The organism is Streptomyces sp. TAA204 (assembly GCF_000424965.1).
Genome location: NZ_AUKW01000005.1, coordinates 113,848 through 228,271, shown reverse-complemented (window position 1 = coordinate 228,271; position 114,424 = coordinate 113,848). Strand labels below are relative to the sequence as shown.

At 71.5% G+C, this 114,424-nt stretch carries 102 protein-coding genes, 4 pseudogenes and 1 riboswitch (2 of these 107 running past the window's edge); of the genes and pseudogenes, 33 read left to right on the top strand and 73 right to left on the bottom strand.

Annotated features, from left to right (window positions below):
* The 4 genes from H343_RS0111835 to H343_RS0111820 all read right to left on the bottom strand — a co-directional run.
* On the bottom strand, window positions 1–363 hold the 5' portion of the coding sequence (locus H343_RS0111835) for a response regulator transcription factor (protein WP_037903460.1). The gene continues 291 nt to the left of window position 1, outside the view; the window shows 363 of its 654 coding nt (coding positions 1–363); it begins with the start codon at window positions 361–363; the stop codon falls past the left edge of the window.
* Window positions 364–370: 7 nt separating this feature from the next.
* Entirely contained in the window at window positions 371–1,690 is a 1,320-nt protein-coding gene (locus tag H343_RS30220) for a sensor histidine kinase (RefSeq protein WP_486586874.1), read from the bottom strand.
* A gap of 199 nt (window positions 1,691–1,889) precedes the next feature.
* Complete coding sequence (locus H343_RS0111825; protein WP_028431316.1) at window positions 1,890–2,696, bottom strand: ABC transporter permease; 807 nt, start codon at window positions 2,694–2,696, stop codon at window positions 1,890–1,892.
* Window positions 2,693–3,595 (bottom strand): ABC transporter ATP-binding protein, encoded by a 903-nt coding sequence (locus H343_RS0111820; RefSeq protein WP_028431315.1) that lies wholly within the window; start codon window positions 3,593–3,595, stop codon window positions 2,693–2,695. Before H343_RS0111820 ends, H343_RS0111825 begins: the two co-directional genes overlap by 4 nt.
* 156 nt (window positions 3,596–3,751) lie before the next feature.
* On the opposite strand from H343_RS0111820, the gene H343_RS0111815 reads away from it, so the two are divergent.
* Complete coding sequence (locus H343_RS0111815) at window positions 3,752–4,216, top strand: PPOX class F420-dependent oxidoreductase (RefSeq protein ID WP_028431314.1); 465 nt, start codon at window positions 3,752–3,754, stop codon at window positions 4,214–4,216.
* Between the two features lie 224 nt (window positions 4,217–4,440).
* Window positions 4,441–4,617: a hypothetical protein gene (locus H343_RS35270; RefSeq protein ID WP_158679552.1), complete on the top strand. Its 177-nt coding sequence runs from the start codon at window positions 4,441–4,443 to the stop codon at window positions 4,615–4,617.
* A gap of 131 nt (window positions 4,618–4,748) precedes the next feature.
* Here the strand turns inward: H343_RS35270 and H343_RS0111805 are convergent, their stop codons facing one another.
* The 6 genes from H343_RS0111805 to H343_RS30215 all read right to left on the bottom strand — a co-directional run bounded on the left by H343_RS0111805 (window position 4,749) and on the right by H343_RS30215 (window position 14,797).
* A complete protein-coding gene (locus tag H343_RS0111805) occupies window positions 4,749–5,549 on the bottom strand; it encodes an SAM-dependent methyltransferase (RefSeq protein ID WP_028431313.1) in 801 nt (266 codons plus the stop codon).
* An 81-nt stretch (window positions 5,550–5,630) separates the two neighbouring features.
* Window positions 5,631–6,512: a Scr1 family TA system antitoxin-like transcriptional regulator gene (locus H343_RS0111800; protein WP_028431312.1), complete on the bottom strand. Its 882-nt coding sequence runs from the start codon at window positions 6,510–6,512 to the stop codon at window positions 5,631–5,633.
* A 279-nt stretch (window positions 6,513–6,791) separates the two neighbouring features.
* A complete protein-coding gene (locus H343_RS0111795; protein ID WP_028431311.1) occupies window positions 6,792–7,286 on the bottom strand; it encodes a hypothetical protein in 495 nt (164 codons plus the stop codon).
* 286 nt (window positions 7,287–7,572) lie between these two features.
* Window positions 7,573–9,033, bottom strand: a complete 1,461-nt coding sequence (locus H343_RS0111790) for a glutamate synthase subunit beta (protein ID WP_028431310.1) — start codon at window positions 9,031–9,033, stop codon at window positions 7,573–7,575.
* Window positions 9,026–13,600 carry a glutamate synthase large subunit gene (gene gltB, locus H343_RS0111785; protein ID WP_078505517.1) on the bottom strand — a complete coding sequence of 1,525 codons (4,575 nt, stop codon included), beginning with the start codon at window positions 13,598–13,600 and terminating at the stop codon, window positions 9,026–9,028. The genes H343_RS0111790 and gltB overlap by 8 nt, the downstream gene beginning before the upstream one ends.
* A gap of 414 nt (window positions 13,601–14,014) precedes the next feature.
* A complete protein-coding gene (locus tag H343_RS30215) occupies window positions 14,015–14,797 on the bottom strand; it encodes a VIT1/CCC1 transporter family protein (protein WP_078505447.1) in 783 nt (260 codons plus the stop codon).
* Window positions 14,798–15,222: 425 nt separating this feature from the next.
* Here H343_RS30215 and H343_RS0111775 point away from each other — a divergent pair, with 425 nt between their 5' ends.
* The 4 genes from H343_RS0111775 to H343_RS0111760 all read left to right on the top strand — a co-directional run bounded on the left by H343_RS0111775 (window position 15,223) and on the right by H343_RS0111760 (window position 19,440).
* Complete coding sequence (locus tag H343_RS0111775) at window positions 15,223–16,179, top strand: carbohydrate ABC transporter permease (RefSeq protein ID WP_028431308.1); 957 nt, start codon at window positions 15,223–15,225, stop codon at window positions 16,177–16,179.
* Window positions 16,176–17,015 (top strand): carbohydrate ABC transporter permease, encoded by an 840-nt coding sequence (locus H343_RS0111770; protein WP_028431307.1) that lies wholly within the window; start codon window positions 16,176–16,178, stop codon window positions 17,013–17,015. Before H343_RS0111775 ends, H343_RS0111770 begins: the two co-directional genes overlap by 4 nt.
* Window positions 17,015–18,298, top strand: a complete 1,284-nt coding sequence (locus tag H343_RS0111765) for an extracellular solute-binding protein (RefSeq protein WP_028431306.1) — start codon at window positions 17,015–17,017, stop codon at window positions 18,296–18,298. Before H343_RS0111770 ends, H343_RS0111765 begins: the two co-directional genes overlap by 1 nt.
* 260 nt (window positions 18,299–18,558) lie before the next feature.
* Window positions 18,559–19,440 (top strand): ribokinase, encoded by an 882-nt coding sequence (locus H343_RS0111760; RefSeq protein WP_051265098.1) that lies wholly within the window; start codon window positions 18,559–18,561, stop codon window positions 19,438–19,440.
* A 64-nt stretch (window positions 19,441–19,504) separates the two neighbouring features.
* On the opposite strand, the gene lgt is transcribed toward H343_RS0111760, so the two are convergent.
* The 14 genes from lgt to H343_RS0111695 form a co-directional block, all read right to left on the bottom strand.
* Entirely contained in the window at window positions 19,505–20,506 is a 1,002-nt protein-coding gene (gene lgt / locus H343_RS30210) for a prolipoprotein diacylglyceryl transferase (protein ID WP_051265029.1), read from the bottom strand.
* Between the two features lie 142 nt (window positions 20,507–20,648).
* Window positions 20,649–21,395 (bottom strand): thioredoxin domain-containing protein, encoded by a 747-nt coding sequence (locus H343_RS0111750; protein WP_028431304.1) that lies wholly within the window; start codon window positions 21,393–21,395, stop codon window positions 20,649–20,651.
* Between the two features lie 218 nt (window positions 21,396–21,613).
* The gene (gene trpA / locus H343_RS0111745; protein ID WP_028431303.1) at window positions 21,614–22,423 is read right to left on the bottom strand and encodes a tryptophan synthase subunit alpha; all 810 of its coding nucleotides are present in this window, start codon (window positions 22,421–22,423) and stop codon (window positions 21,614–21,616) included.
* 77 nt (window positions 22,424–22,500) lie between these two features.
* A complete protein-coding gene (gene trpB, locus H343_RS0111740) occupies window positions 22,501–23,736 on the bottom strand; it encodes a tryptophan synthase subunit beta (protein WP_037903456.1) in 1,236 nt (411 codons plus the stop codon).
* A gap of 307 nt (window positions 23,737–24,043) precedes the next feature.
* Complete coding sequence (trpM, locus tag H343_RS35890) at window positions 24,044–24,295, bottom strand: tryptophan biosynthesis modulator TrpM (protein WP_486586873.1); 252 nt, start codon at window positions 24,293–24,295, stop codon at window positions 24,044–24,046.
* Between the two features lie 5 nt (window positions 24,296–24,300).
* The gene (gene trpC / locus H343_RS0111735; protein WP_028431301.1) at window positions 24,301–25,110 is read right to left on the bottom strand and encodes an indole-3-glycerol phosphate synthase TrpC; all 810 of its coding nucleotides are present in this window, start codon (window positions 25,108–25,110) and stop codon (window positions 24,301–24,303) included.
* A gap of 168 nt (window positions 25,111–25,278) precedes the next feature.
* Window positions 25,279–25,674, bottom strand: coding sequence for a DUF2752 domain-containing protein (locus tag H343_RS0111730; protein WP_028431300.1), 396 nt, complete (start codon window positions 25,672–25,674; stop codon window positions 25,279–25,281).
* A 38-nt stretch (window positions 25,675–25,712) separates the two neighbouring features.
* Window positions 25,713–25,955: an HGxxPAAW family protein gene (locus H343_RS0111725; protein WP_028431299.1), complete on the bottom strand. Its 243-nt coding sequence runs from the start codon at window positions 25,953–25,955 to the stop codon at window positions 25,713–25,715.
* A 247-nt stretch (window positions 25,956–26,202) separates the two neighbouring features.
* Window positions 26,203–26,913: a TIGR02234 family membrane protein gene (locus H343_RS0111720; protein ID WP_028431298.1), complete on the bottom strand. Its 711-nt coding sequence runs from the start codon at window positions 26,911–26,913 to the stop codon at window positions 26,203–26,205.
* A gap of 101 nt (window positions 26,914–27,014) precedes the next feature.
* Entirely contained in the window at window positions 27,015–28,556 is a 1,542-nt protein-coding gene (locus H343_RS0111715; RefSeq protein ID WP_028431297.1) for an anthranilate synthase component I, read from the bottom strand.
* 31 nt (window positions 28,557–28,587) lie between these two features.
* Complete coding sequence (hisI, locus tag H343_RS0111710) at window positions 28,588–28,971, bottom strand: phosphoribosyl-AMP cyclohydrolase (protein WP_028431296.1); 384 nt, start codon at window positions 28,969–28,971, stop codon at window positions 28,588–28,590.
* A 112-nt stretch (window positions 28,972–29,083) separates the two neighbouring features.
* Window positions 29,084–29,464, bottom strand: coding sequence for a hypothetical protein (locus tag H343_RS0111705; RefSeq protein ID WP_051265027.1), 381 nt, complete (start codon window positions 29,462–29,464; stop codon window positions 29,084–29,086).
* Window positions 29,461–30,792: a hypothetical protein gene (locus H343_RS0111700; protein ID WP_028431294.1), complete on the bottom strand. Its 1,332-nt coding sequence runs from the start codon at window positions 30,790–30,792 to the stop codon at window positions 29,461–29,463. Before H343_RS0111700 ends, H343_RS0111705 begins: the two co-directional genes overlap by 4 nt.
* Window positions 30,793–30,795: 3 nt before the next feature.
* Window positions 30,796–31,137, bottom strand: coding sequence for a hypothetical protein (locus H343_RS0111695; RefSeq protein WP_037903454.1), 342 nt, complete (start codon window positions 31,135–31,137; stop codon window positions 30,796–30,798).
* 204 nt (window positions 31,138–31,341) lie between these two features.
* Here H343_RS0111695 and H343_RS0111690 point away from each other — a divergent pair, with 204 nt between their 5' ends.
* On the top strand, window positions 31,342–31,974 hold the full coding sequence (locus H343_RS0111690; RefSeq protein WP_028431292.1) for a TIGR03085 family metal-binding protein: 633 nt from the start codon (window positions 31,342–31,344) through the stop codon (window positions 31,972–31,974).
* A 90-nt stretch (window positions 31,975–32,064) separates the two neighbouring features.
* Here the strand turns inward: H343_RS0111690 and H343_RS30205 are convergent, their stop codons facing one another.
* The 3 genes from H343_RS30205 to H343_RS0111675 form a co-directional block, all read right to left on the bottom strand.
* Window positions 32,065–33,396, bottom strand: a complete 1,332-nt coding sequence (locus tag H343_RS30205) for an MFS transporter (protein ID WP_051265023.1) — start codon at window positions 33,394–33,396, stop codon at window positions 32,065–32,067.
* A complete protein-coding gene (locus H343_RS0111680; RefSeq protein ID WP_028431291.1) occupies window positions 33,393–33,983 on the bottom strand; it encodes a winged helix-turn-helix domain-containing protein in 591 nt (196 codons plus the stop codon). The genes H343_RS30205 and H343_RS0111680 overlap by 4 nt, the downstream gene beginning before the upstream one ends.
* A gap of 120 nt (window positions 33,984–34,103) precedes the next feature.
* Window positions 34,104–34,988, bottom strand: coding sequence for a LysR substrate-binding domain-containing protein (locus H343_RS0111675; protein WP_028431290.1), 885 nt, complete (start codon window positions 34,986–34,988; stop codon window positions 34,104–34,106).
* Between the two features lie 93 nt (window positions 34,989–35,081).
* Here H343_RS0111675 and H343_RS0111670 point away from each other — a divergent pair, with 93 nt between their 5' ends.
* From H343_RS0111670 to H343_RS0111660, 3 genes are read left to right on the top strand one after another with little or no spacing between them, the layout of a single operon-like run.
* Window positions 35,082–35,831, top strand: coding sequence for a succinate dehydrogenase (locus H343_RS0111670; protein ID WP_078505445.1), 750 nt, complete (start codon window positions 35,082–35,084; stop codon window positions 35,829–35,831).
* A gap of 5 nt (window positions 35,832–35,836) precedes the next feature.
* The gene (locus tag H343_RS0111665) at window positions 35,837–37,783 is read left to right on the top strand and encodes a fumarate reductase/succinate dehydrogenase flavoprotein subunit (RefSeq protein ID WP_028431288.1); all 1,947 of its coding nucleotides are present in this window, start codon (window positions 35,837–35,839) and stop codon (window positions 37,781–37,783) included.
* A complete protein-coding gene (locus tag H343_RS0111660) occupies window positions 37,780–38,532 on the top strand; it encodes a succinate dehydrogenase/fumarate reductase iron-sulfur subunit (protein ID WP_028431287.1) in 753 nt (250 codons plus the stop codon). The genes H343_RS0111665 and H343_RS0111660 overlap by 4 nt, the downstream gene beginning before the upstream one ends.
* A 64-nt stretch (window positions 38,533–38,596) precedes the next feature.
* On the opposite strand, the gene H343_RS0111655 is transcribed toward H343_RS0111660, so the two are convergent.
* The 11 genes from H343_RS0111655 to hisD form a co-directional block, all read right to left on the bottom strand.
* On the bottom strand, window positions 38,597–39,187 hold the full coding sequence (locus H343_RS0111655; protein ID WP_028431286.1) for a nitrile hydratase subunit alpha: 591 nt from the start codon (window positions 39,185–39,187) through the stop codon (window positions 38,597–38,599).
* Window positions 39,184–39,525, bottom strand: a complete 342-nt coding sequence (locus H343_RS0111650) for an SH3-like domain-containing protein (RefSeq protein WP_028431285.1) — start codon at window positions 39,523–39,525, stop codon at window positions 39,184–39,186. Before H343_RS0111650 ends, H343_RS0111655 begins: the two co-directional genes overlap by 4 nt.
* Window positions 39,518–39,805, bottom strand: coding sequence for an SH3-like domain-containing protein (locus H343_RS0111645; protein WP_028431284.1), 288 nt, complete (start codon window positions 39,803–39,805; stop codon window positions 39,518–39,520). The genes H343_RS0111650 and H343_RS0111645 overlap by 8 nt, the downstream gene beginning before the upstream one ends.
* A gap of 117 nt (window positions 39,806–39,922) precedes the next feature.
* Complete coding sequence (gene hisF / locus H343_RS0111640; RefSeq protein ID WP_028431283.1) at window positions 39,923–40,693, bottom strand: imidazole glycerol phosphate synthase subunit HisF; 771 nt, start codon at window positions 40,691–40,693, stop codon at window positions 39,923–39,925.
* A gap of 103 nt (window positions 40,694–40,796) precedes the next feature.
* Window positions 40,797–41,207, bottom strand: a complete 411-nt coding sequence (locus H343_RS0111635; RefSeq protein WP_028431282.1) for a RidA family protein — start codon at window positions 41,205–41,207, stop codon at window positions 40,797–40,799.
* Window positions 41,204–41,935 carry a bifunctional 1-(5-phosphoribosyl)-5-((5-phosphoribosylamino)methylideneamino)imidazole-4-carboxamide isomerase/phosphoribosylanthranilate isomerase PriA gene (priA, locus tag H343_RS0111630; RefSeq protein WP_028431281.1) on the bottom strand — a complete coding sequence of 244 codons (732 nt, stop codon included), beginning with the start codon at window positions 41,933–41,935 and terminating at the stop codon, window positions 41,204–41,206. The genes H343_RS0111635 and priA overlap by 4 nt, the downstream gene beginning before the upstream one ends.
* Window positions 41,936–41,973: 38 nt before the next feature.
* Complete coding sequence (hisH, locus tag H343_RS0111625) at window positions 41,974–42,633, bottom strand: imidazole glycerol phosphate synthase subunit HisH (RefSeq protein WP_037903531.1); 660 nt, start codon at window positions 42,631–42,633, stop codon at window positions 41,974–41,976.
* Window positions 42,634–42,665: 32 nt separating this feature from the next.
* Window positions 42,666–42,830 (bottom strand): hypothetical protein, encoded by a 165-nt coding sequence (locus tag H343_RS35565; RefSeq protein ID WP_028431279.1) that lies wholly within the window; start codon window positions 42,828–42,830, stop codon window positions 42,666–42,668.
* Window positions 42,827–43,423: an imidazoleglycerol-phosphate dehydratase HisB gene (gene hisB / locus H343_RS0111615; protein WP_028431278.1), complete on the bottom strand. Its 597-nt coding sequence runs from the start codon at window positions 43,421–43,423 to the stop codon at window positions 42,827–42,829. The genes H343_RS35565 and hisB overlap by 4 nt, the downstream gene beginning before the upstream one ends.
* Window positions 43,420–44,526 (bottom strand): histidinol-phosphate transaminase, encoded by a 1,107-nt coding sequence (locus H343_RS0111610; RefSeq protein ID WP_028431277.1) that lies wholly within the window; start codon window positions 44,524–44,526, stop codon window positions 43,420–43,422. Before H343_RS0111610 ends, hisB begins: the two co-directional genes overlap by 4 nt.
* Entirely contained in the window at window positions 44,523–45,917 is a 1,395-nt protein-coding gene (gene hisD, locus H343_RS30200) for a histidinol dehydrogenase (protein WP_078505443.1), read from the bottom strand. The genes H343_RS0111610 and hisD overlap by 4 nt, the downstream gene beginning before the upstream one ends.
* A gap of 197 nt (window positions 45,918–46,114) precedes the next feature.
* Here hisD and H343_RS0111600 point away from each other — a divergent pair, with 197 nt between their 5' ends.
* The 3 genes from H343_RS0111600 to ybaK all read left to right on the top strand — a co-directional run bounded on the left by H343_RS0111600 (window position 46,115) and on the right by ybaK (window position 49,297).
* The gene (locus tag H343_RS0111600) at window positions 46,115–47,740 is read left to right on the top strand and encodes a hypothetical protein (protein WP_028431276.1); all 1,626 of its coding nucleotides are present in this window, start codon (window positions 46,115–46,117) and stop codon (window positions 47,738–47,740) included.
* A 166-nt stretch (window positions 47,741–47,906) separates the two neighbouring features.
* On the top strand, window positions 47,907–48,740 hold the full coding sequence (locus H343_RS0111595) for an LON peptidase substrate-binding domain-containing protein (RefSeq protein ID WP_028431275.1): 834 nt from the start codon (window positions 47,907–47,909) through the stop codon (window positions 48,738–48,740).
* A 50-nt stretch (window positions 48,741–48,790) separates the two neighbouring features.
* Window positions 48,791–49,297 (top strand): Cys-tRNA(Pro) deacylase, encoded by a 507-nt coding sequence (gene ybaK / locus H343_RS0111590; RefSeq protein ID WP_028431274.1) that lies wholly within the window; start codon window positions 48,791–48,793, stop codon window positions 49,295–49,297.
* A 101-nt stretch (window positions 49,298–49,398) separates the two neighbouring features.
* On the opposite strand, the gene H343_RS35560 is transcribed toward ybaK, so the two are convergent.
* From H343_RS35560 to H343_RS0111570, 4 genes are all read right to left on the bottom strand, one after another.
* Window positions 49,399–50,208 carry a hypothetical protein gene (locus tag H343_RS35560; RefSeq protein ID WP_199778913.1) on the bottom strand — a complete coding sequence of 270 codons (810 nt, stop codon included), beginning with the start codon at window positions 50,206–50,208 and terminating at the stop codon, window positions 49,399–49,401.
* 79 nt (window positions 50,209–50,287) lie between these two features.
* Window positions 50,288–51,112 (bottom strand): ABC transporter permease, encoded by an 825-nt coding sequence (locus H343_RS0111580; protein ID WP_199778920.1) that lies wholly within the window; start codon window positions 51,110–51,112, stop codon window positions 50,288–50,290.
* Window positions 51,113–51,207: 95 nt separating this feature from the next.
* A complete protein-coding gene (locus H343_RS0111575) occupies window positions 51,208–52,236 on the bottom strand; it encodes an ABC transporter ATP-binding protein (RefSeq protein ID WP_486586872.1) in 1,029 nt (342 codons plus the stop codon).
* Window positions 52,237–52,296: 60 nt separating this feature from the next.
* Complete coding sequence (locus H343_RS0111570) at window positions 52,297–53,550, bottom strand: NYN domain-containing protein (protein ID WP_028431271.1); 1,254 nt, start codon at window positions 53,548–53,550, stop codon at window positions 52,297–52,299.
* Window positions 53,551–53,784: 234 nt separating this feature from the next.
* Between H343_RS0111570 and H343_RS35555 the strand changes: the two genes are divergently transcribed.
* On the top strand, window positions 53,785–53,961 hold the full coding sequence (locus H343_RS35555; protein WP_199778912.1) for a hypothetical protein: 177 nt from the start codon (window positions 53,785–53,787) through the stop codon (window positions 53,959–53,961).
* A gap of 237 nt (window positions 53,962–54,198) precedes the next feature.
* Here H343_RS35555 and dnaE read toward each other — a convergent pair whose 3' ends face one another.
* Window positions 54,199–57,741, bottom strand: a complete 3,543-nt coding sequence (gene dnaE, locus H343_RS0111560; protein WP_028431270.1) for a DNA polymerase III subunit alpha — start codon at window positions 57,739–57,741, stop codon at window positions 54,199–54,201.
* Between the two features lie 277 nt (window positions 57,742–58,018).
* Here dnaE and H343_RS0111555 point away from each other — a divergent pair, with 277 nt between their 5' ends.
* From H343_RS0111555 to H343_RS0111540, 4 genes are all read left to right on the top strand, one after another.
* Window positions 58,019–59,359, top strand: a complete 1,341-nt coding sequence (locus H343_RS0111555) for a DUF2252 domain-containing protein (protein WP_028431269.1) — start codon at window positions 58,019–58,021, stop codon at window positions 59,357–59,359.
* Between the two features lie 133 nt (window positions 59,360–59,492).
* The gene (locus tag H343_RS0111550) at window positions 59,493–60,197 is read left to right on the top strand and encodes a hypothetical protein (RefSeq protein WP_028431268.1); all 705 of its coding nucleotides are present in this window, start codon (window positions 59,493–59,495) and stop codon (window positions 60,195–60,197) included.
* A gap of 93 nt (window positions 60,198–60,290) precedes the next feature.
* Window positions 60,291–61,103, top strand: a complete 813-nt coding sequence (locus tag H343_RS0111545) for a thioredoxin domain-containing protein (protein ID WP_028431267.1) — start codon at window positions 60,291–60,293, stop codon at window positions 61,101–61,103.
* Between the two features lie 125 nt (window positions 61,104–61,228).
* On the top strand, window positions 61,229–62,926 hold the full coding sequence (locus H343_RS0111540; protein ID WP_028431266.1) for an alkaline phosphatase D family protein: 1,698 nt from the start codon (window positions 61,229–61,231) through the stop codon (window positions 62,924–62,926).
* A gap of 103 nt (window positions 62,927–63,029) precedes the next feature.
* Here the strand turns inward: H343_RS0111540 and H343_RS0111535 are convergent, their stop codons facing one another.
* On the bottom strand, window positions 63,030–63,626 hold the full coding sequence (locus tag H343_RS0111535; protein WP_028431265.1) for a dienelactone hydrolase family protein: 597 nt from the start codon (window positions 63,624–63,626) through the stop codon (window positions 63,030–63,032).
* Between the two features lie 109 nt (window positions 63,627–63,735).
* Here H343_RS0111535 and H343_RS0111530 point away from each other — a divergent pair, with 109 nt between their 5' ends.
* Entirely contained in the window at window positions 63,736–64,821 is a 1,086-nt protein-coding gene (locus H343_RS0111530) for a mechanosensitive ion channel domain-containing protein (RefSeq protein WP_028431264.1), read from the top strand.
* A 75-nt stretch (window positions 64,822–64,896) separates the two neighbouring features.
* Here H343_RS0111530 and H343_RS0111525 read toward each other — a convergent pair whose 3' ends face one another.
* The 3 genes from H343_RS0111525 to H343_RS0111515 form a co-directional block, all read right to left on the bottom strand.
* Window positions 64,897–65,838 (bottom strand): RluA family pseudouridine synthase, encoded by a 942-nt coding sequence (locus H343_RS0111525; protein WP_028431263.1) that lies wholly within the window; start codon window positions 65,836–65,838, stop codon window positions 64,897–64,899.
* Between the two features lie 116 nt (window positions 65,839–65,954).
* Complete coding sequence (locus H343_RS0111520; protein ID WP_028431262.1) at window positions 65,955–66,536, bottom strand: signal peptidase II; 582 nt, start codon at window positions 66,534–66,536, stop codon at window positions 65,955–65,957.
* A 65-nt stretch (window positions 66,537–66,601) separates the two neighbouring features.
* Window positions 66,602–67,360 carry a TraR/DksA family transcriptional regulator gene (locus H343_RS0111515; protein ID WP_028431261.1) on the bottom strand — a complete coding sequence of 253 codons (759 nt, stop codon included), beginning with the start codon at window positions 67,358–67,360 and terminating at the stop codon, window positions 66,602–66,604.
* A 451-nt stretch (window positions 67,361–67,811) separates the two neighbouring features.
* Here H343_RS0111515 and ileS point away from each other — a divergent pair, with 451 nt between their 5' ends.
* Window positions 67,812–70,991 (top strand): isoleucine--tRNA ligase, encoded by a 3,180-nt coding sequence (gene ileS, locus H343_RS0111510; RefSeq protein ID WP_028431260.1) that lies wholly within the window; start codon window positions 67,812–67,814, stop codon window positions 70,989–70,991.
* Between the two features lie 361 nt (window positions 70,992–71,352).
* Here the strand turns inward: ileS and H343_RS30190 are convergent, their stop codons facing one another.
* The 16 genes from H343_RS30190 to rsmH all read right to left on the bottom strand — a co-directional run bounded on the left by H343_RS30190 (window position 71,353) and on the right by rsmH (window position 89,436).
* A complete protein-coding gene (locus H343_RS30190; protein ID WP_037903451.1) occupies window positions 71,353–72,600 on the bottom strand; it encodes a DivIVA domain-containing protein in 1,248 nt (415 codons plus the stop codon).
* Window positions 72,601–72,652: 52 nt separating this feature from the next.
* The gene (locus tag H343_RS0111495; protein WP_019355489.1) at window positions 72,653–72,937 is read right to left on the bottom strand and encodes a YggT family protein; all 285 of its coding nucleotides are present in this window, start codon (window positions 72,935–72,937) and stop codon (window positions 72,653–72,655) included.
* A 75-nt stretch (window positions 72,938–73,012) separates the two neighbouring features.
* The gene (locus H343_RS0111490) at window positions 73,013–73,648 is read right to left on the bottom strand and encodes a cell division protein SepF (protein WP_028431258.1); all 636 of its coding nucleotides are present in this window, start codon (window positions 73,646–73,648) and stop codon (window positions 73,013–73,015) included.
* Window positions 73,649–73,803: 155 nt separating this feature from the next.
* Window positions 73,804–74,520, bottom strand: a complete 717-nt coding sequence (locus tag H343_RS0111485; protein ID WP_037903448.1) for a YggS family pyridoxal phosphate-dependent enzyme — start codon at window positions 74,518–74,520, stop codon at window positions 73,804–73,806.
* Between the two features lie 15 nt (window positions 74,521–74,535).
* Window positions 74,536–75,267 (bottom strand): peptidoglycan editing factor PgeF, encoded by a 732-nt coding sequence (gene pgeF, locus H343_RS0111480; protein WP_028431256.1) that lies wholly within the window; start codon window positions 75,265–75,267, stop codon window positions 74,536–74,538.
* Entirely contained in the window at window positions 75,264–76,481 is a 1,218-nt protein-coding gene (gene ftsZ, locus H343_RS0111475; protein ID WP_028431255.1) for a cell division protein FtsZ, read from the bottom strand. Before ftsZ ends, pgeF begins: the two co-directional genes overlap by 4 nt.
* A 238-nt stretch (window positions 76,482–76,719) precedes the next feature.
* Complete coding sequence (locus tag H343_RS0111470; RefSeq protein WP_028431254.1) at window positions 76,720–77,553, bottom strand: cell division protein FtsQ/DivIB; 834 nt, start codon at window positions 77,551–77,553, stop codon at window positions 76,720–76,722.
* Window positions 77,554–77,569: 16 nt separating this feature from the next.
* Window positions 77,570–78,664 (bottom strand): undecaprenyldiphospho-muramoylpentapeptide beta-N-acetylglucosaminyltransferase, encoded by a 1,095-nt coding sequence (gene murG / locus H343_RS0111465; RefSeq protein WP_028431253.1) that lies wholly within the window; start codon window positions 78,662–78,664, stop codon window positions 77,570–77,572.
* 6 nt (window positions 78,665–78,670) lie between these two features.
* The gene (ftsW, locus tag H343_RS0111460) at window positions 78,671–80,263 is read right to left on the bottom strand and encodes a putative lipid II flippase FtsW (protein ID WP_486586871.1); all 1,593 of its coding nucleotides are present in this window, start codon (window positions 80,261–80,263) and stop codon (window positions 78,671–78,673) included.
* Between the two features lie 52 nt (window positions 80,264–80,315).
* Window positions 80,316–81,794, bottom strand: a complete 1,479-nt coding sequence (gene murD / locus H343_RS0111455) for a UDP-N-acetylmuramoyl-L-alanine--D-glutamate ligase (RefSeq protein WP_486586870.1) — start codon at window positions 81,792–81,794, stop codon at window positions 80,316–80,318.
* Window positions 81,791–82,855: a phospho-N-acetylmuramoyl-pentapeptide-transferase gene (gene mraY / locus H343_RS0111450; protein ID WP_028431250.1), complete on the bottom strand. Its 1,065-nt coding sequence runs from the start codon at window positions 82,853–82,855 to the stop codon at window positions 81,791–81,793. The genes murD and mraY overlap by 4 nt, the downstream gene beginning before the upstream one ends.
* Window positions 82,852–84,279 (bottom strand): UDP-N-acetylmuramoyl-tripeptide--D-alanyl-D-alanine ligase, encoded by a 1,428-nt coding sequence (locus H343_RS0111445; RefSeq protein ID WP_028431249.1) that lies wholly within the window; start codon window positions 84,277–84,279, stop codon window positions 82,852–82,854. Before H343_RS0111445 ends, mraY begins: the two co-directional genes overlap by 4 nt.
* Complete coding sequence (locus H343_RS30185) at window positions 84,276–85,841, bottom strand: UDP-N-acetylmuramoyl-L-alanyl-D-glutamate--2,6-diaminopimelate ligase (protein ID WP_486586886.1); 1,566 nt, start codon at window positions 85,839–85,841, stop codon at window positions 84,276–84,278. The genes H343_RS0111445 and H343_RS30185 overlap by 4 nt, the downstream gene beginning before the upstream one ends.
* 264 nt (window positions 85,842–86,105) lie before the next feature.
* Window positions 86,106–88,133, bottom strand: a complete 2,028-nt coding sequence (locus H343_RS0111435; protein ID WP_028431248.1) for a peptidoglycan D,D-transpeptidase FtsI family protein — start codon at window positions 88,131–88,133, stop codon at window positions 86,106–86,108.
* Complete coding sequence (gene ftsL / locus H343_RS0111430) at window positions 88,130–88,507, bottom strand: cell division protein FtsL (RefSeq protein ID WP_028431247.1); 378 nt, start codon at window positions 88,505–88,507, stop codon at window positions 88,130–88,132. Before ftsL ends, H343_RS0111435 begins: the two co-directional genes overlap by 4 nt.
* Window positions 88,504–89,436, bottom strand: a complete 933-nt coding sequence (gene rsmH / locus H343_RS0111425) for a 16S rRNA (cytosine(1402)-N(4))-methyltransferase RsmH (protein WP_037903518.1) — start codon at window positions 89,434–89,436, stop codon at window positions 88,504–88,506. Before rsmH ends, ftsL begins: the two co-directional genes overlap by 4 nt.
* Window positions 89,437–89,961: 525 nt before the next feature.
* On the opposite strand from rsmH, the gene H343_RS30180 reads away from it, so the two are divergent.
* The 4 genes from H343_RS30180 to H343_RS0111405 all read left to right on the top strand — a co-directional run bounded on the left by H343_RS30180 (window position 89,962) and on the right by H343_RS0111405 (window position 95,615).
* A complete protein-coding gene (locus H343_RS30180) occupies window positions 89,962–90,540 on the top strand; it encodes a beta-class carbonic anhydrase (RefSeq protein ID WP_037903446.1) in 579 nt (192 codons plus the stop codon).
* Window positions 90,541–90,613: 73 nt separating this feature from the next.
* Window positions 90,614–91,648, top strand: a complete 1,035-nt coding sequence (locus tag H343_RS0111415) for an AAA family ATPase (RefSeq protein ID WP_028431245.1) — start codon at window positions 90,614–90,616, stop codon at window positions 91,646–91,648.
* A complete protein-coding gene (locus tag H343_RS0111410; RefSeq protein WP_106958826.1) occupies window positions 91,648–93,225 on the top strand; it encodes a DUF58 domain-containing protein in 1,578 nt (525 codons plus the stop codon). Before H343_RS0111415 ends, H343_RS0111410 begins: the two co-directional genes overlap by 1 nt.
* Window positions 93,222–95,615, top strand: coding sequence for a transglutaminase TgpA family protein (locus tag H343_RS0111405; RefSeq protein WP_028431243.1), 2,394 nt, complete (start codon window positions 93,222–93,224; stop codon window positions 95,613–95,615). The genes H343_RS0111410 and H343_RS0111405 overlap by 4 nt, the downstream gene beginning before the upstream one ends.
* 343 nt (window positions 95,616–95,958) lie before the next feature.
* Here H343_RS0111405 and H343_RS0111400 read toward each other — a convergent pair whose 3' ends face one another.
* The 3 genes and pseudogenes from H343_RS0111400 to H343_RS30175 all read right to left on the bottom strand — a co-directional run.
* Window positions 95,959–96,384, bottom strand: coding sequence for a DUF3040 domain-containing protein (locus H343_RS0111400; protein WP_028431242.1), 426 nt, complete (start codon window positions 96,382–96,384; stop codon window positions 95,959–95,961).
* Window positions 96,385–96,677: 293 nt separating this feature from the next.
* Entirely contained in the window at window positions 96,678–97,439 is a 762-nt protein-coding gene (locus H343_RS0111395) for a methyltransferase (protein WP_028431241.1), read from the bottom strand.
* 272 nt (window positions 97,440–97,711) lie between these two features.
* Window positions 97,712–98,194 (bottom strand): annotated as a pseudogene (locus tag H343_RS30175) (SAV_6107 family HEPN domain-containing protein); the annotation flags it as partial.
* A 335-nt stretch (window positions 98,195–98,529) separates the two neighbouring features.
* Here H343_RS30175 and H343_RS0111380 point away from each other — a divergent pair.
* From H343_RS0111380 to H343_RS0111365, 4 genes are all read left to right on the top strand, one after another.
* Window positions 98,530–99,351: an ATP-binding cassette domain-containing protein gene (locus H343_RS0111380; protein WP_028431480.1), complete on the top strand. Its 822-nt coding sequence runs from the start codon at window positions 98,530–98,532 to the stop codon at window positions 99,349–99,351.
* Window positions 99,323–101,404, top strand: a complete 2,082-nt coding sequence (locus H343_RS0111375) for a YhgE/Pip domain-containing protein (protein ID WP_028431240.1) — start codon at window positions 99,323–99,325, stop codon at window positions 101,402–101,404. Before H343_RS0111380 ends, H343_RS0111375 begins: the two co-directional genes overlap by 29 nt.
* Before the next feature lie 64 nt (window positions 101,405–101,468).
* Complete coding sequence (locus H343_RS0111370; protein WP_028431239.1) at window positions 101,469–102,128, top strand: TetR/AcrR family transcriptional regulator; 660 nt, start codon at window positions 101,469–101,471, stop codon at window positions 102,126–102,128.
* 341 nt (window positions 102,129–102,469) lie between these two features.
* Window positions 102,470–103,981, top strand: coding sequence for a phytoene desaturase family protein (locus H343_RS0111365; protein WP_028431238.1), 1,512 nt, complete (start codon window positions 102,470–102,472; stop codon window positions 103,979–103,981).
* 117 nt (window positions 103,982–104,098) lie between these two features.
* On the opposite strand, the pseudogene H343_RS34195 reads toward H343_RS0111365, so the two are convergent.
* Window positions 104,099–104,579 (bottom strand): annotated as a pseudogene (locus H343_RS34195) (transposase); the annotation flags it as partial.
* Window positions 104,580–104,637: 58 nt separating this feature from the next.
* Here H343_RS34195 and H343_RS0111355 point away from each other — a divergent pair.
* Window positions 104,638–105,753 (top strand): FAD-dependent monooxygenase, encoded by a 1,116-nt coding sequence (locus H343_RS0111355; RefSeq protein WP_028431236.1) that lies wholly within the window; start codon window positions 104,638–104,640, stop codon window positions 105,751–105,753.
* 10 nt (window positions 105,754–105,763) lie between these two features.
* A pseudogene (locus H343_RS34190) lies at window positions 105,764–106,321 on the top strand (TetR/AcrR family transcriptional regulator); the annotation flags it as partial.
* Window positions 106,322–106,366: 45 nt separating this feature from the next.
* On the opposite strand, the gene H343_RS0111350 reads toward H343_RS34190, so the two are convergent.
* Window positions 106,367–107,122: an SDR family NAD(P)-dependent oxidoreductase gene (locus H343_RS0111350; RefSeq protein ID WP_037903442.1), complete on the bottom strand. Its 756-nt coding sequence runs from the start codon at window positions 107,120–107,122 to the stop codon at window positions 106,367–106,369.
* A gap of 167 nt (window positions 107,123–107,289) precedes the next feature.
* Here H343_RS0111350 and H343_RS0111345 point away from each other — a divergent pair, with 167 nt between their 5' ends.
* Both H343_RS0111345 and H343_RS35550 read left to right on the top strand, forming a co-directional pair.
* On the top strand, window positions 107,290–108,117 hold the full coding sequence (locus tag H343_RS0111345; RefSeq protein ID WP_028431234.1) for an MmyB family transcriptional regulator: 828 nt from the start codon (window positions 107,290–107,292) through the stop codon (window positions 108,115–108,117).
* A gap of 69 nt (window positions 108,118–108,186) precedes the next feature.
* Window positions 108,187–108,342, top strand: a pseudogene (locus H343_RS35550) (IS5/IS1182 family transposase); the annotation flags it as partial.
* Here H343_RS35550 and H343_RS34180 read toward each other — a convergent pair.
* The 5 genes from H343_RS34180 to H343_RS0111320 all read right to left on the bottom strand — a co-directional run bounded on the left by H343_RS34180 (window position 108,339) and on the right by H343_RS0111320 (window position 113,289).
* Complete coding sequence (locus tag H343_RS34180; RefSeq protein WP_078505436.1) at window positions 108,339–109,652, bottom strand: hypothetical protein; 1,314 nt, start codon at window positions 109,650–109,652, stop codon at window positions 108,339–108,341. The pseudogene H343_RS35550 and the gene H343_RS34180 overlap by 4 nt on opposite strands.
* Before the next feature lie 41 nt (window positions 109,653–109,693).
* Window positions 109,694–110,611, bottom strand: a complete 918-nt coding sequence (metF, locus tag H343_RS0111335; RefSeq protein WP_028431233.1) for a methylenetetrahydrofolate reductase [NAD(P)H] — start codon at window positions 110,609–110,611, stop codon at window positions 109,694–109,696.
* 9 nt (window positions 110,612–110,620) lie between these two features.
* Window positions 110,621–111,325 carry a thiamine phosphate synthase gene (thiE, locus tag H343_RS30165; protein WP_051265017.1) on the bottom strand — a complete coding sequence of 235 codons (705 nt, stop codon included), beginning with the start codon at window positions 111,323–111,325 and terminating at the stop codon, window positions 110,621–110,623.
* Between the two features lie 323 nt (window positions 111,326–111,648).
* Window positions 111,649–112,014, bottom strand: a complete 366-nt coding sequence (locus H343_RS0111325) for an Rv2175c family DNA-binding protein (protein ID WP_028431232.1) — start codon at window positions 112,012–112,014, stop codon at window positions 111,649–111,651.
* Window positions 112,015–112,101: 87 nt separating this feature from the next.
* The gene (locus H343_RS0111320; protein WP_051265015.1) at window positions 112,102–113,289 is read right to left on the bottom strand and encodes an FAD-dependent oxidoreductase; all 1,188 of its coding nucleotides are present in this window, start codon (window positions 113,287–113,289) and stop codon (window positions 112,102–112,104) included.
* Between the two features lie 250 nt (window positions 113,290–113,539).
* Window positions 113,540–113,650, top strand: a riboswitch (TPP riboswitch).
* Here H343_RS0111320 and thiO point away from each other — a divergent pair.
* On the top strand, window positions 113,644–114,424 hold the 5' portion of the coding sequence (gene thiO / locus H343_RS30160; RefSeq protein ID WP_078505434.1) for a glycine oxidase ThiO. The gene runs 479 nt beyond the window's last position; only the first 781 of its 1,260 coding nucleotides appear in the window; the start codon lies at window positions 113,644–113,646; its stop codon lies off the right edge, out of view. It overlaps the preceding riboswitch by 7 nt.

Genomic DNA, 114,424 nt, shown 5'->3' with positions numbered 1-114,424 from the left:
CGCGGCGCGGGCGGCCGCGAACAGCTCCTCGCGGGGCGCGTCCTTGAGGAGGTAGCCCGTCGCACCCGCCTCGATGGCGGGCAGGGTGTCGGAGTCCGAGTCGTAGGTGGTCAGGACCAGGACGCGGGCGCGGCAGCCCCGGCGGGCGAGTTCGGTGATCGCCTCGACCCCGCCTCCGCCTGGCATGCGCAGGTCCATCAGCACGACGTCGGGGTCCAGGCGGACGGCGAGGTCCACGGCCGCACCGCCGTCGGCGGCCTCACCGAGCACGCGGAAGCCGTCGGCGGAGTCGAACATGCCGCGCAGCCCGTCGCGTACGACAGGGTGGTCGTCGACGATGAGGAGGCTGATGTCACCGGGCATGGGACCATCATCGGTCACCGGGGCCCGGTCGCCGGGCGCCGGTCACCAGGGGCAGCCGCGCCGAGACCGCCGTGCCGCCCCCCGGCTCCGACTCGACGGTGAGGAAGCCGGCCAGCCGCTCCGCCCGTGCCCGCATCCCCGCCAGTCCGAAGCCGCCCGTGCCGGTGCGGCAGGGCCGCGCGAGCGGGTCGAAGCCCCGGCCGTCGTCGCGTACGTCCAGGACGACCTCGCCGTCCATGTAGGAGAGCGTGACGCCCAGACGGGCCGCCGCCGCGTGCCGTTCGGTGTTGGAGAGGACTTCCTGGACGATCCTCAGCAGCGCCGCCTCGATCTCGCCGTGCAGCGGCCCGGCGGTGCCGGTGACGGTGAACTCCGCGCGCACACCGGAGCGTTCGGACCACTCGGCGACGGTCTTCTGCAGCGCCTCCGGCAGTCCGTCGGTCTCCAGGGCCACCGGGGCGAGGTTGTGCACGGAGCTGCGGGCCTCGCCCAGGCTGTGCCGGGCGAGGGAGACGGCACGCTCCAGGTGCCGGTTCGCCGTGGCCCGGTCGGGGGCGCCGGCGACGACCTGGAGCTGCGCGATGACGCCGGTCAGTCCCTGGGCGATGGTGTCGTGGATCTCTGCGGCCAGCCGGCGCCGTTCGTCCGCCACGCCCGCTTCGCGTGCCTGGACGAGCAGTTGGGTGTGCAGCGCGGCGTTCTCCTCCAGGGCGGCCTCCAGCGCGGCGTTCGTACGCTCCAGCTCCTCGATCGTCGCGTCCTGCTGGCGCGTCCGCTTCTCCTCCTGCGCGGCCAGGTGGCTGAAGACGGCGGCAAGGCCGACGTTGACAGCCAGCAGGGCGCCGAAGACGACCCAGCCCACCTTGTCGCGCGGTGGGAACCCGCCCGACTGGGAGCCGGCCATGACGACCGCCGTGGCGAAGAGGCCCGGCCGCACCAGGCTTGGAGAAAGCAGCCGCTCGGCGCTGAAGTAACCGAGGACCGCGTAGAGCGCGAAGAACGGGTTGATACAGGTCAGGGCGAAGGCGAGCGCCCAGCGGACGCCGTAGTACCAGGCGCCGGTCCGGGTGGGTCCGGGGTGTGAGCCCGAGACCGACGACCACCACAGCTGCAGTGCGAGCGCCGCGCAGACCAGTGCCGTGGCCGCCTGCCAGCCGCCCCGGCTCATCCCCAGGACGCCGCTGGTGGCGGCGGCGGTCACGGTGGCGATCGCCAGCAGGACGTACGGGCCCCAGCGGTGGAAGAGCTCCCACCGCTGGTCGAGCGCGGAGCCACGCGTGGCCTCCGCGCCGCGCGCAGCCCTACCGCCCATCCCGTGGACCGTCATCCGACCAGTGTCGGCGACGCCGGCGGCTCCGTGACCGCTCGTGCCGCCCACCCGCGCATCAGGGGCGGGTGCGGCTGCCTCACCCCGGCCCGTCACCGGCATCGCTCATTTCCTCCAGCCTCCCCCACCGCTCAGACCGCCCAGACCGCTCAGACCGTCACGCCGCTCTGGGACTCAGGCCGCCGGACGTCTCCGCGGGTCACTCCCACCGGAACCAGCGTGCGGCACCCGCCGAGAGCGCCACCGTCCAGAGGGCGACCACGCACAGGTGCACCCAGTCCGGCCGGCCGCCGGCCGCGGCCTGGTTCAGCGCCTGGGCGGCGGCACCGAACGGGGTCGCCTCCACGATGGCCGCGAGTGTGTCAGGCATGGCCTGGACGGGAAGCCAGACGCCCGCACTGAACATCAGCGGGAAGAAGATGACGGAACCGGCAGCCGTGGCGATCTTCACCGTGCGGGACAGCGCCGAGACCAGCGCGCCCAGCCCCAGACCGCACGCGAGCGCCGCCAGCAGCGCGACGGCGTAGCCGAACCCGTGGCGCGGCAGCGCCACGTCGAAGACACCCCGGCCCACCGCGAGGACGACCAGCGACGAGGTCAGCGCCGCCGCTCCGTGCAGGCCCATCTGCGCGCCGAGCACGGTCGAGGGGCGTACGGGCGTGGTGGACATCCTGCGCAGGATGCCCCTCTCCCGGTATCCGGTGATCACCGGCGGCATGGCCTGGAGTCCGGCCATGATCACCGAAAGCAGCACCGCGACAGGGACGTAGGCGTCGATGGGCCGTATCCCGCCGAGGCCGGCCTCCGGGCTGCGGAAGGAGGGGATGGAGCCGAGGATCACCAGCAGAAGCGTCGGGAACACCGCGATCCAGAACAGCGCTCCGGGCTCGCGCCCGAAGAGGCGGAGTTCCGCCGCGAAGACGGCGGAGGCGGGCCGCGGACGGCGGGCGGCCGGGCGCCCGGCGGGGTCGGTGGCAGTGGCGGTGGCGGGGTCGGTGGCGGTCATGCGGCATCTCCCGTCAGGTCGAGGAACGCGTCGTCCAGGGTGGCGTCCGTGACGCGGAGCTGGTGGGCGGTGACCTTCTTCCGGGCCAGCAGCGTGATGACGGCGTCGACGGTCTCGTCGGTGCCGTGCAGCGTGTAGCGGCCGTCCTTCATGCCGACCGAGGTCAGGTGCGGCAGCCGTGCCACCTCGCCCTCCTCCAGCGGGCCGGAGGGGGTGAAGGAGATGACGACGGACCCGGCGGCCTTGCTGACGAGGCCGGCCGGGGTGTCCAGGGCGGCGATCCGGCCCCGGTCGAAGACCGCGATGCGGTCGCAGAGCCGCTGGGCCTCCTCCATGAAGTGCGTGACGAGGACGACGGTGACGCCGCCGGCGCGTACCTCCTCGATCAGCTCCCAGGTGTCGCGGCGTGCGCGGGGGTCCAGGCCGGTGGTCAGCTCGTCCAGCACCACGACACGGGGACTGCCGATGAGGGCCAGGGCGATGAACAGCCGCTGCTTCTGGCCGCCGCTGAGCTTTGCGAAGCGGGTGCCGAGTTTGCCGGTGAGGCCGAGGCGCGCGGCCAGCCGCCGCCAGTCGGCGGGCTCCGCGTAGAAGGCGGCGTACAGCTCCAGCGCCTCGCGCACGGTCAGCTTCGCCTGCAGCTCGCTCTCCTGGAGCTGTGCGCCGAGGATGTGGGTGAGTCGGCCGTGGTCGGCGACCGGGTCGAGGCCCCCGACGCGTATCGAGCCGCTGTCGGGCACGCGCAGGCCCCCGATGCATTCGACGGCCGTGGTCTTGCCCGCGCCGTTGGGACCGAGGACCCCGAAGATCTCGCCCTCCTCGACGGTGAACGAGACGTCGTCGACCACGTCGAGGCCGCGGTACGCCTTGCGCAGGCTGTGCACTTCGATGACGGGCATGCTCCGACGCTCCCCGACGGCAGGGCCCGGCCGCATCGCCCGTCGGGCTCCTTTCCGCATCAGCCGATCGGCTGATGCCCTGGGCGGCAGGGACGCACCGCGGGCATCCCCGTACGAGAGGCCCCGACACGGGGCCCCATGACGTACGTTCGCGGCATGAGCCCTTCCATCGCCACCAACACCCGTGTCGAGCTGGCCGGCCTGCTCGACTTCGTACGCCCCCGTCACCGCGCCCTGCTCATCACGCGGCGCGCGGACGGCTCACCCCAGGCCTCTCCGCTGACGTGCGGGGTGGACGGCTCGGGGCGGATCGTCGTCTCGACCTATCCCGAACGTGCCAAGACCCGCAACGCACGGCGCGACCCGCGCGTGAGCGTGCTCGTGCTCTCGGACGACTGGAACGGCCCGTGGGTGCAGGTCGACGGGGACGCCGAGGTCATCGACGCACCTGAGTCGGTGGAGCCGCTGGTGGAGTACTTCCGCAACATCTCGGGCGAGCACCCCGACTGGGACGAGTACCGCGCGGCGATGATCAAGCAGGGGAAGTCGCTGATCCGGGTCACACCGCGGCACTGGGGGCCGATCGCAACCGGTGGTTTTCCGCCAAACCTGGTGGACTGATCTTTTCGATCCCCTCTGCGACCCGGCTCTGCCAGGGGCTCTGCGGAACATGCCCGTACACCGCGTCACCGCAGGCCACGGCACTGCGTGCCGCTCTGCTCCGTCGGGCTGCGAGACGTGCTCACGGGGGCCAGAATCGAAGTGCGGAGCTTACGGGGAGGCGGTCGCAGTGTTGGGACCGCAGGCCCGCTGTGCCCAAGTCGCAAAGGGGAGTTGACACAGAGATGACCACGACAGTGCAGTCACGGTCGCCGAGGGAACACACGGCGCTTCTCGTGGAGGAGAGCCTCCTCGCGGAGGAGTCGTCCATGCCGCTGGAAGCGCCTCTGTGGCTGCTGGCCGGTGTCGAGAACGAGGAAGAGGTCAGCTTCGAGCCGCACATCTGGCGCGGCATCGACTGAGGGCGCGGGTGAGGCCGCGCACCGGAAGCACCGCCGCGCACCGCGGTCCGGTGCCGGCCCGTCCACGGGGAGCGCGCCCCGTGGACGGGGATCACCGGCCGGGTGAGGGCTTCCGGGGCAGGGCTTCCGGGTCAGGGCTTCCGGGCCACGCCCGCGTAGAAGAAGGCCTCGGCGTCGCTCATGGTGGTGGGGCGGTCGGGACGCCACCGGTGCGTCGGCGTCAGGCCGGGCTCGATCATCTCCAGCCCGTCGAAGAAGGACCGGATCTCCTCCTCGTCCCGCACCCGCAGCGGGGTGCCGCCCTTGCCGTAGATCTCCTTGACCTGCTTCAGCAGGGCTTCCCCGTCGAAGTCGGCGGTGGCGTGGGAGAGCACGAGGAAGCTGCCCGGGGCGAGCCTGTCGAGCATGGAGCGCACCAGTTCGCGGGGCCCGTCCTCGTCCGGGACGAAGTGCATCAGCGCGAGCAGCGACAGCGCAACCGGCTCGTCCAGGTCGAGGGTCTCGCGTACCTCCCGCGTTTCCAGGACACGGTCGCGGCGCACGTCCGCCTGCACATAGGCGGTACGGCCCTCGGGCGTGCTGCTGCGCATGAGGGCGTCGGCGTACTCCAGCACGACGGGGTCGTGGTCGGCGTAGACGACACGGCACTCCGGGATGACCGCCTGGGCGACCTGGTGGAGGTTCGGCGCGGTGGGGATTCCGGTGCCGATGTCGAGGAACTGGCGTACGCCGTGCGCGCTCGCGAGGTGGCGGGTGGCCCGGTGCATGAAGTCCCGGTTGGCGCGTGCGCCGGTCCGTGCCATGGGGAAGACCTTCTTGACCTGCTCGGCGGCTTCCCGGTCGACGGGGAACCAGTCCTTGCCTCCGAGGTAGTAGTCGTACATCCGGGCGGAGTGCGGCTTGCTGGTGTCGATCTCACCGGAGGCGGTCATCGTCTCTTCCCTGCATGAGTGGTGGGGCGGGTGCCGGCGGCGCCGGCCCGGCGGGCGCCTTCGGGGCGGGGCGGGCGGGGTTCAGCTGCCGAACTCCTTGCGCAGCCGGTTCAGATACGAGCGGGTGTCCGGCAGCAGTTCGGACGCGAGCCGGGAGACGCGTGTGTAGGTCTCCAGATGGGTCACCACGTCGGGCCGCTGGTCGAGGTAGACGGCGCTGGTCAGTCCGACCTCGGTGTAGACGATGTCCTGCAACTCCGGTTCCCGGAAGCGGAAGTAGGTGATGTGGCCGCTGGTTCCCGAGTGCGCCCCGGCGGAGAGGGGAAGGACGCGGATGGTGATGCGGGGGTCGTCGAGCGCTTCGAGGAGTCTGTCGATCTGGGCGCGCATCACCTCGCCTCCTCCCACCTCACGCCGCAGCGCTGCCTCCTCCAGCACCACCCACAGGGCGGGTGAGCCGGAGCGGCCCAGCAACTCCTGCCGCCTCAGGCGCAGATCGACGCGGTGCTCCAGCGTCTTCGGGGGTTCGTAGGGGAATCCGGCGCGGATGACGGCGCGGGCGTAGTCCCGGGTCTGCAACAGGCCGGTCATGTAGTGCGGTTCGTAGACGCGGATGACCTCCGCGGCCGTCTCCAGACTGACGTAGGCCCGGAACCAGTCGGGCAGGGCCGTGCGGTAGTCGTGCCACCAGCCCGGCTCGTTGGCCTGCTCGGCCAGGTCGGTGAAGTCCGCCGCCTCCTCCTCCGAGGCGCCGTAGAGCCTCAGCAACTCCTTGAGGTAGGGGAGCTTCAGGCTCACCTGTGCGTTCTCGATGCGCCGGACCGTCAGATGGCTCACGCTGAGCGCCTTGGCGGCGTCCTCGAACGTGAGGCGGCGGCTCTCTCGGAGTTCTTTCAGTCGTTTGCCGAGAATGATGCGCAGAACGGTGGGCGCACTCTGTCCGCTCGGCAGTGCCTCGCTCACGCACAGGCTCCTGACCATGACGCGCGGGGTGTTGAACTGCTCAACTGCCCTCGCATGTCCTGTAGTTGAAATGTCGTCCGGGATGAGGACCACTCGACCGGGAGGAAACTATCATCAGCCGCACATCCCTGGACCAGCGCGTCTCGCACGCCGCCGCGCCGCCGCTGCGGACCGGACCGGCTCCGCGGGACACACGAGCGGCCCCGCGCCTGCAGCAGGGATGCAGCAGGTGCGGGGCCGCTCGCCCGACCGCCCGTCGGCGGCCGTCGGTGTGCTCTCTCAGTCCTCCAGCAGCTTCTCGCCCGTCGCCGCATCGACGACCGTGCGGTCGCCGAGCTCGGTCTCGAGCTCGACCTCGGTCTTGTCGTTCACGAGCTGTTTGGTGCAGAAGTCGGCCTTCTTGTCCTTCTTCGCCCAGCCGGCGACGATCACGAGCTTGTCCGTCTCCTGCACGTGAGCGCCGTACTTCGTGTCGCAGCCCCCGTGCCCGACCGTCACGGTGAGAGAGGTCTCCTCCCCCTTGGCCGGGCGCTCGGCGCCCTCGAGCGGCAGCATGTCCTTGTGGCGTCCCTCGGTCTTGCCGACCTTCGGCCACGCCTGCTCGATCGCCGTGGCGCGCTTCTCGAACCGGGTCTGTTCACGCGGCTCTTCACTGCTCACGGTCTGACCGCTGCCTCCGCACGCCGTCGCGCTCAGCATCACCACGGCAGTCAGCGCCGGTGCCAGGGCGAGCGCGGTCCTGCTGCGGGTCTTTCCTGTCGTTCCTTGTCGCATGTTCTTCAACCTCCTGCCTCGCCGCTGTGACGGAGGAGAGGCGGCCGGGGTTCCGGACGGTGCCGGCCCGTTTCACCGCCGGGGGCCACCAGGAGGACGTCTTTGCTGGTCAGCGGGCTCGTGACCGTCCGTGTCAATTTGCGTCGTGCACCCCGGAGCACCCGCGTCGCCGCGGGGAACGGGCCGCACGGCATCCCGGCGGCGCCATGCGCACGCACCGCGGTGCCCGGCCCCGGTCGGGGAAGTGCCGGGCACCGCGGCTGCATACGGAGACGGGCAGGCGGCGTCAGACGGCCATCGCGCGGTCCGTCGGGCCGATGGGAGCGGGAAGAGCGCTGGTGCCCATCAGGTAGCGGTCGACCCCCTTGGCCGCCGAGCGGCCCTCGGCGATGGCCCAGACGATGAGGGACTGGCCGCGGCCCGCGTCACCGGCGACGAATACGCCGTCGACGTTGGTCGCGTAGTCGCCGTCGCGGGCGACGTTGCCGCGCTCGTCCAGCTCCACGCCGAACTGCTCGACGAGGCCGTTCTCCCGGTCCACACCGGTGAACCCCATGGCCAGCGTGATCAGTTGGGCCGGGATCCTCCGCTCGGTGCCGGGCTTCGGCGTCGGCCTGCCGTCCTGCATCTCCATCTCGATCATGTGCAGCCACTGGACGTTGCCGTCCTCGTCACCCTCGAAGTGGGTGGTGCCCACCGAGTAGACGCGCTCACCGCCCTCCTCGTGCGCGGAGGTGACCTTGTAGAGCATGGGGAAGGTCGGCCACGGCTGGCTGGCCGGCCGCTCCTCGCCCGGCTTCGGCATGATCTCCAGCTGGGTGACGGAGGCCGCGCCCTGCCGGTGCGCGGTGCCCACGCAGTCCGCGCCGGTGTCACCGCCGCCGATGACGACGACGTGCTTGCCCTCGGCGCTGATCGGGGAGACCGTCAGGTCGCCCTCCTGCACCTTGTTGGACAGCGGCAGGTACTCCATCGCCTGGTGCACGCCGCCCAGTTCACGCCCCGGCACCGGCAGGTCGCGGGCCGTCGTGGCGCCCGCCGCGATGACGACCGCGTCGTGCCGCTTACGCAGCTTCTTCGCGTCGAGGTCGCGGCCGATCTCCACCTCCGTACGGAACTTGGTGCCCTCCGCGCGCATCTGCTCGATACGGCGGTTGATGTGCCGCTTCTCCATCTTGAACTCGGGGATGCCGTACCGCAGCAGCCCGCCGAGCCGGTCGGCGCGCTCGTAGACCGCGACGGTGTGCCCGGCCCGCGTGAGCTGCTGCGCGGCGGCGAGTCCGGCCGGGCCGGAGCCGACGACGGCGACGGTCTTGCCGGAGAGCCGGTCCGGCGGCTGCGGGGTGACGTCCCCGTTGTCCCACGCCTTGTCGATGATGGTGACCTCGACGTTCTTGATGGTCACCGGCGGCTGGTTGATGCCCAGCACGCACGCCGCCTCGCACGGTGCCGGGCACAGACGCCCGGTGAACTCGGGGAAGTTGTTCGTCGCGTGCAGCCGCTCGATGGCGGCGCCCCAGTCCTCGCGGTAGGCGTAGTCGTTCCACTCGGGGATCAGGTTGCCCAGCGGGCAGCCCTGGTGGCAGAAGGGGATGCCGCAGTCCATGCAGCGGCCTGCCTGCTCGCCGACGATCGGCAGCAGCGAGCCCGGTACGTAGACCTCGTTCCAGTCCCGCACCCGCTCCTCGACGGGACGGGACTGCGCGACCTCGCGGTCGGTGTTCAGGAAGCCCCTGGGGTCAGCCATTGGTCGCCGCCTCCATCATCTTCTCGTGGGTCTCGGATTCGCTGAGTCCCTCTCGCTCGGCGGCGTCCTTGGCGGCGAGCACGGCCTTGTACGTGGCAGGGATGACCTTGGTGAATCGGGCCAGTGCGGCGTCCCAGTCGGCCAGGAGCGCCTCGGCGACGGTGGAGCCGGTCTCCTGCCCGTGGCGGAGCACCACACCGTGCAGCCACTCACCGTCCTCGGGGTCCCAGTCCTCCGGGGCGCAGACGGCGTCCCGCACACCCGCGTTGACGTTCGCGGGGTCGAGGTCGATCACGTAGGCGCTGCCTCCGGACATGCCCGCGCCGAAGTTGCGGCCGGTCGTGCCGAGGACGACCGCGGCACCGCCCGTCATGTACTCGCAGCCGTGGTCGCCCACGCCCTCGGAGACGACGAGCGCGCCGGAGTTGCGGACGCAGAAGCGCTCACCCACCCGGCCGCGCAGGAACATCTCACCTCCGGTAGCGCCGTAGGCGAGGGTGTTGCCCGCGATGGTGGAGTACTCGGCGAGGTGGTCGGCGCCGCGGTCGGGACGCACCACCAGCCGGCCGCCGGAGAGGCCCTTGCCGACGTAGTCGTTGGCGTCGCCCTCCAGCCGGAGTGTGATGCCGCGCGGCAGGAACGCGCCGAAGGACTGGCCGGCGGAACCGGTGAAGGTCAGGTCGATGGTGTCGTCGGGCAGACCCGCGCCGCCGAACTTCTTCGTCACCTCGTGCCCGAGCATCGTGCCCACGGTGCGGTTGATGTTGCGGATCGCGAGCTGGGCGCGTACGGGCTGCGCCTCGTGAGCGGAGTCGGCGGACAGCGCGTCGGCGGAGAGCTTGATCAGCTCGTTGTCGAGCGCCTTGGCCAGTCCGTGGTCCTGCTCGGTGGCGTGGTGCCGCACCGCGCCGTCGGGCAGGTCCGGTACGTGCAGCAGCGGGGCGAGGTCCAGGCCCTGTGCCTTCCAGTGGTCCACGGCGCGGGAGACGTCGAGCAGATCGGCGTGCCCGATGGCCTCGTCCAGGGTGCGGAAGCCCAGTTCGGCCAGCAGCTCGCGGACCTCCTCGGCGATGAACTGGAAGTAGTTCACGACGAATTCGGCCTTGCCGTTGTAGCGCTCGCGCAGCACGGGGTTCTGGGTGGCGATGCCGACCGGGCAGGTGTCCAGGTGGCACACACGCATCATGACGCAGCCGGAGACCACCAGCGGCGCGGTTGCGAATCCGAACTCCTCGGCGCCGAGCAGCGCGGCGACCAGCACGTCACGGCCGGTCTTGAGCTGGCCGTCGGTCTGCACGACGATGCGGTCGCGCAGCCCGTTGAGCAGCAGCGTCTGCTGCGTCTCGGCCAGTCCCAGCTCCCACGGGCCGCCCGCGTGCTTGAGGGAGGTGAGCGGCGAGGCACCGGTGCCGCCGTCGTGCCCGGAGATGAGCACCACGTCGGCGTGCGCCTTGGAGACGCCGGCGGCGACGGTGCCGACGCCGACCTCGGAGACCAGCTTGACGTGGATACGCGCCCGGGGGTTGGCGTTCTTCAGGTCGTGGATGAGCTGGGCGAGGTCCTCGATGGAGTAGATGTCGTGGTGCGGGGGCGGCGAGATGAGACCGACGCCGGGGGTGGAGTGCCGGGTCTTCGCCACCCACGGGTAGACCTTGGGGCCGGGAAGCTGGCCGCCCTCGCCGGGCTTGGCGCCCTGGGCCATCTTGATCTGGATGTCGTCCGAGTTGACGAGGTACTCGCTGGTGACGCCGAAGCGGCCCGAGGCGACCTGCTTGATCGCGGAGCGGCGCGCCGGGTCGTAGAGGCGGACCGCGTCCTCGCCGCCCTCGCCGGTGTTGGACTTGCCGCCCAGCTGGTTCATGGCGACGGCAAGCGTCTCGTGCGCCTCCTGGGAGATGGAGCCGTAGGACATGGCCCCGGTGGAGAAGCGCTTGACGATCTCGCTCGCGGGCTCGACGTCCTCGATGGGGACCGAGGGGCGGTCGTGCTTGAGCTGGAAGAGTCCGCGCAGCGTCATCAGCCGCTCGGACTGCTCGTCCACGCGCTGCGTGTACTCCTTGAAGATGTCGTAGCGGCCCGTACGGGTGGAGTGCTGCAGACGGAAGACCGTGTCCGGGTCGAACAGGTGCGGCTCGCCCTCACGGCGCCACTGGTACTCGCCGCCGATGTCCAGCAGCCGGTGCGCCGGCGCGATTCCGGTGGCGGGGTAGGCCTTGGCGTGCCGGGCGGCGACCTCCTTGGCGATCAGCTCCAGGTCCGCTCCGCCGATCTTGGTGGTGGTGCCGTGGAAGTAGGTGTCGACGAAGGACTCGTCCAGCCCGACCGCCTCGAAGACCTGCGCGCCGCGGTAGGAGGCGACGGTGGAGATGCCCATCTTGGACATGACCTTCAGCACGCCCTTGCCCAGCGCCTTGATCAGGTTGCGGATGGCGTCCTCGGCGGCCGTCCCGGCGGGCAGGAAGGTGCCGGCCCGCACCAGATCCTCGACGGACTCCATGGCCAGGTAGGGGTTGACCGCGGCGGCGCCGTAGCCGATGAGCAGCGCGACATGGTGCACCTCACGCACGTCGCCGGCCTCGATCAGCAGACCGACCTGGGTGCGCTGCTTGGTGCGGATCAGGTGGTGGTGCACCGCCGAGGTCAGCAGCAGGGACGGGATCGGCGCGTGTTCGGCGTCGGAGTGCCGGTCGGAGAGCACGATCAGCCGGGCGCCGGCCTCGATGGCGGCGTCGGCCTCGACGCAGATCGCCTTGAGCCGGTCGGCCAGGCCCTTGCCGCCCTCGTGGACGCGGTAGAGGCCGGAGAGCGTCGTGGACTTGAAGCCCGGCAGGTCGCCGTCGGCGTTGATGTGGATGAGCTTGGCCAGCTCGTCGTTGTCGATGACCGGGAAGGGCAGGGTCACGCTGCGGCACGAGGCGGCCGTCGGTTCCAGAAGGTTGCCCTGCGGCCCGAGCGAGGAGTGCAGCGAGGTGACCAGTTCCTCACGGATGGCGTCCAGCGGCGGGTTGGTGACCTGCGCGAAGAGCTGCGTGAAGTAGTCGAAGATCAGCCGCGGCCGGTCGGAGAGCGCGGCGATCGGCGAGTCGGTGCCCATGGAGCCGATCGGCTCGGCGGCCGTCCTGGCCATCGGCGCGAGCAGGACGCGCAGCTCCTCCTCGGTGTAGCCGAAGGTCTGCTGGCGGCGGGTGACGGAGGCGTGCGTGTGCACGATGTGCTCGCGTTCGGGCAGGTCGGCCAGGTCGATCAGCCCGGCCTCCAGCCACTCCCCGTAGGGCTGCTCGGCGGCGAGCTGCTGCTTGATCTCGTCGTCCTCGATGATGCGGTGCTCGGAGGTGTCCACGAGGAACATCCGGCCGGGCTGGAGGCGTCCCTTGCGTACGACCTTCGCGGGATCGATGTCGAGGACGCCCACCTCGGAGCCGAGCACGACGAGACCGTCGTCGGTGACCCAGTAGCGGCCCGGGCGCAGGCCGTTGCGGTCCAGTACGGCGCCGACCTGGGTGCCGTCGGTGAAGGTGACGCAGGCCGGGCCGTCCCAGGGCTCCATCATCGTGGAGTGGTACTGGTAGAACGCGCGCCGTGCCGGGTCCATCGACTCCTTGGACTCGGGGCTCTCCCACGCCTCCGGCACCATCATCAGCACCGAGTGCGGCAGCGAGCGCCCGCCCAGGTGCAGCAGTTCCAGCACCTCGTCGAAGGTGGCGGAGTCGGACGCGCCGGGGGTGTTGAGGGGGAAGATCCGCTCCAGGGCCTGCTTGCCGTCGGGGTCCTTGCCTGCGCCGAACAGCTCGGAGTGGAGCTGGGACTCGCGTGCCCGCATCCAGTTGCGGTTGCCCTGCACGGTGTTGATCTCGCCGTTGTGCGCGACGAAGCGGTACGGGTGCGCCAGCGGCCAGGAGGGGAAGGTGTTGGTGGAGAAGCGTGAGTGCACCAGAGCGATGGCGCTGGCGAAGCGGCGGTCGGACAGGTCGGGGAAGAAAGGTTCCAGCTGCCCGGTGGTGAGCATTCCCTTGTAGACGATCGTGCGCGAGGAGAGCGAGGGGAAGTAGACCCCGGCCTCGCGCTCCGCGCGCTTGCGCAGTACGAACGCGGGACGGTCCAGGGCGATGCCCGTACGCGGCGGACCGGCCTCTCCCTCGGCGTCCCGCACGAAGAGCTGGCGGAAGGAGGGCATCGTCGCGCGGGCGCCGGAACCGAGCAGTTCGGGCGCGACCGGCACCTCGCGCCATCCGAGGACGTCCAGCCCCTCCTCGGATGCCAGCGTCTCGATGTTCGAGACGGCGGCCGCGGCCTCACCCTCCTCGGCGGGCAGGAAGGCGATGCCCACGGCGTAGCCGCCGGCCTCGGGCAGGGAGAAACCGGCGGTCTCGCGCAGGAAGGCGTCCGGGATCTGCAGCAGCAGACCGGCGCCGTCGCCGGTGTCCGGGTCGGAGCCGGTGGCGCCGCGGTGCTCCAGGTTGCGCAGTACGGTCAGCCCCTGCTGGACCAGCTCGTGGCTGGGTTCACCGGTCAGGGTCGCCACGAAGCCGACCCCGCAGGCGTCGTGCTCGTACCGGGGGTCGTACATCCCCTGCTTGGCAGGGTGGGCCGCCAGAGACGCTGCACGCATCGGCTCTCCCGTCGTCGTGGCCGGTAGCGCCCCCGGGCGGGGCCCGGGGAGCAGGTGCCGAGGGACGACGTCGGCCCTGGGCAGAACAAATTTCCGTGGAGGTTACATGATGGACCACACCCCGAAAAAAGGCTGATGCATCTCGAAGAGTGGACTTGGTGGCCACATGGCGATACACAGCGGGGGTGATCCACAGGGCCTGCGGCGGGGTGCGGATGGCCCCTGCGCAACAGCGTTGCGCCCGGCCCCGGTGCGGGCGTCGTTGCTCGCGAACCGTCCGGCTTCTGCCCGGCGCCGCCTGGCCTGAAACCGTGAGGTAACAAGGAGATCGTGCCGGGTGCGTCACGTCACGGTGAGCCACGGAACCATGATTCACCCCACGGCGACGCCGAAGGCCATCCCCAGCCCGTAGGTCACCGCCACCGCGGCCGCACCAAGCCCGAGCTGCCGCAGCCCGCTGAACCACCACGCCCGCGCCGTCACCCGCGCCACGACCGCCCCGCAGCCGAAGAGCCCGATCAGCCCCAGCACCACCGCGTACCACAGCGAGTGCGCACCCAGCAGATACGGCAGTACGGGCAGCAGCGCTCCGACCGAGAAGGACAGGAACGAGGATACGGCCGCGACGGTCGGCGACGGCAGGTCCGAGGGGTCCACGCCCAGCTCCTCGCGGGCGTGCGTCTGCAGCGCCTGCTCGGGGTCCGCGTGGAGCTGCCTGGCGACCTCCGCCGCCAGGCGGGGCTCGACACCGCGCGAGACGTAGACCTCCGCCAGCTCCTTCAGTTCGTCCTCCGGGTGCCGCCGCAGCTCACGGCGCTCCACCTCCAGCTCGGCCTGCACCAGCTCCCGCTGCGAGGCGACGGAGGTGTACTCGCCCGCCGCCATGGAGAAGGCCCCGGCGACCAGCCCGGCGAGTCCGGAGATCACGATGGTCCGGGACGCGGCGGAACTGCCGGCGACGCCCGCGACCAGGCCCAGGTTGGAGACCAGGCCGTCCATGGCGCCGAAGACGGTCGGGCGCAGCCAGCCGCCGTTGACGTCCCGGTGGGTGTGGTCGGCGTGGGTGTGGTCGGCGTCGCCGTGACCGTCCGAACCGTCCGGCCCGGCGCCGCGTTCCCCGTGGCCGTCCCCACCCGGTGCTGTGTCCTTCTCCATGACCGCCGTATCCGGTTCGCTGCCTCCGCGGCGGCGGGTCGTCGCCCCGCGCCACCTTCCAGTTCCCCGACGGTATGCGCGCCCCCGCGGCACCTGCCAGCAAGGAAGGCCGAACTTACCGGGCCGGCGGAACAGCGGAGGGCCGTACGGGCAGGCCGCGGGCTCCGCACCCGACGGGCGCGGAGCGGGGGGCAGTTGCCCGGCGGCAGCCGTCTTGCGCAGAAGCGGGTCACAGCCCATTGACGCCCGCGGCGACTGCGCGCAACATTCCAGTCACTCCCCCGCCACCGCGGCCCCGCGCCCGCGCCGCAATCGATTCCGCTCCGGGCTCACGTCCGACGTCGAAGGGACAAGCCCGTGGTGACGACAGGCCGCCGCCCGGCGCGCCCGGGCTCCCTGCCGTGCGCGGAACCGGAGCCCGCCCGATGAGCCTCACCGCCCCCGGCACCTCCCGGACACCGCAGCGCGGCACGCCGCCTGCCCGCCCGGCGGCCGGAAGCCGAGCGACGCCCGGGCTCGACCGGGACGCCTGGTTCCTGCTGCTGCCCGCGCTGCTGCCGATCCTGCTGCTCAGCGCCGGCCCGCTGCTGTACGGGCTGTCGCTGGCCTTCACCGACGCGCAGTCGGGCCGCCGGGAGGCGACCGAGTTCGTCGGTCTGGACAACCTCGCGGACCTGCGGCTGGACACGCTCTTCTGGGAGTCCTTCAGGATCGGCCTGGTCTGGGCCGTGTGCGTGACGGCACTGCAGTTCCTGCTGGCGCTGGGCCTTGCCGTCCTCCTCGACCAGGATCTCCGCCTGAGGTGGCTCGCCCGCACGCTCGCGCTCGTACCGTGGGCGATGCCCGAGGTCGTCATCGGCATCATGTGGCGGCTGGTCTACCACCGCGACGCCGGCATCCTGAACGCCACGCTGAGCGACCTGCGGCTGATCTCCGGCAACGCCGACTGGCTCGCGAGTGTCTCCCTCGCCCTCCCCGCCGTGATCGTGGTCGGCGTGTGGGCGGGCATGCCGCAGACGACGGTGGTGCTGCTGGCGGGGCTGCAGAACGTCCCCCGGGAACTGCGCGAGGCCGCCGCCCTGGACGGCGCGGGCAGCTGGCGGCGCTTCCGTACGGTGACCTGGCCGGTGCTCAAGCCCGTCGCCCTGGCCATCACCGCGCTCAACTTCATCTGGAACTTCAACTCCTTCGGCCTGGTGTACGTACTGACGGCCGGCGGCCCGGGCGGCAGCACGCGGCTGCCGATGCTCTTCGCCTACGAGGAGGCGTTCCGCTACGGGCAGTACGGGTATGCCGCCGCGATGGGCCTGGTGATGGTCGCCGTCGTGGCGGTGCTGCTGACGGTCTTTCTGCGCAACCGGCTGAGGGAGGCCGACCAGTGAGCCGTGCACGAGGGGGCGCGGCGCGCGCCGGACAGTACCTGGCGCTCGCCTGCTACCTGGCCTTTCTTGCCTTTCCGCTTCTCTGGCTGGTCTCCACCGCGCTGAAGTCCCCGCAGGAGCTGGGGTCCGTGGAGCCCACGTGGCTTCCCCGCGACCCGTCCCTGGACAGCTTCGTCTCGGCGTTCGAGCAGCAGCCCCTGGCGCGCTCCGCCCTCAACAGCCTGATCGTGGCGGGCGCCGCGGCGGCCGTCTCCGTGGCGGTGGCCGTGCCGGCGGCGTACGCGATGGTCCGGTACCGCTCCGTGGTCGGCAGGGCCGCGGCGGGGTGGATCCTGGTCAGCCAGGCGTTCCCGTTCGTTCTGGTGATCATTCCGCTGTTCCTGGTCCTCAAGAGCTTCCGCCTCATCGACGCGCCCGTGGGTCTCGTCCTCGTCTACGTCGTGTGGAACCTCCCCTTCGCGCTGTGGATGCTCCAGAGCTACGTACGGGCGGTGCCCGCCTCGCTGGAGGAGGCCGCGGCGATCGACGGCTGCGGACGGCTGAGGACCCTGCGCAGCGTGGTCCTCCCGCTGCTCACCCCGGGCCTGGTCGCCACGGTGATGTTCTCCTTCGTGACCGCCTGGAACGAGTTCTTCTTCGCCCTCGTGCTGCTGAAGTCCCCGGAGAAGCAGACGATGTCCGTGATCCTCACCCATTTCGTCGGCGCGGAGGGCGCCGCCGACCTCGGTCCGCTCGCCGCGGCGGCCGTACTGGCGACCCTCCCCAGCCTCGTCTTCTTCAGCCTGCTCCAGCGCCGCCTCGTGAGCGGGATCATGAGCGGGGCGGTGAAGGCGTGATGCGCCGCCGTGCGTTCCTGGCCACGGCGGCGGGCGCCGGCACGGCCGTGACCGGCTGCGCGGGCGGAGGCGACGATTCGGGCGCCCTGGACTTTCTGAGCCTGGCCTGGCAGAAGGAGTCCGTCGAGGTGAACAAGGCGCTGGTGGCCGAGTGGAACAGGCGCAATCCCTCGGCCAGGGTCCGTTACGTCCAGGGCTCCTGGGAGAGTGTCCACGACCAGCTGCTGACCTCCTTCGAGGGCGGTGAGGCACCCGACGTCATCCACGACGAGGCCGGTGACCTCACCGACTTCGCACACGGCGGCTACCTCGCCGACCTGAGCGGCCTGCTGCCCGCGGACCTCGTGCGGCGGATCCCGCGGGCCACCTGGGACACCGCGACCTTCGCGGGCGGCATCCACGGGGTGCCCTTCCTTCAGGAGCCTCGGGTGCTCATCGCCAACCGCGCCCTGCTGGAGCGCTCCGGAGTGCGGACACCGACCGCCGCACGTCCCTGGAGCTGGGAGGAGTTCGAGGACGCGGCCGGGGAGCTGACCCGCGGACCCACCCACGGGGTGGCCTGGTCGATGAAGGAGCCCGTCAGCCAGACGCTCAACCTCGCCCTGACCACCGGCGGCTCCGTCTTCCACCGCGAGGGAGGAAAGAACGTCGTGCGCTTCGGGCGCGCCGACTCCTACGTGGCCGAGCTGATCCACCGGCAGGTCCACAGGGACGGCACGGCGGCCGCCGGCAGTCTCGGCATGACCGGTTCGGAGACCCTGCCCGGCTTCTTCGCCGGGAAGTACGCGCTCCTCCCGCTGAACTTCTCCTTCCGGCAGCAGGTGCAGCAGCAGGCCCCGGACGGCTTCGCGTGGGTGACGCTGCCCATGCCCGCCGGGACCAGCCTCCCCGGCGGGGGCAGGCACCAGGGGGTCAGTCCGCAGACCCTGTCCGTCGCGGCGGACACCCGGCGCAAGAAGACCGCCATGGCGTTCATCTCGTTCCTGACCCGGCCCGACCACATGGCACGCCTGGCCGCGGGCGACTGGCTCGTGCCCACCGGCCGCGAGGCCCTGCGCGACCCGGCGCTGGAGACCGACGAGCACGGCTGGAGCACCGGCCTTCGGACCGCGTCGGACCTGCGCGCCTCACCGGTGCTCGGCGTACGCGGATACCCGGAGTGGAAGGACAAGGTCGCCACGCCCGCCCTGCAGGAGTACTACGGCGGCGGCATCGGCCTGGAGGTGCTGCGCCGCAGACTCGTCCGCGACGGCAACCGCGTCCTGGCCCGGTACCAGCGGTGAGCCGGAGGCGCCGGCATTGACCTGTCCGCCCGGCCGCGGACCGGTTCGCCGGTTCCGGTACTCTCGCGCGCCTCACCCCCCGCATCCCCGCGCTCGCACCGCGCACAACGCGCCGCCACCGCACGCCCGTTCGCCCGGCCGCCCGTCCGTCCGCCCGACCGCCCGACCGTCCGTCCGTCCGTCCGGAGACAGGAGACCCAGCCGCCGTGACATCCAAGACCCCGGCACCGCCCTCCATCGCGGTTCTGGGCAGCGCCAACATGGACCTCGTCGCCTATGTCGCGACCGCTCCCCGGCGCGGCGAGACAGTCACCGGCCGCGCCTTCCGCACCGCCCCCGGCGGCAAGGGCGCCAACCAGGCCGTCGCCGCGGCCCGTTCGGGCGGAGCGGTCTCCATGATCGGAGCCGTCGGCGGGGACGTCTTCGGCGCCCGGCTGCGCGAAGCCCTCTCCGGCTCCGGTGTGGACACGGACGGTCTGCGCACCGTCGGCGCGGAGAGCGGCACCGCCCACATCGTCGTCGACGACGACGGCGGCAACGCGATCGTGGTCGTGCCCGGCGCCAACGGCACCGTCGACGGGCTGGCCGAGGGAGACGAACCGCGCATCGCCGCGGCCGGCGCGCTGCTGCTTCAGCTGGAGATCCCGCTGGCGGGCGTGCTCGCCGGTGCCCGCGCAGCGCACCGGCACGGCGTACGGGTCGTGCTCACCCCGGCACCGGCCCGGCAGCTTCCCCCCGAGCTGCTCTCGGTCACCGACCTGCTGGTCCCCAACGAGCACGAGGCGGAGCTGCTGACGGGCGAGTCCCGCCCGTCGGCCGCGGCGGACGCGCTGCTGGCCCTCGTGCCCGAGGTCGTCGTCACCCTCGGCGCGGCGGGGTCGCTGTACGCCGCGCGGGGTGCCGCGCCCGTACATGTGCCCGCACCACGTGTGAAGGCGGAGGACACCACCGCCGCGGGCGACACCTTCGTCGGCGCGCTGGCCGTGGCACTCGGCGAGGGGCGTGCGATGCCGGAGGCGATGGCCTGGGCCTCTGCCGCCGCCGCGCTGTCCGTACAGCGTCCGGGCGCGCAGGCTTCCATGCCGGAGCGGGCCGCCACCGACGCCTTCGCCGCCGCGCCGGCCGCGGGCCGGACAGCGTGACGGGAGGGCGCCCCCGCCGCCGGACGGTCAGGGGTGCCCGTGGCCGTCGGGCGAGACGGGTGCGTCAGGACGTCCCCGCTGGTTTCTCCGGAGCGGCCACTCTGCCCGCGGGGCGGTCCCGCCCGCTCCCGCCGGAGCCGTCGTCGCCGGGGTCGGAACCGCCGTCGCCGGACGTTTTCGCATCCCGGTCCGACGGGGACGCTCCGCCGCCGCTGCCGGGTCCGGAGCCGCCGTCGGTGCTGTGCGGCTCGACGACCTCTTCCCGGCCGGGCGCCCTGCGGGCGGAGATCACGATGCCCGCGACGGCCACGACGAAGACGAGGACCGACGTCCAGTTGTTGAGCCTCAGCCCGGCGATCTGATGGGCGTCGTCGACGCGCATGTACTCGATCCAGAAGCGCCCGACCGTGTAGGCGGCGACGTAGAGACCGAAGGCACGGCCGTGACCGAGCTTGAAGCGGCGGTCCGCCCAGATCACCAGGACCGCGACGCCCACGCACCACAGCGACTCGTAGAGGAAGGTCGGGTGGTAGGTGGCCAGGTTCGGGGTGTCGACGGGACGGTTCGGGGCGTCGATCTCGAGGGCCCACGGGACATCCGTGGCCCGCCCGTACAGCTCCTGGTTGAACCAGTTGCCCCAGCGGCCGATGGCCTGCGCCAGCGCCACGCCGGGCGCGACCGCGTCCGCGTACGCCGGGAGGGGGATGCCGCGCCTGCGGCAGCCGATCCAGGCTCCCAGCGCACCGAGGGCCACCGCACCCCAGATCCCCAGGCCGCCGTCCCAGATCTTGAGGGCGTCGACCCAGTTGCGGCCTTCGCCGAAGTAGAGCTGGTAGTCCGTGATGACGTGGTAAAGGCGTCCGCCGATCAGTCCGAACGGCACCGCCCACACGGCGATGTCGGCGACCGTACCGGCGGTGCCGCCGCGCGCGGTCCAGCGGCGGCTGCCGAGCCACACGGCGACGAAGACGCCGAGGATGATGCACAGGGCGTAGCCGCGCAGCGGGACCGGACCGAGGTGGATCTCGCCGGCCGAAGGACTGGGGATGAATGCAAGGGTCTCCATGGCGCTCCCGACGCTACATTGCCGAGCCTCGCGATCCGCAATGCGCTCTGTGCAACAGCTCCATAACGGCCGATCGGGCGAGTTCCCGCCCGGCGGGGGGACAGGGGACGGGCCGGGAGCGGCGCTCCCGGCAGCCGCGTCCTCAGCTCTTCTGCTCGACCTTCTGTTTCAGCGCCCGGGTGGTCAGCGGCTCGCTCCGGCCGTAGATGCTCTCGCCGTCGAGCAGCACCGTCGGAGTCGACTGGTGACCGGACTTCTGGAAGTCGGCGGCGGCCTTCTTCACCCAGCCCTTGTGGGTGCCCTCGGTCACACACTCACGGAAGCGCGGACCGTCCAGCCCGTCGACCTTCCCGGCCAGCCTGAGGAGGGTCTTGGCGGAGGCGAAGGCGTCGTCCTGCTCGCCGGGCTGGTTCCGGAACAGCACGTCGTGGTACTGGCGGAACTTCCCCTCGTCCTTCGCGCACGCGGCGGCGTTCGCTGCCTTGTGGGAGCCCGTGCCTCCCATGTTGTCATCGATGATGGTGACCAGGTGGTACTCGGCCCGGAGCTTGCCCTGCTTCTCCAGGGCGCGGATCGTGCCGCGGAACTCCTTCTCGAACTGGCCGCAGGCCGGGCAGCGGAAGTCCTCGTAGACGGTGAGCTTCACGGGGGCGTCCTTCTTGCCCACGGTGATCGGCTTGGCGTCGGTGCTGCCCCCGCCGCCGGTCTGCTGTGCCACCAGAGCCCCCACACCTCCGGCCACGGCGAGCACCGCGACCACGATGCCGCCCGCCTTGAGGTTCCTGCCGCGCTTGCGTACGGCACGGTCCCGCTCACGCTCCTGCCGCATCCGCTCCCTGGCGGTGGGCCTGCCCCGGCCCTGTCGGCCTTCTTGGTTCTTCTCGCTCATCACACCGTGAGCCAACGAACGGGGTGCCGGGGGGCATGCGTACCCGCGGCCGCTTTCGCCCGAAAGAGCGACAAGCCGCGGAAGTTGACGTCTCCCCCGGTCCCGCGTCCGGGTGACCGCTGGGCGGCCGGCGCCACGGAGGCGCTTCCGCCCTCCTGCGTCCCCGTCCGTGGCGCTCAGGACGGACACCCGCCCGGAGCGCCACGGATGAGGGGCCGTCAGCCGGTGCGCCGCCGCACGCCCCGGGCGAGGTCGCCCGCCAGCGTCCGTACGCCCGCGAGCCCGGCCTCCAGGTCGTCGGGGTGCGCCAGCAGCTCCTTGACGAAGGCCGAGCCGACGATGACGCCGTCGGCGAAGGCGGCGACCTCCTCGGCCTGCGCGGCGCTGGAGACGCCCAGACCGACGCACACCGGCAGTTCGGTCGTCGCCCGCGTACGCTCCACCAGCTCCTGCGCCTCCCGTCCGACGGACTCACGGGTACCGGTGACGCCCATCAGCGAGGCGGCGTAGACGAATCCGCTGCCCGCCGCGGTGATCTTCGCCAGCCGCGCGTCCCTGCTGCTCGGCGCCACCACGAACACCGTGGCCAGGCCGTGCTGTTCAGCGGCCTTGCGCCAGGTCTCCGACTCCTCCACGGGCAGGTCGGGCAGGATGCAGCCCGCGCCCCGTGCCTCGGCCAGCTCCGCGGCGAACCGCTCCACACCGTAGCGGTCCACGGGGTTCCAGTACGTCATGCACAGCACCGGCTTGCCCGTCGCCGCGTGGGCCTCGCGCACCGTGCGCAGCACGTCGGCGATGCGGACACCGCCGCGCAGAGCGATGTCGTCCGCGGTCTGGATGACGGGACCGTCCAGCACGGGATCGCTGTGCGGCAGACCGACCTCGACCACGTCGCAGCCGCTCTCCAGCAGGGCGACGCACGCCTGTACGCCGCCCTCGACCGTCGGGAACCCGGCGGGCAGATACCCGACGAGGGCGGCCCTGTGCTCCGCGCGGGCCCCGGCCAGCGCGGCGTCGAGCAGCTCCACGGTGCCGGTGGGCGTTCCTCCGCTGCCGGTGCCGCTGCCGGTACCGCTGCCGCTTGCGGATGAGGTGACCTCTGCGTTCACTGGTCCGCCCCCTCGTCGTACAGGCCGAAGTACCGCGCCGCGCTGTCCATGTCCTTGTCGCCCCGTCCGGAGAGATTCACCAGGACCAGGCCGTCGGGGCCCAGTTCCCTGCCCACATCGAGCGCCCCTGCCAGCGCGTGCGCGCTCTCGATGGCCGGGATGATTCCTTCGCTCTCGCACAGCAGACGCAGCGCGCGCATCGCCTCGTCGTCGGTGACGGGCCGGTACTCGCCCCGTCCGGACTGCTTCAGATACGCGTGCTCCGGGCCGATGCCCGGGTAGTCCAGACCCGCCGAGATCGAGTACGGCTCGGTGATCTGCCCCTCGTCGTCCTGCAGTACGAAGCTGCGCGAGCCGTGCAGGATGCCCGGCTCCCCCACCGAGAGCGTCGCGGCGTGCTCTCCGGAGTCGATGCCGTGACCGGCTGCCTCCAGGCCGAGGAGCCGGACCTCCTGGTCCGGGAGGAAGGCGTGGAAGAGGCCGATGGCGTTGGAGCCGCCGCCGACACAGGCGGCCACCGCGTCCGGCAGCCGCCCGGCCCGCTCGAGGATCTGGCGGCGGGCCTCGACACCGATCACGCGGTGGAAGTCGCGTACCAGCCGGGGGAAGGGGTGCGGCCCCGCGACCGTGCCGAACAGGTAGTGCGTACGGTCCACGTTGGCGACCCAGTCGCGGAACGCCTCGTTGATGGCGTCCTTGAGTGTGCGGCTGCCGGAGGCGACCGGGACGACCTCGGCGCCCAGGATGCGCATCCTCGCCACGTTCAGCGCCTGGCGCCGCGTGTCGATCTCGCCCATGTAGACCGTGCATTCGAGGCCGAAGAGCGCGCAGGCCGTGGCGGTGGCCACGCCGTGCTGTCCGGCTCCGGTCTCGGCGATGACGCGGGTCTTGCCCATGCGCTTGGTCAGCAGTGCCTGGCCGAGCACATTGTTGATCTTGTGTGATCCGGTGTGGTTGAGGTCCTCACGCTTGAGGAAGACCCGTGCGCCGCCGGCCTGTTCGGCGAAGCGCGGCACCTCGGTCAGCGGGCTGGGACGGCCCGTGTAGTGGACGAGCAGGTCCTCGAGTTCGGCGGCGAACGCCGGGTCGGCCTTCGCCTTCTCGTACTCGACGGCCACCTCGTCGACGGCGGCGACGAGCGCCTCCGGGATGAACTTGCCGCCGAAGGCGCCGAAATAGCCCCCGGCGTCGGGGACCCGGCCCTCGGGATCGGGAATGAAGTAGTCGGACATCCGACGTGCTCCTTGCAGAAGGTACGGAGAGTGCGCCGTGGTACGGCTGCGTGCCGGTGACCCGCGAACACGTACGCCGGCGCCCTGGGCGCGCGCAGTCCACCGGCGAGAGAGGCTCTCAGCCGGAAGGCCGCGGCAGGGCGGCGGCACGCCCCGGCCGGACGGCCGGTTCGCGAGGTGGGCCCGTGCGTGCGGCGTTCGGCCCCGTTCGTGGCGGGGCCACGCGGCAACCGCCGTCCCGCGCGGGAATCGCCGTCGTGGCGCCCGGCGGGACCGCGGCCTGCGAGAGCCGCACTCGGGGGGTCGGTCAGCCCGCGATGCGGGACACGCGGGCCGTCCGCCATCGACGCCCGTTGACCTGCCCCGGCTCACATCCGATGTGGTAGCGCACACGCCGTCCGTGCACACGCCGCGCCGGCGCCCGGCAGCCGCGCGGACGGCAGCCGCGCGCCAGGGACGCGTACGTGCTCCGGGCAGCAGGGCACGCGTGCCCGCCGGGAGTCCGCGGCGGGCAGGCCGGGCGCACTGTGCCGTGCCGTGGGCGACGGAGGACGTCCATGGTCGTCAGTCCCTGCCGTGGCGCAGCGCCGGATGGGCGCCGGCGGCGACGAGGTCGGCGACGGCCGCCTTCGGGTCGCCGCCGACGACGAGCGACTCGCCGACCAGCACCGCGTCGGCGCCGTCGTTGGCGTAGGCGATCAGGTCGTGCGGCCCGCGCACGCCCGACTCCGCGACCTTGACGATGTGGCCGGGGATCTCCGGCGCGATGCGCGCGAAGTTGCCCCGGTCCACTTCGAGTGTCTTGAGATTACGCGCGTTGATCCCGATGATCCGCGCACCGGCGTCGAGGGCCCGTTGGGCCTCCTCCTCGTCGTGCGCCTCGACCACAGCGGTCAGTCCGATCGACCCGGCCCGCTCGACCAGCGAGACGAGTGCCTCCTGCTCCAGCGCCGCGACGATCAGCAGCACCACGTCGGCGCCGTGCGCGCGGGCCTCCCACAGCTGATAGGCCGAGAAGACGAAGTCCTTGCGCAGCACGGGGATGTCGACCTTCGCCCGTACGGCTTCGAGGTCGGCGAGCGAGCCGCCGAAGCGCCGCTGCTCGGTGAGCACCGAGACGACGGCCGCGCCGCCCGCCTCGTAGTCCGCGGCGAGCCCGGCCGGGTCCGCGATCGCGGCCAGCGCGCCCTTGGAGGGGCTGGAGCGCTTGACCTCGCAGATGACCCTGATGCTGTCGCCCTTGAGTGCCGCTACCCCGTCCTTGGCCGGAGGGGCTGCCGCGGCGCGCTCCTTGAGTTCGTCGAGGCTGACGCGCGCCTGCCGTTCGGCAAGGTCCTCACGCACGCCTTCGATGATCTCGTCGAGCACACTCACGCGAGCGGCCTCCTTCTGGGCTGGATCCGGCCTCCGCCAGGGCGGGAGGCGATTCTCAGATCGGGCAGTGTGATGCTATCGGGCGGGAGCCGGAGGTCTCGCATCCGGTTACCCTAATCCCGCATTCCGGACATAATTCCCCTGCCGGGCAGAACGGCCGCGCCTGCGTCACGGAACGAGCGCGGCCCCCGCCGGCAGATTCCGTACGACGGTGAAAGCCACCGCCAGCACGCCCAGCACCCACCAGTGCGTACTGCGCAGCGGCACCGTCACCGGCTTCGAACGCAGCACCCGTGCGAACCAGAAGACCACGAACGCGCCGAAGAGGACGAATCCGGCCACGGCCAGCGCGTTCGCCCCGAGCGCCGCCGCCACCTCGCCGTGCGCGACCGCGTGCGCGCTGCGCAGCCCGCCGCAGCCGGGACAGTACAGACCTGTGAAGTGCAGCAGCGGACAGACCGGGTAGTTGCCCGGCTCGCTCGGATCGACGGCACCGACGTACGCGAAGGCCGCGCCGAGCCCCCCGAGGGCGGCGGCCGGCGCGGCGAGGCGGGACGCCGGCACAGCGCGCCGGCGCCTCGCGGGTACGGGCTCAGGCCCGCTCAGGACGACTGCTCCTGCGGCTGCGCCCCCCGGCCCGTGCCGGAGCCCCGCTTGGTCGCGCCCAGACCCGCGGCCCGCATCAGCATTCCGACGATGCCGCCGGCCGCGATCACGACCAGACCCGCCACGAAGCCGACGGGCTGGGCCAGCACCGTGAAGACTCCGGAGATGCAGAAGCCGATGAAGGCGATCGTCACGCCCGTCCACGCCGCCAGAGTGTGACCGTGGCTGTTGCCCGCCATGTGTGCTCCTCGTAGTTCTACCGACTGGGCCACCGGGCCCGCTCCCTGCCCATTCTCCCCCTGCCGCGCGCGAGCGCCGCGCCAGGGGTGCGCTCGGTGGACGGGACTCTGCGGGGCGGGGGCGTCAGGGGGGCGGGGACGGACCGGGGCTCCGCGGGGACGTGACCGGGGCTCCGCGGGGACGTGACCGGGGCTCCGCGGGGACGGGCCGGGGGCCGTACGGCGTGCCGCCCGGCTGCGCCGGCGCTCAGGCCGGGCCGCCCCCGGTGCCGCGCGTGGGGTCCTCGCCGCGGTCGAGGGCCTTCCACAGGTCCTCGGGCCGGTCGGGGTCCACGGACGGCGGGGGTGCGGGAGCGCTTCGCCTGCCGCGGGAGGTGCGTTCGTAGCGCCCGCTCCCGGACATCGACGGCCACGACGGCCCGTACCGCAGTGCCAGCACACCGGCGAGCAGCAGCAGCGCACCGCCCGCCGCGGAGAGGTAGGGCCAGGCACTGACGTGCACCGCCTCGACGGCGCTGCGGGTCAGACCGCTGGCCCTGGCCGCCTTGTCGGCGAGCGGTCCGCTGTCGTCGGCGCCGGTCAGTGCCGCCAGCAGGGTGCCCGCGCCGCACAGTGTGAGCAGCCCCGCGACCAGCAGCCGCCCGGCGCGCCTGACGGCGAAGACGGCGACGAGGGCGGCCAGTCCGACCAGCGCCAGCGCGCTGGGCAGTCCGGTGACGTCGCCGCCCGTCGCCTCGACGGGCAGCGCTCCCTGCGCGAAGGACGCCGTGGAGCGGCTCCACACCTGCCCGTCGGCGACCAGTGCCAGGGCTGCCCCGGCGGCGCCGGACAGCAGCGCGGCGGCGAGCGCGCGCCGGGCCGCGCGGGAGCGCGCCGCGGGAGCGCTGCCGCTCGGGGTGGCCGGGCTCTCCTCGCCGGGGACGCCCCCGGCCTCCTCGCCGTGGGCCTCCCCGGGCACCGCGGCGGTCCCGGCCGCCGGGGCGTCGTCCGCCCGGGCGTGCCGCGTGGCCGCGCCGTCGCCGTGTGCGTTCCCGCTGGAGCGTGCCGGTGGTACGGAAGTCACCGCTCCACGCTACCGCCGAGCCCCTCGGCCGTACGGACCGCCCTGAGGACGGCCGCCGCCTTGTTGCGGCACTCGGTGTCCTCGGCCTCCGGGTCGGAGTCGGCGACGACGCCGGCCCCCGCCTGCACGTACGCCGTCCCGCCGCGCAGCAGCGCGGTGCGGATCGCGATGGCCATGTCCGCGTCCCCGGCGAAGTCGAGATAGCCGACGCAGCCCCCGTAGACGCCGCGCCGTGTCGGCTCCAGCTCCTCGATGATCTGCAGGGCGCGCGGCTTGGGCGCGCCCGAGAGCGTGCCCGCCGGGAAACAGGCGGTCAGCGCGTCGAAGGCGGTACGGTCCGCGGCGATCCGGCCCGTGACCGTCGAGACGATGTGCATGACGTGGCTGTAGCGCTCGACGGACATGAAGTCGACGACCTCGACGCTGCCCGGCTCGCACACCCGCCCCAGGTCGTTGCGGCCGAGGTCGACCAGCATCAGATGCTCCGCCCGCTCCTTCGGGTCGGCCAGCAGCTCCTCGGCCAGGGCCGTGTCCTGCTGCGGGGTCTGGCCGCGCGGGCGCGTACCGGCGATCGGATGCAGCATCGCGTGCCCGTCCTCGACCTTGACCAGCGCCTCCGGGCTCGATCCGACGACGTCGAAGCCGCCGGACCCGCCGCCCACCCCGCCGCCGAAGCGGAAGAGGTACATGTACGGGCTGGGGTTGGTCGCACGCAGCACGCGGTAGACGTCCAGAGCGCTCGCTCTGCACGGTGTCTCGAACCGCTGCGAGGGCACCACCTGGAAGGCCTCGCCCGCGCGGATGCGCTCCTTGATGTCCTCCACCCACGCCCGGTAGGTGGCACCGCCGGAGCGCGCGGTGAACTCCGGCAGTTCGGACGGCGGCAGAGCGGCGGGGCTCGCGGGTGCGGGCCGGGCCAGGTCCGCCGTCATCCTCTCCAGACGGGCCACCGCGTCCGCGTACGCCTCGTCGACACCGGTGTCGAGGTCGTTGTGGTTGATGGCGTTGGCGATGAGCATCACCGTGCCGTCACGGTGGTCGAGGACGGCCAGGTCGGAGGCGAGCATCATGGTCAGCTCGGGCAGCGCCAGGTCGTCGGCCGTGCTGTCGCTGTCCCCGACCTTTTCCAGGCGACGGACGACGTCGTAGCCGACGTAGCCGACCATGCCTCCCGTGAACGGCGGCAGGTAGGAGTCCTTGTGCAGGTCGCGCGGAGTGTGCAGGGCCTCGACCGTCTCCCGCAGCGCCCGCAGCGGGTCCCCCTCGCCGGGCACCCCGACGGGCGGCGTCCCCAGCCACTGCGCCGAACCGTCGCGCACGGTGAGGGTCGCGGCGCTGCGTACACCGATGAAGGAGTAGCGCGACCACGTACGTCCGTTCTCGGCGGACTCCAGCAGAAAGGTGCCGGGGCGCTCCCCCGCGAGTTTCCGGTAGAGCCCGATGGGGGTGTCACCGTCGACGAGAAGGCGCCGGGTGACGGGGATGACGCGGCGGTCCTTCGCCAGCGTACGGAAGGTGTCCAGGTCCGGGGTCGTCATGATCGGTGACCTTACTGGGCCTCGCCCGGTGTCACCTGTCACCGGCGTGGGGCCCGCGCAGCGGGAGTTCGTCGGCGTCGAAGCAGGTGCGGTCGCCGGTGTGGCAGGCGGCACCGATCTGGTCGACCTTGACCAGCACGGTGTCACCGTCGCAGTCGAGGGCCACGGACCGCACGTGCTGCACATGGCCCGACGTGTCGCCCTTGGCCCAGTACTCCTGGCGGCTGCGGCTGAAGTAGGTGGCGCGGCCGGTGGTGAGGGTGCGGTGCAGGGCCTCGTCGTCCATCCACCCCAGCATCAGCACCTCGCCGGAGTCGTACTGCTGGGCGACGGCGGGGAACAGGCCGTCGGAGTTGCGCTTGAGGCGCGCGGCGATCCCGGGGTCGAGCGAGGTCGCGGAGGAGCGTGCGGACATGGGGCCATTCTCGCGCACTCCGGAGGCTCCCGGCGCACGGCGTGGGGCAGCGGCCCGAGAGGGGCAGGAGCGGCGTTGCGGAAGCCGTCCTCCCACCTCTGCTGCGGGCCGGTCACACCTGCGGTGCGAGGACCGTGAGGCGGGCCAGTGCCGCCAGGCCCAGCAGCAGCGGCAGTGCGTACCACCAGCGGCGCAGCCATCCGGCTCTGGTGACCACGAGGGTCAGCAGAGCGAGTACTCCCGTGGCCACCAGGGCGATCCACCCCATGTACGCGGAGAAGGTGACCTTGTCGTGGTCCCACGGACCGGCCGGCTCGGTGGTGAAGGCGAGCAGGACGAAGTAGGCGGGCACGACGGCCACAACGAGCAACGCCAGCAGGGACGCGGTCGCCGCGGCGCGTCGGCGGGCCCGCGAAGGCGGCTGCGGCGCGGAACTGCCGGTACCGGCCCTCCTGTCCGCCTCCGCACCCGCTCCGTCACCCGGCGCTGTCACTCCAAGGCCCTCCCTGCCTCGTCGAGTCTGTTCCTGAAGCCGCGGCCGTACGCCTGCGCGTCGTCCGAGGCGTGGTACGGCCCTCCGTTGTAGCGGGCGGCGAGGTCCTGCATCTGTGTCTCGGTCATCTGCTCCGGTGGCACGTCCGCGTAGTCGCTCTCGGCCTTGAGCTGTGCGAGGTATTCCGAGGCGATGAAGATGTTGTACCCCGGGTCCCTGGTGGCGCCTACGACAACACGGTGCTGTTCCTCGGTGAGTTCGTCCGGGTCGAAGCCGAGGACTTCCGCCGAGCGCCTGACCTGGATCGCCATCGGCCCCATGGAGGTCTGGTCCGGGTCCTGGCCGGGAATGTACTCGCGAAGGCCGATCACGATGTCGTCCTGCACTCCGGGGTCGCCCTCCACCTCCTGCCAGGCGATGCCCGCCACCATCTCCGGGGGTAGCCCGGATTCCTGGGCTGCTGCCCTGATCAGTTCCCTGTTGGCCCCGATGTACTGCCGCCGGCCCTCGTCGTCGTTGGAGGGCAGCCAGTAGTTGTTGCCCTGCGCGTCAGGGAGCCCGTCGAGGCGTGTCCGGATGCGTTCGAGGGCCGGTGACCAGTTGTCGCCGTGGGCGACGCCCAGTTCGTCGGCCTTCGTTCCGGTTCCGGGAAGTTGGACGTACGGGTCGTCCCGGGCTTCCCGCGCTTCCCTGCGCAGTGCGGGGATCTGCTGGAGCATGCGGCCGGGGTCGGGGAAGTCTCCGCGGAAGTCGGGCAGTTCGTCGTAGGCGTTCTTGAGCAGGCGCACGCAGGTCGTGCGGGCCTCGTTCTCCACGCGCTTCGCGTCACCGAAGTGCCCGCTGGTCCTGTTGTAGTACCTCTCGGCGTCCTCGCGGATGGCGTCGACGTCGACGGTCAGTTCGGCTGCCCAGTCGAGGATTCCCGTCGTTCCGCGCAGATCCTCCCACTGCCGCATCGGCTCGGCGGCACGTGCCGTGGGTGTGACGGCCTGCGCCTCCCGGGCGATGACGTCGGCCAGTTGCCTCTCGGAGTCCGCTCCGTCGGCGAAGTGGCGCCTGGCGGTGGTCAGTGCCTCTGCGTAGTCGGAAAGGGCCGTGCTCGCTTTGCGGAATGACGCCGAGAGTGACCGGGCCAGGTCTTCGGCCTCGGTGAGACGTTTGACGTAGCGGTCACGTGCTTCGCTGACCCATTGCGTGGAGGCGGCCTTGATGAACTCTTCGTCGACGGAGTCGAGAAGCTTGTGCAGCCGGCGGAATTCGTCGGCGCTCTGCTCGACCTGCTTCGGATTGCACTGGTCGAGGAACTCCACGGAGGACCGGTATGCCATCTCTCACCGGTCCTCTGCCGCGATCAGCTCTCCCGACCTGAGCAGCTGGTCGAACTTCGTCTCCGTCAGATGATCCACCTGCGCGTAGCCGTTCCCGGCCGAGGAGAGTTTCGTGGACAGGGCGGCCAGCAGCGCCACCATGTCCTCGTACTGGTCCTTGGCGAAGCGTGCGAAGGTCTCCGCCCGCTCCGCCACATCCGCGTGCGCACGCGGCACGCGGCAGGACATGGCGTTGCCGCCGTCCATTCGCCCCTGGTACAGCAGTCCGGCCATTTCCATCAGCAGGTGCGAACTTCCGTTGATCGACGCGGCACTCGCTGAGAATCCGTCCGACGGCCCGCTCATCGGCCCCCCTTGTCGGTGACGACCCCGATGTTTGCCGAGCATGGGAGAAATACCCAGAACCGTGCCGGTGACCGCGCGCCATCGCCGGGATGACCGAAAATGAGTGCCGCGCAGGGCCAACGCCGGGACGCGGAAGATGGATTTCCGCCTCACCCGCCCTGTTCAATCAGCGGCGTACGGGCACGCCGGACGTACCCTTGCAGCATGTCGACCCATGCCAAGCGTGAACGTCTTATTCTGGCGGACCTGTTGGAGAGCAGCGGCCCGGAGGCTCCGACTCTCTGCGGGGACTGGAAGACCCGGGACCTCGCCGCGCACGTGGTGGTGCGCGAGCGGCGCGCCGACGCGGCGGGCGGGCTGATCCTCAAGCCGCTCGCCGCCCGGCTGGAGAGGGTGCAGTCGGAGTTCACCGCCAAGCCGTACGAGGAGCTGATCCAGCTCATCCGCACGGGACCGCCCCGCATGTCGCCCTACTCGCTGAAGCAGGTCGACGAGGCGGCGAACACCGTCGAGTTCTACATCCACGCCGAAGACGTACGCCGCGCCGCACCCGAGTGGACCTCGCGCGAACTGGACAGCGTCTTCCAGGAAGCACTGTGGCGGCGTCTTGAACGCACCGCCCGCGTCTTCGGACGCAAGTCACCCGTGGGACTCGTGCTGCGCCGCCCCAACGGGCAGACGGCGGTGGCCCGTAAGGGCGCCCCGGTCGTGACCGTGACCGGCGAGCCGAACGAGCTGGTTCTCTTCGCTTCCGGCCGCCAGCGGGTCTCCGAGGTGGAGGCGGACGGCGAAAAGGAGGCCGTCGCCCGCGCGTGGGATGCCGACCTGGGACTCTGAGCGCCGTCAACACGGCGGCGGCGGACGGCGGTCGGGCCGCCGCGCCGCCGTCCGTGCCCGCGGCACCGCGACGGTCACCGGTCACCGGTGTCAGCACTGCCGGTCCGCTTCGCCTGCCCGTCTTCGCACGTCCACCACGCGGGCTCGCGGCAGTTCGGCCCTCCGGACGGCCGGTGAAGCGAGGGTGATGACCGCGCCCAGCATGCCGACGGCTCCGCAGACGACGTACACGGTGCCCGTGCCCCATGCTGCGGCCGCGGCCCCGAAGAGCGGATAGCTCAGCGGGGAGAGCCCGAAGGCGCTCAGGCTCGTGACAGAGGTGATGCGGCCGAGGTAGGCCGGGTCGGCGGTGGTCTGGACGAGTGCGCTCGAGAGACCTCCGGAGACCGAACCGACCAGCCCCGACGCGCATGCAACGGCCACGGCGCCGCCCAGAGAAGACATCAGCCCCACGGCGGCTATGCCTGCGGAGGCGCCGAGGAGAGCGGCAGGCTGGAGCAGGCCGGCGCGCGGCAGCCGGCCCAGCACGGTGATGGCCAGCGCCCCGAGACCGGCTCCGATGCCGAAGCCGCTGACGATCCAGGCCATCCCGGAGGCGCCCCAGCCGCGTTCGACGGCGAGGAGCACCAGGCCCACGTTGAGAGGGCCGTTCAGGGCGAACTCGCTCAGCGCGCCACTCAGCACCAGTGGTCCGAGCAGCGGATGACGCTGCACGTGACGCAGTCCGTCGGTGAGGTCGTGCCAGGCCGTTGGTGCCGCTGCGCCCTCCTGCGCGCCCTCTGGTTCGGGTGCCGGGGCCCCGTCGCGCGGCACGGGCGCGATACGTACGGTCAGCAGCAGCGCGAGAGAGACCGCGAACAACCCTCCAGCCAGAGCGAACGCGGCCGCCACACCGCCCGCCCCGAGTACGAACCCGCTCAGCGGCGGCCCCGTGGTGTTGCCGATGCGGATGACCAGCGTGCGCATGCCCTGAACGCGAGCGAGTTGGCTCCGGGCCGTGATGCGCGGTGGGAGTGCGCCGATGGCGGGCATGAACAGGGCGTCGACCGTGCCGAAGACGAGGGCAGCGGTGACGAGCAGCCACAGTCCGGGCGTCGCGACCGCAAGCCAGGCCGCGACGCCGAGGATGACGGCACAACGCACCGCGTCGCTTCCGATGACGACGAGCCTCGGCCCGAACCTGTCGGCCAGCACTCCCCCGCCGAGCATCAGCAGCGCGCGCGGCACCGCTGCGGCGGCCATCACCATGCCGACCTGCGCGGGCTGCGCGACCTGCTGGGCGGCCCAGCCGAGCGCGAGGAAGTAGACGTTGTCGCCCACTGCGGAGGCGGCGTACGCGCCGAGCCAGCGCAGTACGTTGCCGTCCCGGTGGGCGACAACGTCCGCCGTGGGTTCCGGTGCCGCCGCGCCGGGGGGTGTCACGGACGGAAGGGGAAGCCGTAGAGGTGTATGGCGACCTGCTCGCGTCCCTCGGTGTCCCCGCCGGTCTCGGCCCGGCGGCCGTGCTCCAGCCAGCGTTCTGCGAGAGCACCGAACTCCTCGGCGGCCTGCTGGAGTTCGGCGGCGTTCAGACGCGGAAGGTATTCGGAGGTGAAGGCGGCGTCCGACCACTTCTTCGGCCATGCGCCGGCCTCGTCCACGTAGGCGGTGTAGCGGGCGTAGCGGGTGGCCTGAAGGTGCCGGACGACGGCTGTGGCCACTGCGGCCCCTTCCGGGTTGTCCGCGAAGTCGGAGGTGCGGAAGGTGAAGGCGTTCTCCTGCGAGGGGCGCCACCAGCGCTCACGGCCGTCCGAACTCTCCCCCGCCGCCTCCTCGATGAAGCCGTGGTCGGCCATCTTGCGCAGGTGGTAGCTGACGAGTGAGACCGCCTCGTCGACCTGTTCGGCCAGCTGCGAAGCGGTCGCGGTGCGGGCGACGTTCAGGGCACGCCACAGCTCGATGCGCAGCGGATGGGTGAAGACCTTGAGTGCCGCGAGATCGGTGATGCGGCGTCCTGAGTCGTCGGGCATGACGAAAACGTAGATACGCAAGGGAAGTTGCGCAATACCCGTTGCGCAACTTCCCTTGCGTGAATCACCGCGCGGGACCGCGGCCCCGCATGGCCGCGTGCCCGGCGTGCGAACGACGAGCTACGTACGCACCGACCGCTCGATGATCCGCTGGAGTTCGCGTGCCGCCCGCGGGGGCGACACGTCGCCGCGGTGGGCCACCGAGATCGTCCGGTGCAGGCCGGGCCGCGCGAAGTGCGTGACCCGCAGACCCGAGCGGTCGGCGACCATGCGCGGCACCACGGCCATGCCGAGCCCCGCCCGTACGAACCCCAGTACGGCGTCCATCTCGCCGCCCTCGACCGTGAACAGGGGCTCGAAGCCCTCCGCACGGCATGCCGCGATGGTGAACTCCCGCAGGTCGTAACCGCGTCGGAACATCGCCAGCGGACGGTCGCGCAGGTCCGTGACGCGCAGGGAGCGCCGCCGCACCGGTGGGGGCTCGTCCGGGGCGGAGACGGCGACGAGTTCCTCGCGCAGCAGCTCGGTCGTCGCCAGCGCGGGGGCCTGCACGGGGAGCGGCGTGATGACGAGAGCGAGGTCGAGTTCGCCCTCGGCGAGCACTCTGACGAGGTCCTGCGAGGCGTCCTCGTGCACCTGGAGTTCGACGCCGGGGTAGCGGGCGTGGAAGTCGCGCAGCACGTCCGGCACCAGGCTGGCGCACAGGCTGGGCGGCGCCCCTAGCCGTACGCGTCCGCCGCGCAGCTGCGCGACCTCCTGGACCTCGCGCCGGGCGGTCTCGGCGTCGGCGAGGATGCGCCGGGCCAGCGGCAGCAGCGCCTCCCCCGCGTCGGTCAGTCCGATGTGCCCGCGGGCCCTGTGGAAGAGCTCGGCGCCCAGTTCTCTCTCCAGGGCGCGGATCTGCTGAGAGAGGGAGGGCTGGGCGACGTGCACGGCCTCGGCGGCGCGGGTGAAGTGCCTGGTGTCGGCGACGGCGGTGAAGTAGCGGAGCTGGTGCAGCTGCATGGGTCGGAGGATAGCCGACCATAGGCTATGCCTATCGGAATCAGCAGAATCATCTCTTGGACTAATCGCGAGAGCCTGCCTACCTTCGGACGTATGGCATCGGCGACAGGCACGCGCCCCGAGGCGCGGGTGAAGGACGGCGGCCCTCCGCGGCAGCGGCGGCGGCCGTCGACGCGGCTGGGGCTGCTGTGGCACTCGACGATCGGCAAGAAGGCCGTCATGGCGGTCAGCGGCCTGATCATGCTGTCGTACCTGGTCGTCCACATGCTCGGGAATCTGAAGATCTTCTTCGGCTCCGCGGACTTCAACGGCTACGCGCACTGGCTGCGCACCATCGGTGAGCCGCTGCTGCACCAGGAGTGGTTCCTGTGGCTGGTGCGCCTGGTGCTGGTGGCGGCGGTCGTCGCGCACGCCGTCTCCGCCTGGCAGCTCAGCCGCCGCGACCGTGCGGCCCGCCCCCGCCCGTACGTGCACAAGCGGCGGCGCGCGAGCTACGCGACACGCACCATGCGCTGGGGCGGCGTCATCCTCGGGCTGTTCATCGTCTGGCACCTGCTCGACCTGACGACGCTGACCGTCAACGAGAACGCGGCGTCCGGGCGACCGTACGAGAACGTCGTGGCGACCTTCTCCACCTGGTACGGGAACCTCATCTACCTCACGGCGATGCTCGCGCTCGGGCTGCACATACGGCACGGCTTCTGGAGCGCGGCACAGACCCTCGGGGCGGGCCGTGCCCGCCGGGAGAAGGCCCTGAAGGCGACGGCGAACGGGCTGGCGCTGGTGCTGACGGCCGGCTTCGCCGCCGTACCCGTCGGCGTGATGACCGGATTGGTGGGCTGACACGCATGAGCCGCTACCTCGACCACCGCACCGGCGAACCCGTCGCCGACACCAAGGCCCCCTCAGGGCCCGTCGCCAGGCGCTGGGACACCCGCCGCTTCGACGCGAAGCTGGTCAACCCGGCCAACCGCCGTAAGTACACGGTCATCGTGGTCGGTACGGGCCTGGCGGGCGGCTCCGCCGGCGCCACACTGGCCGAACAGGGCTACCGTGTCGTCCAGTTCTGCTACCAGGACTCGCCCCGCCGCGCGCACTCCATCGCCGCGCAGGGCGGCATCAACGCCGCCAAGAACTACCGCAACGACGGCGACTCCGTGCACCGGCTCTTCTACGACACGGTCAAGGGCGGCGACTTCCGCGCCCGCGAGTCCAACGTGCACCGGCTGGCGCAGATCTCCGTGGAGATCATCGACCAGTGCGTCGCCCAGGGCGTCCCCTTCGCACGCGAGTACGGGGGACTGCTCGACACCCGCTCCTTCGGCGGCGTCCAGGTCTCCCGTACGTTCTACGCCCGCGGCCAGACCGGACAACAGCTGCTGCTGGGCGCCTACCAGGCGCTGTCCCGGCAGATCTCCGCGGGCAACGTGGAGATGCATCCGCGTACCGAGATGCTCGACCTGATCGTGGCGGACGGGCGTGCGCGCGGCATCGTCGCGCGGGATCTGGTGACCGGCCGGGTGGAGACCTACTTCGCCGACGCCGTGGTGCTGGCGACGGGCGGCTACGGCAACGTCTTCCATCTGTCGACCAACGCCAAGAACTCCAACGCCACCGCGATCTGGCGGGCGCACCGGCGCGGCGCGTACTTCGCCAACCCCTGCTTCACGCAGATCCATCCGACCTGCATCCCCCGCTCCGGCGACCACCAGTCCAAACTGACGCTGATGAGCGAGTCGTTGCGCAACGACGGCCGCATCTGGGTGCCCACGGCACGGGGCGACGACCGGCCGCCCGCGCAGATCCCGCCCGGGGAGCGGGACTACTACCTGGAGCGGGCCTATCCCGCGTTCGGCAACCTCGTCCCGCGCGACATCGCCTCACGCGCCGCGAAGAAGGTCTGCGACGAGGGACGCGGCGTGGGGCCCGGCGGCCAGGGCGTCTACCTCGACTTCGCCGACGCCGTCGCCCGCATGGGCAGGGACGCCGTCGAGGAGAAGTACGGCAACCTCTTCGAGATGTACGAGCGGATCACCGCGGAGGACCCGTACACCACGCCCATGCGGATCTACCCGGCGATCCACTACACGATGGGCGGGCTGTGGGTGGACTACGACCTGCAGACCACCGTCCCCGGCCTGTTCGCGATCGGCGAGGCCAACTTCTCCGACCACGGCGCGAACCGGCTGGGTGCCTCCGCCCTCATGCAGGGCCTCGCGGACGGCTACTTCGTCCTGCCCGCCACCCTCGGCGACTACCTCGCCCGCCATCCGCACGAGGAACTCCCGCACGGCCACCCTGCGGTGACCGAGGCCGTCGGAGCCGTCACCTCACGTCTGGAGAGCCTGCTTCACGTCGGCGGCGACCGCACCCCCGAGTCCTTCCACAAGGAACTGGGCGAACTCCTGTGGGACGAGTGCGGCATGGCCCGTACGGAGACGGGCCTGCGCAAGGCGCTGGAGCGCATCCCGTCGCTGCGTGAGGAGTTCTGGCGACGCGTCAGCGTGCCGGGCGGCGGCGAGGAGCTCAACCAGTCGCTGGAGAAGGCCAACCGCATCTCCGACCACCTCGAACTGGCCGAGCTGATGTGCCTGGACGCCCTGCACCGCACCGAGTCCTGCGGCGGCCACTTCCGCGAGGAGAGCCGCACGCCGGACGGCGAGGCGCGCCGCGACGACGAGCACTTCTCCTACGCCGCCGCATGGGAGCACACCGGCACCGGCGAACCACCCGTCCTGCACCGGGAAGAGCTGGACTTCGAATACGTACACCCCACGCAGCGGAGCTACGCATGAGGCTCACACTCAACATCTGGCGGCAGCCGGCAGGCGACGCTCCTGGCGGGATGCGCGCCTACGAAGTGGACGGGATCTCACCGCAGATGTCGTTCCTGGAGATGCTGGACACCCTCAACGAGGAGCTGATCCGGGACGGCGAGGACCCCGTCGCCTTCGACCACGACTGCCGCGAGGGCATCTGCGGCGCCTGCGGCATGGTCATCAACGGCCAGGCGCACGGGCCCGAACGCACCACCGCCTGCCAGCTCCACATGCGGCACTTCGAGGACGGCGACACGATCGACGTCGAACCGTGGCGGGCCTCGGCGTTCCCGGTGGTCAAGGACCTGGTGGTCGACCGCGGAGCGCTGGACCGCATCGTCGGAGCGGGCGGCTACATCAGCGTCGCCACCGGCTCCGCCCCGGACGCGCACGCCACGCCCGTGCCGAAGGCCGCCGCCGAGACGGCGTTCGAGCACGCGGAGTGCATCGGCTGCGGCGCCTGCGTGGCGGCGTGCCCCAACGGCTCGGCGATGCTCTTCACCTCCGCCAAGGTCAACCATCTGGCCGCGCTGCCGCAGGGCGCGCCCGAACGGGAGTCCCGTGTCGTGGAGATGGTGGGGCAGATGGACGAGGAGGGCTTCGGCGGCTGCACGCTGGCGGGCGAATGCGCGACGGCCTGCCCGAAGGACATCCCGCTCTTCTCGATCTCCGCCATGAACCGCGAGTACCTGCGGGCGGCACGCGGCGCGGCACGAGAGGGCTGACGAACGGGTGACGGCCCCGGGGCCGTCCGGCTGTCGGCTGACGGACGGCGGAGGGCTGGGCCTCTCAGACCGCCGACGTCCCGATGAGTCCCTCGCGGGTGACCAGCCGCGCAAGCTGGTCCTCGGTCAACTCCTGCGTACCGGGCGGGCGTTGCGGCAGGACCAGATAGCGGCTCTCGGCGCTGGAGTCCCAGACCGTGATCTCGCGCCCGGCGGGGAGGTCCAGGCCGAACTCCGCCAGTACGGCGCGCGGTTCACGTACGACGCGGGAGCGGTACGCCTCGCTCTTGTACCAGGACGGGGACGGCCCGAGCAGCGCCACCGGATAGCACGAACACAGCGTGCAGACCAGGACGTTGTGCCGTTCGGGAGTGTTGGCGACGACCTTCAGCCGCTGCTCCTGCAGACCGCCCGCCATGGACAGGCCCACCTCGGGGAGGGCGGAGTTCGCGTCGGCCAGCAGTCTGTCGCGGAAGCCGGCGTCGCTCCAGGCGTGCGCGACGATGCGGGCGCCGTTGAGCGGGGAGGCGCCTTCCAGGACGGCGGTGAGGACGGTGTCCAGTTCACCGTCGGTCACCTGCCCCGCGGCGATCAGTCGCTCCTCCAGCCGGCGGACGCGGGCCGCGACCGGGTTGCCTGTGTGCGTTCCGCTCATGTGACGGGCTCCTCACGGGAGTCGGAGGGCAGCGGCTCCAGATAGGACTGCCACAGATCGAGCGTCACCTCGTGCGTCCCCGCGCCCCACAGGTCACGCGCCTCGAAGGCCACCGTGTAGACGGGCTCCACACGCGGCGCGGCGCAGCGCTCCGCCACGTCGTCGGCCAGCGGCCAGCTTCCGGTGACGGCCAGGACGCGTCCGGGCCTGCCGCGTGCGTAGGCCGGAAGCCGGGTGTGCCGGTCGGGGTCGAGGGCACGGGTGAGGACCCGCTCCCCCGGTGCGAAGCGGGCGGCAGCGCCGGGTGTGCGGGGTGCACTGCCCGTGCCGTCACCCATCGCGGGACGCCTCCCCGTCCGCGGGGACGCCGCGCCCGGCGGTGAGCGTTTCGATGGCGTGGAGCCAGCGTTCGTAGTAGGACGCCGCCAAGTACTCATGCGGCGGCATCCGTTCGACGGCGTCCCGGAACTCGTCCAGCGTGTAAACGCCGCGCCGTACGAGGGCGGTGTTCAGCGCGTAGACCCGCGCCTCCCAGTCCGCGTGGAAGACCGGCTCGTTCTCCTCGCGCACGACGGGCCCGAAACCCGTCTGCCCGCCGACGTCGTTCACCCTGCTCATGGAGCGAGGTTACCGCCCCGGAGGGCGCCCGGCAGTGCGTACGGAGCCGCCCGTCCCGGCACGTCACGGCGCTGGACGACATCACCGGAAACAGCCCGGCGCGTGCCCGGCTGCCGTTCAGCGCACCGGCGCTCCGTCAGCGCGCAGCGCCTCCTTCACCTGACCGATCCGCAGGTCGCCGAAGTGGAAGACCGACGCGGCCAGTACGGCGTCGGCGCCCGCGGAGACCGCCGGTGCGAAGTGCTCCAGGCGGCCGGCCCCGCCCGACGCGACGACGGGGACCGAGACCTGCTTCCGTACGGCCTCGATCATCACCGTGTCGTAGCCGTCCTTGGTGCCGTCCGCGTCCATGGAGTTGAGCAGAATCTCTCCCGCGCCCAACTCCGCTGCCCGGTGTGCCCATTCGACAGCGTCGATGCCCGTGCCGCGGCGGCCGCCGTGCGTGGTGACCTCGAAGCCGGACGGGGTGGAGGCGCCCCCGCCGCAGCGTCGCGCGTCCACCGACAGCACCAGCACCTGGCGGCCGAACCTCTGCGCGATCTCGCGGATCAGCTCGGGACGCGCGATGGCCGCGGTGTTGACGCCGACCTTGTCCGCTCCCGCGCGCAGCAGCCTGTTGACGTCGTCGCCGCTGCGGACGCCGCCGCCGACCGTCAGCGGGATGAAGACCTGTTCGGCGGTGCGGCGCACCACGTCGTAGGTGGTCTCACGGTCGGACGAGGAGGCGGTGATGTCGAGGAACGTCAACTCGTCGGCGCCCTCGGCGTCGTAGACCTTGGCCATCTCGACGGGGTCGCCCGCGTCGCGCAGGTTCTGGAAGTTGACGCCCTTGACGACCCGGCCTGCGTCCACGTCCAGGCAGGGGATGACTCGTACGGCCACGGACACGGTTGCGGACTCCTTGCGGTGGTGCGGTGGTTCGGTGATCCGGCTGTTCACTGGGTACGCGCTCCGGGGCGTACGGGACCGGGCGTACGGGACAGGGGTTCCCTCACCCGCCGCCGCGGTAGGCCTCCAGCTCCACCTCGACCAGGACCCGAGAGTCCACGAAGCCGGAGACGACCACGACCGTCGCGGCGGGCCGCACCTCGTCGAAGATCTCCCGGTGCGCGCGGCCCACGTCGTCGACGTCACGCGCGTGCGTGAGGTACGTCCGGGTGCGGATCACCGACGAAGCGTCGAGGCCGAACGGGGCGAGGGCCTTCAGGGCGTTGCCGAACGCCGCCTTCGTCTGCTCGTACGGAGAGCCCTCCCCCATCAGCTGTCCGCCGTCCGCCAGCGGCAGCGTCCCGGCGACGAGCACCCGGTCGCCCGCCGCGACGGCACGGGCGAACCCGATCGTCTCCTCCCAGGGGCTTGCGGACTGCACACGCTCCACGTCACGCGGTTCGGGCGGGGTCATGACGAGACGGCCTCCAATGCCTCTTCCAGGGTGAACGCCTTGGCGTAGAGGGCCTTCCCCACGATGGCGCCCTCGACGCCCTCCGGGACCAGCGTGGCGATCGCCCGCAGGTCGTCCAGGGAGGAGACGCCGCCGGAGGCGACGACGGGACGGCCGGTGACGGCGCAGACGCTGCGCAGCAGTTCGAGGTTGGGGCCCTTGAGCGTGCCGTCCTTGTTGATGTCGGTGACCACGTAGCGCGCGCAGCCCTCCGCGTCCAGCCGCGCCAGCGTCTCGTACAGGTCACCGCCGTCGCGCGTCCAGCCGCGGCCGCGCAAGGTCGTTCCGCGTACGTCCAGGCCGACGGCGATCCTGTCGCCGTGCTCCGCGATGACCTTGGCGACCCACTCGGGGGTCTCCAGCGCGGCGGTGCCCAGGTTGACGCGGCGGCAGCCGGTGGCCAGGGCGGCGGCGAGGGTGTCGTCGTCGCGGATGCCGCCGGAGAGCTCGACCTTGATGTCCATGGCTCCGGCCACCTCCGCGATGCGGGCGCGGTTGTCGCCCGTGCCGAAGGCGGCGTCGAGGTCGACGAGATGCAGCCACTGCGCGCCGGCGCGCTGCCAGGCGAGCGCGGCCTCGAGCGGGTCTCCGTAGGCCGTCTCGGAGCCGGACTCGCCGTGGACGAGGCGCACGGCCTGCCCGTCGCGGACGTCGACGGCGGGGAGGAGTTCCAGCGTGGGCGTGGACACAGGCTCTCTGGGCCTCTCTCGGTTCGGTGGGTGCGGTTTCAGAGGGTCCCGGCCCAGTTGGACAGCAGCCGGGCGCCGGCGTCGCCGGACTTCTCGGGGTGGAACTGGGTCGCCCACAGCGGGCCGTTCTCCACGGCGGCCACGAACGGCGCACCGTGCTCGGCCCAGCTCACGACCGGCGCGGGCATGCCGGGATGGGTCACCGCCAGCTCCCAGTCGTGCACGGCGTAGGAGTGGACGAAGTAGTAGCGGGTCTGCCCCGTCAGCCCGTCGAAGAGCCGCGAGCCCGCACCGGGCGTGACGGTGTTCCAGCCCATGTGGGGTACGGCGTGGTCGGCGTCGGCCTTCAACGGCCCGACCGTGCCGGGCCATTCGCCCATACCCTCGGCCTCGACGCCGTGCTCGATGCCGCGCGAGAAGAGGATCTGCATTCCGACGCAGATCCCCAGCACCGGACGGCCGCCCGCGAGCCGGCGCTCGATGATCCAGTCGCCGCGGGCCTCCCGCAGCCCTTCCATGCACGCCGCGAACGCGCCGACGCCGGGCACCAGCAGCCCGTCCGCCGCCATGGCCGCGTCGTAGTCGCGGCTGATGACCACCTCGGCGCCGGTACGTGCCACGGCGCGCTCCGCCGAACGGACGTTGCCGAAGCCGTAGTCGAGGACGACGACCTTCTTGCCCCGGCCGCTCCCGCTCAACTCCCCGCTCACGTCCCCGCTCAACTCCCCGCTCACGAGAAGACCTCCAGCCTCAGGACGCCCGCGAGCAGCGCCAGCAGCGCGCCCGTGCCGAGGACGGCGACGACGCCCCTGGGCAGCTTCTGCCGCCAGAAGGAGATCGCTCCGCCGAGCAGGAAGAGGCCGACGAAGATCAGAAGCGCCGCCAGACCCGTCACAGCGCGCCCTTCGTCGAGGGGATGCCGTTCTGGCGCGGGTCCGGCTCGCTGGCGTACCGCAGGGCGCGGGCCAGCGCCTTGAACTGGCACTCGACGATGTGGTGCGCGTTGCGCCCGTACGGCACGTGGACGTGCAGCGCGACCTGCGCCTGCGCCACGAAGGACTCCAGGATGTGCCGCGTCATCGTCGTGTCGTACTCACCGATCATGGGCGCCATGCCCTCCGGCTCGCGGTGCACCAGATACGGGCGTCCCGACAGGTCGACCGTCACCTGGGCCAGCGACTCGTCCAGCGGTACGGACGCGTCGGCGAAGCGCCGGATGCCGCTCTTGTCGCCGAGCGCCTGCTTGAAGGCGGCGCCCAGGGCGAGGGAGGTGTCCTCGATGGTGTGGTGGCTGTCGATGTGCAGGTCGCCCTCGGTCTTGACGGTCAGGTCGAAGAGGCCGTGGCGGCCGAGCTGGTCGAGCATGTGGTCGTAGAAGCCGACGCCTGTGGCGATGCCGGCCTTCCCGGTGCCGTCGAGGTCGATCTCGACGAGGACCGAGGTCTCCTTCGTGGTGCGCTCCACGCGGCCCACGCGGGGTGGAGTCATCGGGGGGTCTCCTTCGTCACTGCACGTACCGCGTCGAGGAACGCGTCGTTCTCTTCGGGGGTGCCGGCCGTCACCCGCAGCCGTCCGGGCACTCCGTTGTCCCGTACGAGCACGCCGTGCTCCAGCAGGGCCTGCCATGTCGCGTGCGCGTCGCCGAAGCGTCCGAACTGCACGAAATTCGCGTCGGAGTCGGTGACTTCGCAGCCGAGGGCACGCAGCTCCCGCACCAGCCGGTCCCGCTCGTCCTTGAGCCGCCGGACGTATCCCAGCAGCGTGTCGGTGTGTTCGAGGGCGGCCAGCGCGGTGGCCTGGGTGACCGCCGAGAGGTGGTACGGCAGCCGCACGAGCTGCACCGCGTCCACGACGGCCGGGTCGGCGGCGAGATAGCCCAGCCGCAGCCCGGCCGCCCCGAACGCCTTGGACATGGTACGGCTCACGACCAGATTCGGACGGCCCTCGATCAGGGGCAGCAGCGAGGGGCGGTGCGAGAACTCGCCGTAGGCCTCGTCCACGACGAGCATCGACGGCTTGGCCGCCTGCGCCGCCTCGTACAGCTCGGCCACGGTCCCGCTGTCGACGGCCGTGCCCGTCGGGTTGTTCGGCGAGCAGACGAAGACCACGTCGGGCCGGTGCTCGGCGATCTGGCGGACGGCCCCGGCGGTGTCGATCGTGAAATCCTCACGGCGGGCCCCGGACAGCCAGTTCGTACCGGTGCCGCGCGCGATGAGACCGTGCATCGAGTACGAGGGCTCGAACCCGAGGGCGGTGCGGCCGGGTCCGCCGAAGGTCTGCAGAAGCTGCTGGAGCACCTCGTTGGAGCCGTTGGCCGCCCAGACCTGGCCGTGGTGGACGGTGAAGCCTGTCGTCCGGCTGAGGTAGGCGGCCAGGGCGGTGCGCAGAGTGACCGCGTCCCGGTCGGGATAGCGGTTCAGCGTACGGGCGGCTTCGGTGACCCGCTCCGCGATGCGGCGGACCAGCTCCTCCGGCAGCGGATAGGGGTTCTCGTTCGTGTTCAGCCGTACGGGCACGTCCAGCTGCGGGGCGCCGTACGGGGTCTTGCCGCGCAACTCGTCCCGGATGGGGAGCGATTCAATGCCGGTCACTTGCTCTGCGGCACCTTCCCGTCAGCTGGCTCGTCCCTGTTCTCTTCCCCGGCGGCCCGCCCGGCGGTCCCGTCGGGGCGCCCGCCCGGGCCGAAGCGCGCCATCAGCGCCGCGCCGTGCGCCGGCAGGTCCTCGGCCTCCGCGAGGGTGACGACGTGATGCGTGACCTCCGCGAGGGCGTCGCGCGTGTAGTCCACGACGTGGATGCCGCGCAGGAAGGACTGCACGGACAGCCCGGAGGAGTGACAGGCGCAACCGCCCGTCGGCAGCACGTGGTTGGAGCCGGCGCAGTAGTCGCCGAGGGAGACGGGGGCGTACGGGCCGACGAAGACCGCGCCCGCGTTGCGCACCCGCGCCGCACAGCCGGGCGCGTCGGCCGTCTGGATCTCCAGGTGTTCGGCGGCGTAGGCGTCGACCACCGCGAGCCCGTCCTCGAGGGAGTCGACGAGCACGATGCCCGACTGCCGTCCGCCCAGCGCCTCACGGATGCGCTCCCGGTGCCGGGTGAGAGCGACCTGCTCCTTAAGCTCTGCCTCGACCGCCCCGGCGAGCTCCACGGACGGCGTGACCAGCACGGCGGCCGCCACCGTGTCGTGCTCGGCCTGGCTGATGAGGTCGGCGGCGACGTGCACCGGGTCGGCGGTGTCGTCGGCGAGGATCGCGATCTCGGTCGGGCCGGCCTCGGAGTCGATGCCGATGCGGCCCTTGAGCAGCCGCTTCGCCGCGGCCACGTAGATGTTGCCGGGGCCGGTCACCATCTGGACGGGCGCGCACTCCTCGGTGCCGTGAGCGAACATCGCGACCGCCTGCGCTCCGCCCGCCGCGTACACCTCGTCCACGCCGAGCAGCGCGCACGCGGCGAGGACGGTCGGGTGCGGCAGCCCGCCGTGCTCCGGCTGCGGCGGCGAGGTGACCGCCAGCGAGCCGACGCCCGCCTCCTGCGCCGGCACCACGTTCATCACCACGGAGGACGGATAGACGGCACGTCCGCCCGGCACGTACAACCCGACCCGCTCGACGGGCACCCAGCGCTCGGTGACGGTGCCGCCGGGGACGACGGTGACCGTCGAGTCCCCGCGCCGCTGCGCGCGGTGGACGATGCGGGCGCGCCGTACGGACTCCTCCAGCGCCGCCCTCACGTCCGGGTCGAGGCGGCGCAGCGCCTCGGTGAGCGCCTCCCGCGGGACCCGGACACGCTCCAGCGTCACGCCCTCGAACCGCTGCGCGTACTCGACGAGCGCCGCCGTGCCGCGATGCCTGACGTCGTCACAGATCGGCCGCACCTTCTCCAGGGCGGCCTCGACGTCGAGCTCGGCACGGGGCAGCAGGTCACGGTCGATCCCGCCGTCCGAAGACAGGGCGGAACCGCGCAGGTCGATTCGGGAGATCACGGGTCCAGTCTCTCAGACCGCGCACGCACACCGGACGTCCGTATCAGTGAGTGATACGCATCCCGGGAGACGATCGTCGCCTCGGGCGTTCATCCGGTCACGGAGAGGGAAGGAAGCGCTACGTACCGGGGGCCCGGCCCCGGCCGGCAGACATACCCGGGCGACGACCACCGAAGAGAACAGGGGGAAGCGAACCGGTGAGCGAGTCACTGGAGTCCAGGGAACCGCCTTCCTGGCTGACGAGAGCCGAGTGGGGAATGTGGCAGGCGTTCCTCAACGGCAGCGAGTACGACCTGTGCAGCGGCGAACCGGAACTCGACGATCCGAACGGCGACCACGAGTGGGGCGAGGCCCGCACCGTCCGCGCCCGCGTCATCGCGCTGCTGCTCCTGCACGGCCCGCCCCCGCTGCTGGGCCGGGTCGCCTCGCTGCACCTGTCGGGTGCCTACGTCAAGGACGTGCTCGACCTCTCCGGCGGGGCCATCGAACCGTACTTCGAGCTGCGGCAGTGCCGCTTCGAGCGTGAGGTGCGCCTGGCCGAGGCCCGCATCAACACCGCGCGCCTCGTCGACTGCTACATACCGCGCCTGGAGGCCGCCCGGCTGACCACCGACGGCGACCTCCACCTGCCGCGCTGCTCGATACCCGAAGGCATCAAGCTCACCGACGCCGCCATCGGCACCGACCTGATGCTCAACGAGGCCACCGTGGGCAGCGGGCGCCGCATCCGGGCGGTCGCCGCGGACGGCATCACCGTCTCCCAGGAACTCCAGGCGAGCCTGCTGATGACCGACGGCGAGGTGAGCCTGCGCGGAGCGACGATCGGCAGCTCGCTGCACATGTTCGGGTCGACGCTGCGCAACACCAAGGGCCGCTACGCCCTCTACGCCCCTCAGATGACCGTCGAGCAGGTCGCCAGCTTCGCCGACGCCACCCGCGGCCGCTCCCCGCAGATCCAGGGCGCGACACCGCCCGGGGGCACCCCGGTGGGCGCCCCCGCCCCCTTCACCTCCGAGGGCGGGAGCCGCTGGCGTACGCGCCACTTCGAGTGCACGGGCGGAGTGGTGCTGGACGACGGACGGTTCGGCTCGTCGCTCGTCATCGAGAACGCACGCTTCGAGCTGCAGCGGGACCAGGAACTCTCCCTGCGGCGCATCCAGACGCCCGAGCTGAACTTCACCCCGCGGGCGACGGAACGCGGACTGATCGTCCTCTCCGGTGCCTCGGTGGAGAAACTGCTCGACCGGGTCGGAAGCTGGCCACGCGACCAGCGCCTGTGGATGGCGGGATTCACCTACCAGCAGGCGATCCCCAAGGAGGGGCACTTCAACGTCCGCGAGCGCCTGCAGTGGCTCGCGACGGCCACGCCGGAGTACTCACCGCTGCCGTACGAGCAGTTGGCGCTGATGTACCGCAACAGCGGGGAGGACACCAACGCCCGCGCGGTGCTGCTCGCCAAGCAGCGCCGGCGGCGCGAGACGCTGCCGCTGGTGGGCAAGGTGTGGGGCTACCTCCAGGACCTGACGGTCGCCTACGGATACCGTCCGGCTCAGGCCGCCCTGTGGATGGCGGTGCTGTGGGCGGCGAGCGCCATGCTCTTCAGAACGCATCCACCCGCCCCGCTCAAGGACGAGGAGTCGCCGCACTGGAACGCGGCGCTCTACTCCCTCGACCTGCTGCTTCCGGTGATCTCCTTCGGGCAGGACAACGCCTTCAACCCGGCGGGGGCGTACCAGTGGCTGGCGGCGGTCATGATCCTTCTCGGCTGGGTGCTGGCGACGACGGTGGCGACGGGCGCGACCCGGCTGCTGCGCCGCCAGTGAGGGACCGGCCGCACGGGCTCGCGTTCCCGCCGGTGAACCGCGGGAACGCGCGGACCGGCGCCGGACGCGTCCCGGCCGGGCGGACCCCCGGTTCGGCGGACCTGCCGGCGGCCGCTGACCGAGCGGAAGCACCGGGCACGCCCCGAAGGCTTTAGGCTTACGCGTTGTGACAACCGCGCTTCCGCTCTTCCCGCTCAACTCGGTGCTGTTCCCTGGCCTGGTGCTGCCGTTGAACATCTTCGAACAGCGGTACCGCGCGCTGATGCGCGATCTGCTGGAGATCCCCGAGGACACACCGCGCCGCTTCGGCGTCGTGGCCATCCGCGACGGCCGGGAGGTCGCACAGACCTCCACGGGCCTGCCCGAGACCGCGCCGGTCCCGGGCACCGACGCGACGGCCGGCTTCGGGCCCGACCCCATGGCCTCCTTCTACTCCGTCGGCTGCGTCGCCGACGCCTCGACCATCCGCGAACGCGCGGGTGCGGCGGGCGGCGCGGCGTCGGACGCGGCCGCGGCGGGCACGGGCGACGCCGGCGGCGACGCCTCCCCCGAGGAGGACGGCGAGGCCGCGGACGGTTCGGGCTACGAGGTCCTGGCCACCGGCACCACCCGGTTCCGGCTGCTCTCGGTGGACGCCACCGGCCCCTATCTCATGGGCGAGATCGAGGAGTTGCCGGAGGATGAGGGCGACGGCGCGGGTGCTCTGGCCTCCGGCGTGCTGCGTGCCTTCCGCGGCTACCAGAAGCGGCTGGCCAGCGCGAGGGAGCGCACCCTGGCCGCCGGCCAGGAGCTGCCGGACGACCCGTCCGTCGTCTCCTATCTGGTGGCCGCCGCGACCATCCTGGACACGCCCACCAAGCAGCGGCTGCTGCAGGCGCCGGACACGGCGACACGTCTGGCGGACGAGCTGAAGATCCTTCGCCGGGAGACGGCGGTGATCGGGAAGCTCCCCTCCCTCCCCTCACCCGATCTGACGCGTGAGCCGACCAGCCCCAACTGAACGGTGACCAACGCAGGATGAGCCCCCGGCGGGGCGGCGGGAGCAGTCAGGTGGCGAAGAAGAAGCAGCGGCAGGCGCAGGCGACCCCGGCGACTCTGGCCGCCACGCGGGCCGGAGTGGAGTTCACCACGCACTCCTACGAGCACGACCCGGCGGCGCCCTCCTACGGCCAGGAGGCGGCGCAGGCCCTGGGCCTCGACCCGGGGCGGGTCTTCAAGACCCTTGTGGCCCAGGTCGACGGGTCCCTGACGGTGGCGGTCGTACCGGTGTCGGCCTCGCTCGACCTGAAGGCGCTCGCATCCGCGGCGGGCGGCAAGAGAGCCGCCATGGCCGATCCGGCGGCCGTCGAGCGTACGACGGGCTATGTGCTGGGCGGTGTCTCACCGCTGGGGCAGCGGAGGCGGCTGCCCACGGTTGTGGACGACTCGGCAGGGCGGCATCCCACCATCTGTGTCTCCGCGGGGCGCAGGGGGCTGGAGATCGAGCTGGCGCCCGCGGATCTGGCGGATCTGACCGGCGCGGTCACGGCACCCATCGCTCGTACGAGTGGCACGTGACGCCGGACGGGCGTGCTGTGCGGGGACGGGGCGAACACAGGCGCCGCTGACAGCAGGCCACGGGTGCCCGCCGTCCGTGCCGGTCCCGCGGCGGCTCCGCGCTACCAGCCCTTCGGAGCTTCCCCGTCCCCCGGCCGCGCCGGCCCTGCCGCCTCACCGGGCTGCCCCTGCGGGCCCCCCTCCGGGCCTTCGCGCGGCGGATACCAGGGCTCACCGAGGTCCGCGTCCCTTCCGAGCAGCCCGGTGAGGAGCAGATGGAAGATGAGCGCCATCAGCGGCCACACCAGCAGGGCACTCTTCGCCTGCAGCTTCAGCGGCCCCTCGAAGGTCTCCCCCGAACCCGCGGCCTTCGCCGCGGCGACCAGGTCGCTCTCGGGCCCCAGCCAGACGCCGAACCGCCACGCGACCACGGACCCGAGCAGGGCCCCCAGCGCGAGTCCGACGACGAGACCGATGCCGCCCGTGCGGCTGCGCAGGAAGGCCAGCAGCCCCGTGACCACTCCGAAGCCCAGCGCCAGCAGTACGAACGTGCCGTCGGCGCCCACGGCCTCCTCGCCCTCGGGGTCCTTGAGGAAGACGCTGCCGTCGACGGTCACCAGCGGCACTCTCGGCGCAAGCCACAGCCACATCAGGCCGAGCCCCACGCCGAGCACGGTCAGGACGAGCGCGCACAGCGCCCCCGCGCGCACTTCGCCGCGCACATCCGGGCCGGACTCGTACACGTCCTGCACCGGGTAGGCCACGGGGTGCGTCGTCCAGCCGCCCTCCGGGAGCCGGGGCCCCTCGCCGGCGGGATCACCCTGACGGTCGTGGCCGGGCTCGCGGGCGGAGCCGGACCGTCCCCGGCCGTCGTGCCGGTCTGCGCCCCGGGGACGCTCGGGATCGGGTGTGGAAGGCGTCGGTGCGGTCACCACGCCATCGTGCCAGGCGCCGGCGTCTGTCCGGGCACCGGGCGTCACATGCGTCACAGGTCGCGGCAGCCGCTCCTGCTCAGCGCACGGCCGCCCGCCGGTACGCCCACGTCGCGACGGCCAGCGACACCACACCGACGGCCGCGCACACGCCCAGGTCCAGCCCCGCGAGCGCCCAGTCGGGGCTTCTCTCGAAGGCGCGGGTCAGCGCCTCCACCCCGTACGTCGAGGGCAGCAGGTCCCGCAGCACCTCCACAGGCGCGGGCAGCCGCTCGCCGGGCAGTACGCCCAGCAGCAGGGCTGCAGACATGCCGAGCTGGCCGCAGAGCGTGGCCAGTTCCGGCTTCGGGGCGAGCAGCCCGAGCGCCGCGCCGAGTCCGGCCAGTGCCGCTCCGGCCAGGGGGACGACCGCGGCCAGCACCCACAGCCCGCCCAGCGGAAGCTGGTAGAGCAGTCCGCCCGCGAGCGCCGTGACGGCCACTCCCGGCACGGTGAAGGACGCGTACGCGCCCGCCGCGCCCAGCACGACGGCCGCGGCGGGCACCGGCAGCGTCGCGTAGTGGTCGAGTCCACCGCCCGCCCTGAGCTGTCCGAAGTACTGGGCGAGCAGGTTCAGCGCCACGAAGGCCACCACCAGCACGCTCGACCCGGCCACCACCGCCCGCGATTCCGCGCCGCCGTCGACGACACCCCGCATCAGCACCATGATCCCCAGCGACTGGAACGTCGCCACGAACAGCAGCGGGATACGGGCGACCCGCGCCCGCGAGAGCTGAGCACGGTAGACGGCGCCGAGCGCGGGCAGCAGCCGCGCGCGGGGAGCCAGCGGCGCGGGGACCGCCTCCTCGTCCTCGTCCGTGACTGGGGCGGAGGCGGGGGCGGGGGAGGCCGCGTCTGCCTCCACGTCCACCACCACGTCCGCCTCCACGTCCGCCGTCTCGCGGGCCGCCGCGTCCGCCGCCGCCCGTGCCCGCGCGGCTCGCGCCACCGCGACCGTACTCACACCTTCACCAGACCTTTCCCGCTGCCGCCCAGCGCCAGGTACACGTCCTCCAGGCTGGGCGTGGCCAGCGAGAAGTCGTCCAGTGCCGCGAAGGCCGCGCCCGTGGTGACGACGCCGACGGCCTCACGCGCCGCCTCCGGCGGCAGACGCAGCGTCCAGCGGCGGCCCGAGACAGTGGCCCGCGTGGCCAGCTCGGCGACCTGCGGCACCTCGACCGGCGCCCGGTCGCGCCAGACCAGCTCCAGCCGGACGTCCTCGCCGACCGTGCTCTTCAGCCCGCCGGGGGTGTCGCAGGCGATCACCCGGCCCCGGTCGAGCACCGCGACCCGGTCCAGCACCGTCTCTGCCTCGATGACGTTGTGCGTCACCAGCAGGACCGTGACGCCGTGCTCGGTGCGGCGCCTGTCCACGGCCGCCCACACGGCACGCCGCGCCAGCGGATCCATCCCCGTGGTCGGCTCGTCGAGTACGAGCAGGGGCCGCTCCCCCGCCAGCGCCGCCGCGACGCAGGCCAGCCGTCGCTGCCCGCCGGAGAGCTTCTTCAGGGGACGGCCCGCGAGGGCGCCCAGGTCCAGTTCCTCCAGCACGGCGTCACGCTCGCGCTTCGCGGCGGAGGCGCCCAGTCCGCGCAGCCGTGCGGTCGTCTCGGCGGCGAGGGCGACGGTCAGCTCGTCCAGTGCGCTCGACTCCTGGCCCAGATAGGCCAGCAGACGCGCCGCGCGCTCCGGATGCCGCACCAGATCGTGCCCGAGTACGTCGACGGTGCCCGCGTCGGGCCGCAGAAGGCCGGCGAGCTGTCTGACGACGGTGGACTTGCCCGCTCCGTTCGGTCCGAGCAGTCCGAAGATCTCTCCGCGCCGCATCCGCAGGGTCACACCGTCACAGGCGCGTACGGGCTGCGCGGGGGGCTCACCGCGCCGGCTTCTGCCCGCCGGGTAGGTCTTGACCAGCCCGTCGATGCGCACGGCGGTCCGCGTCGGCGTCTCCACGCCCTCCACCGCCTGCTGCCGTGTGCCGGTTCCCACGAGCGACGAGCCTACGCTGCGGCACGCGCCCGGCCGACAACGGGCCGCTGCTGCGGTTGGTCACTCGGCGACCGGGGCGTCCTCCGCGGGGGCTGCCTCGCCCGTGACGGGTACGTCCACCTCGCGCCAGAAGCCCGCGCGGATCGCGTACCGGTCGTGCTCGTCGATCTGGTCGTCCTTGTGCGCGAGCAGGCCGAACCTGGCGGCGTAGCGCAGCAGCTCCCCGTCGATGCGGTGCGGAATGCGCGGATACTCGCGAGCCAGCGTCTGCACGTGCGAGGACGCCGAGAGCCGCGCCAGCCAGCGGCGGGCGAAGACCTGCCCCACCTCGAACGGGTCACCGCTGACGGCGGTGATGTCCTCCTCACGGTCGGCCCAGCGCTGTTCGGCCGTCGTCAGCTGGGCGAGCATCGGCAGCCCGGCGATCTCCGGCGACTCGCCGCCCGTCCCGCGCTCGACCCAGCCGCGGTCGGAGGACCAGCGAAGCGTCGCGCCCGGAGGGGTGGCCCCCGCGGGCTGGGAGGAGGAGGGACGGCCGAGCCCGGCGAGGTCTTTGGGGGTGGGCACGCCCGTCGCGCTCCTGCCGCTGCCCGCCTCGGTCTCCTGGCCTGCGGTGTCGGCGGGGGCGGCTGCCGGGGTCTCGGCCGTGTCGGAGGCGGAGGCGAGAGGGGCGCTGCCGTTCTTGGCCGATTCGGGCAGCGGTGCGGAGAGGATCGCGGCGATGTCCGGGCGGGAGGCGGACTGAGGCGCGCACACGCCCGAGACTTCCGTGGCCCGGACGGCCTCGGTGATCCAGGCGCGGTCCAGCACGCGCCGCTCGTCGGCCTCGGCGACCAGGTCCTCGGACTGGTTGTAGTCGCCGTCGGCGGCCTGCACCGCCCACAGGTGCACCGCGACGCCGTGTTCCTTGGCCGACATCAGGCCCGGCAGCAGGTCGCCGTCGCCCGTGACCAGCACGATGTCTGCGCAGGCACGGTTACGGGCCAGTTCGGTGAGCTCGGCGTGCATCGCCGCGTCCACGCCCTTCTGTGCCCAGCGGCCGTCACTGCGGGTCAGGGCACCCAGCCGTACCGTGACGCGCGGCATCACGCGGAGCCTGCGGTGCTCCGGCTGGGGGACCCGGTCGGGAGCGCCGTCGAACCAGTAGATCCGCAGCAGTTCCCTCTGGGTGTCGGCCTCGGCCCGCTCGCGCAGACCGCGGATCAGGGCCGTGTGGTCCACACTGATCCGTGAGCGCGCCGGCTCCCCGGCCAGCAGACTCGCGGCGGCGCCCAACAGGTAACCGGCGTCCACCAGGACGACGCAGCGATCCACGATCCACCCACTCTCGGTCACCGGCCACAGCCGAGGCTGCGTTTTCCTTCGAGTCTGCCCGACCGTACAGGGCTTATCAGCCGGGCCACGATCATCGGCGTGGCGGCACACTCACAGTGGTCCCGCAACAGCGCGAAGAACCGCCTCACTCGCGCCGATTGTTCGGAATGCGCGCCTCCTCCCCCCGTGCCAGGCTGATTTCGGCCCAACGTTTACGGTCCCCAGGAGGCGATCATGGCCAAGGGCAGGAACCAAGACCGAAGTCAGGACAAGGCCGAGACCGGCGAGCGCGAGCAGACCAAGACCGAGGGCGGTGCCGCGGAGGGCCAGCGGCAGCGGCCCTCGTCGGGAAGGACGGCAAGCCCCGCCGACGTGGCGCGCAAACACCAGCGGCGCTTCGGCCACAACTGACCCTGACTGAGCAGAGGTCACCACGACAGACCTGAACCACCTGTGCTCTCGGGCACGCACATCGGCGCGCACGACGAAGAGGGCGGCCCCAGCCCCGGGGCCGCCCTCTTCCACGCCCGTCTGCCGGCACGCGCCCCGCGCCGGTACCCGCGCGGCGTGCCCGGACGGGACGAGGCGGGACGGCGAGGCAGGACAGGGCAGGACGGGGCAGGGAAGAACGGGACGGGACGCCGGTGGTCAACCCGCCATACAGGACGGGCCCAGCAGCTCCTTCAGATCGCCGAAGAGAGCCGGATCGGGCGTGACCCGGTGCCGGTCGAGCCGCAGAACCGTCGTCCGGCGGGATCCCTGCAGCCGGACCCGCACCTCGCTGGAACCCCGGTGATGGGTGAGGACTTCGCCGAGCTTCTCCACCAGCGGCGGTGTGATCTTCACCGTGGGAATGGTGATCGTCACCGGTGCGCTGGCGGACGCCTCGCTCAGGTCCGGGATCATCAGCTCCATCGCGACCAGGCGCGGCACATCCTCACGCTTGTCCAGCCTTCCCTTGACGAAGACCACGGCGTCCTCGACCAGTTGGGTGGAGACCAGCTGGTAGGTCGCGGGGAAGAACATGCAGTCGATCGATCCGGCCAGGTCCTCGACGGTGGCGATGGCCCAGGCGTTGCCCTGCTTGGTCATCTTGCGCTGCAGCCCGGAGATGATGCCGCCGATGGTGACGATCGCACCGTCGGAGTAGTCGCCGCCGGTCAGCTGGGCGATGGCGGCGTCCGCCTTGTCGTTGAGCACATGTTCCAGGCCGAAAAGGGGATGGTCGGAGACGTAGAGGCCGAGCATCTCCCGCTCCTGGGCGAGGAGATAGGTCTTCTCCCACTCCTCCTCGGAGAAGGTGACGTCCAGACCGAAGCCGGGGGCGTCACCGCCGCTGTCACCGCCGAGGTCGCCGAAGAGGTCGAACTGGCCCTCCGCCTCCTTGCGCTTGACCTGCACCACGTTGTCGATCATCGGCTCGAACTGCGCGGTCAGACCCTTGCGGGTGTGGCCCATCTCGTCGAAGGCACCGGCCTTGATCAGCGATTCGACGGTGCGCTTGTTGCACACGACCGCCTCGACCTTGTCGAGGAAGTCGGAGAAGGAGGTGTACTTCCCCTTGGCCTTGCGGCACTTGACGATCGAGTCCACCACGTTCTGGCCGACGTTCCGCACGGCCGTCAGGCCGAAGACGATGGTCTGGTCGTCACTCGAGGTGAAGTTCGCCTCGGACTCGTTGACATCGGGCGGCAGGACCTTGATGCCCATCTTGCGGCACTCGTTGAGGTAGACCGCCGACTTGTCCTTGTCGTCGCGCACCGAGGTGAGCAGCGCCGACATGTACTCCGCGGGGTAGTTGGCCTTGAGATAGGCCGTCCAGTACGTGACAAGGCCGTAGGCCGAGGAGTGCGCCTTGTTGAAGGCGTAGCCCGCGAAGGGGACCAGGACGTCCCAGACGGCCTGGACGGCCTGGTCCGAGTAGTTGCGCTCCCGCATGCCCTTCTGGAAGTTCACGAACTCCTTGTCGAGAACCTCCTTCTTCTTCTTGCCCATCGCCCGGCGCAGCAGGTCCGCCTGGCCCAGCGAGTAGCCCGCCAGCACCTGCGCGGCCTTCTGCACCTGCTCCTGATAGACGATCAGGCCGTGGGTGATGTCGAGCACCTCTTTGAGGGGCTCCTCCAGCTCCGGGTGGATCGGGGTGATCTCCTGCTGGCCGTTCTTGCGCAGGGCGTAGTTGATGTGGCTGTTCATGCCCATCGGGCCCGGCCGGTACAGGGCCGAGACGGCGGAGATGTCCTCGAAGTTGTCGGGCTTCATCATGCGCAGCAGCGAACGCATGGGGCCGCCGTCGAACTGGAAGACACCGAGGGTGTCGCCGCGGCACAGCAGCTCGAAGGTCTTGGGGTCGTCCAGGGGCAGATCGAGCAGCTTGAGGTCGACGTCCTTGTTCTTGCGGATCATCTTGACCGCGTCGTCCATGATGGTGAGGTTGCGCAGGCCGAGGAAGTCCATCTTCAGCAGGCCCAGCGCCTCGCAGCTCGGGTAGTCCCACTGCGTGACCACGACGCCGTCGTTCTTCGGTGAGAAGACCGGCACATGGTCGATCAGCTTCTCGCTGGACATGATCACGCCGGCGGCGTGCACGCCCATCTGCCGAACCAGGCCCTCGATGCCCCTGGCCGCGTCGATGACCTTGGTGACGTCCGGCTCGTTCTCGTACATCGCACGGATCTCGCCCGCCTCGCTGTAGCGCGGGTGGTCCTTTTCGGTGATGCCGGAGAGCGGGAGGCCCTTGCCGAGCACGTCGGCGGGCATGGCCTTGGTGATCCGGTCACCCATGGCGTAGGGGTAACCCAGCACGCGGGCCGAGTCCTTGATGGCGTTCTTGGCCTTGATCGTGCCGTACGTGCCGATCATGGCGACCTTGTCGGCGCCGTACTTCTCCGTGACGTAGCGGATGACGTCACCGCGCCTGCGCTCGTCGAAGTCGATGTCGACATCCGGCATGGAGACGCGCTCGGGGTTGAGGAACCGCTCGAAGATCAGGCCGTGGGTGACGGGGTCGAGGTCGGTGATGCCCATCGCGTAGGAGACGATCGAGCCCGCCGCCGAGCCGCGCCCGGGGCCGACCGCGATGCCGTTGTCCTTGGCCCAGTTGATGAAGTCGGCGACGACGAGGAAGTAGCCCGGGAAGCCCATCGAGATGATGACGTCCATCTCGTACTCGGCCAGCTCCTGCCGGTCCTGGGGGACGCCGCCGGGGAAGCGTCGGGCCATGCCCCGCTTGACCTCCTCCTTGAACCAGGAGACCTCGTCGTAGCCCTCGGGCACGTCGAAGCGCGGCATCAGGTTCTTCGTCTCGAACATGCCGGAGGTGTCGATGCGTTCGGCGATGAGCAGCTGCGTGTTGCGGCAGCCCTGCTGCCACACGTCCGAGGAGTCGATGGCGTACATCTCCTCGGCCGACTTCAGGTAGTAGCCCGCGCCGTCGAAGCTGAAGCGGTCGGGGTCGGAGAGGTTGCTGCCGGTCTGGATGCACAGCAGGGTGTCGTGCGCCGCCGACTCGCGCTCGTAGGTGTAGTGCGAGTCGTTGGTGACCACGAACGGGGCGCCGATCTTCCGGGCCACCTCCTCCAGGCCGGCCCGCGCACGCCTGTCGATCTCGATGTTGTGGTCCATCAGCTCGACGAAGAAGTTCTCCTTGCCGAAGATGTCCTGGAACTCCCCCGCGGCCTGGACGGCCTCCTCCGTCTGCCCGAGACGGATCTTCGTGCTCACCTCGCCGGAAGGGCAGCCGGTGGTGGCCATCAGCCCTTCCGCGTACTCCGCCAGCAGCTCGCGGTCCATGCGGGGCTTGCGGAAGAAGCCCTCCAGGGAGGCGCGGGACTGGGCACGGAAGAGGTTGTGCAGGCCCGTGCTGTCACGTGCCCACATCGTCATGTGCGTGTACGCGCCGTTGCCGGAGACGTCGTCGCGCTTCTGGTGCGGGGTGCCCCATTTGACCGGGCGCGTGTTGCGGCGGTGATCGGGCGCGACGTAGGCCTCGATGCCGACGATGGGCGTGATGCCGGCGTCCTTCGCCTGGTGGAAGAAGTCGTAGGCGCCGTGCAGATTGCCGTGGTCGGTCATCGCGATGTGCGACATGCCCATCTCGTCGCACGCCTTGAACATGTCCTTCAGCCGCGCCGCACCGTCCAGGAGCGAATACTGAGTGTGCACATGCAGATGTGTGAACGGCTGCTCGGTCACGGGGCGGGGCACCTCCGGGCGCGATGTTGCTGGAACGGCTTCGGAGTCTACGACCCGCCACCGACAACCGCCGTCCGCCCGGGAGCGCGCCAACTCCCCGCGGGCGCCGCAGCGTACGCTCCCGGGAGCCGGCGCCCGCGGGCACTCCCGCACCGCACCGCGCGTTGTGGTGTGCGAGAAGATCCCCGGAGACCGGCACCGCCGCTGGGCGGACCGCACGCACAGCACCAGAACAGCACCGCACCCGAAGCACAGCACAGCACCAGAAGGGCACTCCATGGCAGTACAGCAGGCCGACGCGGACGCGCGCGCCGAACGGATACTCCAGGTCTTCGACACCGCCTTCGGTGAACTGCTGGCCGCCGATCCGGCCGCCTTCCGGGTCAAATTCCGCAAGATGGCAGCCTCCGCGTTCGCCTTCTACCGCGGCACCGCCTGCCTCTTCTACGCCGACGCCACCGCCGACGACGAGGAGGGAGCCGGGCACACCGGCCCGTTCCTCGACGACCGCACCGGCCGGGTGTGGATCCACGGCGATCTGCACGCCGAGAACTTCGGCACCTACATGGACGCGAACGGCCGGCTCACCTTCAACGTCAACGACTTCGACGAGGCGTTCGTGGGCCCCTTCACCTGGGACCTCAAGCGCTTCGCCGCCTCCGTGGCGCTGCTCGGGTACACCAAGGCGCTCGGCGACGACCAGATCACCGCTCTCGTGCGCGCGTACGCGGAGGCCTACCGCGAGCGCATCCACGCCCTCGCCACCGACGCCGCACCGGCGGAGGTGCCCTCGCTCACCCTGGACACCGCCACCGGCCCGGTTCTCGGGGCGCTGCGCTCGGCCCGCTCCAACACCCGCTTCTCCCTCCTGGAGGGCATGACCGAGATCCGCGACTGGGAGCGCCGGTTCACCCCCGGCGGGGGCGCCGTCGAGCTGGATTCCGGCACCCGCTCCCGGGTCCTTGAGGCATTCGACGCCTACGTCAACACCCTCCCCGGCTCGACGCGCTTCCGTACGGACGCCTACCGGGTCAAGGACGTCGTCGGCCGCCGCGGCGTCGGCATCGGCAGCGCCGGCCTGCCCTCGTACAACATCCTTCTCGAGGGCAACAGCGACGCCCTGGAGAACGACCTGGTGATCTACATGAAGCAGGCGCAGACCCCCGCCGTCTCGCGCCACATCACCGACCCGGAGATCCGCCGCTACTTCCGGCACGAGGGGCACCGCACCGTCATCTCGCAGCGCGCCCTCCAGGACCACGCCGACCCGTGGCTGGGCTGGACCGAGCTGGACGGGGCCGGGCAGCTCGTCGCCGAAGTCTCGCCGTACGCGGTCGACCTCGACTGGTCCGACCTGGACGACCTCGACGAGATGGCGCAGGTCGTCGGCGACCTCGGCCGTGCCACCGCCACCATGCACGCCGCCGCCGACGACGAGAGCGGGCACTCCCTGGTGCCCTTCTCCACCGAGCACGCCATCGACGCGGCGATCTCGGCCGACGAGGACGGCTTCCCGCAGCTCCTGACCGACTTCGCACACGAGTACGGAGACTCCACCCGCCGCGATCACCAGATCTTCGTGGACCTCTTCCGCAACGGCCGCATCCCCGGGCTGTGACCGTCCGGCAGGGCGTTCCGGACCGTCCGCGGCCGAGCGGACGGCCCGGCCGGGTCCGTCAGGGTCGCCGACCGGAATTCCGCGGGGACCTTTAGGAGACCCTTAGCCCGCCACGTGGCACACTTTCCCGGCGATGGACATGGATGCGACAGGCATACGAACAGTGCGGGCGGCTGTCTTCACCGCACTGTGCGTCACCCTGTCCGCGGGCGCCCACGTACTGCTCTCCGGCGTGCCCCTCCCGCCGGCACCGCTGGCCGCCGTCGCCTGCCTCACCTTCCTGCTGGCCTTCGCCCTCGCCGACCGCGAGCGCGGCTTCGGGCGCATCGCCGCCCTGCTGATTCCGCTGGAGCTGCTCGCCGACACCGTCTTCACCACCGGACAGCACGCCTGTTACGGCCAGACGGGCGGCCCGGTCACCGGCCCGCTGCGCTCGGTCGGCGTCGACCTGCTGTGCGCGGGCGGCAGCTTCGGCACGCCGCTGGCCCACGTCGTCGCCCGGGGGAGCAACGGTGCGCAGGCACTGCCCCCGGGACCGTGGAAGACCGAGCCCTCGGTGGTCCCCTTCGCGCTGCTGGCGGCGCACATCGCCGTGGGGCTGCTGGCCGCCGCCTGGCTGCGGCGGGGCGAGGCGGCGCTCGCGGGGCTCCTGCGCGCCGCCTCTGTCACCGCTTTCCGTCCACTGCGGACGGCGTTCGCCGCGTGGCACCGTACGCGCGTCCACAGCACTCCGCCCGAGGTGCTGCGGACACTGCCCGTCCTGGCTCCCCGTACGCTGCCGCTGCTCACCCACTCCGTACACCGCCGGGGACCGCCGCCGCTCACCCTCGCGGCCTGACCGCAGGGCCGCGCACGCGCCCGGCCGTCCGGCACGGCCGGCGGACCGGAACTTCCCCCACACCCGACGTGACGTACCACGGAGACGAAGACCATGAGCAAGCGCAACAGCCAGGAAGCCAAGCGCGCCGCCCGTGAGCGGCTGCGCGAGGAGCGCGAGAAGCAGGCGAAGAAGGAGAGGGTGCGCCGGCAGGCGATCGTCGGCGTCTCGGTCGTCGGCGTCCTCGCCGTCGCGGGCGGCATCTTCTACGCCGTGATGAAGATGAACGAGCCCAGCGGCTGGGAGGCGGCGAAGGAGCAGAAGCTCGTCAAGCCCGCCAACGCCGAGGGCAAGGGCGGCACCACCGTCCTCATCGGCGACGCCGACGCCAAGAAGACCGTCGACGTCTACGAGGACCTGCGCTGCCCGGCCTGCGCGCAGTTCGAACAGGGCGCGGGCAGGTTCCTGATCAAGGGCGCCGAGGACGGCAAGTACAAGCTCAAGATGCACCTGGGCGACCTGATCGACGGCAACCTCGGCGGTGAGGGCTCCAAGAGCGCCATCAGCGCGCTGGGCGCGTCGCTGAACGTGAGCGAGGACGCCTACCTCGACTACCACGAGAAGCTGTACTCGGCGAAGTTCCACCCCCAGGAGTCGCAGGACAAGTTCGCCGACGACTCCTACCTCCTCGAAGTCGCCGACTCCGTCCCGGAGTTGAAGGGCAACGACAAGTTCAGGAAGGCCGTGGAGGAGGGCACCTACGACAAGTGGGCGCTGAACATGGTCGCGGACTTCGACAAGGGCGAGGTCCAGGGCACACCCACCATCCGCATCGACGGCAAGGACGTCGAGCAGCAGCAGCTTCCGGCCGAACTGCAGAAGCTGGGCGTGAAGCTGACGGCTCCGAAGGGTGAGCAGTCGCAGTAGGCCCCCGGGCCCTGTGACCCCAGGCCCCGCGGCCCGCCGCCGGTGGCCGAACTCGCCCCGACGGGCGGCTGAACTCTTGCGAGCAGCCTGCCCGTCGGGGCTACTTGTGCGTAACATCTGGGTCCGTGACCGACACCCATATCGCACCCTCCACATCTGCGCCCGCCGCCGATCCCGCGTCCGGGCACCCCCGGCGCCGCACGGTCGTCGCGGCCACCGCCGCCTCCGCGGCCCTGCTGCCCCTCGCGGGCGGGCTCCCCACCGCTCACGCCGCCGAAAGCGGCCCCGCCTTCCTGCACGGCGTCGCCTCGGGCGACCCGCTGCCCGACGGCGTCCTGCTGTGGACCCGCGTCACGCCCTCCCCCGAGGCCGTGCCCGGGTCCGGCAAGGGCGGCCCCGTCACGGTGACTTGGGAAGTGGCCGAGGACGACGCCTTCACCGGCGTCGTCGCACGCGGCAGCACCGAGGCGACGGCGGCCACCGACCACACCGTCAAGGTGGACGTACGCGGCCTGCGCCCGGCCACCGCCCACTGGTTCCGCTTCAGCACGGGCGAGGTCCGCTCACCCGCCGGCCGCACCCGTACGACACCCGCCGAGGACGAGGAGGCCGCCGGCCTGCGCGTCGGCGTGGTCTCCTGCGCGAACTACGAGGCGGGCCACTTCGCCGCCTACCGGCACCTGGCCGACCGCGGCGACCTGCACGCTGTCCTCCATCTCGGGGACTACATATACGAGTACGGAACGAGCGAGTACCCCCTGGAGGGGGACGTCGTGCGGACGGTCCAGCCGGAGCACGAGATCCTCACCCTGGCCGACTACCGCCTCCGGCACGGGCATTACAAGCTCGACGCCGACCTGCAGGCCATGCACGCCGCGCACCCCGTCGTCGCCATGTGGGACGACCACGAGTTCGCCAACGACGCCTGGTCCGGCGGCGCGGAGAACCACACCGCGGGCGAGGAGGGCGAGTGGGCGGAGCGCGTACGGGCCGCCAAACAGGCCTACTTCGAGTGGATGCCGGTACGGCCCTCCACCGAGGGAACCACCTACCGGCGCCTGAAGTTCGGCCGCCTCGCCGATCTGCACCTGCTCGACCTGCGCTCCTTCCGCGACGAACAGGCCGGCCTCGCCGACGGTGACGTGATCGACGACCCGGACCGTACGATCACCGGGCGCAAGCAGCTGGACTGGCTCAAGAGCGGGCTGTCCTCCTCGACCGCCCGATGGCGGATGGTCGGCACGTCCGTGATGATCGCGCCGGTGGCGTTCGGCTCCGTGCCCGCCCATCTGCTGGGCCCGCTGGCGGAGTTGCTCGGCATCCCGAAGGAGGGCCTGGCCCTCAACGTCGACCAGTGGGACGGCTACACGGACGACCGGCGCGAACTGCTGGCCCATCTGCGCGACCAGCGCATCGACAACACGGTCTTCCTCACCGGCGACATCCACATGGCCTTCGCCAACGACGTCCCCGTCAAGGCCGCCACCTATCCCCACGACGCGCCGGTGGCGAGCGAGTTCGTCGTCGCGTCCGTCACCTCGGACAACCTCGACGACATCATCGGCGTCGCCCCCGACACCGTCTCGTCCCTGGCAGAGGCGGCGGTGAAGGCGACCAACAGGCATGTGAAGTGGCTCGACATGGACTCGCACGGCTACGGCGTCCTCGACCTCGACGCCGAACGGGCCCACATGGACTACTTCGTCCTCTCCGACAAGGAGGACACCGGCGCCACCGCCGAGGTGCGCCGCTCCTACCGCACGCTCTCGGGCACCCAGCGCGTCGAGAGAGCGGACGGTCCGCTTCTCGCCCCTCGCCGGTGACGGCGGCCCGGCCCTGACGTCCCGGGTGCCGCCCCGTCGCGGCGGCACCCGGGACGTTCCCGCTCCTCACGGTCCGGGCGCGCGAGGCCGGCGCCGGGACCGGTCACACCCCGCCGGGAGGGGCGCTCCGGAGGCTGTCGAGGAAGCCCAGCGCCGTGCGCCAGGTCCGCTCCGCCGCATCGGCGTCGTAGTCGTCGAGCCCCTCGTGTGTGAAGAGGTGACCCGCTCCCGGATACCGGAACACCTCGACGTCCGCGCCCGCGCGCCGCATCCGCAGGTACCAGGCGTTCAGCCAGTCGTGCGGCTCGAAGGGGTCGGGGTCGGCGACGTGGAGCTGCACGGGCAGCTCGTCCACCTCCGCGTCCTCGGCGATGTCGGAGGTGCCGTGCAGGAGCAGCAGGCCGCGGGCGCGCGCGTCCGCGAGGGCGAGGTTCTGGGCGATGGAGCCGCCCAGTGAGAAGCCCGCGTAGACCAGGCCCGCTTCGGAGAGCGGTGCGGTCACGGTGACGGCCCGCATCAGCAGTTCGTCGCGGCCGATCTCGTCCTTCAGCTCCATGCCCTCCTCGGTGGTGTCGGCCGTACGTCCCCCGAAGAGGTCGGGTGTGTGCACCTCGTGCCCGCCGGACCGCAGCCGCTCGGCGGCCTCGTGCACAGGGCGTCGCAGCCCGTGGACGGAGTGGAACAGCACGACGGTGGCCAAAATGTCACTTCCCTCACATAGTCTCCGTGGCCGGGTTCCGGGCCGGGATGCCGCCCATGGTGGCAGGTACGGTCAGCAGTGCCGTCAATCCCCGAGGAGTCGACCCGCCATGGAGAACGTACTGAGGCCGGTGATCGTGTTCGGCGGTGCGATCGTCCTTGCGTTCGCTCTCGCCTGGGCCGTGGACCGGCTGCTGCGCCGCGTCGACGCCCGCCACCCCGAGACCCCGCTGTGGGGCCTGCTGCGCCGCGGGCGCGTCCCTCTGCAGGCCGTCGTCTTCGTCGCCCTGCTCAACGGGTTCTACGAGCACGCCCGGATCGAGCGCAGCGACCAGCCGACCGTCAACCTCTGGCTGCACATCATCCTGATCGGCGCCACCGCCTGGCTCATGCTGCGGATTCTCGCCGCCGCGGTGGAGACGGCCACGGTCCGGTACACGGGGGTGGCCAACGACCCGGCACGGGCACGGCGGGTGAAGACCCAGCTCACCCTGATCCAGCGGCTGGTCACCACCGTGGTCGTGGTCATCGCGGCCTCCGCCATCCTGCTGCAGTTCCCCGCGATGAAGACGCTGGGCACCTCGATGCTCGCCTCCGCCGGTGTGCTGGGAATCGTCGCCGGTATCGCGGCGCAGTCCACCCTAGGAAACCTCTTCGCCGGGCTGTCCATCGCCTTCGGCGACATGGTCCGCATCGGCGACGAGGTCGTGGTCGACGGCGAGTTGGGCACGGTGGACGAGATCACCGTCTCCTATCTGGTGCTGCGCACATGGGACGAGCGGCGCGTGACCATGCCGGTCTCGTACTTCACCAGCAAGCCGTTCGAGAACTGGTCGCGCGGTGGTCCGCAGCTGACCGGCACCGTCTACCTCCACCTCGACCACTCCGCGCCGATCACCGAGCTCCGCACCAGGACCGAGGAACTGGTGCGGGCCAACGACTACTGGGACGGGCGCAACTGGAGCCTGGTCGTCACCGACACCACGCCCTCCACCATCGAGGTACGCGTCGCCGTCTCGGCCCGTACCTCCGACGACCTGTGGACCCTGCGCTGCAGCCTGCGCGAGCAGCTGCTGGGCTACCTCCACCGGGAGCACCCCGGCGCCCTTCCGCGGGTGCGTCTCCCCCCCACCGACGACTTCACCGCAACCCCCTTCAACGGCAGCCTGAGCCCCCGGGAGAACAGGCTCTCCTGACGGGCGGCGGACGGCAGGCGGCGCGGCGGCACGCACGGGTCCACGCCGCTCACCCGCCGTCGCCCGCCCGGCGGCCTACGCGCTCTCCGCGCTCACCCGGTCCAGGGCACGCTGGAGATCCTCCGGGTACGTGCTCGCGTACTCCGCCCAGCGGCCGTCCGAGGGGTGCTCGAAGCCGAGCCTGACCGCGTGCAGCCACTGCCTCTCCAGGCGCAGCCGCTTGGCGAGCGTGGGGTCGGCCCCGTAGGTGAGGTCGCCCACGCACGGGTGCTTGTGCGCGGACATGTGGACGCGGATCTGGTGGGTGCGTCCCGTCTCCAGCTTGATGTCGAGCAGACTCGCCGCCCGGAACGCCTCGATGAGGTCGTAGTGGGTGACGGAGGGCTTGCCCTCGGAGGTGACCGCCCATTTGTAGTCGTGCTGGGGATGCCGCCCGACGGGTGCGTCGATGGTCCCGCTGAGCGGGTCGGGATGCCCCTGTACGAGCGCGTGGTAGCGCTTGTCCACGGTCCGCTCGCGGAACTGCTGCTTGAGCAGTGTGTACGCGCGCTCCGACTTGGCGACCACCATCAGCCCGGACGTACCCACGTCCAGCCGGTGCACGATGCCCTGGCGCTCGGCGGCGCCGGAGGTGGCGATGGAGTACCCCGCGGCGGCGAGACCGCCGATCACGGTCGGTCCGCTCCAGCCGGGGCTGGGATGGGCGGCGACGCCCACGGGTTTGTCGATCACGACGAGGTCCGGGTCGTCGTGCACGATCTCCATGCCCTCGACCGGTTCGGCGACGATCCGCACGGGCGCGGGCGGCGCCGGCAGCTCCAGCTCGAGCCACGCGCCGCCGTGCACCCGGTCCGACTTCCCCGCCGCCGAACCGTCCAGCAACACCTTTCCCTCCGCGGCCAGTTCGGCCGCCTTGGTACGGGAGAAGCCGAACATCCGGGCGATGGCGGCGTCGACGCGCTCGCCCTCGAGTCCGTCCGGTACGGGCAGGGTGCGGGTTTCGGGGAGGGTGCTCACCAGATCGAGTATGCCGGACGCCCGTATGCGGCCGGTCACCGCGCTGTGCCCGTGACGGAGGCGGTGGGCCCGCCGCCCTGCCGGTCCGCCGTCGGCGGGCCGGCAGGGCGGGAGGGTCAGTCCTTGTGCACGGTCCCGTCCGGGTCCAGGCCCCGGAAGGAGAGGATCACGATCAGGATTCCTCCGCACACGATCGCCGAGTCCGCCAGGTTGAAGACGGCGAAGTGCGTCGGCGCGATGAAGTCCACGACCGCGCCCTGGAAGACGCCGGGCGAGCGGAAGACGCGGTCCGTGAGGTTCCCGAAGGCGCCGCCCAGCAGCAGACCGAGCGCGATCGCCCAGGGCTTGCTGTAGAGCTTCCGCGCGATCCGCGCGATGACGACGATCACCACGGCTGCGATCGCCGTCAGCGCGAGCGTCAGGGCCTCACCGATGCCGAAGGCGGCGCCCCTGTTGCGCACGACGTCGAACTGGAGCACCGTGCCGATCACCTGGATCGGAGCGTGGTGCTCCAGGAAGGCAACGGCGAGGAGCTTGGTGACCAGGTCGAACGCGTACGCGAGACCGGCGACCCCGACCAGCACCCCGATCCGCCGCCTGCCCCGGGACGCGGACTGCCCGTCTTCGCCCTGCGAATCGTCAGCCGGCTCTTCAGTGGTCTCGTCAGGAGTACCGATTGTCCGCTCCACCTCTGTCACCCGACGAGGGTACGACACGCGGCTGAGGCCGTGGGCCCCCTCTCCCCATGCCCCGGACCCCCCATCTACCGGCGCTCCTGCTGCTGCTTGCACTCCACGCACAGCGTCGCCCGGGGGAACGCCTGCATACGGGCCTTGCCGATGGCGTTGCCGCAGTTCTCGCAGAGGCCGTACGTGCCCGAATCCAGCCGCTCCAGGGCCCGTTCGGTCTGGTAGAGCATCTCGCGGGCGTTGGCGGCCAGCGCCATCTCGTGTTCGCGGGTGATGTTCTTCGTCCCGGTGTCGGCGTCGTCGTCCCCGGCACCGTCGCCGGAGTCACGCATGAGCCCGTCCAGTGCTTCGCCCGAGGCGACCAGCTCGTCACGCAGCCGCTGGGCCTCGCTCTGCAGCTCGCTCCGGGCCTCCTCGACCTCCTGCGGGGTCCAGGGGGTCTCACCGGCCCGTACGGCGAGCTCGCCCGGTTCCACCGCACCTGTGCCACGGGCCGTGGGAACCTTCTCGGCCTTCGCCACCGGAGTCTTCTTCGCAGCCACCTTCTCGGCTCCTGTCGTCTTCGCCGTGGACTTGTGCGCGGCCCGTCCGGGCGCCGCCTTCGTGCCTGTGGTCTTCTTCGCCGCGGTCTTCTTCTCCGCGCTCTTCCCGGCCGTCTTCTTCGCCGCGGTCTTCTTCTGTGCCGCGCTCTTCTTCGCCGAGTCCTTCTTCGCCGAGTCCTTCTTCGCAGGCGCGGCCTTCTCGGCCGCGGCGGTCTTCTTCGAGGTCGCGGCCTTCTTCGTGGACTTGTTCGCAGCTGCCCGACTGTTCGCGGCAGACCCTCTCGCCACCATGGCCGCGGCCCCTTCACATATTATGATCTTGCTCGTAAAACGTGACCGGAACGATAAATCGACTCCGAGCGCTCGACAACGGGGGCACGCCGGTCTGCAACCTTTGTGCCCCGCCCGGCCCTGCGAAAACCGCCCTGCCACCACCGGCGAAGCCCCGTACACTGGGCTGAGCGAGAGGCGATGAAGGGGCCGAGTAGCGTCCGTACGCAGCCACGAGCGACCCGGGGACGGTGTGAGCCCGGGGGCCAGCGCGACGTGAAGATCACCCCGGAGCCGCCGGAAGAAAGCGCCGGGGGGACGGCGTGAGTAGACCCGGCAGCGCGACCCCAATGAGGGGGCAGCGGGCACAGCGCCCGGTGCCAAGGAGGGTGGTACCGCGGGTACGCCGCCGTTCAGGCCGGCGCACTCGTCCCTCCGACGGAAGCTGAGATGTCCGCCGGAGGAAGTTCCGATGCCCCAGTACCGACAGGTGCCAGCCCAGGTCGACCTGCCCGCCCTCGAGCACGCCGTGCTCGACTTCTGGCGGGACAACAAGGTCTTCGCCCGCACCCTCGAACAGTCCGAGGGCCGCCCCGAGTGGGTCTTCTACGAAGGGCCGCCGACCGCCAACGGCATGCCCGGCGCCCACCACATCGAGGCGCGCGTCTTCAAGGACGTCTTCCCCAGGTTCCGCACGATGCGCGGCTACCACGTGGCGCGCAAAGCCGGCTGGGACTGCCACGGCCTGCCCGTCGAGCTGGCCGTCGAGCGGGAGCTGGGCTTCAACGGCAAGCAGGACATCGAGAACTACGGCATCGCGGAGTTCAACGCCCGCTGCCGCGAGTCCGTCACCCGGCACACCGACGCCTTCGCCGAGCTGACGACGCGCATGGGCTACTGGGTCGACATGGACGACGCCTACCGGACCATGGACCCGGAGTACGTGCAGTCGGTCTGGTGGTCGCTGAAGCAGATCCACGAGAAGGGCCTGCTCGTCCAGGACCACCGCGTCGCCCCCTGGTGCCCCCGCTGCGGCACCGGCCTGTCCGACCACGAACTGGCACAGGGCTACGAGACGGTCGTCGACCCATCCGTCTACGTCCGCTTCCCGCTCACCTCCGGCCCGCTGGCCGGCGAGGCGTCCCTGCTGGTGTGGACGACCACGCCCTGGACCCTCGTCTCCAACACCGCGGTCGCCGTCCACCCCGAGGTCGAGTACGCGGTGGTGACGAACGGCGTGGAGAAGCTCGTCGTCGCCGAGCCGCTGCTGGGCAAGGCGCTGGGCGTGGGCGAGGGCGATGGCGAAGGGGAGCAGGGCCCCGGGGGCTGGGAGGCCACCGGGCAGCGTTTCACCGGCGCCGAGATGGAACGCTGGACGTACCAACGTCCTTTCAACCTCGTGGAGATGGAGGACGCCCACTACGTCGTCAACGCGCAGTACGTCACCACCGAGGACGGCACCGGCCTGGTCCACCAGTCCCCCGCCTTCGGCGAGGACGACATGCGCACCTGCCGCGCCTACGGGCTGCCGGTGGTCAACCCGGTGCGGCCGGACGGCACCTTCGAGGCCGGACTGCACCTCGTGGGGGGGCAGTTCTTCAAGAAGGCCGACGAAGCGCTGGTCGCCGACCTCGACGCGCGCAACCTGCTGCTGAGGCACGCCCCGTACGAGCACAGCTACCCGCACTGCTGGCGCTGCCACACGGCCCTGCTCTACTACGCACAGCCCTCCTGGTACATCCGCACCACCCGGATCAAGGACGCGCTCCTGAGGGAGAACGAGCGCACGAACTGGTTCCCGGAATCGGTCAAGCACGGCCGCTACGGCGACTGGCTCGACAACAACATCGACTGGGCCCTCAGCCGCAACCGCTACTGGGGCACCCCGCTGCCGGTCTGGCGCTGCGAGGAAGGACACTCGACGTGCGTCGGCTCCCTCGCGGAGCTGACCCGGCTGACCGGCACCGACCAGTCCTCCCTCGATCCGCACCGTCCCTACATCGACGAGGTCACCTTCGGCTGCCCGGCCGAGGGCTGCTCCCTGGAGGCCACGCGCGTCCCCGAAGTCATCGACGCCTGGTACGACTCGGGCTCGATGCCCTTCGCACAGTGGGGCTATCCGTACAGGAACAAGGAGCTGTTCGAGAAGCGCTACCCGGCGCAGTTCATCTCGGAAGCCATCGACCAGACACGCGGCTGGTTCTACACGCTGATGGCCGTCGGCACGCTCGTGTTCGAGAAGTCCTCCTACGAGAACGTCGTGTGCCTCGGCCACATCCTCGCCGAGGACGGCCGCAAGATGTCCAAGCACCTGGGCAACATCCTGGAGCCGATCCCGCTGATGGACCAGCACGGGGCGGACGCCGTGCGCTGGTTCATGGCCGCGGGCGGCTCACCGTGGGCGGCCCGCCGGGTCGGGCACAGCACCATCCAGGAGGTCGTGCGCAAGACACTGCTCACGTACTGGAACACCGTCGCCTTCCAGGCGCTCTACGCCCGTACGTCCGCCTGGTCGCCCACGGAGTCGGACCCGGCCCCCGAGCGGCGCCCGCTGCTGGACCGCTGGCTGCTGAGCGAACTGCACGCACTGGTCGACCAGGTGACGGTCGCCATGGAGGGGTACGACACCCAGCGTGCCGGGAAGCTGCTGTCGACGTTCATCGACGACCTGTCGAACTGGTACGTGCGGCGTTCACGGCGGCGCTTCTGGCAGGGCGACCCGGCGGCGCTGCGCACACTGCACGAGACCGTGGAGACCGTGACGCGGCTGATGGCTCCCATCGTCCCCTTCGTCACCGAGCGGGTGTGGCAGGACCTGGTCGTCCCGGTCACGCCGGGGGCGCCCGACTCGGTGCACCTGGCCGACTGGCCGGAGGCGGACCTGGGCCGCGTCGACCCGGAGCTGTCCCAGGACATGCTTCTTGTGCGCCGCCTGGTCGAGTTGGGGCGTGCGACCCGGGCGGAGTCCGGCGTCAAGACGCGGCAGCCGCTCTCCCGCGCGCTGGTCGCGGCGCACGGCTTCGAGACCCTCTCCCCCGACCTGCGCAACCAGATCACCGAGGAGCTGAACATCAGCCGGCTCTCCTCGCTCTCGGAGGTCGGCGGGTCGCTCGTGGACACCACGGCCAAGGCCAACTTCCGTGCGCTGGGCCGCCGTTTCGGCAAGGACACGCAGGTCGTCGCCAAGGCGATCGCGGAGACCGACGCGGCTGCCCTGTCGGCCGCTCTGCGCGAGGGAGGCGCGGGGGTCGAGGTGGACGGGGAGCGGATCTCCCTCTCGCCGGAAGAAGTGATCATCACCGAGACCCCGCGTGAGGGCTGGTCGGTCGCCTCCGACTCGGGGGCCACCGTCGCCCTGGACCTGGAGATCACACCCGAATTGCGCCGTGCGGGCCTCGCGAGGGATGCGATCCGTCTCATCCAGGAGGCCCGCAAGAACTCGGGGCTCGACGTCGCCGACCGCATCGCGCTGCGCTGGTCCTCGCCCGACGAGGAGATGAGCCGCACGCTGGAGGACCACTCCGCGCTGATCTCCGAAGAGGTCCTCGCCACGGAGTTCGCCCCCGGGGACACGGACACCGCAGGCGACGGCTTCGGCAGCCCCTTCGAGGACACCTCGCTCGCCCTCACCTTCCGGCTCCGCAAGGCGTAGCGGAGCAGCCGGCACGACCGGCACCGCGTGGGCACCCGCTGTGCGGCGGGTGTCCACGCGGTCCCTCAGCCGGGACTTCCTTCCGGTAGCCCCCGGCTGACAGCCCCGGCTCAAAAGCCCCGGCGGGGCTGACCGTGCGGCGGACTCTCCGCCCGCGTGGCCGCGCGGAGGAGCAGCGCAGGGGCCCAGGCCCCGAACGGCGGCCGCGAAGGCGCGAGAGAACGCTGTGAGGCCCGTGGACGGGCCTCCCGGTTCGGGGGCGTGCCCCTGGACGGGGGCAGACAGACGGGCCGGGCCCGGAAGCTCATCGCTTCCGGGCCCGGCCCGTCTACCCGTGGACGGCGAAGACGCCGTCAGACGCTCAGTTGTCGTCCTCGTCGATCAGGAAGCCCCGCATCGGGGACGGCGCCTGCTGCGGTCCGGGGCCGCCCTGCGGGCGGACCGGCGCCATCGGCTGCGTCATGGCCGGGGACATCTGCTGCTGGCCGCCGCCGTAGCCCTGACCGCCCTGGCTGTGGCCGCCCGGACCGCCGTGGCCGCCCATGTTGTGTCCGCCGTTGCCGCCCATCGACTGGTGGCCGCCGCCCATCGTGCCGACTCCGGCCGGTGCGCCCGCGGGAGCCATCGAGGGAGACGGCGGGAGCGAAGCGGTGGCCGGGGTGCGCGGGGGTGCCAGCGAGTCGTCGGCCTGGTTCTCCAACTGACGCAGCTGGCTCTCCAGGTAGGACTTCAGACGCGTGCGGTACTCGCGCTCGAAGCCGCGCAGGTCCTCGACCTTGCGCTCCAGCGTCGCACGCGCGGACTCCAGGGAGCCCATGGCGACGCGGTGCTTCTCCTGGGCGTCCCGCTCCAGTGCGTCGGCCTTGGCGCGGGCGTCCCGCTCCAGGCCCTCGGCACGGCTGCGCGCCTCACCGACGATCTTGTTGGCCTCGGAACGGGCCTCCGCGATGGCCTGGTCGGCGGTCTGCTGGGCAAGGGAGAGCACGCGGGCGGCGCTGTCGTTGTTCTGTCCGCCGCCGCCGCCTCCGGGCATCTGCGGCGGGCCGCCGGGACCACCCATGGGACCGCCCTGCGGACCGGGAGGGCCACCGGGCCCACCGGGCCCACCGGGGCCGCCAGGACCACCAGGACCACCCATCGGACCGCCGGGACCGGAAGGAAGCTGCGGCTGGCCGCCGGGCAGTTGGGGAGGACCGCCCATGGGCCCCCCGCCGTGCTGACCGGGGCCGTGCTGACCCGGAACGCCGTGCTGGCCCGGCCCGCCGTGCTGGCCAGGGCCTCCGTGCTGGCCAGGGCCTCCGTGCTGACCGGGGCCACCGTGCTGACCGGGCGGCACCGGCTGCGGACCTGATATGGCGGCGGGTACGGGACCCCCGCCGGACCGGTCCTGCGGCTCGGGCTTGCGCATACCGCCCTGCTGCTGGTTCTGCGCGGCAGCACGGGTCGCCGCGGCCAGTTTGGCCCGCAGGTCCTCGTTCTCCCGCAGCAGGCGGGTCAGTTCGGCTTCGACCTCATCGAGGAAGGCATCGACCTCGTCCTCGTCATAGCCTTCTCGGAGGCGGACGGTCGTGAACTGCTTGTTCCGCACGTCCTCGGGGGTCAGTGGCATCTCTTCACCTCAACGTAAGTCGTCGGCATCTCGGCAAGACCATTCCGATCGTTCACAGCCTGGCCACGACGTTGATCAGGATGTAGACGATGATCATCAGTACGAAGAAGGACAGGTCGAGCGCCACGCCCCCGAAGCGCAGCGGCGGGATGAATCGCCGCAGAAGCTTGAGTGGCGGATCAGTGACAGTGTAGGTCGCCTCAAGAACGACCACCATCGCCTTGCCGGGCTGCCATGAGCGGGCGAACTGGAAGACGTAGTCCATCACCAGCCGGAAGATCAGTACGAGCAGGAAGCAGTACAGCGCGATTTGGACCACGTCCAGTGCGGTTCTCACTGCGCTTTCCCTCTCCCCTCGCCGCATGGGCGCTCTCGTGCGACCTTACGGCCCGTTCCTGTGATCCTTGCGTCTTCAGCTCTGGTTGAAGAACCCGCCCTCTGCGATGCGGGCCTTGTCCTCCGCCGTGACATCGACGTTAGCAGGAGACAGCAGGAACACCTTCTGCGTCACTCTTTCAATACTCCCGTGGAGACCGAAGACGAGACCGGCCGCAAAGTCGACAAGTCGCTTCGCGTCCGTGTCGTCCATCTCCGTCAAGTTCATGATCACCGGGGTGCCCTCGCGGAAGTGTTCCCCGATGGTACGGGCCTCGTTGTAGGTCCGGGGGTGCAACGTGGTGATCCGGTACGGCTCACGCTCGGACACGACCTTGGGCATGATCACCGGGGCGCTCTTCTCCATACTCTGGCGTTCAGGTGTGATGGATGACACGGGGGCAATCCTCCCGGATCGTCCACTGTCGATGATCGCCGGAGACGACGGCTGCTCCCGCTCCCGCTGCGCCGGGGGGTGCATGACGCGCACCGGGTCGGCGGATTCGTCCTTCTGCAGGGGGTCGTGCGACTGCGGCGACTCGTGCCGCCGGCGGTCCCGCTCGGGTTCCGGTTCGGGCTCGAACTCGTCGTCGGGGTCGAACCCCGGGCCGTCGTACCCATCGTCCTCCACGAGGCCGAGGTAGACCGCCATCTTGCGCATAGCGCCGGCCATTCTCTGCGTCCTCCGCTCTGTGGTGGGTCCCCTGCCTCCGGCGGGGAGGCCGCACGGCCGTCACCGGTGACTCGGGTCCACTCGGGCCCATCCGCCTGTCGTTTCCCAACGGAAATGACCATATTTTCTGCTGTGGTCCGACTTTCTTGGCGACGTTACCCGAGCCGGGGTCGCTCTCCGAGTACCGCGCTGCCGACGCGCACATGTGTCGCACCCGCCGCCACCGCCTCCTCGAGATCCGCGCTCATACCTGCTGAGACCATGGTTGCAGCAGGATGCCTCGCCCGCAGGCCGGTTGAGATTTCCCGCAGCCGCTCGAAGGCCGCCGCCGGCCGGTCCGCGTACTCCCCCGTGAGCGGAGCCACCGTCATCAGCCCTGCCGGCCGGAGCCCTTGGGCCTGAGCCAGTGCGTCCGCGAGGCCCTCCACCGCGTCCGGGGCCGCACCGCCCCTGCCGCCTGTCTCCCCCGACCCGGCGTCGAGCGCAACCTGGACAAGGCACTCCAGGCGCCGGCCGTACTGCACGGCGGCGCTGCTGAGCGCGTTCACCAGCCGGGGCCGGTCCACCGAGTGGACGACGTCCGCGTAAGACGCCACGGAGCGGGCCTTGTTGGTCTGCAGCTGCCCGACGAAGTGCCACGTCAGCGGCGCGTCGGCGCATGCCTCCGCCTTGGGGGCGGCGTCCTGGTCCCGGTTCTCCGCGACGTGCCGCACGCCCAGTTCGGCCAGCAGCAGGACATCCTGGGCCGGGTAGGTCTTCGTGACGACGATCAGTGTCACTTCCCCGCGTCCGCGCCCCGCCGCGTCACAAGCGCCCTGGATGCGCTCCTCCACCCGGGCGAGATTCGCGGCGAGTTGGGACTTGCGGGCCATGAGGTCACTCACGGTTCAGCCCGCCTCCAGCCAGACGTAGCTCGCCAGGCGCCCGGTCGTCCTCTCACGCCGGTACGAGAAGTGATCGTCCGACTCCATGGTGCACACGGCGGACTGTTCCAGGGTTGTGACACCGTGGGCGGCGAGCTGCGCCCGCACGCCTGCCGCCGTGTCGACTGCCGGCGTGCCCCAGCTCGTCGTGGCGTGGGCCTCCGGGACCGCCGCGGCGACCTCTTGGCGCATCTCCTCGGGCACCTCGTAGCAACGTCCGCACACCGCCGGTCCCGTACGGGCGACGAGCCGCTCCGGCACGGCTCCGCGTCCGGACATCGCCTCGACCAGCGCCGGCACCACACCGGCCACAAGTCCGGGCCTGCCCGCGTGGGCCGCCCCCACGACGCCGGCGACGGGATCGGCGAGGAGTACGGGCGTGCAGTCCGCGGTGAGGACGGCCAGAGCAAGAGAGGCACGCGTGCTGACCACACCGTCGAGCGGTGGCGCATCCTGGCCGAACGGCTCGTCCACCACGGCGACATCACGTCCGTGCACCTGGTGCATCCAGACGACGGCGGCGGGGTCGAGGCCCAACGCGGCCGCCGCCCGCGCACGGTTGGTGCGCACGTTCACCGCGTCGTCGCCGACCCTGCCTCCCAGGTTCAGCGCGTCGTACGGAGCGGCGCTCACCCCGCCCCACCGGTCGGTGAAGGCGAAGTGAACGCCGCTCACGGTCTCGTGCTGGCCTATCACTTCAGGAAGTCCGGCACATCCAGCTCCTCGGCCTGGCTGTCCTGGTACGGGCGGGCAGGCGGGACCGTGGGCGGGAGCGAGTCCCTGCCGGAACCGGAACCCTCGCTCACGGGAGCGGGGTCGCTCTCGCGAGGGCTGACGGCACCCAGGCCGCCGAACGAGGGGCGGTCCGCGTCGGCGTCCGCGGCGAAGGAGCCCGTGGACGAACTCGCGTCGTCCTTGGAGGTGTGCCCACCGAGCGCCTTCTCCCGGGTTCTGGCAGGCGGCTGGCCCCCGTCGAAGCCGGCGGCGATGACCGTTACCCGAACCTCGTCGCCGAGTGCGTCGTCGATGACGGCGCCGAAGATGATGTTCGCCTCGGGGTGCGCGGCCTCACTCACCAGCTGGGCTGCCTCGTTGATCTCGAAGAGACCGAGGTCGGAACCGCCGGAGATGGACAGGAGCACACCTCTGGCTCCGTCGATGGACGCCTCGAGCAGCGGCGAGGAGATCGCCATCTCCGCCGCGGCCACCGCACGGTCGTCGCCGCGGGCGGAGCCGATGCCCATGAGAGCCGAACCGGCTTCCGACATCACGGACTTGACGTCCGCGAAGTCGAGGTTGATGAGCCCCGGCGTGGTGATGAGGTCGGTGATGCCCTGAACACCCGACAGCAGCACCTGGTCCGCCGACTTGAAGGCGTCCAGCACGCTCACCTGACGGTCCGAGATGGACAGCAGGCGGTCGTTGGGGATGACGATGAGGGTGTCGACCTCGTCCCGCAGGCCCGCGATGCCGTCCTCGGCCTGATTGGCACGGCGGCGGCCCTCGAAGGTGAACGGGCGGGTGACCACACCGATCGTCAGCGCGCCGAGCGACCGTGCGATGTTCGCGACGACCGGAGCGCCGCCGGTGCCCGTGCCGCCCCCTTCGCCCGCCGTGACGAAGACCATGTCGGCCCCCTTGAGGACCTCCTCGATCTCCTCGCGGTGGTCCTCCGCGGCCTTGCGGCCGACATCGGGGTTGGCGCCGGCGCCCAGACCGCGCGTCAGTTCCCGGCCCACGTCGAGCTTGACGTCGGCATCGCTCATCAACAGGGCCTGCGCATCGGTGTTGATCGCGATGAACTCGACGCCCTTGAGACCGACCTCGATCATCCGGTTGATGGCGTTCACGCCACCGCCGCCAATGCCGACGACCTTGATGACTGCGAGGTAGTTCTGTGGTGCTGCCACGTCGAAGGCCTCTCGCCTCGAGTTACGTATCCCTGTAGGGCGGTCCGCGCCGACCCCGAACCCTAAGCGCGAAGTTTAGGGTTACCAGTGTCTGTCTTCCTTGGAGTCTTCGGAACGGACACTAAGTCGACAAGTGGTGGGTGTTCAACGAACACGCCGAACCTCCCGTTTTTCTTTTCACCCTATGTGATCAGGCCCGAGGGTGGTCATCCAGGGTGCTGGCCTGCGGCAACACCCGTCAACTCCCCGACGACGCGGGGGCGCTGGGGACGCTCACGTCGAAGTGCTCGGCGTCCTCGGCCGCTTTCATCAGCGCGGTCAGTGACTTGGCCTTCGCCGTCCCCTCTTCGCCGCTCCCCCACAGCACCGTACGGCCCTCCGTCAACTCCAGGGTGATGGAGTCGTAGGAACGGACCCGGACGACGCGCGTGTCGCGCGCCGCGGATTCGGGAAGCGAAGTCGCCACACCGACGGCTTCGCGCCGCAGCCGCTCGGCGCCGAAGTGCCGAAGCCCGGCGGAACGCTTCACTTCCATCACCAGAAGCGGAACGCCGTCGGGCTGCTTCGGAACTACGGCGAATCGAACGCCTTCCTCGTCCACTTCGACGAATTTCCCCGCCTGCTTCATGACGAGTTCCGGCTTCCGCTCCGCCACCTTCAGACCGATTCCGTGCGGCCACGCCCGTACGACGTCCACCGTGTCCACCCGCGGCAGCCGAGCCTCGATGCGGCGTTGAGCCACCCCCCGGTCGACCGACGCCAGCGGGGTGCCGAGCGGAATGCCGGCAGCATCACGCACCTGCTTCTCCGTCAGCACCTCGTTGCCGCTGACGGACACGCGTTCCAGCAGCAGCCAGTTCGATCCGTACAGCGCCCACGCGCCGAAGCCCCCCAGCGCCGCGAGCAGCACGAGGACCACGAGCAGCAGACGGCGGCGGCCGCGCCGCGGCAGGAACTTCGCCCGGCCGTCCCCCGAAGCGGACGCCGGCGGGCCGGAGTCCGCCCGTGGTCGGGCCGCCGGGGAGCTGCCGCGCCTGTCGGCGCTCTTCGTCGGCCCGGTCGGTCCGGCCACGCTTGCCTGCCTTCTCTCACGCCCCTCGGCGTGCCGCGATCGCCTCGTGCACCATGCCGACCAGCAGCTCGTCGGCGTCCGGACGGCCGAACTCCACCGCGGCGCGCGCCATGTCGTGCAGCCTGTGCGGGTCGGTGAGGACCGGGAGCACATTGCCCAGGATCCACTCGGGCGTCAGCTCGGCGTCGTCGACGAGCAGTCCGCCGCCCGCCTTGACCACCGGCTGTGCGTTCAGCCGCTGTTCGCCGTTGCCGATCGGCAGCGGCACGTAGGCGGCCGGCAGTCCGACCGCCGACAGCTCCGCGACGGTCATCGCGCCCGCACGGCAGAGCATCATGTCGGCCGCGGCGTACGCGAGATCCATCCGGTCCACATACGGTACCGGGAGGTACGGCGGCATTCCGGGCATGTTGTCCGGCTGCGGCAATTCGTTCTTGGGTCCGACGGCGTGCAGGACCTGGATGCCCGCGCGCTGAAGGTGCGGTACGGCGCTCTGCACGACCTCGTTGAGGCGGCGGGCGCCCTGCGAGCCGCCCGTGACGAGCAGCGTCGGCAGATTGGCGTCCAGGCCGAACGCCGCGCGCGCCTCGGGGCGTGCCGCGGCGCGGTCGAGCGTGGCGATGCCGCGGCGCAGCGGAATGCCGATGTAGCGCGCGTTGCGCAGCTTGCTGTCCGGTGTGGAGACGGCGACGTGGCGCGTGTAGCGCGAGCCGATCTTGTTGGCCAGGCCGGGACGGGCGTTGGCCTCGTGCACGACGATGGGCACACCGAGCCGCTTGGCTGCCAGGTAGGCGGGCAGCGCCACGTAGCCGCCGAAACCGGCGACGCAGTCGGCCTTCGTCTGCTCCAGGACCTGCTCGGCCGCCTTGATGGTCCCGCGCAGCCGCCCGGGAACGGTGATCAGTTCGGGCGTGGGTTTGCGGGGCAGCGGCACGGCGGGGATGAGTTCCAGCTGGTAGCCGCGCTCGGGGACGAGGCGGGTCTCCAGCCCGCGTTCCGTGCCCAGCGCCGTGATCCCCACTGTGGGGTCATGCCTGCGCAGAGCGTCCGCGAGGGCGAGCGCGGGCTCGATATGGCCGGCGGTGCCCCCACCGGCGAGTACGACGTGCACTCTGATTCACCGCTCTCCGGACGGCCGCCGATCCGCGCGCCGTCTCATCGTGTTCGATCTCACCCCTGCCAGCCTTCTCCGCAGGCGCTGCCGCAGAGCAGGCTGCCGCATGGCCAGAGCCGCTCTGGCCGCGGGGTCGCTTCGCGCGAACGCGATCAGCAACCCGATGGCGAACATCGTCGGCAGCAGGGCGGAGCCTCCGTAGGAGAACAGCGGGAGCGGGACACCGGCGATCGGCAGCAGGCCGAGCACCGCACCCATGTTGACCACGGCCTGCGCCGTGATCCAGGTGGTCACGCCTCCCGCGGCATACCTCACGAAGGGCTCCTCCGTGCGTCCAGCCACGCGGATACCCGCATAGCCTAGAGCCGCGAAGAGGGCGAGTACCGACAGCGTCCCCGCGAGACCGAGTTCCTCCCCGGTCACGGCGAAGATGAAGTCGGTGTGCGGTTCAGGGAGTTGACCCCATTTTTCCACACTGGCGCCCAGTCCCGAACCGAACCATCCGCCGGAGGCGAGCGCGTAGATCCCGTGGACGGCCTGCCAGCACCGGTCGTCCGGACCGGGGTCTGTGGCGCCGATGCAGCCGAGCCGGGCCATCCGGTTGGGGCTGCTGACGATCAGGAACGCGCCGACGGCGACGGCCCCCGCCAGCACACCGGTGAACAGCCTCGTGGGCGCCCCGGCCAGCCAGAGCAGGCTGAAGAGGACCGATGTGAGAATCATCGCGGTGCCCATGTCACCGCCGAGCATGATGAGGCCGAGCAGCAGCAGGCCGACGGGCACCAGCGGCACCAGCATGTGCTTCCACTGCGTGAGCAGCCGCCTGGCCCGCTTGCGTGCGAGCAGGTCGGCACCCCACAGAACGAGCGCCAGCTTGGCGAACTCGCTGGGCTGGAGCTGGAACGGGCCGCCCAGATAGATCCAGTTCTGGTTGCCGTTCACCGCGTGCCCCACACCGGGCACCTGGACCAGGCACATCAGGACGACCGAGACGGCGAGCAGCGGATAGGCCAGTGCCCGGTGCGTCTTCATCGGCATCCGCGAGGCGGCCAGGAGCAGTACGGCGCCCACCACGGCGGCGATCAGCTGCTTGCGGAAGAAGTAGGTGGAGGACAGCCCCGACTGGAGTGCTTCGATCTGCGACGCGGAGAAGACCATCACCAGGCCGAGCACGATGAGCAGCAGGCTGCCGCCGAGGATGAGGTAGTACGCCGTCAGCGGGCGGTCCCAGGCGCGTCTGGCCTTCGCGAAGAGCGCCCCGGGGCCCCGGCGGCCGGGCCCGCCGGGGCGGCGCGCAGGACGCGCGGGGGCCTTCGGGCGCGGTGCGGGGGAGGCGGAAGTGCCCTTGCCCGGGCGGGGCTTGGCCGTCCGCGGGTGCTGCGCCTCCCGCAGGGCCGGGCGGGCCGACGCGGCCGGCAAGGCCGCCGGGGACGCCGGGGCCGCCGGGGCCGCCGGGGCGACAGTCGGCACGATCGGGCGGAACCGGCCGGCGACGGAGCCGGCGGCGGCCGCGACGGCGCTCCCGGCACAGGCGGCAAGGGCGGGGAAGGAGAAGACCGGGCGGGATGCCGGTGCGGCTGCGCGGTCGGTCGTCATCTGTCGCATCCCCTCCGTCACTTCCCGCGTACGGTCCGCGGGGACCGGCGGGCTATTTCACGTCGTGCGCGCCGCCGGCCGCCAGCGCACGCACGGCGTCGGTGAAGGCGTCACCGCGCGCGTTGTAGTTCACGAACATGTCCATCGACGCGCAGGCCGGGGCCATCAGGACCGTGTCGTCCCGGTGGGCGAGCCGGGCCGCTTCGTGGACGGCGGCGGCCATCGCCCCAGTGTCGGTCCGTGCCACGTCCACCACCGGGACATCCGGGGCGTGTCGCGCGAGGGCTTCGCGGATGAGGCGGCGGTCGGCGCCGATGAGGACCGCGGCGCGCAGGCGCGGCGCCGAGGCCGCCACGAGTTCGTCGAAGGTGGCGCCCTTCGCGAGTCCGCCCGCGATCCACACGATCGAGTCGTAGGCCGCCAGCGAAGCCTGTGCGGCGTGGGTGTTGGTGGCCTTGGAGTCGTCGACGTAGGCGACGCCGCCGACATCGGCGACGAGTGCGATCCGGTGGGCGTCGGGACGGAAGGAGCGCAGTCCGTCGCGTACGGCCGCCGCGGGCACGCCGTAGGCGCGGGCGAGGGCGGCGGCGGCAAGGGCGTTGGCGATGTTGTGCGGGGCCGAGGGGGTGATGTCGGTGACCTCGGCGAGTTCCTGCGCCTGCCGTTGGCGGTCCTCGACGAAGGCGCGGTCGACCAGGATGCCGTCGACGACGCCGAGTTCGGACGGGCCCGGTGTGCCGAGCGTGAAGCCGACGGCACGGCAGCCCTCCGCCACGTCGGCGCGGCGGACGAGGGCTTCGGTGGCGGGGTCGGCGCAGTTGTGGACGCAGGCGATCTGGTTGCCCTCGTAGATGCGTCCCTTGTCGGCGGCGTAGGCGTCCATCGAGCCGTGCCAGTCGAGGTGGTCGGGCGCGATGTTGAGTACGGCCGCGGAGTGGGCCCGCATGCTCGGAGCCCAGTGCAGCTGGTAGCTGGACAGCTCGACCGCGAGGACGTCCGGCTGCTCCTCGGCGAGAACGACGTCGAGGAGCGGGGTGCCGATGTTGCCTACGGCGGGGGCGTTCAGGCCGGCGGCGGCGAGTACGGCGGCCAGCATCTGGACGGTGGTGGTCTTGCCGTTGGTGCCGGTGACGGCGAGCCAGGGCGCGGGCGGACCCTGCGTGCCGGCGGATTCGCCGCGCAGCCGCCAGGCCAACTCCACGTCGCCCCACACGGGTACGTCCGCCGCGCCGGCCGCGGCGAAGAGCGGGCTCTGCGGCTTCCAGCCCGGTGATGTGACGATCAGATCGGTCTGCGCGGGAAGGGTCTCCGCGTCGCCGAGCCGTACCGTCACGCCCTGCGCCTCCAGTTCGGCGGCACGCGCGCGGTGCGACTCGCTGTCGCCGCCGTCGACGACGGTGACGCGGGCCCCCCTGCGGGTCAGCGCCAGAGCGGCGCTGCTGCCGCTGACGCCGAGTCCCGCGACCGTCACATGTCCGCCCGCGGTGAGCTGCGCGGTCCGTCCGGTCAAGGAGCCGTGCCGGGCACTCACTTGCTCGCCGCCCACCCTGCGTAGAAGATTCCGACACCGACGATCGCGCACATGCCCTGGATGATCCAGAAGCGGACCACCACCAGGACCTCGGACCAGCCCTTCAGTTCGAAGTGGTGCTGCAGAGGCGCCATTTTGAACACGCGCTTGCCCGTGAGCCTGAAGGAACCGACCTGGATGACGACGGACATGGTGATCAGGACGAAGAGTCCGCCGAGGACGGCCAGCAGCAGCTCCGTACGGGAGCAGATGGCCAGTCCGGCCAGGGCGCCGCCCAGCGCGAGCGAGCCGGTGTCGCCCATGAAGATCTTCGCGGGCGAGGTGTTCCACCACAGGAAGCCGAAGCAGGCGCCCATGAGGGCGGCGGCGACGACGGCGAGGTCGAGCGGATCTCGCACCTCGTAACAGCCCGGCCCGGCCGTGAACGGGTTGGCGCAGGACTCCTGGTACTCCCAGACGCAGATGAAGACGTAGGCGCCGAAGACCATCACCGACGCGCCTGTGGCCAGACCGTCCAGACCGTCCGTCAGGTTCACGCCGTTCGACATCGCCAGGATCATGAACAGCGCCCAGATCACGAAGAGCACCGGACCGATCGACCAGCCGAAGTCCTGGGTGAAGGAGAGCTTGGTGGAAGCCGGCGTGAGACCGCGCAGGTTGGCGAAGTTCAGTGACAGCACCGCGAACGCGACACCGACGATGAGCTGTCCGGCCATCTTGGCCTTGGCCCGCAGGCCCAGGCTGCGCTGCTTGACGATCTTGATGTAGTCGTCGAGGAAGCCGACCAGGCCCATGCCCGCGAACAGGAAGAGCACCAGCACGCCGGAGAAGCTGGGCTGAGAGCCCGTCAGCAGCTTCGTCAGCGCGTACGCGGCAACCGTGGCCAGGATGAAGGCGATTCCGCCCATGGTCGGGGTGCCGCGCTTGCTGTGGTGGTTCTGCGGCCCGTCGTCCCGGATGAACTGCCCGTAGCCTCTGCTCGCCAGGAGCTTGATGAGCAGCGGCGTACCGATGAGGGACAGGAAGAGCCCGATGGCCCCCGAGAAGAGAATCTGGCTCATACCCATCGGGCGGCGACCTCTCCCTCGTTGTCCCCCGGCTCCGTGAGCGCGTCCGCGACGCGCTCCAGACCCACCGAACGGGAAGCCTTCACCAGTACGACATCCCCCGGGCGCAGTTCGCTCCGCAAGAGCTCCACCGCCCCCTCAGCGTCGGACACGTGCACCGACTCCTCACCCCACGAACCCTCGTTCTTGGCGCCCATGTCCAGCCAGACGGCCTCCTGGCCACCCACCGCCACGAGCTTGCTGACGTTGAGCCGGACGGCGAGCCGTCCGACCGCGTCGTGCTCGGCAAGCGACTCGTCGCCGAGCTCGGCCATCTCACCGAGCACCGCCCAGGTCCGCCGTTCCCGTCCCATCGCGGCCAGCGCACGCAGCGCGGCCCGCATGGACTCGGGGTTGGCGTTGTAGGCGTCATTGACGACCGTGACCCCGTCGGCGCGCTCGGTGACCTCCATGCGCCAACGCGAGAGCGTGCCCGCGGCGGAGAGCGCGGTGGCGATGTCCCCGGCAGGCATGCCCAGTTCGTGGGCGACGGCCGCCGCGGCGAGCGCGTTCGACACGTGGTGCTCACCGTACAGGCGCATGGTCACGTCACCGCACCCGGTGGGTGTGTGAAGCGTGAAAGTGGGCTGACCCCGCTCGGTGAGCCGGACATTCTCGGCACGTACGTGCGCGTCCGGCGCCTCGCCGAAGAGCACGACTCGCGCAGCGGTTCGCTCGCTCATGGCGCGTACGAACGGGTCGTCGGCGTTGAGCACCGCGACGCCGCCCCCCTCTCCAGCGGGCGGCAGCGACTCGACCAGCTCGCCCTTGGCGTCCGCGATCTGCTCGCGGCCGCCGAACTCCCCGATGTGCGCGCTCCCGACGTTCAGCACGACGCCGATGCGGGGCGGGGTGAGCCGCGCCAGATAGCGGATGTGGCCCTTGCCGCGTGCCCCCATCTCCAGCACGAGATGGCGGGTTCCGGGTCCGGCGCGCAGCGCGGTGAGCGGCAGCCCGATCTCGTTGTTGAGCGAGCCGGGAGTCCACACGGTGGGTCCGAGGCGCTCCAGCAGCTGCGCGATGAGGTCCTTCGTGCTGGTCTTGCCGGCGGAGCCCGTCAGCGCCACCACCTGTGTGCCCAGCCGCTCCACGGCGTACCGTGCGAGCGCGCCGAGGGCACGGGTGACGTCGTCGACGATGACGGCCGGCACCCCGACGGGCCGGGTGGCGAGTACGGCCACGGCTCCCGCCTCGACGGCGCCGCGGGCGAAGTCGTGGCCGTCGACGCGTTCACCGGCGAAGGCCGCGAAGAGGCTTCCGTCGGCCACCTGCCGTGAGTCGATGACGACAGGGCCGCTGACGTGGGTGTCCGGGTCCGGTATTGCGCTCTGCTGTCCGTCCACGACAGCGGCGATCTCGGCGAGGGAGAGGGGGATCATCGGTCTTCGGCGTCTGTCCCGTTGGTAGGGGTTCTCTGTGACCCGGCTGTCGCAGCCAGCGCTGCGGCCGAGTCCTGCTGGCGGCTGATGGCCTCGCGCAGCACTCGGGTGTCGTCGAAGGGGCGGACGACTCCCGCGATGTCCTGGCCCAGTTCGTGGCCCTTGCCCAGGACGAGCACCGTGTCTCCGGGCTCGGCCCGGCCGACGGCGAGATGGATCGCGGCGGCCCGGTCCTCCTCCAGGAGCACGGTGCCGCGCTCGTAGGCGGGGACCTCGGCGGCGCCGGCGAGCATGGTGGCGAGGATCGCGAGGGGGTCCTCGGTGCGCGGGTTGTCGGAGGTCAGCACGGCGGTGTCCGCGAGACGTGCGAGCGCCGAGCCCATGGCGGGGCGCTTGTGCGGGTCGCGGTCGCCGCCGCAGCCGAGCACGGCGTGCACGCGGCCTTCGGTGACCTTGCGGATGGCGTACAGGACGGACTCGACGGCGTCGGGCTTGTGCGCGTAGTCCACGATCGCGAGGTAGTCCTGCCCGCCGTCGACGCGCTCCAGCCGGCCGGGCACGCCCGGTACGGCCGCGATGCCGTCGGCAGCCGCCTGCGGGTCGATACCGGCGGCGACGAGGGCGGTGAGGGCCGCCAAGGCGTTCGCGACGTTGAAGGGACCGGCGATCGGCGCGGCGGCCCGTACGGTCTCCTCCTTGGGGCCCACGGCGGTGAACGTGGAGCCCAGCGGGCCGACTTCGACGTCCTGGGCCCGCCAGTCCGCGTCCGGGTGGCCTTCCGCGGAGAACGTGGTGACCGGGACCTCGGACTCGGTGACCAGCCGCTGCCCCCACTCGTCGTCGATGTTGACCACACCGGTACGGGAGCGTGCACGGGTGAACAGCTGCCGCTTCGCCCGGAAGTAGTCCTCCATGTCCGGGTGGAAGTCCAGGTGTTCGGGGCTGAGGTTGTTGAAGACGGCGACGTCGAAGATGCTGCCGTCGACCCGGCCGAGCACCAGCGCGTGGCTGGAGACCTCCATGGCCACCGCGGTCACACCGCGCTCCCGCATGACGGCGAAGAGGGCCTGGAGGTCGGTGGCTTCGGGAGTGGTGCGCTCGGACTTCAGCCGCTCGTCGCCGATACGGGACTCGACGGTTCCGATCAGGCCCGTCAGTCCGCCCGTCTCCTCGGCGGCCTTCCGCAGCCCGCCGTCGATCAGGTACGCGGTGGTCGTCTTGCCCGAGGTGCCCGTGATGCCGATCTGCAGCAGATCCTTGCCCGGCTCGCCGTAGATCGCGGCGGCCAGCGCACCCATGCGGCGGCGCGGATCGGGCACCGTGAGCACCGGCAGTCCCGTCGAGGCGGAGCGTTCGGTGCCCGCGGGGTCGGTGAGGACCGCCACGGCACCCAGGCTGGCGGCCTGGGAGGCGAAGTCGGCGCCGTGGAAGCGGGCGCCGGGGAGCGCGGCGTAGACGTCTCCTGGCCGCACGGCGCGGGAATCGTGGGTGATTCCCGTCGCGGCGGCGTCCTCGGCGCCGTCGGGCGCCTCGGTCTTCAGCTGCAGCGCGAGCTTCGCCAGCGGAACGGGGCGTACGTCCGCAGGCCGGGGCGGCCCCGAGGTGACGTCCGTCGTCGGCTGCGGAGACCTGGTGACTGGGCGGCCTCCCGCGGAGCGCGGGAGGGAGTTCTGATCAGCTTGTGGCACGGCGGTGAGCGTACCGGGCGGGAGGGCTGTGCCGCGAAGCGAGGGGCTCCACGGAGGGGCGGCGTCCGGCCGGGCGTGGCGCTGCCGGGTGCACGCTCCCAGGTGCCGCGTACGGCCGCACGGGCCGGTTCCCCCGGCTCACCCCTCGTCCTCCTTCTTGCGGTCCTTCGCGGCGCTGACCGGCAGCGGGTCTGCCTTTGCCCCGGTCGGAGGGATCTGCAGGGACTTCAGGGCGAACTTCATGACCTTCTTGTAGACGGGCCCGCACACGTCACTGCCGAAGTAGCTTCCCTTCTTGGGGTTCTGCACGGCGCAGTAGACGGTCACCCGCGGCTTGTCGGCGGGCGCGAAGCCCGCGAAGGACGAGGTGTATCCGTCGTAGCGGCCGGTCCGCGGGTCCACCCGGTTGGCCGTACCGGTCTTGCCCGCGACCCGGTAGCCGGGGATCTTCGCGGTGGTGCCCGTACCCTCCATGTCGCTGACGACCGACTCCAGCATCCGGGCGAGGGTCCTGGCGGTCTCCTCGCTGACCACACGCCGCTTGTCCGGCTCGGCCGCGGGGGTGAAGGTGCCGTCCGCGCCGGTCGTTCCGCGTACGATCGAAGGGGCCTTCCGTACGCCGCCGTTGGCGATGGTCGAATAGATCGAGGCGGCCTGCACGGCGTTGAGGGACAGGCCCTGGCCGAAGGGGATCGTGTACTGCTGGGAGGCGCTCCACTTGCCGGGCTCCTCCAGGATTCCGGCCGTCTCCCCGGGCAGCCCGAGGCCGGTGGGCCGCCCGATGCCGAACTCGCTCAGATACCGGTGGAGGACCTTGTTGGCCTCCTTCTGGGTGTCCCCCAGCTGCTCGGTGGCGAGGATCGTTCCGATGTTGCTGGACTTGGCGAGCACCCCGTTGAGCGTCAGGTGCCAGGTCTCGTGGTCGACGTCGTCGGCGAAGGCCCGGTCGGCGCGCTTGAGCCGGTTGGGTACGGTCACCTCCGTGAGCGGCGTGGCCCTGCCCTCCTCGAGCACCGCGGCCATCGACATCACCTTGCTGGTGGAGCCCGGCTCGTAGGCGTCCTGCACGGCGGCGTCACCCAGGGCACGGGGGTCGGCGCGCGAGATGTCGTTCGGATCGAAGTCCGGGGCGCTCGCCATGGCCAGGAGTTCACCGGTTCGGGTGTCCTGGACGATGACGTAGCCGCTGTCGGCGTCGGACTCGGTGATCTGCTCGCCGACGGCCTGCTGCGCGGCCCACTGGATGTCGCGGTCGAGGGTGAGCTGCACATCGGCACCGGCGCGTGCAGGGTGCTCGCGTTTGCCCGCGGTGGGCACCTGACGGCCGCCGGACTGGGCGTAGGTGATCTTGCCGTTCCGCCCGGCCAGCTGCTTGTTCAGCATTGCCTCGACGCCCGCACCGCCCTTGCCCTCCGAGTTGACGAAGCCGAGAACGGAGGAGGCCAGTTCCCGGTTGGGGTAGATCCGCTTGGGGTGCTTCTCGCGGTAGACCCCCGCGAGCACGTCCGCCGGATCGGCCTTCTCGGCGACCTCGCTCTTCAGCTTCTTGATCTTCTGCCACGTACGCGGTGTCTCCTGGCGCGCCAGGAGCACGTACCGGGTGTTCTTCTTCGACAGCTTCCGGGTCAGTTCCTGCTCGTCCTCGTGCAGCACGGGCGCGAGCAGGGCCGCGGCCCGCTCGGGTGCGTCCGCGATGTCGGTCTGCTCACGTGTGAAGAGGAACGGGTCGGCGGTCACGTCGTAGGCGTCGACGGTCGTGGCGAGCGCCGTACCGTCCCGCGAGGAGACGGTGCCGCGCTCCGCGGCGAGCGGCACGGTGATGTAGCGGTTGACGGCGGCCTTGTCGGCGAACGCGCCGGCGTCGACCGCCTGCACCTGGAGCAGGCGCACCGTGAAGGCCAGCATGGTGAAGGTGAGTGCGAAGGCGATCAGCCGCAGCCGCGGACGGGCGCGCGCCAGGCGCAGTCTGCTTCCCTGCGAGGGCACCGGCGGCCTGCCGGGGCCGGACGCCTTCGTGCGGTCCGCGGCCTTGTTCCTGCCCGGGTCCCTTCCCGGGTTCCTGCCCGCGGCTCCGCCCGTGGCACGGGACTTGGCGGCACCCGCGCCCCGGCCCGTACGCGGGGAGGGACGGCCGGGGCGGCGCGGGTCCCGGGGGCGTTCGCTCACCGCTCCTCCTGCCGCGGGTCGCCCGTGGCCTTCTCGGGCCGCCCTTTCACCGTGCCGTCGTGCTCCAGGAACGCGGGGGTGCCGCCGGGCACGAGGCCCAGACCGCGGGCACGTTTCTCCAGGGCGCCCGGCGCGGAATATGAGTCGACCTCCTGCTGCAGCGCCTCCTGCTCGTCCGTCAGCTCATCGGTCTGCTTCTCCAGCTTGCTGAGCCGGAACGAGCCCTGGTTGACGGAGGCGTTGAGCAGCAGCAGCCCCAGCAGGCCTGCGCCCAGTATCAGAACGACCAGAAGCACGAAAGGGGCACGGGCCGCCGACGAGGCCCCGGCGGGAACCAGACGTGCGAGCCGGAGCAGCCGCTGCTGTGCACTCATGCGCTGTGCGCCTCCCTGATGCGCTCGGCGCCGCGCAGCCTGGCGGGGGCCGCGCGGCGGTTCTCGGCGGTCTCGTCCTCGCTGGGAAGCTCGGCACCCCGTGTGAGCAGCTTGAGCCTCGGCTGGTACTGCTCGGGCACGACGGGCAGCCCCGGCGGCGCGGTACTGGCGGCGCCGGCGGTCAGCACCCGCTTGACGAGCCGGTCCTCCAGCGAGTGGTACGAGAGCACGGCGATGCGGCCCCCGACGGCGAGGCGGCCGACCGCGGCCGGCACCGCGCGCTCCAGCACGTCGAGTTCGCCGTTCACCTCGATGCGCAGGGCCTGGAAGGTGCGCTTGGCGGGGTTGCCGCCCGTCCGCTTCACCGCCTGCGGCAGCGCGTCCCGGATCAGCTCCACGAGCCGGGCGCTGTTGCTGAAGGGCTCCCTGGCCCGCTCCCGCACGACGGCCTCGACGATGCGCTTGGCCTGCTTCTCCTCGCCGTACGCGCGCAGCAGCCGGACCAGTTCGCCGGGCGGGTATGTGTTGAGGACGTCGGCGGCGCTTCGGCCGCGCGTCTGGTCCATGCGCATGTCGAGGGGCGCGTCCCGCGCGTAGGCGAAACCGCGCTCGGCCTCGTCCAGCTGCATCGAGGAGACCCCCAGATCGAACAGGACGCCCTGTACGCGCGGGACACCGAGCCGTTCGAGGACGTCGGGCAGTTCGTCGTAGACGGCGTGCACGAGGGTGGCGCGGTCGCCGTACGGAGCCAGACGCCGCCCGGCCAGCCTCAGCGCCTCCTGGTCCCTGTCGAGCCCGATCAGCCGGGCGGCGGGGAAGGTGGCGAGCAGTGCCTCACCGTGGCCGCCGAGGCCGAGAGTGCAGTCGACGACCGTGGCTCCGGGTTCCGCGAGGGCCGGACCGAGCAGATCCAGGCAGCGCCGCAGCATCACGGGGCTGTGCCGCTCACGGTCGGATGCGTCGAAGCCGCCGGAAGCGGCGGCGCCGGAGGCTGCTGCGGGGCCGGCGGGACCGAACGGTCCGGCGGGGGCCGGACCCGTCGGTGAGGTACGGGCGCCGGCGGGCTGCCCGCCGGGGACTCCCCCGCCGGTGGGCTGCCTGCCGGCGGGCTGCTCGTCGGTGGTCATGCGCCCTTCCTGCCCACGTGCTGCTTGGTCCCCGCCCGCTCTGAGGGGAAGTGCCCGCCGGAGCCGGGGAAGAGAGCGCCGGAGGCCTGGAGCGGGAGGAGGCCGAGCCGCACGTATGCACAGCGCACGCGAGAAGTCCGGGCCCCGGGGAGCGTCTCGCCTCCCACTTCGCGTCACTTTAGTCCACTCGTCCCTTCGGTCAACCAGCGCCGAGGCGCGTTGGCAGGGGGGTTCACGGCATGTGGCGTGCCTCACACAATGCCGTTCCGACCGATTCGTCCCTCCTGCCGGGGGCCGCGGGCGCACAAGCGGTCTACCGTCGTCCACATGTCGACGCCACAGCGGCAAGGTCAGCCGCCTTCCCAGTCCCACGCCGACGACCAGCACAGCAACCCCGGTACCGTCATCGACCGCCTCGTCGAGGCCAACACACGCTACGCCGCCCGGTTCAGCGACCCGGGCATGGACGCCCGTCCGGTTCTCAACGTCGCCGTGGTCGCGTGCATGGACGCCCGTCTCGACCTGCACGAGGCTCTCGGTCTCGAACTCGGCGACTGCCACACCATCCGCAACGCCGGCGGTGTCGTCACCGACGACATCATCCGGTCCCTGACGATCAGCCAGCGCGCCCTGGGCACCCGCTCGGTGGTCCTCATCCACCACACCGGCTGCGGAATGCTCAATCTGACCGAGGACTTCCGGCACGAACTGGAGCTGGAAGTGGGCCAGCGGCCCTCCTGGGCGGTCGAGGCGTTCCCCGATCTGGACCAGGACGTACGTCAGTCCATGCAGCGCGTACGCACCTCGCCCTTCCTGCTGCACACGGACGACGTGCGCGGCTTCGTCTTCGACGTGAAGACGGGCCTGCTGCGAGAGATCGACCCGGCGATCGTCCCGGAACCGTGACGCGGAGCCCCGCGGGCGTGAAGAATGCGTGTGCAGGCAGCAGATGGGCGACGGGGATGGCCGAGGAGTGCCGGTGACGACCTATGACGAGCGAGCGGGCCTCAGCGAGCTGAGCGGCACTGCGGACCGCGTGCGCCGCTCGATGGAGTCTGTGATCGAGGGGAAGCCCGAGGTCGTACGGCTCTCGCTGACCGTGCTCCTCGCCGAGGGGCACCTGCTGATCGAGGACGTGCCGGGCGTCGGCAAGACCATGCTCGCCAAGGCCCTGGCACGCTCCGTGGACTGCTCCGTGCGGCGCATCCAGTTCACACCGGACCTGCTGCCCTCGGACATCACCGGGGTGAGCATCTACGACCAGCACCGGCAGGACTTCGAGTTCAAGCCGGGAGCGATCTTCGCGCAGATCGTCATCGGCGACGAGATCAACCGCGCCTCTCCCAAGACCCAGTCCGCGCTGCTGGAGTCGATGGAGGAGCGCCATGTGACGATCGACGGGCAGACGTACGAGCTGCCGTCGCCGTTCATGGTCGTGGCCACCCAGAACCCGGTCGAGATGGAGGGCACCTATCCGCTGCCCGAGGCGCAGCGCGACCGTTTCATGGCGAGAGTGTCCATCGGCTATCCCAGTCCGGCCGCCGAACTGGAGATGATCGACGTGCACGGCGCGGCCTCCCCGCTGGAGGACCTGGAGCCGGTGGCCCACGCCCACGAGATCAGCAAGCTGATCGACGCCGTGCGCGGCGTCCACGTGGCAGGCCAGGTGCGTCGCTACGCGGTGGATCTGGTCGCGGCGACCCGTACGCACGCGGACCTGCGCCTGGGCGCCTCACCGCGGGCGACGCTGCACCTGCTGCGGGCGGCGCGTGCCGCGGCCGCTCTGTCGGGACGGGAGTTCGTCCTGCCGGACGACGTGCAGGCCCTGGCGGTGCCCGTACTGGCACACCGGCTGCTGCCCACGGCACAGGCGCAGTTGAGCAGGCGGACCGCCGACCAGGTGGTCACCGAGGTCCTTCAGCGCGTACCCGTGCCGGCGGCCGCTCCCGACGGCGGTGCAGGCGCTCTGGGCAGGCCGGACGGATACGGGCAGCAGCAGCCGCGAGGTTACTGATGGACGCCTCTCCCGCCCACGGCGCGGACCGCCCCGACCGGGCGGCCCGCCAGGACCGTACGGGACCGGGAGGCGGCCGGGCGGGAGGCGGAACGCCGCTGCCCGGCCCGGTGCGGGGCGGCGGGCCGGCTGCGGACAGCCCAGGGGCGCGGGACCTGGGAACCGCCGCGGACCGCGGGTCCGGGCAGGACAACGAGCAGGAGCGGCGCGGCACTTTGCGTACCGCTCTGGGCGGGCTCACGACCAGGGGGCGGTCGTTCCTCGCCGCCGGATTCGCGGCCGCGGTCTGCGCGTACGTCCTCGGACAGACGGACCTGCTGCGCGTCGGGATGCTGCTGGCGGCACTGCCGCTGGTCTGCGTGCTGGTGCTGTACCGCACGCGCTACCGCGTGGCCGGGTCGCGCAAGCTCTCACCGGCACGGGTGACCGTGCGCGCGGAGGCCCGGGTCCACTTGCGGATCGACAACATCTCCCGGCTCCCGACCGGTCTGCTGATGCTGCAGGACCGTGTGCCGTACGTGCTGGGGCCGCGCCCCCGCTTCGTGCTGGACCGCGTCGAGCCGGGCGGGCAGCGCGAGGTGTCCTACCGTGTGCGCTCGGACATGCGGGGCTGCTACCAGCTGGGCCCGCTGCAGCTGCGGCTGACGGACCCCTTCGGGATGTGCGAACTGACCCGCTCCTTCAGCACGTACGACACGCTCACCGTGGTCCCGCAGGCCGAACCGCTGCCGCCGGTGCGGCTCTCGGGCGAGGCCACCGGCTACGGCGACGGCCGGCAGCGCTCCCTGGCACTCGCCGGTGAGGACGATGTCATCCCGCGCGGCTACCGGCACGGGGACGACGTGCGCCGCGTGCACTGGCGCTCCACCGCCCGCTACGGCGAGCTGATGGTGCGCCGGGAGGAACAGCCGCAGAAGGCGCGGTGCACCGTCCTGCTCGACACCCGCCGCGACGCGTACGCGGGCGGGGGCCCCGACTCCCCCTTCGAATGGGCCGTCGCCGGCGCCGCGTCGGTCTGTCTGCACCTGCTGGAGCGGGGCTACGCGGTACGGCTGCTGACGGACACGGGAATGATGGTCCCCGGCCCCGAGGGCGTCGGCTTCGCCGGCGACTCCTCCGACACGGCCGGTCTGCTGCTGGACACCCTCGCCCTGATCGAGCACTCGGCGGAACCGGGCATGTCCCACGCCTACGACATGCTGCGCGGCGGCTCGGCCGGCCAGGAGGGGCTGCTGGTCGCCTTCCTCGGTGAACTCGACGAGGAGCAGGCGGTCACGGTCGGGCGCATGCGGCAGCGTACGAACCGGGCGGTGGCCTTCACCTCCTCCCTCGGTGCCGGAGAGGAGAACGGCGACGCGCCGGCGGTGCACGCCGACGGCCTGCCGGGCGCGGTGGCCGGCGACGCCGCACCGTCGTCCCCGGCCGCCGCGCGGCCCGTCACGGTGGCCGGGGACGACGGTGCGCTGCGCGCACTGCGCGAAGCGGGCTGGACGGCCCTGCCGGGCGGCCCGGGCGTCGCGCTGTCCGCGCTGTGGCACGAGGCCGACAACACGACCGTGAAGGGGCTGGAGCGATGAGCGGACGGGGACGGCTCGCTCTCTGTGCGGCGCTGGCAACCCTCGCTGCGGCCTGTGCGCTGCTGCCGCTGGTGGACCCGGCGGTCTGGCTGCTGCAGGCGGCGGCGCTGCTGGGTGTGCAGACGCTGGTGGGTGCCGCGGCGCGCCGCGTACCGCTGGCGCGTGCGCTGACGGTGACGGCACAGGTGCTGGTGTCGCTGCTGCTGCTGACGCTGGTCTTCGCCCGTGATGCGGCGGTCGGCGGGCTGCTGCCGGGCCCTGCCGTCTTCGAGGAGTTCGGGCGCCTGCTGAACCAGGGCGGCCACGACGTCGGCCGGTACGCCATACCGGCACCGGTGACGGACGGCATACGGCTCATGCTGGTGGGCGGCGTCGTGGTGATCGGCCTGCTGGTGGACGCGCTCGCCGTGACGTTCCGCAGCGCCGCTCCCGCCGGACTGCCGCTGCTGGCGCTCTACTCGGTCGCGGCCGGGCTCTCACGGGACGGCGCGGACTGGCCGTGGTTCCTGCTGGCCGCGGGCGGCTATCTGCTGCTGCTGCTCGCCGAGGGCCGCGAACGGCTCTCCCAGTGGGGAAGGATCTTCACCGACCGGGGGCGGCCCGGTGCGCCCTCGTACCAGCCCGGCGCGGTGGACGGGCCCGCTGTGGCGCCCGTACGGACGGGCCGGCGGATCGGTGCGCTGACACTCGGCCTCGCCCTGATCGTTCCCGCCTTGCTTCCGTCGCTGGGGACCGGGCTGCTGGACGCGGCGGGCAGCGGCGGCGGCGTGGGCCAGAACGGCGGAACCGTCTCGGCGGTCAACCCTCTGGTGGCGCTGCAGGACAGCCTCAACCAGCCAGAGGACCGCACAGCGCTCACCTACACCACCAACACGCAGGACACCCAGGAGATGTATCTGCGGATCGTCGCCCTGGACCAGTTCGACGGCGCGTCCTGGAAGCCGTCGGAGCGCCGTATAGACGCGGTGCCCGACCCGCTGCCCACACCGCCGGGCCTGTCCCCGCAGGTGAAGACCCAGAAGGTGCGCACCAACATCTCGGCGGCCGACTGGTACGCCCAGAACTGGCTGCCGATGCCCTATCCGGCCAACCGGGTCGACATCGACGGGCGTTGGCGCTTCGAGCCGGAGGGCCGCACCCTCGTCGGCGACCGCGGCCAGAACACGAGGGGTGCGCGCTATTCGGTGGAGAGCCTGCTCGTGGAGCCGACGGCACGTCAGCTCAGACAGGCCGCGGAACCGGCGGACGGTATCGCGCAGGAGTACACGAAGGTGCCGGACTCGCTGCCGTCGCTGGTGCGGCGGACCGCCCTTCAGGTCACGCGCGGCTCGGAGAACGACTACGAACGGGCGGTGCGCCTCCAGGACTGGTTCGCCTCCGAGGGCGGCTTCACCTACGACACCCGGGTCCGCGCGGGCAGCGGTTCCGCCGCGATCGTCAACTTCCTGGAGCAGAAGGAGGGCTTCTGCGTCCACTTCGCCTTCTCGATGGCGGCCATGGCCCGCACCATGGGCATCCCCGCCAGGGTGGCGGTCGGTTTCACACCGGGGACCGCGGAGGCCGACGGCCGGATGGCGGTCGGGCTGAAGGACGCGCACGCCTGGCCTGAGCTGTACTTCGAGGGTGCCGGCTGGACCCGCTTCGAGCCGACACCCACACGCGGTTCGCCGCCGCCGTACGCGCAGCCGGACATCCCCGACACCGGTGAGAACCCCGCCGAACAGCTTCCGGAGCCCGGAGGGAACCCCGAACCGACGCCGACGCCCTCCGAGTCCGAGGAGTGCACCGCGCAGGAGAAGCGGCTGGACCCCGAGTGCGGACAGGCCGCTCCCGCCCCGGACAGCGGCGGCGACGGCGGATTCCCCGTGAGCACGGTCGCGGGGGTGACCGCCGCCGCACTGCTTGTGCTGGGACTGCCGATGCTGCCGATGCTGTGGCGCGTCAGAGCGCGGGCTCGACGGCTCGGCGGCCGTGACGGAACCGCTCCGGGGGCCGATCCGGGCGGTGCGGTGCTGGCCGCCTGGCGTGAGCTGGTCGACACCGGCTGGGACCACGGGATCGTGCCCGAGGAGTCCGCCACGCCGCGGAAGGCGGCCGAGCGCATCGCACGGATCGGTGAGCTGGACGCGGAGACAGCCGGGATCGCACACCGGGTGGCGCTGCGGGTGGAGCGTGTGCTGTACGCACCGCAGCCACAGCCGGGGGACGGAGTGCGGGAGGACGTGCTCAAGGTGTCCGCGGCACTGCGTGAGGCGGCACCTCGAGGAGTGCGTCTGCGTGCGGTGCTCATGCCTCCCTCGGCCGTTCGGGTGACGTGGGCCGTGACCCGGCGCGCGGCGGAGCTGCGGGAGCGCTGGCTGGGGGCGCTGCGAGTGCGCTTCGCGAAGTAGCCGGTGCCGGGTGCAGACGAGGCCGTGGGCAGGGGCCCGCGGCGTACGGCGTACGCCGTACGGCCCATGGCGCACACGGCGGGACCGGCCGTGGCCGGTGCGTGCCGCAGTGGGCTGTGGCTGTGGGCGGCTGCTCCCGGCCCCCTGCCCGCCGTCCGGCGCACGGCTGCGTACGGGCCGCGCAGGGCCCGCTGAGGGCTGCGTACCGTCCCGCGGCTCAGGGCCGGCAGTCCCACACGTACCGGGCACGGCACAGCTTCGGGGTTGTCCTTCCGGAGTGCGGAAGGACAACCCCGAAGAGATGCCACTGAGGAGGACGCCGCAACGGCTCTGATGCCCGGTGCTACTGGCCTTCGTCGCGGCGGCGCTGCCACCGCTCCTCGATACGGTTCATCATCGAACGACGGGCACGTGGCTGACGGCGGGCGGGCGTCCCGCCGCCGCCTCCGCTCCCGCCCTGGGCGGCGGCACCCTGCTGCTCCTGCTGCTCGCCGTTCTTGGGGGCCTTGCGCCAGCCGGTGACCGCGAGCACGGCGCATCCGAGCATGACGAGGAAACCCACGACGCTGATCCAGATCTGCTGCGCGACCATTCCGGCCATGAGCAGGGCGATGCCCACAAGAAAGCCTGCAACGGCCTGGTAGACCCGCTTGCGGGTGTACCTGCGCAGCTCACTTCCCTCGAGCGCTGTCGCGAACTTGGGATCTTCGGCGTACAGCGCTCGCTCCATCTGCTCGAGCATGCGCTGCTCGTGCTCAGAGAGCGGCACGGAGTCCTCCTACTCGTCGGTCGCGGGGGCGACCGGATGCGACTTTCCAAGGATAGGCAGGGAATCGCCCCCGTGAAACCCGCCCCTCTGCGCCAATACCTCCCACCGGGGCCGAGATGGCGGACGTAGGTGCGGGCGCGGACCCGTTCAATCCGTGCATTCCCGCACCGCCTTTCCGCCATGCCGAACGGTGTGCTCCGATCATACGGCGGTCAACAGCTGATCGGGTGAGCTACGGCCCACTGCCTCTCTGCCTGCCGGTCCGCCCCGGGCTGTGTGCCCGGACCGGTCTCTCACCGCTCGTGGTACCGCGCCTCGGCCAAGACATGCACCTGACTGGCGACGGCCTGGAAGGCGGGCAGTTCGGAAGCGGCCGCCTCCAGCCGCGCCAGTGCCTCCTGCGCGTCCGGTTCTGTGTCGACCAGCGCCCCGGGGACCAGATCGGCGAAGACACGGACCCCGTGCACGGAAGCGATCGCCAGACCCGTGGCACCGACCAGTTCGGTCAGCTGCTCGGCGGTGAAGCGCCGGGGCATCGGGTCGCTCTCGCCCCAGCGGCCGTCCGCCGCGGTGAGCGCGTGCCGCGCCTCGGTGAAGTGGCCGGCGATGGCACGTCCCAGAACGGCGCCGCCGAGCCCGGCGGCGAGCAGGCTGAGGGTGCCGCCCCCGGGGCGCAGCGCGGCGACGACGTTGCGCATGCCCTCGGCGGGATCGTCGACGTGCTCCAGGACTCCGTGACACAGGACGACGTCGTGGCCGCCGCGGTCCACGACGTCGAAGAGACCGTGGGCGTCGCCCTGCACCCCGCGTACCCGGTCTGCCACTCCGGCCTCGGCGGCGCGCCGTTCCAGCCCGAACAGCGCGTTGGGACTGGGGTCGACGACGGTGACCCGGTGGCCCAGCTCGGCCACGGGCACAGCGAAGTTTCCGGTGCCGCCACCGGTGTCGAGGACGTCCAGCGACTCCTTGCCCGCGGCCTTGGCCCGCCGGTCGAGGGCGCCTTGCAGGACTTCCCAGACCACGGCGGTACGAAGGGATGCGCTCGGGCGGGACATGAGTTGCTCCTCGGCGGCTCAGGGACGTGCGCGCCCCACCCTATTGCCTCTCATCCACGGTGATCCCCGCCACGGCGGGCAGGGCTCTATCCCGCACGCGGCCGCCGGTGCGCGGGCTCTGCCAGGGGCGGACCCGCCCGCCCCGCGGGACGCGCCGCCGACGCCTGCGGACCCGGCGGAGGAGCCGCCGGAGGGGCCGCCGGAGGGGCCTGCGGCCCGGATGCCGCCCGGGCCGGCGACGGGCGCGGAAGTGCGTCGTCGGCGGAGGCGACGCGCGGCTGCGGCAGCGCGGGCTGGGAGACCAGCATCCGCTCCACGAGCCGCAGGAAGACCTCGGTGTCGCGGACCAGGTCGTCGGCCTCACGCCAGCTCGCCGCGCCCTGTATGCCCGCCTCGGCGCGGGCACGCCTGGATGCGCCGGAGGCGAACAGGACGCTCCACTCGGCCAGTTCGGGTGCGGCCTCGGGCAGGACCTCCCACGCGCTGCGGATGGCCCGTCTGCGCCGCTCGCTGCTCTCGGGACGGCCGCGGACGGCGAGAACGGCGGCGGCGGTGCGGAGTGCGGCCAGGTGCGCGGTGGCGTATCTCTCGTTCGCCGTCTCCATCGCTGCCGCCTCGTCCAGCCCGTGCTGTGCCTGCGCGAGCAGGTCGAGCGCGGCGGGCGGAGCGGAGGCACGGCGCAGTACGGGGTGGACATCGCTCGCGGGCAGGGAGTTCGGGGGTGCTCCCCGAGAGGGTCGCTGCACGGGAACCAACCTCCTGTCGTCGTCTGGCGCTTCCGATGGTTCGGCCGTATGCGCACATCGTGGCGCATGCCACTGACAACGGCGCTGACCAGCCCAAAGGGGCTTCTCTGCACCTGAAGTCCGCACACTCGGCGCCAAGTCCCCACGGTGGCGGCCCACTTCGGGCCCGGTTCGCCTGGCCCGGCGGAGTGCGGCATACTTTTGAACTGACCAGTCAGTGCAAAAGCGAACTCCCCGGCCACCGGGAGGAAGGGCAGAGAGCCATGAGCGACCCACCACGCGAACCCCGCGGGAGGGACGGCGAAAGCAGCGACGCGGGCACGGGAGCGGGTTCCGGCAGGGACATGGGTTCCGGCACGGGCGCGGCTTCCGGCACGGGCGCGGCGATCGCCGCCGAGGGCTTCGCACTCGACGGTCCGCGCGGCCCGGTCTTCGGCGAGGTCAGCTTCGAGGCGCCGCCCGGCTCACTCGTCGCGATCGAGGGCCCGTCGGGCTCGGGCCGCACCTGCCTGCTCCTGGCACTCACCGGACGTATGAAGGCGACAGCGGGCCGGGCCACGGTGGGGGGCCACACGCTGCCCCGGCAGCTCTCGGCCGTGCGGCGGATCAGCGCGCTCGGCGCCGTCCCCGGGGTCAGCGACCTCGAACCTTCCCTGTCCGTGGCCGAGCAGTTGCGTGAACAGGTGCTGCTGCGGCGGCGGTTCGGGGGCTCGTTGGCGGAGCTCCTCCGTCCGCGCGGACGGAGGGCCGCCGGCTCCCTCGCCCGTCTCGGCTCCGCGCTGAGCGCCGCCGGCCTCGACCTGGACGTCCTGCCGAAGGGGTCCCGTACGCGCGTGCGGGACCTGGAACGGCTGGAGACCCTGCGGCTGTCCGTGGCGCTCGCTCTGCTCGGTGAGCCCCGGCTGCTGGCCGTGGACGACGTGGACCTGAAGCTCCCGGAGGCCGAACGCGAGGAGGCGTGGGCGCTGTTGCGTTCGATCGCGGACAGCGGCACGACCGTGCTGGCCGTGTGCAGCGGGGCGCCCCGGGGCGCCGTCGTCGTCCCCGCGCGCACAGGGCGGAGCGAAGCGGCGGACGGGCCGGCGACGTCCGCACGTTCGGCGGAGGAGACCGGGGAGACGAAGGAGGAGGCCGCGGATGCGCTCGCCGAGACTGGCCGCGCTTGAGCTCAAGCGGTTCGGCAGGGGCCGGCTTCCGCGTGCGGCGATGGCAGCGATGCTGCTTCTGCCGCTGCTGTACGGGGCGCTGTACCTCTGGTCGTTCTGGAATCCCTACGAACGCCTCGACAGGGTGCCCGTCGCGCTCGTCAACGAGGACCGGGGCGCCAGGACCGACAGCGGACGGCTGAACGCCGGCGACTCCGTCGCGGAGGGCCTGCACGGCAGCGACACCTTCGACTGGCACGAGACCGACGCCGCCGACGCGCGGGAAGGGGTCGCGGAGGGCCGCTACTACCTGTCGCTGACCGTCCCGGCCGACTTCAGCGAGCGGGTCGCCTCCAGCTCCGGCGACAGCCCACGGACCGGTGCGCTGAAGGTGCGCACCGACGACGCCGGCAACTACATCGTCGGGCAGATCTCCCGCTCCGTCTTCTCCGAGGTACGGGCCGCCGCCTCCAGCAAGGCCTCCCGCGGCTTCTACGACAGGATCTTCATCTCCTTCTCCACGCTGCACGACCGGACCGCGAAGGCCGCGGAAGGCGCGGACGGACTCCAGGACGGCATCGGCCGCGCGAAGAAGGGCGCCGGAAGGATCGAGGACGGCCTGGAGGACGCCGGGAAGGGCAGCGCCACGCTCAAGAGCGGCACGCAGCGGCTGCACACCGGCGCGGAAAAGCTCAGCAAGGGTTCCGGGCAGGTGGCCGCCGGTACGCAGAAGCTCGCCGACAAGGTCTCAGGTGCGGCGGGCAGGGCACGGCCCTTCCTCGACGAGCACGGTGACGAGATCGGCGCGACGGCCCGTTCCGTCGCCCGTACGACAAAGGCCCTCAAGGACGACCTCGACAAGCTGCCCGGCGCCGCGCGCAAGGCGCAGAGCGACTCCCGCGAGGCCGCGGACGCGCTCGCCGCACAGTACCGGGCACGCTGCACGGAACCGGCCGAAGAGATCTCCTCCTGCCCGCAGCTGAAGAAGGCCCGGGACGCCGCGGAGAGAACGGCCGGCATCGCCGCGGACGTCAACGCCGTCATCGAGGAGCAGAACGGGCTCACCCGGCTCGGCGACCGTCTCGGCGGCCTCAACACCCGGGCGAACGCGCTCGCGGAGCGTGCCCCGCACCTCGGGAAGGACCTCGACAGCGCCGTCGAACAGGTCGAAAAGCTCAACAAGGGCGCTCAGCGGGTCTCCGGAGGAGCGGACAAACTGGAGGCCGGCCTCGCCCGTACCGAGAGCGGGGCCGCACGGCTGAACTCGGGCATCGGCGAGCTGACCGAAGGCGCCGGCACGCTCAACGGCGGCATGTTCAAACTCGCGGACGGCTCGGCGAAGCTGTCGGGCGGACTGCACGACGGTGCGAAGAAGATCCCCGACTACGACAAGCAGGAGCGCGAGGACCGTACGGGCGTGATGGCCGACCCCGTGGGTCTCTCCTCCACCAGCGCACACTCCGCGCCCAACTACGGCACGGGTTTCGCACCGTACTTCGTCCCGCTCGCGCTGTGGGTGGGTGCGATGATCGCGTACATGCTGCTCCAGCCCCTCAACAGGCGTGCCCTGGCCGCGGGAGCCCCGGCCGGACGCGTCGCGCTCGCCGGCTGGCTGCCGGTCGCGTCGATCGGTGCCCTGCAGGCGGGCGCCCTGCTGAGCGTGCTGCACTGGGGGCTGGGGCTGCAACTGGCGCGCGGCGCGGGCACAGTGGGCTTCGTACTGCTGGTGACGCTGTGCTTCACCGCGATCGTGCAGCTGCTCAACGCCCGGTTCGGGCCGGCGGGACGCATTCTCGTACTGGCGATGCTCATGCTGCAGCTGACGTCCGCCGGGGGCACGTATCCCATCGAGACGAGCCCCGGCTTCTTCAACGCCGTGCATCCCTTCCTTCCGATGACTTACGTCGTGGAGGGGCTGCGCCATCTCATCACCGGGGGCGAACTGTGGCCGGTGTGGCGTGCGTGCCTGGTGCTGCTCGCCTTCACCGGGGGCGCGCTCGCCCTCACGGCGGCCACCGCACGGCGCAGACAGGTGTGGACGCTCGAACGGCTGCACCCGGAGATCGCGCTGTGAGCCGCGACCGCGCCGGGAGCCCGGCCGTGTCCGTGGACGGCGCCCGTGGGAGGAGGATCGGTGCATGACGAGTACCACAGCGGGTGACGGCGACCGTACGGGCGGCGCTCGTGCCCGGCGCGGAAGGAACCCCACGCGCGAGAAGCTGTTCCGGGCGGCGGTGACGCTCATCGCCGAACAGGGCTTCTCCGCCACAACGGTGGACGAGATCGCCGAGCGCGCCGGCGTCGCCAAGGGAACGGTGTACTACAACTTCACCAGCAAGAACGAACTGTTCGAGCAACTGCTGCGGCACGGTGTGGAGTTGCTCACCGCCGACCTGCAGGAGGCCGCCCGCGCGGCGGAGGAGGCGGGCCGCGGACGGGTCGACGCTCTCGATGCGATGGTCCGCGCCGGACTGGCCTTCATCGACCGCTACCCGGCCTTCACGCAGCTCTACGTCGCCGAACTGTGGCGCACCAACCGCGCCTGGAACTCCACCCTGATGACCGTCCGCAAGGAGGCAGTCGCCGTGGTGGAGGAGCAGCTGCGCTCCGGTGTCGAGGAAGGGGAGCTGAGCGGGGACATCGACATCCCCCTCACCGCCTCCGCCCTGGTGGGCATGGTGCTGGTGGCCGCCCTGGACTGGAAGGCGTTCCAGCCGGAGCGCTCCCTGGACGAGGTGCACGGCGCGCTGTCACTGCTTCTGCAGGGGCGGGTCGGGGGGTGTGCGCAGCCCCGGTAGCCGATGGACGCGCCCGCAGTCCCGAGCAGGCGCCTCCATGACAACCCGGTCCAAGGGGCTGCGCACGGTCGTCCCCCGTTTCCCCGTCCCCCGCGCGGGGCCCCCGTGACCCCGCTTCCCCCTGGCAAGGGGGCCGCTCCGTTCCGCCGCCCCGTGCCGGCGGTACCGGAGCGGCGCCCCTTGCCATGGCCGTAACTCTGCCGTCCGCACGGATCTCCGCCCATCCGCTCGGATACTCAACCGGCGGACTAGGTAGCGCTACTCAGACCTGCGCACCCCGCCCCATCAGGGGCACGGCCGCCTGCACGGGTCGCGGTCCCGTCAGGCTAAAGTCCCTCGTCATGGCACGCATTGCGGTGATCGGCGCCGGACTGGGCGCGATGGCGGCGTCGGCGCGACTGGCTGTCGCGGGGCACGAGGTGAGGGTCTACGAGCGCACGGAGACCTACGGAGGCGGTGTCCGGCGCTACGAGCGCGACGGCTTCCGCTTCGACACCGGCCCCGGACTGCTGCACCTGCCCGCCGTCTACCGCGACCTGTTCGTCAAGACGGGCCGGGAACCGCTGGAGAAGCGGGTGGAGTTGGTCCGGCCCGATCCGGCCGTGCGGCACGTCTTCGCCGACGGGACGTCCGTCTCCCTCCCGCACGCCTCGCGCGCCGGCACGATCGACGCGCTGGACGGCGCCCTGGGCGCGGGGACGGGCGAGCGCTGGACGGACCTGCTCTCCCGCGCCCGTACGGTCTGGGACGCCACCCGGCGCCCGCTGCTGGAGGAGCCGCTGAGCGCGTCGTCGTCCGCCGGCGAAGCCTCGGCGGGCACGCCCGGGGAAGCCTTCACCCAGGACCCCTACCCGGCCCTGCGCCGCGGAGGTCTGCTGCGCCGGCGCCCCCCGGCTCTCGAAGAGGTCGCCGAGCACGAACTGCGCGATCCGCGCCTCGTCTCCCTCCTGGCCAGCCACGCGCACGCCTACGGCCTGGACCCGCGGTGGGCCCCCGCCAGCGCGACGGTGCTGGCGTATCTGGAGCACACCTTCGGCAGCTGGTACGTACGCGGCGGGATACGCGAGTTGGCCCGTGCGCTGTACGAGCGCTGCCGGGAGCGCAAGGTGGAGTTCCACTTCGGCACGGAGGTACTGGGCGTCCGCGAGGACGGCGGCCGGGTCTCGGGGCTGGAGCTGGCCGGAGCGGCGGAGACCGACGCGGACGCGGACGCGGACGCCGTGGTCGCCGGAAGCTTCCGTCCGCTGCTGCGCACGGACGTGCCCCCCGCGCAGGCGGCGGGCGTGCCCGCCACCTCCCGACTCACGGTGCTCCTCGCGCTTCGCGGCGCCCGGCCGGAGGGAACCGTGCACCGCACGGTCGTGCACCGGGCGGACGCACCTGGACAGCCACTGACCGTGCTCCGCCCGGACGACCCTTCACTCTGCCCGGACGACGGGCACGAGACGGCCGTGCTGTCGGTGACCGTCGGGGCGGAGGAGGTCCGCTGCCGGGAGGACGCATCCCTGCTGGCGGACCGGCTCGTCGCTGCGGCCGATGCGGCAGGACTGGGCCTGGGCGGGCGTGTGCTGTGGCGGGAGGTGCGTTCGCCCGCCGACATCGAGGCGGAGACGGGTGTTCCCGGCGGGCTGGTGCCTCCGCCCGCGCTGGCCGGGCCGAGCGCACGCGGCGGACTGGGCGCGCGGGCGAGACGGGCCGGAGATGTGCGTCCGCCCAACAGGACGGCAACCGAAGGGCTCTACCACGCGGGCGGCTGGGCGCATCCGGGCGGCGGGACGGCACATGCCGGAATGTCCGGCGCGTTGGTCGCCGGACTGATCGTGGAGGGGGACGGCTGGCGAGGCTCGCGGTGAGGGACTGCTCCGCCGGAGCGCCGCGCGGCCGACGGTGTCCGGACGGTCGTCGAGGAACGGCCCCGCGGCGGGTGCAGGGTGTGTGCAGGGTAGCGGTCGGTGATCCTTGTGGGGTCGGGCGCTGAGTTCCAGGACGGTGTCGGTGCTCACCTCCGTACCTGTGGTCGTGGCGGGGTTGGTTCTGGCAGCAGCGGGCGAGGACTTCGAGGCCGAGGTAGCGGCGTCCTTCGGCCCGTTCGTCCGTCTGCTCGGCCAGCACCGCGCCGACCAGGTGCACGATCGAGTTCCTGTTCGGGAAGATGCCCACCGAGTCAGTGCGGCGGCGGATCTCGCGGTTGAGGCGCTCGGTCGGGTTGTGGGTCCGGCAGCGTTGCCAGACCGCGCCGGGCAGGTTGGCCGCGATGGCCTCCACGAGGTCGGCGTGCGCGTCGGAGACGACCAGGCGGACCCCGGCCAGGCCACGGGCGACCAGATCGGCGAAGAACTCGTTCCAGGCCGCCCTGGTCTCGCTGGTGGCGACCCGCCGATCCTTGCCGAGTTCAGTGCAGTGGCCACTGCCTCCTGGAATTCCCGTCGACGGGCGCACCAGCACTAAAGCAACGGGTTGTTGCTATAGTCATGGGAGGTTGGTACCGGACTCAAGGGGGGGAGAGAGAATGAAGATTCTGATCAGTGGTGCAGGAGCGGCAGGACTGTGTGCGGGCATCAATCTGACGCGCGCCGGGCACGAGGTCGAGATCGTCGAACGTGCGGACCACCTGCGCGTCAACGGCTCGCCCATCGATGTGCGTGGCGATGCGCTCGAGACGGCCAAGCAGATGGGCATCCTGGAGGCGGTGCACGAACGGCGGATCACCATGACCGAGGAGACAAAGTTCGTCGACCGGTCCGGCGCGGTGGTCGCATCCCTGATGATGCAGGAGATCAACGAGACCTCTGCCGACATCGAACTGCCGCGCGAAGACCTCATGATCATCCTGCGGCGGGCCCTGCCCGAGCAGGTCGACCTGCGCTTTGAGGAGTCCATCGCGATGCTGGTCGACGACGGGGATCAGGTCGCGGTCACCTTCACCTCCGGCCGCGAGGCCACCTACGACATCGTGGTCGGTGCCGACGGGGTGCACTCGACGGTGCGCCGGCTGGTCTTTGGCCCGGAGACGGAGTTCAGCGAGCCCCTCGGGGTATACGTCGCGCTCGCGGACGCGCCCGGCCAGGTGACGCCGGGCGACACCCGGGTAACGGAGATCCTCAACCTGCCGGGGCGCTTCGCGGGCGTGGCCCGCTACAACGACAAGGCTCTGGCAGTGTTCGAATTCCGGTCCGACCCGATCGACTACGACTACCACGACCTGGCCGCACAGAAGCGGATCCTGGCCGAGACCTTCGCAGGGCTCGAGGACTGGAAGGTCCCCGAGCTGATCGAGACAGCTCAGCACGATCCCGAGCTCTACTTCGACGGGATCGTCCTGATCCACATGCCGACCTGGCACCGAGGACGGGTCGTGCTGATCGGGGACGCTGCGCACTGCGCGACACCGATGGCCGGGCGCGGCACCTCACTGGCACTGCTCGGAGCATGGACGCTCACGGAGGAGCTCGCTCGCCACGGCGAGAACCTCGAGGCGGCCTTCGGCGCCTACGAGCAACGCCAGCGCCCTCACGCGACGGCAGCCCAGGAGTTCGCACGCGGCGGGGCAGACCTCGTGGTCCCCGACACCTGGGAAGCCATCGAAGCGCGCAACGCCCGGCTACGCGCGGCACAGCCGCAGTAGGCTTCTGGCCGTGGCCGAGCGCGAACCCCAGCGAGAACCAACCCGCCGCCCGGGCGGACGCACCGCCCGGGTGCGGCGCCGGATCCTCGAGGCCGCTACCGAGCTGATTGCCCGCGACGGTATCGGCGGGCTGCGCTACGACCAGGCCGCCGAGCTTGCCGGGGTGAACAAGACCACCGTTTACCGGAACTGGCCCGACCGCAACGCACTGGTAGCTGACGCGCTCGCCACTTTTGGCGCCGATGTCGCACCCTTGCATGACTCGGACGACCTTGACGCCGACCTCGCCGACTTCCTCGAAGGGCTCGCCCTGGCCACCGCGAGCCCGCAAGGCCGGGCACTGCTGAATGTGGTGACCTCGGCCCGTGAAAATCCCGAACTGCGGGCCGTCGTCGACAACGTGTTCGATCGGCGCCTGGCGCTTCTACGAGATCGCCTGCAGACTGCGGTTGAGCGTGGCGAGCTGCCCGCGATCGACTTCTCCCTGCTCGGTGCGATGCTTGCCGGACCCGTCCAGCTGTTCGTCACCCGCGGCGCCCGCAGGTTCACCCGCGCCGACGCCTGCCAGGTGGTCGCAGTCGTGCTCGCCGGAGTGCGCGCCACCGCCACGGGATCACCAGGGGAGGTCCACGCCCTCCCAGGATGTGAAGGTGCCGGAAGGCGCGTCCGGGCCGAGGCGGGCGACGCGCACCACCTCGCGAGAGGCAGCCTCGATCGATTCCGTTCCCTCGAAGTTGACCAGAGCGGTGATCGCAAATCCTGGTGAGACGAGGTTGACCTTGACGCTGCTGCCCTCCAGCTCGATCATCATCGACAGCGTCACGGCGTTGAGGGCCGCCTTTGACGCGGCGTAGACCGGTTCGAAGGCGGAACGGTAGGTGAAGGCGGGATCGGCCATGGTCGTCAGCGAGCCGAGTGCACTCGTGACATTGACGATGCGCGCACCCGATGACCTACGCAGCAGTGGCAGCATGGCCCGGTACATCGCCAGGGCACCGAAGACGTTCACCTCCCACACGGCCCGTACCTCATCGAGGGAAGCGGTGCTGGCCTTCGACGCCTCGCGGAGCTCGGCCAGATCATGGACGTCCGAGCGAGTGGTGGAGATGCCGGCGTTGTTGACGAGGAGGTCGAGGCGGCCGAACTCTTCACGGACCCGTTCGGTGGCCGAGGCGATCGACTCCGCGTCGGTCACGTCGAGCTGGAGCGGGATGGCACCCGCGCCGATCTCCGCGGCCGCCGTCCGCCCACGGGCGAGATCGCGCGACCCGACGAACACGGTGAGGCCATCCGCGACCAGTTCCTTCGCGACATGGTTGCCCATGCCCTGGTTGGCTCCGGTGACGAGAGCGATGCGATTCGTGGGCACGAGGCCCTCCCCTGTCTGTCGTGACTTGCGTCGGACGAGCCACGTGCCGGTCGGCACCGCGCTCTCTCGCAACTGTGCGGGACCTCCAGCCGGCGAAGAAGACCTCCTCGACCCTAGGAGTGGCAGGACCAGCCAACGCATCCCGGGGGGAACTACCATTGACGACGATGGCGGACGAGACCGGCGAAACCCGCGAGAACAGGCTCGGCGAGTACCTGCGCGCTCGGCGGAAACTGGTGTCCCCGAGAGCGGTGGGTCTGCCCGAGGACCGGCGCCGTCGGGTGCCGGGGCTGCGCCGCGAAGAACTGGCCACACTCGCGGGCATCAGCTCGGACTACTACCTGCGCCTGGAGCAAGGGCGCAACCGAAATCCGTCTGTGCAGGTGCTCGAAGCCATCGCACGGGCACTGCAGCTCGACGAGTCGTCCACCGAATACGTCCTCGAGCTGAGCTCCGCCAAGCCACGGGACCCCTTGTGCCGTGAGACGGTCGCACCCCGGGTCACGGAGCTCGTCCACTCGATCAACCTGCCTGCGTTCGTCACCGGGCGATACCTGGAGGTGCTCGCGAGCAACCCGCTCGCCCGCGCCCTCTCCCCCGCGCTCCGGCCGGGGGAGAATCTGCTCCGGGCCCTGTTTCTCGACACGGACCAGCGCATGCACCTCGACCACCACGAGATGGTCGCGATGTTCCGCAAACACGTAGGGACCGATCTCGATGACCCACGGGTCGTGCAACTGGTCAGTGAGCTGTCACTGGCCAGCGAAGCGTTCCAGGAGGTCTGGGCCCGGCATGAAGTGCGTCCGGCCCGGGGCGGCCCCGTCCTCATCGATCACCCGCACGTCGGCCCGATGGAGTTGAACCTCTCCAAGCTCGCCGTGGACGACACCAGCGACCAGCTGCTCGTTGTCTACCACCCCACCGACAGCCACCCGGAGAGCAGGGACCGACTCATCCTGCTCACGTCCTTGACCGCCGGTCGCTCCGGTGTGTGAATCGGCGGCGCTTCGTCGGTGGTGGCATCGGTAGCCTTCATGGAACTTCGGTTGGTGCGGCTCCGGCGATTCGTGCGGCGGCACTTCGGCCGTCTCAAGTAATTCCGTGCAATCGCAACCCGTTTCGGCAAACTCGCCGACCGCTACCGGGCCGGAGTCCACCTCGCCTCACTCATTCTCTGGCTCCGCGAACCCACCCAAGATCCTTTGTCGGACCAGACCTAGTAGTAGTAGCCGTTCCCCTGTGCCCCGTAACCGTTCGGGTCTCCGTTCTGGTACGGGTAGGGCTGCTGTCCGGACTGCGTCTGGTCGTTGGGGTCGCGCTGCTGCGGCACCCAGACCCCGCCGCCGCCGGTCGGTGCCTGGGGGAAGTAGGACTGCTCCTCGCCATAGGGGGCGCCCGAGCCGTACATGGTTCCGTAGCCGTCGCTGCCGTCGCCGCCGTAACCGTTGGATCCGTAGCCGTTGGATCCGTACGCGTCGCCGCCGTAGCCGCCGACGCCGTAGCCGTCACTGCCGTAACCGTCGGCCCCGTAGCCGTTGGATCCGTACGCGTCGCCGCCGTAGCCACCGACGCCGTAGCCGTCACTGCCGTAACCGTCGGCCCCGAAGCCGCCGGCGGCACCGGTTCCGTACGGGGCTTGGGCACCGTAGCCCGGCTGCTCGCCGGCGCCGTAGCCGCCGCCGTAGGTGTCGTATCCGCCTTCGAAGGAGCCGCCCTCGAAGGAGGATGCGCCGCTGTAGCCCGCGTTCCCGTCATAGCCGAAGTACGGGTCGGCGTACGCGGCGTACTGCTGCTGATCGGCCTGGTCGGGATATATGCCCCGCTGGTCGGCGCCGGCTTGGCCGAGACCGCCGTAGCCGCCGAAGTTGATCTCACCCGTCTCGTCCGGCAGCGGGCCGGGCTGGTAGACGGGGACGGAGGACTGCTGACCGGTCAGCGGGCTGTCGTAGCCGTTCGCGGCGAACTGGCCGGAGTCGTAGCCGCCCGGCCGGTAGCCGTAGGAGTCGAAGGACTGGGTGTCGTAACTGTCGTACCCGGCTGGGCTGAAGGAGTCGGCGGCGGCGAAGCCGCGCGTCTCGTAGCCGTTGGACTCGAAGGCTTCCGAGCGGTAGCCGTTCGCGCCGACGGCGCTCATCTCGAAGGTTTCCGAACCGTACCCGGCGCCCTGCCCGGACAGCGCCGGTACCGGTTCCGGTGCCTCGATCCCGACCGGCGGCGGAGCGCTCTCCAGCTCCGGCTCGGGCTCCTCCTCACGGCGGCCCTTTCGAACTCCGGGCACACCGTTGAGTGCCCAGCCCGCCGCGAAGCCGCGGCGGTAGGACAGGGTCACGAAGGTCTGGCCCGTGGCGAAGGCGGCGATGCCCAGCCCGATCACGAAGACCGAGGGGATCAGCGCCCCCGCCACGACGCACAGGAAGCCGGTGAAGGCCAGCAGCCTCCAGCGCAGTCGGGCCTTGTACTGCAGCAGCACTTCGCCCAGAAGCCACAGCGCAACGATCCCGAACGCGATGTAGAGGACTGTCCAGCCCATATAAGCCCCCTCTTCTCACTGCCTCGGCCGGCTGCTCCGGCTCAGGTCCGCTCGCGGAGTCCAAGATTCTGGTGGATTTCCAGTGTTGCCGTGGAGTTGTTGAGCGTAATGAAGTGAAGTCCCGGGACGTCCTCGGCCAACAGCCTCGCACACAACTCCGTGGCGTACTCGATTCCGACCGAGCGTACCGCCGCGGGGTCGTCCTCGACCGCCCGGAGCCTCTCCGCCATCTCGGGCGGAATCGTCGCGTTGCTCAGCTGCGCGAAGCGCTCGATCTGGCCCACGTTGGTGACCGGCATGATCTCGGGGATGATCGGGGTCTCGCAACCCGCCGCGGCCGCGCTGTCCCGCAGCCGCAGGTAGTCCTCCGCCCGGAAGAACATCTGCGTGATCGCGTAATCCGCCCCGGCACGGCACTTGTTGACGAAGTGGGCCACGTCGGTGTCCCAGTCGCTGGAGCGCGGGTGCATCTCGGGGAAGGCGGCGACGCCTACGCAGAAGTCGCCGGACTCCTTGACCAGTTCGACGAGTTCGGAGGCGTAGGTGAGTCCTTCCGGATGCTTGAGCCAGTCCCCCATCGGGTCGCCGGGAGGGTCACCGCGTACGGCGAGCACGTTGCGGATGCCCGCGTCGGCGTACTGTCCGATGACGTTGCGCAGCTCGGACCGCGAGTGGTTGACGGCGGTGAGGTGAGCGACGGGGGTGAGGGTCGTCTCCGTGGCGATCCGTTCGGTGTTGCGCACTGTGCCTTCACGGGAGGAGCCGCCCGCGCCGTAGGTCACGGAGACGAAGGTCGGCGAGACCGCTTCGATCCGCCGCAGTGCGTTCCACAGCGAGCGCTCGCCCTTCTCGGTCTTGGGGGCGAAGAACTCGAAGGAGTACGACTTCTGCCCGGAGGCGAGCAGGTCACGCACGGTCGTCATCCGGTCTGTCCTGGTAGCTGAGATACCGATGGCCATGACTGCAGGCTATCGGCCTTGGCTAGAGGGCAACCCGGGCCGGACGGACTCCGCTTCCTCCTCGGCCCGCTCACGCAGCCTCCCGGCGAGCGAGGCGGCTGCCGCCTCCGGATCGTCCGCGCCGGTCAGCACGCGTACGACGACCACGCGCCGGGCGCCCGCGTCGAGCACCTCATCCAGGTTGGAGCCGTCGATCCCGCCGATGGCGAACCAGGGGCGGGCAGGTGCGAGGGACGCCGTGTACCGCACCAGCGGAAGGCCGGGGGCGTGCCGTCCCGGCTTGGTGGGGGTGGGCCAGCACGGTCCGGTGCAGAAGTAGTCCACGCCGGGCTCGGCCACCGCGGCGTCGACCTCGGCCTCGGCGTGCGTGGAGCGGCCGAGGACGGTCTCCTCGCCGAGGATCGCCCGGGCGGCCGGAACGGGCAGGTCCCCCTGGCCCAGATGCAGCACTCCGGCACCGGCGGCGTGCGCGACGTCCGCGCGGTCGTTGACGGCGAGCAGCTTGCCGTGCCGGCGGCAGGCGTCCGCGAAGACCTTGAGGTGCTCCAGCTCCTCGGCGGCCTCCAGGGTCTTCTCGCGGAGCTGGACGATGTCGACCCCGCCGCGCAGCACCGCGTCCAGGAACTGCGGCAGGTCGCCCTGTTCCCTGCGGGCATCGGTGCACAGGTACAGGCGAGCGTCGGCGAGCTGCCGGCGGACGGTTGCAGCGCTCATGGCGTCTCCCGGACAGAGTGCGGATCGGGCGCGTACGGGCACGCGCAGGGGCCGGACATCGGCCTCAGGACGGGCACGTAGGGAGGAGCGTACGGAACGGGGCCCGCGGACAGGGGCGTAAGGGCAGGCCACCGCGGCACGGCGGTGCGGTCCGCACACCGGTCGGCGCGGTGCGGTGCGGTGCGACGGCGCGGCGCGGCAGTGGGCCGCGGCGCACCGCCGCGTGCCCGCGAAGGTCCGTCGAACGCACCGGGAGCACCCGCGTGCGCACCCTCGGCTGCGCGGTGCGCGGTGCACGGGTGCGCGGTGCACAGTGCGGAAGATCACACGGCGAGTGCCTGGGCTCGGCGCTTGACCTCCGTCCCGCGGTTCTCACGCAGGGCCTGGGCCGGGGTGCCGGGCAGACTCTCGTCCTCGGTGAAGAGCCACTCCAGCATCTCCTCGTCGCTGAAGCCGTCGTCCTTCAGCAGCGTGATGGTGCCGGTCAGACCCTTCACGATGCGGCCCGCGCCGACGAAGTCCGCGGGGACCTGCAGTGTCCGCCCCTCACCCCGGCGCACCGCGATCAGCTGGCCCTCCTTGACGAGTTGCCGGGCGCGGGTCACCGGCACGTCGAGCTTCTCGGCGACGTCGGGGAGGGTGAGCCAGGAGGGGACGAGAGCATCGGTCTTTGCATCAATCTCGGTCACGCCACCCAGCGTGCCATCCCTCTGTGACAGTCACTACCGTACGGGCGCCCCGAGCGGGTGTTCACCGGCCCGGTCCGCCGGCCGGGCTCAGCCGGGGACGGCCTTCTTCAGCGTCACGGCCGGGTCGGCCAGCCGCTCCCGCTCCACCGGCAGACCACGCTCCATGATCTTCCTGCCCTGCGCGAGATCGCGCGGGCGGCCCACCGCCAGCAGCGCGGTGAGGGTGCCGTCGCGCAGCCAGCAGACGGACCAGGCTGCCTCGCCGGGATCGCCGCGCCGGACCATTTCGTCCCCGCCGCTGCAGTGCCCGGCGTACTGGACGAAGCGGCCGAACTGCTCGGACCAGAAGTAGGGCACCGGATCATAGGCGGCGACCTCCGCGTCACCGTCCGCGAAGCCCTCGGCGACGATGTCGGCCGCCACGGTGCGCGGCCCCTGGAGCGCGTTGTCCCAGTGGTGCACGAGCAGCCGCTCGCCGTACCGGGCGGAGGGGAAGGACGCGCAGTCGCCGACCGCGTGGACGTGCCGGGCGGAGGTGCGCAGCCGCTCGTCCGCGCGGACAGCGCCCCGCTCGTCCAGCTCGACCCCGGAGTCCGCCAGCCAGCCCGTCGCCGGGCGCGAGCCGACGCCCACGACGACGGCGTCGGCGGCCAGGCGCCTGCCGTCGGCGAGCACCACGCCGCCCCGGTCGACGGAGCGCACCGGGACGCCCGTACGCAGCTCGGCCCCGCTCTGCTCGTACCACGCGCGCATGTGCACGGCGACCTCCGCGGGCAGCGCTCCCGGCAGCGGCTGGGAGGCACCCTCCACGACGGTGACGGGACAGCCCGCCTCGCGTGCCGCCGTGGTGAACTCCGCGCCGATCCAGCCCGCGCCGACCACCACCACGGAGGCCCGCGCGGCCAGCACGGGGCGAAGCCGCACGGCGTCGTCCAGGGTGCGCAGCAGATGCACACCGGGGACTCCCCCGCTGCCCGGCAGCGCCACGGGGTCCGCGCCCGTGGCGATGACGAGTTCGTCGTAGGCCACCGCGCCGGCGTCCGTCTCCAGCAGCCTCTCGTCGGCGCGCAGCCCGGTCGCGGCCACGCCCAGCTCCAGTTCGACGTCGAGCGCGCCGAAGTCGATGTCCAGGAAGGAGTCCTCGGCCTTCCCCAGCAGCACCGCCTTGGACAACGGCGGCCTGTCGTACGGACGGTGCGACTCCCCGCCGATCAGCCTGATCGTTCCGGACCAGCCCTGCTCGCGCAGCTGTACGGCCGTCTGCACACCCGCCATTCCCGCGCCGGCGATGACGACCCGCTGCCTGCTCCGACTGTCATTCACACCCGCACCCTATTCCGGTGCCGCCCGCCGGAACGCCACCGTGCGCCGGGCGGCGCCCGGACACCCGCGGGAGGAGGAGCAGTAGGCTGGCATGAGCGTCCACGGCAGAACGCACGGAGGCGCCGCACGGCAGCAGGCGCCAGACAGCAGGCGCAGGGCAGTACGTACACGAGAACGGCACAGCGGCACAGCGGCATACGACACACGGCATACGCGGGAGTCCGGCGCACCGGGCTGAGAGGGAGGCTGCGGCCTCCGACCGTACGAACCTGATCCGGGTCATTCCGGCGAAGGGAGAGGCACTTCATGCGTCCCGGCAGCACCCCCCGAACCACCGCCTCCTCCGCGGGCGGGCGTTCCGCAACGGGCACACACGGCCCGCGTCCCGACGTGCTCGTCGTCGGCGGCGGCATCATCGGACTCGTCACCGCGTGGCGTGCCGCACAGCGCGGACTGGTCACCACCGTCGTCGATCCCGAACCCGGCGGCGGTGCCGCACGGGTGGCCGCGGGCATGCTCGCGGCCGTCACCGAGCTGCACTACGGCGAGGAGGCCCTGCTCGACCTCAACCTCGCCTCCGCCGCCCGCTATCCGGACTTCGCGGCGGAGCTGGAGGAGGCGAGCGGACAGGACATCGGATACCGCGCCTGCGGCACACTCGCCGTGGCACTGGACGCGGACGACCGCGCCGACCTGCGTGAACTGCACGCGCTGCACCAGCGCTGCGGGCTGGACTCGCAGTGGCTCCCGGGCCGCGAGTGCCGCCGCCTGGAGACGATGCTCGCTCCGTCCGTACGGGGCGGACTGCGCGTCGACGGCGACCACCAGGCCGACCCGCGGCGCCTGGCGTCCGCGCTGCTGCTGGCGTGCGAGCACGCGGGTGTGGGGTTCCTGCGCGCACCGGCCGCGCGGATCGACACGGTCGGCGACCGCGCGAACGGTGTGACGCTGGACGACGGCCGCGCCGTGCCGGCCGGTCAGACGGTTCTCGCGACGGGTTCGTACGCGTCGCGGCTGGAGGGACTGCCGCCCGAACTCGTCCCGCCCGTACGCCCCGTCAAGGGACAGGTGCTGCGACTGCGCATGC

What these genes read in the sequence shown, in the direction of transcription:
- H343_RS30220 (WP_486586874.1), bottom strand. Translation starts at nt 1,690, where the DNA reads ATGACGGTCCACGGGATGGGCGGTAGGGCTGCGCGCGGCGCGGAGGCC.
- H343_RS0111825 (WP_028431316.1), bottom strand. Translation starts at nt 2,696, where the DNA reads ATGACCGCCACCGACCCCGCCACCGCCACTGCCACCGACCCCGCCGGG.
- H343_RS0111820 (WP_028431315.1), bottom strand. Translation starts at nt 3,595, where the DNA reads ATGCCCGTCATCGAAGTGCACAGCCTGCGCAAGGCGTACCGCGGCCTC.
- H343_RS0111815 (WP_028431314.1), top strand. Translation starts at nt 3,752, where the DNA reads ATGAGCCCTTCCATCGCCACCAACACCCGTGTCGAGCTGGCCGGCCTG.
- H343_RS35270 (WP_158679552.1), top strand. Translation starts at nt 4,441, where the DNA reads ATGACCACGACAGTGCAGTCACGGTCGCCGAGGGAACACACGGCGCTT.
- H343_RS0111805 (WP_028431313.1), bottom strand. Translation starts at nt 5,549, where the DNA reads ATGACCGCCTCCGGTGAGATCGACACCAGCAAGCCGCACTCCGCCCGG.
- H343_RS0111795 (WP_028431311.1), bottom strand. Translation starts at nt 7,286, where the DNA reads ATGCGACAAGGAACGACAGGAAAGACCCGCAGCAGGACCGCGCTCGCC.
- H343_RS0111790 (WP_028431310.1), bottom strand. Translation starts at nt 9,033, where the DNA reads ATGGCTGACCCCAGGGGCTTCCTGAACACCGACCGCGAGGTCGCGCAG.
- gltB (WP_078505517.1), bottom strand. Translation starts at nt 13,600, where the DNA reads ATGTACGACCCCCGGTACGAGCACGACGCCTGCGGGGTCGGCTTCGTG.
- H343_RS30215 (WP_078505447.1), bottom strand. Translation starts at nt 14,797, where the DNA reads ATGGAGAAGGACACAGCACCGGGTGGGGACGGCCACGGGGAACGCGGC.
- H343_RS0111775 (WP_028431308.1), top strand. Translation starts at nt 15,223, where the DNA reads ATGAGCCTCACCGCCCCCGGCACCTCCCGGACACCGCAGCGCGGCACG.
- H343_RS0111765 (WP_028431306.1), top strand. Translation starts at nt 17,015, where the DNA reads ATGCGCCGCCGTGCGTTCCTGGCCACGGCGGCGGGCGCCGGCACGGCC.
- H343_RS0111760 (WP_051265098.1), top strand. Translation starts at nt 18,559, where the DNA reads ATGGACCTCGTCGCCTATGTCGCGACCGCTCCCCGGCGCGGCGAGACA.
- lgt (WP_051265029.1), bottom strand. Translation starts at nt 20,506, where the DNA reads ATGGAGACCCTTGCATTCATCCCCAGTCCTTCGGCCGGCGAGATCCAC.
- H343_RS0111750 (WP_028431304.1), bottom strand. Translation starts at nt 21,395, where the DNA reads ATGAGCGAGAAGAACCAAGAAGGCCGACAGGGCCGGGGCAGGCCCACC.
- trpB (WP_037903456.1), bottom strand. Translation starts at nt 23,736, where the DNA reads ATGTCCGACTACTTCATTCCCGATCCCGAGGGCCGGGTCCCCGACGCC.
- trpM (WP_486586873.1), bottom strand. Translation starts at nt 24,295, where the DNA reads ATGGACGTCCTCCGTCGCCCACGGCACGGCACAGTGCGCCCGGCCTGC.
- H343_RS0111725 (WP_028431299.1), bottom strand. Translation starts at nt 25,955, where the DNA reads ATGGCGGGCAACAGCCACGGTCACACTCTGGCGGCGTGGACGGGCGTG.
- H343_RS0111715 (WP_028431297.1), bottom strand. Translation starts at nt 28,556, where the DNA reads ATGACGACCCCGGACCTGGACACCTTCCGTACGCTGGCGAAGGACCGC.
- hisI (WP_028431296.1), bottom strand. Translation starts at nt 28,971, where the DNA reads ATGTCCGCACGCTCCTCCGCGACCTCGCTCGACCCCGGGATCGCCGCG.
- H343_RS0111700 (WP_028431294.1), bottom strand. Translation starts at nt 30,792, where the DNA reads ATGGCATACCGGTCCTCCGTGGAGTTCCTCGACCAGTGCAATCCGAAG.
- H343_RS0111695 (WP_037903454.1), bottom strand. Translation starts at nt 31,137, where the DNA reads ATGAGCGGGCCGTCGGACGGATTCTCAGCGAGTGCCGCGTCGATCAAC.
- H343_RS0111690 (WP_028431292.1), top strand. Translation starts at nt 31,342, where the DNA reads ATGTCGACCCATGCCAAGCGTGAACGTCTTATTCTGGCGGACCTGTTG.
- H343_RS0111680 (WP_028431291.1), bottom strand. Translation starts at nt 33,983, where the DNA reads ATGCCCGACGACTCAGGACGCCGCATCACCGATCTCGCGGCACTCAAG.
- H343_RS0111675 (WP_028431290.1), bottom strand. Translation starts at nt 34,988, where the DNA reads ATGCAGCTGCACCAGCTCCGCTACTTCACCGCCGTCGCCGACACCAGG.
- H343_RS0111670 (WP_078505445.1), top strand. Translation starts at nt 35,082, where the DNA reads ATGGCATCGGCGACAGGCACGCGCCCCGAGGCGCGGGTGAAGGACGGC.
- H343_RS0111665 (WP_028431288.1), top strand. Translation starts at nt 35,837, where the DNA reads ATGAGCCGCTACCTCGACCACCGCACCGGCGAACCCGTCGCCGACACC.
- H343_RS0111660 (WP_028431287.1), top strand. Translation starts at nt 37,780, where the DNA reads ATGAGGCTCACACTCAACATCTGGCGGCAGCCGGCAGGCGACGCTCCT.
- H343_RS0111655 (WP_028431286.1), bottom strand. Translation starts at nt 39,187, where the DNA reads ATGAGCGGAACGCACACAGGCAACCCGGTCGCGGCCCGCGTCCGCCGG.
- H343_RS0111650 (WP_028431285.1), bottom strand. Translation starts at nt 39,525, where the DNA reads ATGGGTGACGGCACGGGCAGTGCACCCCGCACACCCGGCGCTGCCGCC.
- H343_RS0111645 (WP_028431284.1), bottom strand. Translation starts at nt 39,805, where the DNA reads ATGAGCAGGGTGAACGACGTCGGCGGGCAGACGGGTTTCGGGCCCGTC.
- H343_RS0111635 (WP_028431282.1), bottom strand. Translation starts at nt 41,207, where the DNA reads ATGACCCCGCCCGAACCGCGTGACGTGGAGCGTGTGCAGTCCGCAAGC.
- hisB (WP_028431278.1), bottom strand. Translation starts at nt 43,423, where the DNA reads ATGACTCCACCCCGCGTGGGCCGCGTGGAGCGCACCACGAAGGAGACC.
- H343_RS35555 (WP_199778912.1), top strand. Translation starts at nt 53,785, where the DNA reads ATGGCCAAGGGCAGGAACCAAGACCGAAGTCAGGACAAGGCCGAGACC.
- H343_RS0111555 (WP_028431269.1), top strand. Translation starts at nt 58,019, where the DNA reads ATGGCAGTACAGCAGGCCGACGCGGACGCGCGCGCCGAACGGATACTC.
- H343_RS0111550 (WP_028431268.1), top strand. Translation starts at nt 59,493, where the DNA reads ATGGACATGGATGCGACAGGCATACGAACAGTGCGGGCGGCTGTCTTC.
- H343_RS0111545 (WP_028431267.1), top strand. Translation starts at nt 60,291, where the DNA reads ATGAGCAAGCGCAACAGCCAGGAAGCCAAGCGCGCCGCCCGTGAGCGG.
- H343_RS0111530 (WP_028431264.1), top strand. Translation starts at nt 63,736, where the DNA reads ATGGAGAACGTACTGAGGCCGGTGATCGTGTTCGGCGGTGCGATCGTC.
- H343_RS0111515 (WP_028431261.1), bottom strand. Translation starts at nt 67,360, where the DNA reads ATGGTGGCGAGAGGGTCTGCCGCGAACAGTCGGGCAGCTGCGAACAAG.
- ileS (WP_028431260.1), top strand. Translation starts at nt 67,812, where the DNA reads ATGCCCCAGTACCGACAGGTGCCAGCCCAGGTCGACCTGCCCGCCCTC.
- H343_RS30190 (WP_037903451.1), bottom strand. Translation starts at nt 72,600, where the DNA reads ATGCCACTGACCCCCGAGGACGTGCGGAACAAGCAGTTCACGACCGTC.
- H343_RS0111490 (WP_028431258.1), bottom strand. Translation starts at nt 73,648, where the DNA reads ATGGCCGGCGCTATGCGCAAGATGGCGGTCTACCTCGGCCTCGTGGAG.
- H343_RS0111485 (WP_037903448.1), bottom strand. Translation starts at nt 74,520, where the DNA reads ATGGCCCGCAAGTCCCAACTCGCCGCGAATCTCGCCCGGGTGGAGGAG.
- ftsW (WP_486586871.1), bottom strand. Translation starts at nt 80,263, where the DNA reads ATGACGACCGACCGCGCAGCCGCACCGGCATCCCGCCCGGTCTTCTCC.
- mraY (WP_028431250.1), bottom strand. Translation starts at nt 82,855, where the DNA reads ATGAGCCAGATTCTCTTCTCGGGGGCCATCGGGCTCTTCCTGTCCCTC.
- H343_RS0111445 (WP_028431249.1), bottom strand. Translation starts at nt 84,279, where the DNA reads ATGATCCCCCTCTCCCTCGCCGAGATCGCCGCTGTCGTGGACGGACAG.
- ftsL (WP_028431247.1), bottom strand. Translation starts at nt 88,507, where the DNA reads ATGAGTGCACAGCAGCGGCTGCTCCGGCTCGCACGTCTGGTTCCCGCC.
- rsmH (WP_037903518.1), bottom strand. Translation starts at nt 89,436, where the DNA reads ATGCTGCGGCGCTGCCTGGATCTGCTCGGTCCGGCCCTCGCGGAACCC.
- H343_RS30180 (WP_037903446.1), top strand. Translation starts at nt 89,962, where the DNA reads ATGTCGACGCCACAGCGGCAAGGTCAGCCGCCTTCCCAGTCCCACGCC.
- H343_RS0111410 (WP_106958826.1), top strand. Translation starts at nt 91,648, where the DNA reads ATGGACGCCTCTCCCGCCCACGGCGCGGACCGCCCCGACCGGGCGGCC.
- H343_RS0111405 (WP_028431243.1), top strand. Translation starts at nt 93,222, where the DNA reads ATGAGCGGACGGGGACGGCTCGCTCTCTGTGCGGCGCTGGCAACCCTC.
- H343_RS0111395 (WP_028431241.1), bottom strand. Translation starts at nt 97,439, where the DNA reads ATGTCCCGCCCGAGCGCATCCCTTCGTACCGCCGTGGTCTGGGAAGTC.
- H343_RS0111380 (WP_028431480.1), top strand. Translation starts at nt 98,530, where the DNA reads ATGGGTTCCGGCACGGGCGCGGCTTCCGGCACGGGCGCGGCGATCGCC.
- H343_RS0111375 (WP_028431240.1), top strand. Translation starts at nt 99,323, where the DNA reads ATGCGCTCGCCGAGACTGGCCGCGCTTGAGCTCAAGCGGTTCGGCAGG.
- H343_RS0111370 (WP_028431239.1), top strand. Translation starts at nt 101,469, where the DNA reads ATGACGAGTACCACAGCGGGTGACGGCGACCGTACGGGCGGCGCTCGT.
- H343_RS0111365 (WP_028431238.1), top strand. Translation starts at nt 102,470, where the DNA reads ATGGCACGCATTGCGGTGATCGGCGCCGGACTGGGCGCGATGGCGGCG.
- H343_RS0111355 (WP_028431236.1), top strand. Translation starts at nt 104,638, where the DNA reads ATGAAGATTCTGATCAGTGGTGCAGGAGCGGCAGGACTGTGTGCGGGC.
- H343_RS0111345 (WP_028431234.1), top strand. Translation starts at nt 107,290, where the DNA reads ATGGCGGACGAGACCGGCGAAACCCGCGAGAACAGGCTCGGCGAGTAC.
- H343_RS34180 (WP_078505436.1), bottom strand. Translation starts at nt 109,652, where the DNA reads ATGGGCTGGACAGTCCTCTACATCGCGTTCGGGATCGTTGCGCTGTGG.
- metF (WP_028431233.1), bottom strand. Translation starts at nt 110,611, where the DNA reads ATGGCCATCGGTATCTCAGCTACCAGGACAGACCGGATGACGACCGTG.
- thiE (WP_051265017.1), bottom strand. Translation starts at nt 111,325, where the DNA reads ATGAGCGCTGCAACCGTCCGCCGGCAGCTCGCCGACGCTCGCCTGTAC.
- H343_RS0111320 (WP_051265015.1), bottom strand. Translation starts at nt 113,289, where the DNA reads ATGGCGGGTGTGCAGACGGCCGTACAGCTGCGCGAGCAGGGCTGGTCC.